The sequence below is a fragment of the Variovorax sp. J22G73 genome (genome assembly GCF_030317035.1).
GTDB lineage: Bacteria > Pseudomonadota > Gammaproteobacteria > Burkholderiales > Burkholderiaceae_C > Variovorax.
This window is the reverse complement of record NZ_JASZYK010000004.1, coordinates 1-111,732: the sequence shown is the minus strand read 5'-3', so window position 1 is coordinate 111,732 and position 111,732 is coordinate 1. Positions and strand designations below refer to the sequence as shown.

Sequence of the window (111,732 nt, the reverse complement as noted above, 5' to 3'; positions counted from 1 at the left end):
GGCCTGCGAGCTGGTCGGCGATCATCGCGCCGACCACGCCGGAGCCGACGACGACCACGTCGGCCGTCGCGTTGCCATCTGAATCGAATGCTGCTTTCTTCATCGGGAAGTGTGGGTGTGTTGTGTGTGCCGTTGAAGGAAGGTGAAAGAGAAGAACGTGCCTACTGGCTGCGCATCACCGGCGGGGGCGTGGGCGAGCGGTGCGCCGCATCTTGTGCCGCCTCTTGCGGCGTGCGCACGCCGACCTCGGGCGGCGCCGCCGTCCACCACATCGGGCCTTCGTTGCAGTAGGTGGGCACCGTGAGCGCGTCGGCCACGGGGCGGTACATCAGCGCCTGCTCGTAGGCGACCACGGTGGTCTTCTGGCCTGCGACCACGGTGCCCGTGTACCAGGCCGTGACCACGGCCAGCGCCGCCTCGCGCAGGCCTGCGCTGGTGGCCGCGCCCAGCAGCGCGTCGGGCGCGATGCCGGGCTGCACCAGGCCCGCGAGCGAGGCGGCCTGCTGCGCGAAGGCGGCGTCGCCCTGCAGCATCGCCTCGCGGATGCGCGCCGCCGTGGTGGCGTCGATGTCGTCGTGGCCGGTGATGGCCTTGGAGAACGCGAGGAAGCGTGCGATGGCTTCGCCGTCGACGGTGCCGGTGGTCGCGGCCGTTGCAGCGTTTGCAGCCGCTGCAGCCGCTGCAGCCGCCGGTGCCGTTTGCGCACCGCCCGTGCCCGGCCAGCCGAACAGCGCCGCCTGCGCGGCCACCGCCGCGGCGGCCAGCACGGCCTCGCGCCGCGTGAGCGATCCGGTGGAGGCGGGTGCGCAGGTGGGGGAAGCTGAAGCGTGTTTCTTCAGGGGAAGGTGGTCGTGGGTGTCGTGGGTGTCGTCGGACATGGGTTTCCTCCTGTGCGCTTCCCTGCTTGCAACCCGGCAGTGTGAGGCCGCGTGCGTACCCGAGCACGAGGGTGCGGGATTGGGCGGCGCTGTCCTACGCGGGACTACGCAGGCCGCATGTGTCGCGCGAACGACCGACGCGCGGCGCGGCGCCACGTATCGTCACCGCACACTGAACGAAGAAGGACGAGACACATGCATTTCGAATTCACGCCCAAGGTGATCGCGCTGCGCGACGAGCTGCTGAAGTTCATGGACGAGTACGTCTACCCGAACGAAAAGCGCCGCGAGGAAGAGCTGGCCGCCAACGCCCGCGCAGGACGCCCCTACGCCGAGCTGCCGATGATGGCCGGCCTGAAGGCCAAGGCACGCGAGCGCGGCCTGTGGAACCTGTTCCTGCCCGAGGCCGAGCACGGCCCCGGCCTCACCAACGTCGAGTACGCGCCGCTGTGCGAGATCATGGGCCGGCGCTACTGGTGCGCAGAGATCTTCAACTGCTCCGCGCCCGACACCGGCAACATGGAAGTGCTCGCGCGCTACGGCACCAAGGCGCAGCAGGCGCGCTGGCTCACGCCGCTGCTGGCCGGCGAAATCCGCTCGTCGTTCGCCATGACCGAGCCCGAGGTGGCCTCCAGCGACGCCACCAACATCCGCTGCAGCATCCGCCGCGAGGGTGACGAGTACGTGATCAACGGGCGCAAGTGGTACATCACCGGCGCCATGCACGAGCGCTGCGAAATCTTCGTGCTCATGGGCAAGACCGACCCCGACAACGCCGACCGCCACAAGCAGCAGTCGATGGTGCTGGTGCCGAAGAACACGCCCGGCGTGACCATCGTGCGCGACATGCAGTTGCTGGGCATGTACGACCCGCCCTTCGGCCACCCCGAGATCGTGTTCGACAACGTGCGCGTGCCGGTGGAAAACATCCTGCTGGGCGAGGGCCGCGGCTTCGAGATTGCGCAGGGCCGCCTCGGCCCGGGCCGCATCCACCACTGCATGCGCGCCATCGGCATGGCCGAGTCGGCGCTGGAAATGATGTGCCAGCGGCTGGTGTCGCGCACCGCCTTCCACAAGCCGCTGTCGGAGCAGGGCGTGTGGCGCGAGCGCATTGCCGAGTCGCGCATGCTCATCGAGCAGTCGCGCTGGATGGTGCTCAACGCCGCCTACCGCATGGACACCGTGGGCAACAAGGTCGCCGCGAAGGAGATCGCGATGATCAAGGTGCTCACGCCCAACAACTGCGTGAAGGTGATCGACTGGGCCATGCAGGCCTTCGGCGCCATGGGCCTGAGCCAGGACACGCTGCTCACGCACTTCTACGCCTACGAACGCCACCTGCGCGTGGCCGACGGCCCCGACGAGGTGCACCGCAACGCCATCGCCAAGCAGGAGCTGGCGGCGTACCGGTAAGCACCCTCCCGGGGTTCTCGGGCCTCTCGGGCCTTTTCAGGGCCGGGCTGCCTCAGCCCACCCGCTTCGCGCGTTCGAGCATCGCGTGCAGCAGCACGTTGCAGCCGGCCGTGAGGTGATCGGGCTGCGCGTCTTCGATCTCGTTGTGGCTGATGCCGTCCTTGCACGGCACGAAGATCATGCCGGCCGGCGCGAGCCGCGCCGCATAGATCGCGTCGTGGCCCGCGCCCGACACCACGTCCATGGTCGAGTAGCCGAGCCGCTCGGTGGCGCGGCGCACCGCGTCCACGCAGTCGGGGTGGAACGGGCAGGGCGGTATGTACGACACCCGTTCGATGCTCACGCCCAGCCCCGTTTCGCGCCGCGTGCGCTCGATGAAGGCCAGCATCTCGCCGTGCATGCGGTCGAGCAGCTCGTCGTTCACGTTGCGCAGGTCGATGGAGAACTTCACCTGCCCCGGGATCACGTTGCGGCTGTTCGGGTGCACCTGCACCATGCCGACCGTGCCGCGCCCGTAGGGCGGGTGGCTGTGCGCGATGGCCACCACCTCCTGCATGATGCGCGTGGCCACCTGCAGCGCGTCGCGGCGCAGGTGCATGGGCGTGGGGCCCGCGTGCGCCTCCATGCCGGTCACCACGCAGTCGTACCACGAGAGCCCCAGCACTGCCGGCACCACGCCGATGACCTTGCCCGCGTCTTCCAGCACCGGCCCCTGCTCGATGTGCGCCTCGAAGTACGCGCCGATGGGGTGGTCCCCCGGCCTCTGCGTGCCCACGTAGCCGATGCGCGCCAGCTCGTCGCGCACCGTCTTGCCTTCGGTGTCGGTCGCGGCATAGGCGTGCTCCAGGCTGAAGGCGCCGCAGAACACGCCCGAGCCCATCATCACCGGCACGAAGCGCGAGCCCTCCTCGTTGGTCCAGAAGGCGACCTCGATGGGCGCTTCGGTGCGAATGCCCTGGTCGTTCAGCGTGCGCACCACCTCCAGCGCGGCCAGCACGCCGTAGTTGCCGTCGAACTTGCCGCCGGTGGGCTGGGTGTCGATGTGGCTGCCCGACACCACGGGCGGCAGCGCCGGGTTGGTGCCTTCGCGGCGCATGAAGACGTTGCCGATCTTGTCGACCGTGATCGACAGGCCCGCCTCCTTGCCCCACGCCACCACCAGGTCGCGGCCCTGCTTGTCGAGGTCGGTGAGCGCCAGGCGCTTCACGCCGCCCTTGGGCGTGGCGCCGATGCGCGCGAGTTCCATCAGCGCGTTCCACAGGCGCTCGCCGTTGATGGCGAGCGCCTGCGTGTCCATGACTGCATTCATCTGTAGCTCCTTCATTCGTGGCATTGCGGGGTCAGGCATCAGGCATCAGGCGTCATGCGTTCGCGGCGTCGCGCGCCACGGCGCTGGGCGCGTGCTGCTGCCGCTGGCGTTCCATCGCGGTGAACATGGGCGCGAAGGCCGGGCGCTTCAGGTAGCGGCCGGTGCCGGCCTCGGCGCGCAGGTCGCCGTCGCGGTACACCCAGCGGCCGGCGCTCACGGTGTGCCTCGGCACGCCGGTGACCTGGCGGCCCTCGAAGATGTTGAAGTCGCTCTTGGAGTGCTGCGTTTTCACCGACAGGGTGCGGGTGGCCTTCGGGTCCCACACCACCAGGTCGGCATCGGCGCCGGCCTGCACCACGCCCTTGCGCGGGTACAGGTTGAAGAGCTGCGCCGCGTTGGTCGAGGTGACGCGCACGAACTCCGAGGGCGTGAGCCGCCCGGTGTTCACGCCCGCGTCCCACAGCACGGCCATGCGCTCTTCCACGCCGCCGCAGCCGTTGGGAATCTTCGTGAAGTCGTCGCGGCCCATGGCCTTCTGCCCGGCGCAGAAGGTGCAGTGGTCGGTGGCGGTGGTGTGCAGGTTGCCGCCCTGCAGGCCGCGCCACAGCATGGCCTGGTTCTCGCGCGAGCGAAAGGGCGGGCTCATCACGTGGGCGGCGGCGCGCGCGAAGTCGGGGTCGCGGTAGGCGCTCTCGTCCACCACCAGGTGGCCGGCCAGCACCTCGCCGTACACGCGCTGCCCGCGCGCGCGGGCCCGGGTGATGGCCTCCAGCGCCTCGCCGCACGACACGTGCACCACGTAGATGGGCACGCCCAGCACCTCCGCGATGGCGATGGCGCGGTTGGCCGCCTCGGCCTCCACCATCGGCGGGCGCGACAGCGGATGCCCTTCGGGCCCGTGAATGCCCTGGGCCAGCAGCTGCTGCTGCAGCATGGCCACCAGCTCGCCGTTTTCCGCATGCACGGTGGGCATGGCGCCCAGCTCCAGCGAGCGCTGGAAGCTCTTCACCAGGATCTCGTCGTCGGCCATGATCGCGTTCTTGTAGGCCATGAAGTGCTTGAAGCTGTTCACGCCGTGCTCGTGCACCAGCGTGCCCATGTCGCGGTGCACGCTGTCGTTCCACCACGTCACGGCCACGTGAAAGCTGTAGTCGCCGGCCGACTTCTCGGCCCAGCCGCGCCACATGCGAAAGGCGTCCATCAGCGGCTGCTGCGGGTCGGGAATCACGAAGTCGATGATGCTGGTGGTGCCGCCCGCCAGGCCCGCCGCAGTGCCGCTGAAGAAGTCGTCGGCCGCCACCGTGCCCATGAAGGGCAGCTGCATGTGGGTGTGCGGATCGATGCCGCCGGGCACCACGTAGGCGCCGCCCGCGTCGATCACCTGCGCGCCGGCGGGCGCCTGCAGGTCGAGGCCGACCTGCACGATGGCGTCGCCCTCGCAGAGCACGTCGGCCCGGTGTTCGGCATCGGCGTTGACCACCGTGCCACCGCGAATGAGTACGGTCATGGCGTGAGTTCCTTTTTTCGGTTGGGTTCAGCTGGGGTTCTTTAGCGGCGCGGCCAGGCCCTGGTGCCGCGGCGCGCGCGCCTTCATCAGCCCCAGGTACACCACGGCCGACAGCACCACGCCCACGAACCATGCGTAGGTGTAGATGGTCTTGAAGAGCTCCGGCGTGGAAGGCACGGCCTGCGGAAAGGCCGCGTTCAGGAAGCCCGGAATGTTGGGCAGCACGCCCACCACGAAGGCCGCCACCGCGGCCATGTTCCAGCCGTTGCGGTAGCTGTAGGGGCCGCTGCCGCGGTACAGCGCATCGACGTCGAGCTCCTTGCGGCGCACGAAGTAGTAGTCGGCAATCAGGATGCCCGCCACCGGCCCCAGCAGCGCCGAGTAGCCGATGAGCCAGGTGAAGATGTAGCCCTGCGTGGTCTCCAGCACCTTCCACGGCATCATCACGATGGCGATGCCGGCGGTGATGTAGCCGCCCTTGCGGTACGAGATCTTCTCGGGGTTGAGCGCCGAGAAGTCGTAGGCCGGCCCCACCAGGTTGGCCGCCAGGTTCACGCTCACCGTGTCGATCAGCAGGATGAGCAGCGCGATCAGCACGGCCGCGCCGGTCATGCGGCTGGCCAGGTCCACCGGGTCCCACAGCGCCTTTCCATAGATGACCACCGTGGCCGAGGTGACCATCACCGCCATCATCGCGAGCAGGCCCATGGGCGCGGGCAGGCCGATGACCTGGCCCACCACCTGGTCGCGCTGCGAACGCGAGAAGCGCGTGAAGTCCGGGATGTTCAGCGCCAGCGTGGCCCAGAAGCCCACCATGGCCGTGAGCGAAGGCCAGAACACCGCCCAGAAGAGCCCCGCCTTCTTGCCCCCGGGCTCGAACTGCGAGGGCTGCTCGAAGATGGGACCCAGGCCGCCCGCGCGCTGCACTGCCCAGTAGAGCAGCGCCACGCACACCAGGATCTTCAGCGGCGCGGTGTAGGTTTCGAGCCGGCGGATCGACTCGATGCCGTGCACCACGAAGTACAGCTGGATCGCCCAGAAGATCAGGAAGCACACCAGCTGCGCGCCGTTGATGCCCAGCACCGGCAGCTTGTCCCCGCCCAGCGGCTGGCCCATGAGCACGCCGACCAGCGTGTAGATCATCTCGCCGCCGAACCAGGTCTGGATGCCGTACCAGCCGCACGCCACGATGGCGCGCAGCAACGCGGGCAGCCGCGCGCCGCGCGTGCCGAAGGAGGCGCGCGCCATCACCGCGTACGGAATGCCGTACTTGGCGCCCGCGTGGCCGATGAGCAGCATCGGCACCAGCACGATCGCGTTGCCCAGGAACACCGTGAGCACCGCCTGGCGCCACGACATGCCGCCCTCGATCAGGCTGGCCGCCAGCGTGTAGGCGGGAATGCACATCACCATGCCGACCCACAGGGCCGCGAAGTGGTACCAGCGCCACGTTCGCTGCGCCAGCGTGGTGGGGGCGAGGTCTTCGTTCCAGAGGTTGGCGGCGGGGCCGCCGCCGGGCTGCGATGGGTTCGTCATGTGGGTTGTCTCCTGCGTGGGCTGTGTTGTTGTTCCCCTCCTGCCGCGGACCCGGTCTGCGCCGGGCTGGATCAAGCTCTCATCGGGTTGTTCGGGTGCGTGGTCCAGTTGGCGTACTGGCCGAGCACCGGGTGGCCGGTGCGCGCGTCCATCTCGCCGGGCTTCAGCGTGCGCATCGACAGCGCACCGGGCACCGGGCAGATGGACACGCACAGGTTGCAGCCCACGCACTCTTCCTCCTTCACCTCGAAGTAGCGCATGCCGTCCTTCGTGGCGCTGATGGCCTGGTGCGAGGTGTCTTCGCACACCACGTGGCAGCGCCCGCACTGGATGCAGGCGTCCTGGTGGATCACGGCCTTGTCGACGTGGTTGAGGTTGAGCTGCTTCCAGTCGGTGATGCTGCCGATGGCGCGGCCCTGCAGCTGCGCGAGGCTGGCGTAGCCCTTCTGGTCCATGAAGTTGGAGAGGCCGTCGCACAGGTCCTGCACGATCTTGAAGCCGTACACCATGGCGGCCGTGCACACCTGCACCGAGCCGCTGCCCAGCGCGATGAACTCCGCCGCGTCGCGCCAGGTCGAGACGCCGCCGATGCCCGAGATGGGCAGGCCCGCCGTCGACGGGTCGCGCGCGATCTCGGCCACCATGTGCAGCGCGATCGGCTTGGCGCCGGGGCCGCAGTAGCCGCCGTGCGAGCCCATGCCGCCGGTGTTGGGGAACATGGCCATGGCGTCCAGGTCCACGCCCATGATGGAGTTGATGGTGTTGATGAGGCTCACCGCGTCGGCGCCGCCCTTTTTCGCGGCGCGCGCGGCGGGGCGGATGTCGGCCACGTTGGGCGTGAGCTTCACGATGAGCGGCAGCTTCGAGTAGTGCTTGCACCACTCGGCCACCATCTGGATGTACTCGGGCACCTGGCCCACGGCCGCGCCCATGCCGCGCTCGCTCATGCCGTGCGGGCAGCCGAAGTTCAGCTCCAGGCCGTCGCAGCCGGTGTCTTCCACCATCGGCAGGATGTTCTTCCACGATGCCTCGGTGCACGGCACCATCACCGACGCGACCAGCGCGCGGTCGGGCCAGTTGCGCTTCACGCGCGTCATCTCCTCGAGGTTGGTGCGCAGCGGGCGGTCGGAAATCAGCTCGATGTTGTTGAAGCCCGTCACGCGGCGGTCGGCCGCGTACGACACCGCATAGCGCGGGCCGTGCACGTTGACCACGTTCGGGTCTTCGCCCACGGTCTTCCACACCACGCCGCCCCAGCCGGCCTCGAAGGCGCGCACCACGTTGACCTCCTTGTCGGTCGGTGGCGCGGAGGCGAGCCAGAAGGGGTTGGGGCTGCGGATGCCCACGAAATCGGTGCTCAGGTCTGCCATGTGAATTGCTCCTGTCGCGGCGGTGCGCGAACGGATGGGATGTAGGAAGGAGAGGGGAGAGGGACGGATACGCCGGCGCTTCAAGCGGCCCGCAGGTGCTGCACGTCCCGCAGGTGCCGGTCGATGGACAGCGCGGCCTGCTTGCCGTCTTCCACCGCCTCCACCGTCAGGTCGCGCCCGCCGAAGCGCGCGTCGCCGCCGGCCCACACCTTGGGCCGCGAGCTGCGGCATTCGGCGTCGGTGCTGATGCGCCCGCCCTGCAGCTGCACGCCGCCGTCTTCCAGCACCGTGGCCACGAAGCTCTGGCCGATGGCGCACAGCACCATGTCGGCCTGCAGCGCCAGGCTCTCGCCGGTTTCGACCAGCCGGCCGTCGACCAGCGCGGTGCGCGCGAAGTCGATGCCGCGCAGCACGCCGCCCTTGGCGCGCAGGGCCTTGGGCGCGGCCCAGTGCACGATGCGCACGCCGTTCTCCTTGGCCCAGCTCTGCTCGTCGGGCGAGGCGCCCATGCTCTGCTCGCCGCGCCGGTACACGATGCTCACGTCTTCCGCGCCGAGCTTGCGCGACTGCACCGCGGCATCGACCGCCGTCATGCCGCCGCCGATCACCACCACGTGGCGGCCGATGGCCACGTCGGCCGGCGACGCGGCCTGGCGCAGCTCGGCGATGAAGTCGACCGCGTCGCGCACGCCGGCCTGCTCGCCCAGCCCCAGCGTGTTCACGCCGGCCAGGCCCAGCCCGAGAAACACCGCGTCGTACCCGGCAGCGAGCGTGTCCAGGTGCAGCTCGCGGCCCAGCGCCTGGTTGTTGCGCACCTCGATGCCGCCGACCGACAGCAGCCACTCGATCTCGCGCTGCGCGAAGCCGTCCACCGTCTTGTAGCTGGCCAGCCCGTACTCGTTCAGGCCGCCGAGCTTGGGGCGCGCGTCGAACAGCGTCACCTGGTGGCCCAGCACCGCGAGCCGGTGCGCGCAGGCCAGGCCGGCCGGGCCCGCGCCTACCACGGCCACGCGCTTGCCGGTGTCGGCGCCGCGCACGAACAGCGGGGCGCCGGGCGCGTCGAAGAAGGCATCGGTCGCGTGGCGCTGCAGCAGCCCGATTTCCACCGGCTTGCTCTCGTTGGTGTTGCGCACGCAGGCCTGCTCGCACAGCACCTCGGTCGGGCAGACGCGCGCGCACATGCCGCCCAGCGGGTTCTCCTCGAGGATGGTGCGCGCCGCGCCGCGCAGGTTGCCGTCGGCGATGCGGCGGATGAAGGTGGGAATGTCGATGCCCGTGGGGCAGGCCGTCTGGCAGGGCGCGTCGTAGCAGTAGTAGCAGCGCTCGGCCTCGATGTTGGCCTGCACCACGTTCAGCGGTGGGTGGGCGTCGCAGAAGTTCTTCGCGTACTGGGCGGGGTCCAGGCGACCGGCGCGCACATCGGAGGCGATGTGCGCGGTGGGCGCGACGGGGTTCATCGTGCTGCTCATGGGCGTTCAGGCTCCAGGATCGTGGTGGGAATCTGTTTGCGACACGGGGGAGCGAGCCCTCGTGAAGTTTGACCAAGTGGTCGAATGTCGCGATGATTCAGCAAACGAAGGGTGCCGCCCATACACAGTTGGCGCGGCGCGCGAGAAAGTGTTTGCCGCCGATTTGCTGGCTGTCCGGTGCACCGGGCAGCACGCATCCTTCGGGCAAACCCTGTCTTTCGCCGGCCCGCGACCATCGACGCGCATGTCGAGTTCGAAGGAGACAAACGCAATGCAGAGTTCGAGCAACCCCACGCTCAATCCCGTGGCGCTCAACCCCCTGGCGCGCGACCTAGTGCAGCTTCCTCCGGCCCTGTCCGGCGCGGGCTGGATGCAGGGCCTCATGGGCGACATGAACCAGGCGGCCCCCGGCCTGGGCCTGGCGCAGCGCCTGGTGGAGGGCGTGGAACTCCGCGTGACCGACGGGCGCCTGGCGCCGGGCACCAAGATGCCCTCGGTGCGCGCGCTCGCGGGCAAGCTGGGCGTCAGCACCTTCACCGTCACCGAGTCGTACAGCGCCTTGCGCGCGCGCTCGGTGCTGGGCTCGCGCCCGGGCAGCGGCTACTACGTGCTGCACCGCCCCGCGCGCCTGGGCGACACCGCCGGCTTGCCCGAGGCGGTGCCGCGCATCACCGATGCTTCGGCCGGCCACGACCGCCCGCCGCCCGCCGAGTACCGCGGCGACGACCTGGTGCGCGAGGCCCTGCGCCGCGTGGCGCGCGCCGCGCCCGACTGGGAAGGCGGCGTGCGCCCCAGCTTCGGCCTGCCGCGCCTGCGCGAGCTGATCGCGGCGCGCCACCGCGCCGAGCTGCCTTCGCTGCTGCCGCAGCAGGTGATGACGGCCGCCGGCAGCCTGGGCGCCGCCATGTGCCTGCTGCAGGCATGGACCGAGCCCGGCGACGCTGTGCTGCTCGAGTCGCCCGCCTCGCGCCAGCTGCGCAACCTGGTGCTCACGCTGGGCCGGCGCATTCTCGAAGTGCCGCGGCGCGGCGCCTGCCTGGACATCGCCGCGCTCGACCTGCTCGCGCCGCGGCTGCCGGGCGACGGGCGCCGGCGCCTGCTGTTCGTGTCGACCGCCGTGTCCAACCCGCTGGGCGTGTGCATGAGCGCGCAGGGCGCGCACCAGGCCCTGCAGGCGGCCGAGCGGCACGACCTGCGCGTGATCGAGCTCGACACCTGGCGCGGGCTGTCGCCGGTGCAGGCGCCGAGCCTGGCCGCCATGGACGGGCTGCAGCGCGTGGCGCAGGTGGGCGGCGTGTCGACCACGCTGTCGGCCAAGCTGCGGCTCGCGCATGTGCTGCTGCCGCAGCGCTGGGTCGACGACCCAGCGCTGCGCTGCCTGCACACCACGCTGGGCCCCAGCGAGTTCGAAGAGCGCGTGGCCTGCGAGGTGCTGGCCGACGCGGGCTACCCGCGCTTCCTGCAGAAGCTCAACACGGCGCTGAAGATCGCGGGCGAGCGCACGCTCTCGCTGCTCACCGGCGCGGGCCTGCAGGCGCTGCACGTGCCCGACGGCGGCCCCTTCCTGTGCGCCGGCTGGCCGCCCGGCAGCGAGCCGCGCCCCGGCCCCGAGGCCGTGCTGCAGGAGGCGCGCAAGCAGGGCCTGCCGCTGGCCGCGGCGGGCGACTTCGGCGGCACGCCGCAGCCCCTGGCCTGGTACCGCTTCAACGTGGCGCAGTGCGGCGACGACCGGCTGGTGCGCTTTCTCGCGCGCATGAAGAACCCATGAGCGTCCCCCGCCCCCCCGCCGTCAAGCGCCAGGCCCGCCGGCAGAACCTCGAAAGCGCCATCCTCGCCGTGGCGCAGGAGCGCTTCGCCGTGCACGGCTACGGCGGCGTGTCGGTGGACGACATCGCGGCCGACGCCGGCCTTTCCAAGCAGAGCCTGCTGTACTACTTCCCCTCGAAGAAGGCGCTGTACCGGCGGGTGTTCAACGACGTGCTCGACGCCTGGCTGTCCAACCTCGACAGCCTGGCCGCCGCCGACCTCGACCCCTACGCCGCGCTGGAGCGCTACGTGACGCAGAAGCTGCAGTTCTCCTGGGACCACCCGTCGGGCTCGCGCCTGTTCGCGCAGGAAATCATTTCGCAGGCGCCGCAGTGCGCCGAGGACATCGAGGCCAAGCTGGTGCCCGCGTTCCGCGCCGAGGCGGCCGTGCTGCACCGCTGGATGGCCAACGGCGACGTGTCGCCGCTGCCGGTGGCGCACCTGCTGTTCACGCTGTGGGCCATGACGCAGACCTACGCCGACTTCGCGTGGCAGATGCGCATGCTGCTGGGCAAGAAGACGCTGGAGCCCGAAGACTTCGACCAGGCGCGCGAGACGGTCATGCGCATGCTCGAAGGCGCGCTGGGGCTGAAGAAGAAGCCGGCGTTGCCTGCTGCATAGACCGTGCAGGCCAGGCCAAGCCAGGCCAAGCTCAAGCGAGGTTCAGGCCGGCACCGGCGCCTCCCACGCGAAGCCCACGCCGTAGACCGAGCGGATCCAGTCGTGCTCGGGCGCCGCCGCGCCCAGCTTGCGGCGCAGGTTCTTCACATGGCTGTCGATGGCGCGCTCGGTCACGTCCACCGTGTCGTCGTAGGCCAGCTCGAGCAGCCGGGCGCGCGAGAAGATGCGCCCCGGGTGGCGCGACAGCACCTGCAGCAGCCCGAACTCGCGCCGCGTGAGGTTCAGCGGCGTGCCTTCGAGCGACGCGCGCCAGTGCACATCGTCCAGCACCAGGCCGGGAGCGTCGCCAGCGCCGTCCGCCGTCGAACCCGGCGCGCCGGGCGAACCCGAGGCCGGCCCGGCCGTGCGCCGCAGCACCGCGCGCACCCGCGCCACCAGTTCGCGCGGCGAGAAGGGCTTGCACACGTAGTCGTCCGCGCCCAGCTCCAGCCCGAGCAGGCGGTCGACCTCCTCGATGCGCGCGGTGAGCATGATGATCGGGTGCGCCGTGTGCTCGCGCGCGCGGCGCAGCACCTCGATGCCGTCCATGCGCGGCAGCATGACGTCCAGCAGCGTGAGGTCGGGCGGCGCGGCCACGATGGCCTCCAGCGCGCTGCGCCCGTCGGTGAAATGCGTGGTCTCGTAGCCCGCGTGGCGCAGGTAGTCCTGCACCACGGAGGCGATGTCGGCTTCGTCTTCGACGATGGCAATGCGTGTCATGGCGATGCGCTCAGTGGCAGGGTAAGGGTCACGCGCAGCCCGCCCAGCGGCGAGGCCGATGCGTCGATGGTGCCGCCGTGCGCCTCCACGGTGGCGCGGCAGATCGACAGGCCCAGCCCCGAGCCGCCGTGCTCGCGGCTGCGCGAGGTCTCGCCGCGGAACAGGCGGTCGAACAGGCGCGGCAGCTCGCTCTCTGGCACGCCGGGCGCGCTGTCGTCGAACAGCAGCGTGAGGCAGTTGCCGGTCCACGCGCCTTCCACCGTCACGTCGATGCGCAGCGCGCCGCCTTCGTCGGTGTAGGCCAGCGTGTTCTCCAGCAGGTTCATGAACACCTGGTGCAGCCGGTGCGCGTCGCCGTCGATCGTGGGTTGCGAGAAGCTGTCGATGCGGTCGACGGCGGCGCGGTCGACCTGCACGCCGCGCTTGGCGAAGCGGTCGCGCGTGTGGTCCAGCGCCTCTTTGAGCAGCGACAGCGGGTACACCGTGGCGGTGAGCACGTCGCTGCGCGGCTCGCGCATGCTGCTGCGCAGGTCGTCCACCAGCTGGCCCAGTCGGATCACCTGGCGGTGCAGGCGCAGCGCGGTGCGCTCGTCGAAGGTGCGCACGCCGTCCTGCAGCGCCTCTATTTCCGCGCGCATGGCCGCCAGCGGCGTGCGCAGCTCGTGCGCCGCGTCGGCCAGCCAGGCGCGGCGCGAGGCCTCCACCGTGTCCAGCCGCTGCGCCATGTCGTTGAAGGTCTTGCCCAGCAGCGCCAGCTCGTCCGAGCCCTGCACTGCCACGCGGGTGGAGAGCCGCCCGCGCGCCACGTCCTGCGCGGCCTGCGTGAGCTCGTCGATGGGCTTGAACCAGCGCCGCGCCAGCAGCCACGACAGCACCAGCGCAAAGCCCAGGCCGCACAGGCCGGTGAGCACGATCACGCCCGACTGGCGCGCGATGAAGGCGCGGTCGGCCTCGCTCTCCAGCCCCTGCAGCGGGGCCAGCGCCAGATAGCCGACGACCGACTTGTTGTGCCGTATCGGCATGCGCGCGGCGTTGGCCAGGTCGAGGTCGGCGCCGACCACGCGCGCGCCGCCGGCGTCGAGCACGGCCAGGCGCTGGAAGATGGAGTCGTGCATGCCGCGCGGATCGGGAAACACCCAGGGCGGCGGCATGCCCGGCAGCCGGCGCGGCAGCAGGTCGAGCTGCGGGGAGGGCGGTGGCGGCGGCGGGGCGTTGACGTCGACGGCACCCGTGGTGCCGGTGGTGGAGGTGGTGGAGGTGGTGCCGGTGGTCCCGGTGAGGCCACCCGGCGTTCCGTCGGCGGCATTGCCCGGCGGTGCTGCGCGCATGGCGCGGTACTCGTACCAGGGCGGCAGCCGGCGCTCGTCGCCGTTGGCGGCGGCGCTGTCGAGCACGTTGGCGAAGCGGCCCATCTGCAGGCGCTGCCAGGCGTCTTCGTTGTCGCGCAGGTTCTTCCAGTCGCCGGTGGCCACGTAGTTCTTCAGCACCAGCTGCGCCAGCCAGTCCATGCGGCGGATCTCGATCTCGGCCACGTAGGAGCCCAGCCCGCGCTGCAGCGCAATGATCGACAGCCCCGCGAAGCTGATGAGCAGCACGATCAACAAGGCAGCCAGCGCCAGGAAGATCTTGCGGGAAAGGGTCAGTTGCGGCATGGGCGGGAGGCGGGCATGGCCGCATTCTGCGACATGCATGGGAGGCGGACCGGCGTGAGGTGAACAGGGCGCGAACGGCGTCGCGCAGGGGTGGAAACGGTGCGAAAACCGATGATGTCGGCCGAATGTGGAGGAAATTGGGAGAAACCGGCCGCGCCCTTGCGCGCTCCTTTTTCTTTGCCTGTTCTCCATCTTTTCTCCCGGATGCGGCCGCAGCATGGGCCCATGAATCCGGAACTGAGACTGGCGCTGCTGGGTGCGATCACCGTGTTTTTCTGGCTGGTCGCCCAGGCATGGACGCTGCTCGTGCTGTGGGCCGAGGGCTGCGCCACGCGGCCGGCCCGACCCGGAGCCACCCCCGAGGAGAAGACACCATGACCCTTTCGAACTCCCCCGCCCTGGGCCGCCGCGGCCTCCTGGCCAGCCTGGGCGCGGCCACGCTGGCGGCCACGGCACGCACCGCAGGTGCCACCGGCGCCACCAGCGCCACTGCCGCCACCACACAGAAGCTCCCGCTCACCGCGCAGACCACCGAGGGCCCGTACTACCTCGACGTGGCGCAGGTGCGCAGCGACATCACCGAAGGCCTGGAGGGCGTGCCGCTGCAGGTGCGCTTCACCGTGTGCGACACCGCCGGGCGGCCGCTGCCCCGGCTGCGCGTGGACCTGTGGCACTGCGACATGCAGGGCCGCTACTCGGGCTTCGGCGGGCAGGGCGACGACCGCTCGGGCGCCTTCGAGGGCAAGACCTTCCTGCGCGGCAGCCAGTTCACCGACCGCGACGGCATCGCTGCCTTCGCCACCGTGTACCCGGGCTGGTATGCGGGGCGCACCACGCACATTCACATGAAGGTGCTCAACGGCGCGCGCGCCGTGCTCACCTCGCAGTTCTTCCTGCCCGATGCGCTGAGCGAGTTCCTCTACACGCAGGTTTCGCCGTACCAGCGCTCGCGGGTGCGCGACACGCTCAACAGCGTCGACGGCATCGCGCTGCGCGCCGGCGACACCGTGCTGGGCGCGGTGCGCGAAGAGCGCCAGCGCTACGTGGCCACGCTCGCGCTGGTGGTGGACCCGGCGGCGAACCCGGTGGTCGACCGGCCCCTGCAAGGCGGGCCGGGCATGTCGGGCATGTCGGGGCCGCCGGGAATGCCGGGAATGCCCGCGATGCCAGGCATGACCGGGGCGCCGGGCCCGCAGATGGGCGCAGGCTTGCGGCCCGGTCGCCCGCGCACGCTGGAAGGCGCCGCGCGCATCAAGGCCCTGGTGCCGCCGCGCCCCGCGGGCTGACACGAGCAAACGTCCGCGCCTCCATCAACCCGCCGGCCGGTCTGCGAAGCTGAAGCCCACCCCATACACCGAGCGGATCCAGTCGTGCAGCGGCGCGACGTCCGCCAGCTTCTTGCGCAGGTTCTTGATGTGCCCGTCCACCGCGCGCTCGTTCACGTCGAGCGCGTCGAAGAACGCCGCCTCCAGCAGCTTCGCGCGCGTGAACACGCGCCCCGGGTCGTTCGACAGCGCGCGCAGCAGCAGCCACTCGCGGCGCGTGAGCGCCAGCGGCCGGTCTTCCAGCCGGGCGTTGCCGCGCGTGCCCGGCGCGCTGTCGAGCTTCACCGCGGCGGAGGGCCGTCCGGCGGCCAGCACCGCATCGCGCATCGCATGCCGGCGCAGCACCGTGTTCACGCGCGCCACCACCTCGCGCGGCGAGAAGGGCTTGCACACGTAGTCGTCGGCGCCCATGTCGAGCGCGCGCAAGCGGTCGTGCTCCTGCGCGCGCGCCGTCAGCATGATGATCGGGTGGTTGCTGTGCGAGCGCACCTGCTGCAGCACGTCGATGCCGTCCGAGATCGCCCGCGTGGCCACGCCCGCGGTCTTGCCCACCACGGCCGGTGCGGGCTGCTGCGCGGGCGGCAGCACGATGTCGAGCAGCGTGAGCGCCGGCGGCGCCGTCAGGATGCGTTCCAGCGCCGCCGCGCCGTCGCCGATCTGCTCCACCTCGTGGCCCGCGCCGTGCAGGTGCGCGAACAGCTCCGCGCGCAGTTGTGCGGCGCTGTCGCGCCCGTCTTCCACCAGCAGGATGCGTCCCATGGCTGCGGCCCTCCGGCTCAGAAAGAAGTGCCGATCTGGAACTGGAAGCGCTGCGTGCGGTCGGCCGCGATGTTGTTGGCCGTGTCCTCCTTCTGGTACAGCAGCGGCAGCGCGTACGCCAGGCGCAGCGGCCCCAGCGGAGAGATCCAGCTGATGCCGATGCCGGTGGAAGCGCGAATGCGGTTCTGCGCCTTCCACTGCGCGTCGGTCATGCTCGCCGTGCGGTCGGCAAACACGTTGCCCGCGTCGAGAAAGGTGTACAGCCGCAGCGTCTTGTCGTTGCCCGCGCCGGGAAAGGGCGTGCTGAACTCCATGTTGAAGATCGCCTTGCGCGTGCCGCCCAGCGAGCCCGCCGTGACCGCGTCGGTCGGGCCCAGCGAGTTCTGCTCGAACCCGCGGATAGAGCCCAGCCCGCCCGCGTAGAAGTTCTTGAAGATCGGGAACGTGCTGTTGCCCAGCGCCCGCGCGTAGCCCAGCTGCCCGTTCACGGCCAGCGTGTACTGCTTGGACAGCGGAAAGTACTGCTGGTACTGGTAGTTCGACTTCATGTAGCGCAGCTCGCTGCCCACGCCCACTTCGAGGTTGGCGCTCTGCAGCACGCCGCGCGTGGGCACCAGCGCGCTGTCGCGGTCGTCGCGCGACCAGCCCAGCGTGGCCGGAATGCCCACGATGCTCGAGCTGGCGCAGCTCACGCTCGGCGCGGTGCCCGTGCACTTGAAGTAGTCCAGGTAGGCCTGCGGCGTGGCCGTGTACACGTAGGAGCCGTCCACCAGCGCATAGGTGCCGTTGGTGCCCGGCGTGAACGAATAGCGCTCCACGCCGATGCCCAGGAACACCGTGTCCTGCTCGCCCACCGGAAAGCCGAAGCGCACCGAGCCGCCGTCGCTCGCGAGCTTGTAGTTGCCGTCGGCCTCGTAGTAGGGCCGCGTGGTGGTGTGGAACACGTTCAGCGTGCGCGAGATGCCGTCCTTGGTGAAGTAGGGGTCGGTCGCGGTCAGCGAGATGGTGCGGTTGTACGAGCTGGTGTTCACGTTCAGCCCCAGGTAGTTGCCGCTGCCGAACACGTTCTCCTGCGTGATGCCGAAGGTGAGCGACACCTTGTCGGTCGACGAATACCCCGCGCCCAGCTGCAGCGAGCCCGTGGGCTTCTCGGTGACGCTCACCGCCAGGTCGACCTGGTCGGGCGAGCCGGGCACGTCGACCGTGTCGACGTTCACGTCGGTGAAGAAGCCCAGTCGGTCGATGCGGTCGCGCGAGGCGCGGATCTTGTTGCCGTCGTACCAGGCGCCTTCGTACTGGCGAAACTCGCGGCGTATCACTTCGTCGCGCGTCTTGGCGTTGCCGCCGATGTTGATGCGCCGCACGTACGCGCGCCGCGAGGCCTCGGCACGCAGCACCATGGTCACGCGGTTGTTCTCGCGGTCGATCTCCGGCTCGGCCTTCACGCGCGCGAAGGCGTAGCCGAAGGTGCCGAAGTAGTCGCTGAAGGCCTTGGTGGTGGCGGCCACTTCTTCGCCGTTGTATGGCGCGCCGGGGCGGATGGTGACCAGCGTCTTGAACTCGTCTTCGCGGCCCATGTAGTCGCCCGCGAGCTTCACGCCGGCCACGACGAACTTGTGGCCTTCGGTGATGTTGATGGTGAGGGTGAGCGTCTGGCGGTCGGGCGAAATCGCGACCTGCGAGGAGTCGATGCGAAATTCGAGATAGCCGCGCGTGATGTAGTACGAGCGCAGGGTTTCGAGGTCGCCGTTGAACTTGGTGCGCGAATACTGGTTGGACTTGGTGTACCAGTCGAGCCAGCCGCCGGTGTCCTGGTCGAACAGGTCGAGCAGGGTGCTTTCGCTGAAGTCCTTGTTGCCGACCACGTGCACTTCCTTGATGCGCGCGGACTCGCCCTCGGTCACGGTGAAGGTCAGGTTCACGCGGTTGTTTTCCAGCGGCGTGACGGTGGTCACGACCTGTGCGTTGTAGAGGCTGCGGCTGATGTACTGCCGCTTGAGCTCTTGCTCGGCGCGGTCGGCCAGCGCCTTGTCGAAGGCCTGCCCTTCGGCCAGGCCGATCTCGCGCAGCGCCTTCTGCAGCGCGGCCTTGTCGAACTCCTTGGTGCCGACGAAGTCGACGTCGGCCACCGTGGGCCGCTCTTCGACCACCACCACCAGCACGTTGCCGTTCACGTCGATGCGCACGTCCTTGAACAGGCCCAGCTTGAACAGTTCGCGAATGGCGTTGCTGCCGCGCTCGTCGCTGTAGGTGTCGCCCGCCTTCAGGCCCATGGTGGCGAACACGGTGCCGGGCTCCACGCGCTGCAGGCCTTCGAGGCGGATGTCCCGCACGGTGAACGGATCGGTGGCCCATGCGGGAAGCGCGGCCAGCGAGGCAAGCAGCACGGCGGCCGCTGCGAGGGACTTCGGTAGATGCATCGCCGCATGGTCTTCGCCAATGTCGGAGAAATTTTGGACTTCCCCGTGGCGCTCGGGGCTGTGTTTTGGCTTTACTTTTCTTTGTTCAGCGTGTGGTCAGGGTGCTCGTCTCTTGGGGCTCTGCAGTGCGTTCTTTCGGTGTTTTTTAACCCGGCGGCCTGTTCACACGCCACGAGCAGCAGCAACAACTACTGCAAAACCAGAGCGCGAGTAGCGCCCTGTATCTCCAACAGCCGCTCCGCAGTTCGATCGATACCTTCCGCATCCATCAGCCGGTAGGTGCGCGCCGTGCGGCCGTTGTTGCGAACCAGGCGTGCGATGTAGGGCAGGTCTTGCTGCGTGATGACAGCTGCCGGCATCACGCCTTCCAGCTCGACGCCTTCGCACGGCAACAGCACGAAGTACTGGAGCCGCAGGTCGTCGGGCAACAGGCTGCGCAACTGCGTCGTCTTGCGTCCGCCCTGCCACGCCGGGTCTTTCACCTCGCGTGCGTTCTTGCAGCCGTTGATGCGCAGGAACCAGCGTGGTGGCGACTCGTCTGACTTCTCCCGGTAGACGAAGGCGTTGCGCCAGGCCTTGATTTCGAAGAGGTATACGCCTGTCTCGCAGACCAGCACCGCGTCGATGCGGGCCGTGCGCGCCGCATGCCCTTCGGGCATCGGAATGACGAGGTTGCGAAGAATGCGCAGGTGCGAAAAGGTGGGGCTGAACGCGCTGGCGAGCTGCTGCACGCCCAGCGTCGAGGCAGTGTCGCTGTGCAAGGCAATGGTCATTGGGTGGCTCCTTCGGTTGCGGAGCATCGCGCGGCTTTTGGGAGATTTTTCGTACGAGGTGTTTTCACGGCGAGTGCACGTGCATGCGCTTCACCGCCACTTCACATGCGCCCCCGCAACTTTTTCTGCGAACACGCGGCGTTCTCAAGATTCCTCCGAATTTGGACGAGAGCATGCGTGCCGGCGGCTCGATGAAGAGCAGCCCGCAACGCCACAACGAGTTTTTTCAATGAACCGAATCCCGATCCGTTTTCTTGCAGCCGCGCTGGCGGCCGGCAGCCTCGCGGGCTGCATCGTGCTGCCCCCGCCACCCATGCCCTACCGTCCGCCGCCGCCGGGCTGGCGCGGCGAACCGCCGCCGATGTCCTACGGTCCCGCCGGTGGACCACACAGGCCGCCGTCGCCCGAATGGCGCGAAGGCTGCAGAGGCTCCGAGGACCAACGCGGCGCGCCCGGCCCCGTCCCCGGCAGCGACTGCGCACGCACCGCGCCGGGCGAACCCGAGGCGCCGCCTCAAGGGGCTCGCTGATGGCGGCCGCGGGGCAACTGCAAACCGGCAGCCTCGGCGTGGTCATTGCCAGCGTGATCGCGCTGGGGCTCGGCGGCGTGGCGTGCCTGATGGCGTCGCTGTTCCTCGCCAACCTGCGCCAGGGCGCGAAGGCGCGCGAGCTGGCCGCGCAAGCCCGGCAGCACGCGCGGCAGCGGCTGGAAGACAGCCGCGTGCAAGACCTGCGGCCGCTGCTCGATGCGGCGTCGTGCGAGGCAGGCGGCAAGCCGCTTCGCGTCGACCTCCACTTACCACCGCAAGCCGTGCCCGTGCTCGCGATAGAGACCGAGCTGCGCGAGCTGCTCGCCAAGGTCACGGCCTATGCGGCCAGCGTGATGCATGCGGGGGCCACGCTGCAGGTGCGCGCGCACACCGAAGGCGAACAGGCGGTGATCCATTGGCACGACCTCGATGCCGTCGATGCGCGGCCGCCGCTCGCGCGCTTTTTCGACGGCGCGCACGCCGCGGCGGCGCTCGCGAGCGCCAGGGCGTGCGAGCGCATTGCCAGCGGGCACGGAGGGCGCATCTACTCGGCGCCGGACGCGGGCGGCGTGCTGGGGCTGACGTTGCGCTTGCCGCTGCTGCAGGCGTAGCGAACTCCAGCTTCAACGCGGGCCCCCGGCCCAGGCCAACATGGACAAACGGTAATGAAACCCCTGCGCTTTCTCTGCTTCAATCGCGGCTAGGATGGCCCCGGCGGCACCCGGATGGACGGTGGGCCGGCCGACTCCATCGCCATGAGCATCCGAACGCAGTCACTCCCCGATCTTTCTTCCCTCCCGGCCCGTCCCGTTGCCCCGCGCGGGGTCATGGCGCCGGCGTGCTAAACGCCACCGCCATGTGGCGCTGCCTCATCGTGGAGGACGACGCCGACAACGCGCGCTACATCGCCGAGGGCTTCCGCTCGCTCGGCCATGTGGCGGTGATCAGCCGCGACGGCGCCGACGCGCTCGCGCGCGCCACGGGCGAGTCGTGGGACCTGGTCATCCTCGACCGCATGCTGCCCAACGACGTGGACGGGCTGTCGATCCTCTCGACGATGCGCGCCCTCGGCAAGAAGACGCCGGTGCTGGTGCTCAGCGCACTGAGCGCGCTCGACGAGCGCGTGCGCGGGCTGAAGGCCGGCGGCGACGACTACCTGGCCAAGCCCTTCGCGTTCTCCGAGCTCGCCGCGCGCGCCGAGGCGCTGGTGCGGCGCTCGCGCACCGGGCCCGAGATCCGCACGCTGCAGCTGGCCGACCTCACGCTCGACCTGGCGCGCCGCCACGTGGAGCGCGCCGGCCGGCCCATCGCGCTGCAGCCGCGCGAGTTCAGGCTGCTGGCGTACCTGATGATGCATCCGGGCCAGGTGGTCACGCGCACCATGCTGCTGGAGGCGGTGTGGGACTACCAGTTCGACCCGCAGACCAACGTGATCGACGTGCAGGTGAGCCGCCTGCGCGGCAAGCTCGACGCGGGCGGCGCGCCCACGCTGATCCACACCGTGCGCGGCGTGGGCTACACGCTGGCCCCGCCAGAACAACAACAGCAACAGCCACCGCAATGACCCAGGCCCTGCGCCAGCTGTGGCGCTCGGTGGGCTTCAGGCTCGCCTTCTACTACGGGCTGCTGGTGGCCATCACCATGCTGGCGGCGCTGGCCATCGTGTACATGCAGACGGTGGGCGTGCTGCAGCAGCGCATGGTGCGCCAGGTGGCCGCGAGCATGCAGCAGCTCATGGTGCGCTACGACGCGCGCGGCACCGACGGCGTGGCGGGCGAGATATCGAACGCGCTGTCGGACGGGCGCAACTCCGACAACGAGATCTACCTGCTGACCGACCGCGACGGCGACAAGCGCGCCGGCAACCTCGACCAGATGCCCTCGGCCGCCCCCGACGCGGGCGACGGCGTGCACCGCCGCGTGGTGCGCGCGGGCCAGACGGTGGTGGCGTACATCGTGATCCGCCACCTGCCGGACGGCGGCCAGCTGGTGGTCGGGCACGACCTGCGCGACCAGGAGTCGATCGAGTCGCTGGTGGCCAGCGCCAGCGCGGCGGCGGGCATCGTGGCGGTGCTGCTGCTGATCGGCGGCACCTTCGTGTTCCGCCAGGAGCTGGAGCGCAGCGTGGGCGCGGTGCGCCGCACGGCCGCGCGCATCGCGGCCGGTGAGCTGCAGGAGCGCGTGGCGCCCTCGGGGCAGGAGGACGAGTTCGCGCTGCTGGAGCACGACATCAACGCCATGCTCGACCGCATCCAGTCGCTGATGGACGGGGTGCGCCACGTGTCCAACACCATTGCGCACAACCTGCGCACGCCGCTCACGCGGGTGCTGGTGCGGCTGCGCACGGTGGAGGAGGCGCTGCAGGCGAAAGAGGGGCGCGACCCGGAAGGTCCGCAAGGCCCGCACGATCACCCGCAGCGCGAGGCCGTGGCCACCGCCATCCGCGAGCTGGAAGAGCTGGCCGTGGTGTTCGAGAAGCTGCTGCAGATCGCCGAGGTCGAGGCCGGCGCGCGCCGCCAGCAGTTCGCGCCCGTGGCGCTGCACGTGATTGCCGACGACGTGGCCGAGCTGTACGAGGCGGTGGCCGAGGCGCGTGGCATCGTGCTGCTGCGCGAGCCCGCCGACATGGCGGTGGCGCTGGGCGACCGCGACCTGCTCGCGGGCGCGGCGGCCAACCTGCTGGACAACGCGCTGAAATACGCCGGCAATGCGGTGGAGGGTGGCACCGGCGGCACCGGCGGCACCGGCGCCACGGTGCGCATCGGCACGCACACCGTCGACGGCCGCGCGCAGCTCTTCGTGCAGGACAACGGCCCCGGCATTCCCGCGGCCGAGTACGAGCGCATCGGCGTGCGCTTCCACCGGCTGGACCGCAGCACGCCGGGCCACGGCCTGGGCCTGGCCAGCGTGCAGGCGGTGGTGGCGCTGCACGGCGGGCGGCTGCAGTTCGCCGATGCGCGCCCGGGCCTGCGCGCGTGCATCGACCTGCCGATGGCGGACGACTGAACGCACCGCGCGCGCCCGCCACATTGCCGAACGGCAATGTGTTGGTCATACACAGCAGCGCCCCGAATTCCTAGGATCGCTCGGCGCACAACCTGTGCCGATCAACGCAGTTCCAGGAGACATCAACGGTGAGAATCAAGAGTCAGAGAGACTTCTGCTCGGGCGTGCTTTTCAGCGCCTTCGGCGTGGCCTTCGCATGGGGCGCCACGACCTACAACGTGGGCTCGGGTGCCCGCATGGGGCCCGGCTACTTTCCCCTGATCGTGGGCATCCTCATTGCCCTCATGGGCGTGGCCATCACGCTCAAGGCGCTCAGCGTCGAGACGGAAGACGGCGAGCCCATCGGGCGCATCGCATGGAAGCCGCTGGTGTTCATCATCGGCGCCAACCTCATCTTCGGGGTGCTGCTGGGCGGGCTGCCGAGCATCGGGCTGCCGTCGATGGGGCTCATCGTGGCCATCTACGCGCTGACCTTCATCGCCAGCCTGGCGGGCGACAACTTCGGCTGGAAGGGCGTGACCGTGCTCGCCTCCATCCTCGCGCTGGGCAGCTACCTGGCCTTCGTGGTGGCTCTGAAGCTGCAGTTCCAGGTGTGGCCGACCTTCATCGCGGGCTGATTCACAGAAGAACAAGAAGACAAGACACATGGACCTGATTACCAACCTCTCGATCGGCTTCGGCGTCGCCTTCACGGCGCAGAACCTCGTCTACGCCTTCGTCGGCTGCCTGCTGGGCACGCTCATCGGCGTGCTGCCGGGCATCGGCCCGGTCGCGACCATCGCGATGCTGCTGCCCGCCACCTACGCGCTGCCGCCCGTGTCGGCGCTGATCATGCTGGCCGGCATCTACTACGGCGCGCAGTACGGTGGCTCGACCACCGCCATCCTGGTCAACCTGCCGGGCGAATCGTCTTCGGTGGTGACCGTGATCGACGGCTACCAGATGGCGAGAAAGGGGCGCGCCGGACCGGCGCTCGCCGCGGCCGGGCTGGGCTCGTTCTTCGCGGGCTGCGTGGGCACGCTCATCCTGGCTGCCTTCGCGCCGCCGCTGACCGAGCTGGCCTTCAAGTTCGGCCCTGCCGAGTACTTCTCGCTGATGATCCTGGGCCTGATCGGCGCGGTGGTGCTGGCCTCGGGCTCGCTGCTGAAGGCCATCACCATGATCCTGTTCGGCCTGGCGCTGGGCCTGGTCGGCACCGACGTGAACTCGGGCGTGGCGCGGTACAGCTTCGACATTCCGGAGCTCACCGACGGCATCGGCTTCATCGCCATCGCCATGGGCGTGTTCGGCTACGGTGAAATCATTGCCAACCTGGCCGTGCCCGAGCATGAGCGCGAAGTGTTCACCGCCAAGGTGAAGGGCCTGTGGCCCACCAAGCAGGACTTCAAGGACATGACGCCCGCGGTGCTGCGCGGCACGGCGCTGGGTTCGGCGCTGGGCATATTGCCCGGCGGCGGCGCGCTGCTGTCGGCCTTCGCGGCCTACACCATCGAGAAGAAGATGAAGCTCAAGGCCGGCGAAGTGCCGTTCGGCAAGGGCAACATCCGCGGCGTGGCGGGCCCCGAGTCGGCCAACAACGCCGGCGCGCAGACCTCCTTCATTCCGCTGCTGACGCTGGGCATCCCGCCCAACGCGGTGATGGCGCTGATGGTGGGCGCCATGACCATCCACAACATCCAGCCCGGCCCGCAGGTGATGACCAGCAACCCCGAGCTGTTCTGGGGCCTGATCGCCTCGATGTGGATCGGCAACCTGATGCTCATCGTGCTGAACCTGCCGATGATCGGCATCTGGATCAAGCTGCTGACCATTCCCTACAAGTGGCTGTTCCCGTCGATCGTGCTGTTCTGCGCGGTGGGCGTGTACTCGGAGAACAACAACACCTTCGACGTGTGGATGGTCGCCATCTTCGGCATCGTGGGCTACCTGTTCCTGAAGCTCAAGTGCGAGCCCGCGCCGCTGCTGCTGGGCTTCATCCTCGGGCCGATGATGGAAGAGAACCTGCGCCGCGCGCTGCTGCTGTCGCGCGGCGACTGGAGCGTGTTCGTCACGCGGCCGCTGTCGGCCGGGCTGCTGGTGGTGGCGGGCCTGCTGCTGGTGATCGTGCTGCTGCCTTCGGTGAAGGCCAAGCGGGAAGAGGCTTTCGTCGAGGAGTGACGGGCATCGAAAGGGCGCTGAAAGCCTCTGCAGCCTCAAGAGCCATCAAAGCCTCTGGAGGGTGAGAGACCCGTCGCGGCGGCACCATGGAACTCCGGGTCATACTCGCGGTCCCATGGTTCCGCCGCTTTTTCTCTCGATGCCGAACGTGCGCCCCTTCGCCTTGCCGACCCTTCTTCGTGCCCTCGCCGCCGGCGCCGCCCTTGTCGTCGCGTGCGGCTTGCATGCCCAGTCCCTGCCGCCGGGCGTGCGCCTGGGCATGTCGGCCGAGGAGCTGCAGGCTGCCGTGCCCGCCGCGCAACGCGTGCCGCGGCCCCAGCGCCTGAGCGGCGGCCTGGTCGGCAACTGGCACGGCGCGCCGGTCGAGATGGCGGGCCTGCTGTTCGAGCCGACCTTCTTCTTCGCGGCGTCGGAACTGCGCCGCGTCGAGTACGTGGCCACCGCGCAGGCCACGCCGGACAACGGCGCCTCGGCCTTCGCGGCGCTCGTGCAATGGGGCCGCGGCGTGTTCGGCACCGAGCTTGCGTCGCGCGACCCCGGCAGCGCCTATGCGGCCTGGGTGAGCAACGACACCGACGTGTACGTGCAGCAGGTGAGCGACCCGCGCCGTGCCAGCGTGCGCCTGGTGTACAAGGCGCGGCAGCTGCGCGACGGCAGCGAACTCTGAAAAAGAAGGGCCGCAGTGGCCCTTCTTTCGCATTCGCGGCTTCTTCCGAATTTTGGAGCGGTGAGCTTCAACCCGCTTCGCGCGACGCCAGCTTGCGCAGCACGCCTGAAAGCTCCTCGACGTCCACGGGTTTCAGCAAGTGGTGGTCGAAGCCGGCGCGCGCAATGCGCAGCCGGTCGTCGGGCTGGCCCCAGCCGGTGAGCGCGACCAGCCCCATGCCATGCAGCTGCGGGTGCGCGCGCAGCCGCCGCGCCAGCTCGCAGCCGTCCATGCCCGGCATGCCGATGTCCAGGATTCCGAAAGACGGGCTAAAGCTCTCGGCCTTTTCCAGCGCCTCGGGGCCGCTGAAGGCCACCGCGGTCTGCGCGCCCAGCAGGCCGAGCAGGGCCGCGAGCGACTCCGCCGCGTCGCGGTTGTCGTCCACCACCAGGATGCGATGCATCGAGGCGATGGCCTCTTGCGCCGCGTCGGCCTTCTTGCCGGCGCGCACGCTGTGGTCCAGCAGCGGCAGCGAGACGATGAACTCGCTGCCCTGGTCGGGCCCCTCGCTGCGCGCGGCGACGGTGCCGCCATGGAGCTCGACCAGGCTCTTCACCAGCGTCAGGCCGATGCCCAGGCCGCCCTGCGCGGCGCGCGCCGTGTCGCTCACCTGCACGAACATGTCGAAGATGGCGCCGAGCATGGCCTGCGGAATGCCCGCGCCGCTGTCCTTCACGCGCACCACCGCGTGGCCCTGGTCGTCGCGCTCGACGAACACGTCGATGCGCCCGCCCTCCGGCGTGTACTTGGCGGCGTTGTTCAGCAGGTTGGAAAACACCTGCGTGAGGCGCACGCTGTCGCCCTCGACTGCGAGCGAGCTGTCGGCCATGTGCAGCGTGAGCGTGTGCTTGCCCGCGTCCATCAGCGGGCGGCTGAGCTCGACCGCGCCGCGAATGACCTGGTCGAGCGCGAGCTCGGCGATCTGCAGCTCGATCTTGCCGCGCGTGATGCGTGACACCTCCATCAGGTCGCTCACCAGCCGCACCATGTGTTCCAGCTGCCGGCCCATGAGCTCGTAGTAGGGCAGCGCGGCTTCGGGCGCCAGCGCCTTGCGCTTGAGGATGGCCAGCGCCGTGCTCAGCGGCGCCATCGGGTTGCGCAGCTCGTGTGCCAGCGTGGCGAGGAATTCGGTCTTGCGCTTGTCGGCCTCGTTGAGGTCTTCGAGGATGCGGCGCAGCTCGTACTGCCGCCGCCGCGCGCGCAACGCGCTGCGCAGCGCGCTCACCAGCGAGGCCACGCGAATCGGGCGCTCCAGCACGGTGACGTTGGCCATGCCTTCCATGGCGGTCGCGATGGCGCGCGAGTCCGCGCCCTGGCGCGCCAGGATCAGCACCGGCAGGTCGGACCACGGGGGCTGGGCCGCGACCGCGGCGGCGAGCTCGGTGGCGCCGTTGCCGGCGAGCACTTCCTCGGACACCAGCAGCGCGCCCGCGCCATGGCCGATTTCGCGCAGCAGCGCGGGCAGGTTGGGGCACACCTGGGTCTCGATGCCGGCGTGCGAGAGCACGGCGGAGGCCATCACTGCGTCCTTGGCGGTGGCGGTCCGCATCAGCACGCGAAGCTGGGGCTCGCGCAGCTCGGGTTCGCGAGGCAAGGTGTCGCGCTGCGGGGTGTCGCTCGGCGGCTTCGCGGCCGCCGGGTGCGTGGTCGTGTCCGTCACTGCGGGGGTGCGGCAATGCCGTCGATCGGCACCGGCACACCGGTCAGGATGCCGCGGAAGTGGCGCAGCGGCTCGCCCACGTTCAGGCCCGTGGTGTCCATCGAGAACGCGCGAATGGAGCGCTCGTGCGCGCCGCCGCGCTTCTTGAGCACCGAGATCGCCTGGCGCACCTCGCCGTCGGCCTCGAAGTAGCGCAGCAGCACCACGGCGTCGGCCAGGTAGCTGGCGTCGACCGGCGTCTGCATCTGCATGCCGATCAGCCCGTGTTGCGCGCCGACCAGGATGGTCGCCACGCCCGACTGGCCGAGGTAGGTCAGCAGCTCGTGCAGCTGCACGATCAGAAAGCGCTCGTCGGGCATCGCGTTCAGGTAGCCGTTCAGGCTGTCGATGACCACCACCTTCGCGCCATGCTCGGTCACGGCCAGGCGAATCTCGTGCACCAGCTCGCCGGGCGAAAGCTCCGCCGGGTCGACCTGCTTGATGCGGATCTGGCCCGACTGCAGGTACGGGTCCAGCGTCATGCCCAGGCCCGTGCAGCGCGTGCGCAGGGTGTTGACGCTCTCGTCGAAGATGAAGAGCGCAGCCGATTCACCGCGCTTGGCGGCCGCGATGGCGAACTGCACCGCGACCGACGACTTGCCCGTGCCGGGCGCGCCCACCAGCAGGGTGCTGGTGCCGTTCTCGAGCCCGCCGCCGAGCAGCGCGTCGAGTTCCTCGATGCCGCTGGGCAGCTTGGTGAGCGCGGCGTCGTTCACGTGCTCGGCCGCTACCAGGCGCGGAAACACCTGCAGCCCGCCGCGATGGATCTTGTAGTCGTGGTAGCCGCCGCGAAACGACTGGCCGCGGTACTTCACCACCAGCAGGCGGCGGCGCGACGCACCATAGTCGGAGTTCGACTGTTCCAGCCGCACCACCGCGTGCGCGATGCTCTGCACCTGCAGGTCGTGCTCGGTGGCGGTCATGTCGTCGAGCAGCAGCACGGTGCACTGGCGGCCCGCGAAGAACTGCTTGAGCGCCAGGATCTGGCGCCGGTAGCGCAGCGAGGTGCCCGACAGCAGGCGCAGTTCGGACAGCGAGTCGAACACGATGCGCGAGGGCTTCAGCGCCTCCACGTCGCTCAGGATGCGCAGCGTGGTTTCGCTGAGTTCCACCTCCGAGGGGTGGAACATGGTGTATTGCTCTTCGGGCTGCAGGCTGTCCTGCGTGGGGAGCATCTCGCGCACATGGATGCCCGACACGTCCCAGCCGTGCGAGGCGGCCACGCCGCGCAGCTCGGTCTCGGTTTCAGAGAGGGTGACGTACAGCACCGACTCGCCGCGCGCCACGCCTTCGAGCAGGAACTGCATCGCGATGGTGGTCTTGCCGGCGCCGGGCGTGCCTTCGAGCAGGTACAGCCGGTTGGGCTCGAGGCCGCCGCCGAGCACGTCGTCCAGCCCGGGCACGCCGACGCTCAGCAGTCTGTGGGAGTCCGGCGCCATGTTGCTCCTCCGTGATGAGAATCGTGGTTAGAAAAAGGTTTGATACCAAATTCAATCATCGAAGCAACGTGGCGCGTGCAGGACGGCGCCGCGTGGCGCGGCGTGCGCCGACGCGTCAGGGGCGTCAGGGGCGGGTGGCGGAGTTGTCCTGCACCGCGCGTCGGAATCGTCCGGCTGGCGGGCGGGGGAGGGCGTGGACACTGCCCTTCCGGCCCCGGCCGCACCCTCACACCCCTCACCCTTAGCTCTTCAGGAGAAGACGATGCGCGAAGACACCGAGATCCGCATTCCCCAGGACGATGAACGGATCGACGTCACCGATCTCAAGGAGGTCGACTACTGGACCCAGTGGTTCGGCGTGAGCGAGGAGCGGCTGCGCACCGCCGTGGCGTCGGCGGGCACGGTGAAGGACGACCTGCGCATCTATCTCGGCCTGCCCTGAGCCGGCCAGCAAATCACCCGGGTTAGCCGACGGGCCAATGACCCGGGCCGGCCTCTGCATTCAGAGGCGCTGTTTCACCCCGCGGCCAGCATGCCGCGCTCTTCGATGAACGCCACCACCTCGGCCACGCCCGTGTGGGTCTTCAGGTTGGTCATCACGTAGGGGCGCTGGCGGCGCATGCGCTGCGTGTCCTGTTCCATCACGTCGAGGTTGGCGCCCACGTAGGGCGCGAGGTCGGTCTTGTTGATCACGAAGAGGTCGCTCTTGGTGATGCCCGGGCCGCCCTTGCGTGGAATTTTCTCGCCCGCGGCCACGTCGATCACGTAGATCGTCAGGTCCGACAGCTCGGGGCTGAAGGTGGCGGCGAGGTTGTCGCCGCCCGACTCGACGAACACGATGTCGGCGTTCGGAAAGTCTTCCAGCATGCGGTCGATGGCCTCGAGGTTGATGGAGGCGTCTTCGCGGATCGCGGTGTGCGGGCAGCCGCCCGTTTCCACGCCCATGATGCGTTCGGCCGGCAGCGCCCCCGCAACGGTCAACAGGCGCTGGTCTTCCTTGGTGTAGATGTCGTTGGTGATGGCGATGAGGTCGTACTTGTCGCGCATCGCCTTGCAGAGCATTTCGAGCAGCGTGGTCTTGCCCGAGCCGACCGGGCCGCCGATGCCCACGCGCAGCGGGGGCAGTCTCTTGGTGCGATGGGGAATGTGGTGCAGGGCGGAGGTCATGTCGGGGGTCCGTTCGGTTCAGCTTCGGAAGAGGCGGGAATATTGTGTTTCATGGCGCGCCGAGAGCACGGCCAGCAGCGGTGCGAAGGCTTGCCGCTCGTCGTCGCCCAGTGCCATGGCGCGGGCCACGGCGTCGGGAATTTCCTGCGACAGCCGCCCCAGGATGCGCTGCCCCGCGCTCTGGCCCAGCGGCACGGCCTTCACGGCCGCCGCCACCATGTTCTCGGCCCAGCCGAAGGCAAAGGCCAGGCAGCCGTCGTGCACGCTGGCGTCGGTGCGGCTCACCGCGAAGGCGAAGGCCACGGGGTAGGTGGCGGGCAGGCCGGCGAAGACTTCGGCCGTGTCCGCGTGGTGCAGCTTGAGCCACTCGACGAAGGAGCGGCCCATCTGTTCGGTCTGAAGGAAGAACTCGGCGGATTCGCGCGTGTTCATCACCCACTGGTTGAGTTCGCGCACGCGCTGCATGTCGTTGGCGCGCCAGGCGCCGACGGCCTGTGCGAACAGCGCGAGGTCGCCGCGCGCGAAGCCCAGGTGCAACTGGTCTGCCAGCCATTCGGCGGCGCGCGGTTCTGAATCGATGCCCGCCCACTCGACTGCGGCCTCGACGCCTTCGGAGTACGAGAAACCGCCGACCGGCAGGGCGGGGGAGGCGAGCCAGATGAGTTGCAGGAGGCTGTGGGGGCCTGGGGTCATGTCACTTGTCGTTGGCGTTGTTGTTCAGGGCGCGTGAACAGGCCGCCGCTGGCGAACCGCGATCAACCACCGCCCTGAACCACGCCCGACACAAGCAGCCAGCCTCATTTCAGTGCGAATGACCGTGATGGTCACGACCGTGCGAATGGTCATGGTCATCGAGCAGTTCAGGCGCAAGCACCAGCGGCTTCGGCCCCTTGCTGCTGCCGTGCGAATGATCGTGGTTGTGCCCGTGATCGTGGCCGTGCGCGTGGTCGTGGCCATGACCGCCGCCATGCGATCCATAAGCACCGCCCTCGGGCTCGAAGGCTTCGTCGACGGCCACCACGATCAGGTGCATCGAACGCAGCATGTCGGCCAGCACATGGTCGGGCTCGATCTTCAGGTGGTCGGGCTTGAGCTCGATCGGCACATGCCGGTTGCCCAGGTGATAGGCCGCGCGCGTCAGGTCGAAAGGCGTGCCGTGGGCCGTGCAATGGGTGATGCGCAACACCGGCTGCGGCGCCGCGATCACGCGCACCAGCGAACCGTCTTCCGCCACCAGCACATCGCCACCCCGCACCGCGGTGCCGCGCGGCAGGAACACGCCGATCTGTCGACCCTGCGAATCGGTAGCGTCGAAGCGGCTTTTCTGGCGGACGTCCCAGTCGAGCTCGATGGTGGCGGCGCGCTTGAGCAACACGGGCGCGAGACCGCGGCCCTGGGGCATGAGTTTGTTGGCGGTGAGCATGGTGGCTTGCGGCTCCAAATGAGGCGGGCTAATATAACGCTTGTTATAACTTTTGTTCAACGGAGCGTCGCATGTCCGCCCTCAAACTGACCCAGATCGGCAACTCGGTCGGCGTCATCCTGCCCAAGGAAGTTCTGGCGAGCATGAACGTGGGCAAGGGCGACACCGTCTATCTCACGCAGGCTGCCAACGGTGGCGTGACGATCACGCCATACGACGACGAGTTCGAACGCCAGATGGATGCCGCGCGCCGCGTGATGAAAAAGCGGCGCAACGTCCTGCGTGAACTCGCCAAGTGAGCGCTGCCAACCAGCACTGGGTCTGGCTGAACATTCGTGTGATCCAGCTGGTGCATGAAGAACAGCTCGCCGAGCACGGCGGACCGGCCGGCGTGCGCGACGAAGGAATGCTGGCTTCCGCGATGGGCCGGCCGCAGAACCGGGCGATGTACGAGTCCCCCGACGCTGCAACGCTGGCCGCGAGCTACGCCTTCGGCATTGCGCGCAATCACCCGTTCGTGGATGGCAACAAGCGAACCGCCTTCGTGGCGATGGAGACCTTTCTCGCCCTCAACGGATTCGAGCTTCTTGCCTCCGATGAAGACTGCGTGATGAAGACGCTCGGCCTCGCGGCAGGAGACATCGACGAAGCATCCTTTGCGCAATGGATTCGCGACCACCTCGCGCCGCGCGAGCCCTGACATTCAGAACAGGAAATACCGCTGCGCCATCGGCAGCAGCTTCGCCGGCTCGCAGGTCAGCAGGTGCCCGTCGGCGCGCACCGCGTACGTTTGCGCGTCGATTTCCATCTTCGGCGTATAGCCGTTGTGCACCATGTGCTGCTTGCGCACGCCGCGAATGTTCTTTACCGCGCTCAGCTGCTTGCTCAGGCCGTAGCGCTCCTTGATGCCCGAGGCCAGGCCGGCCTGCGACACGAAGGTCAGCGAGCTCCTGGCCAGCGAGCCGCCGTAGGCGCCGAACATCTGGCGGAAGTGCACCGGCTGCGGCGTGGGAATCGATGCGTTCGGGTCGCCCATGGCGGCCATGGCGATGGTGCCGCCCTTCAAAATGGTGAATGGCTTCACGCCGAAGAAGGCCGGCTTCCAGATCACGATGTCGGCCCATTTGCCGACCTCCAGCGAACCCACCTCGTGCGCGATGCCGTGCGCAATGGCGGGGTTGATCGTGTACTTGGCCACGAAGCGCTTCGCGCGGAAGTTGTCGTTGCGCTCGTTGTCCTCGGGCAGCTTGCCGCGCTGCAGCTTCATCTTGTGCGCGGTCTGCCAGGTGCGGATGATGACCTCGCCGACGCGGCCCATGGCCTGGCTGTCGGAGCTGAACATGCTGATGGCGCCCAGGTCGTGCAGCACGTCTTCGGCGGCAATGGTTTCCTTGCGGATGCGCGACTCGGCAAAGGCCAGGTCTTCCGCGATGCCGGCGTCCAGGTGGTGGCACACCATGAGCATGTCGACGTGCTCGTCGAGCGTGTTCACGGTGTAGGGCATCGTGGGGTTGGTCGACGACGGCAGGAAGTTGCCCTCGCCCACCACCCGCAGGATGTCCGGCGCATGCCCGCCGCCCGCCCCCTCGGTGTGAAAGGCGCAGATGGCGCGCCCGCCCACGGCGGCGATGGTGTTCTCCACGAAGCCCGACTCGTTGAGCGTGTCGCTGTGGATGGCCACCTGCGTGTCGGTGGCGTCGGCCACGTCCAGGCAGTTGCTGATGGCCGCGGGTGTGGTGCCCCAGTCTTCATGCAGCTTCAGGCCGATGACGCCGGCGTCGATCTGCTCGTGCAGCGCATCGGGCAGGCTGGCGTTGCCCTTGCCCAGGAAGCCCAGGTTCATGGGAAACGCATCGGCGGCCTGCAGCATGCGCTCGATGTGCCAGGGGCCGGGCGTGGCCGTGGTGGCGAAGGTGCCGGTGGCCGGGCCGGTGCCGCCCCCCAGCATGGTGGTCACGCCGGACGACAGCGCCTCTTCGATCTGCTGCGGGCAGATGAAGTGGATGTGGCTGTCGATGCCGCCGGCGGTGACGATGTTGCCCTCGCAACTGATGATCTCGGTGCCCGGGCCGATGACGATGTCCACGCCCGGCTGCACGTCGGGGTTACCGGCCTTGCCGATGGCCACGATGCGCCCGCCCTTCAGTCCGATGTCGGCCTTCACGATGCCCCAGTGGTCCAGGATGAGCGCGTTGGTCAGCACCGTGTCGACGGCGCCGCCAGCGGTCGGGCCGCTGCCCGTGCCGTCGCGCGTGCGCTGCGACTGCGCCATGCCGTCGCGAATGGTCTTGCCGCCGCCGAACTTCACCTCTTCGCCGTAGCCGCCGGCGCGCAGGGTGTAGTCGGCCTCGACCTCGATCAGCAGGTCGGTGTCCGCCAGGCGAACGCGGTCGCCCACGGTGGGGCCGAAGATTTCGGCGTAGGCACGCCTTGAAATGGTGGCCATCAGAGCTTTCCTTGAACGAGGCCGCGAAAGCCGTAGACGACGCGGTCGCCCGAAAAATCGACCAGCTCGACGGTGCGCTGCTGCCCCGGCTCGAAGCGCACGGCGGCGCCCGAGGCGATGTTCAGCCGCATGCCGCGCGCGGCCTCGCGGTCGAAGCCGAGCGCGCCGTTGGTCTCGGCGAAGTGGTAGTGCGAGCCGACCTGGATGGGGCGGTCGGCGGTGTTCTGCACCACCAGCGTGAGGGTGCGGCGGCCGGGGTTGAGCGTGTGCTCGCCGTCGTCGGTGAGGAGTTCGCCGGGCGTCATGGCCGGCCTCAGATCGCTTGCGCGAGCAGCGTGGCGCCCAGGCCGACCACCGCGGCACCCGCCACGCGCGGCAGCCATGCGTTGGCATGACGCAGCGACCAGCCCAGCGCGATGCCGGCCCCGTGCAGCAGCACCGTCGCGCCGACCATGCCGGCCAGCGTGCGGGCCGCGCCGTCTTCATTCGCCAGCTCGTGGCCATGCGCCACGCCGTGGAACACCGCGAAGGCGCCCACCACCGCCATCGCCACGCCGGCCGGCAGGTGCACGCGCGTGGCCACCAGCAGGCCCAGCACCAGCAGCGAGGCCGCGATCATCGGTTCGACCGCCGGCAGCTGCACGCCGGCCAGGCCCATCAGCGCGCCCACCAGCAGCATGCCGGCGAAGGCCAGCGGCGCCCAGAGCAGGTCGGGCCAGGCGCGGCGCGCGGACAGGGCGCTCCAGAAACCGACCGCGACCATGGCGGCCAGGTGGTCGGCGCCGGTCAGCGGGTGCAGAAAGCCGGTGCTGAAGCCGTGGTGCATGCCGCCGTCGACACCGACGTGGGCGCTGGCGGCCAGCGGCAGCAGCAGGGTGGCAAGCAGGGTGGCAAGCAGGGGGAGGGACTTGGCGAAGCGCATGGAAAAGGTCTTTCTTCTTGTCGGGAGAGGTTCAGACGATGGGCTGGTGCACGGTCACGAGCTTGGTGCCGTCGGGGAAGGTGGCTTCGACCTGGATGTCCGGAATCATCTCGGCGATGCCGTCCATGACGTCGGCGCGGGTGAGCACGGCGCGCCCGTCGCTCATGAGCTCGGCCACGCTCTTGCCGTCGCGGGCGCCTTCCATCACGGCGGCGGAAATCAGCGCGATGGCCTCGGGGTAGTTGAGCTTCAAGCCGCGGGCCTTGCGGCGTTCGGCCAGCAACGCCGCGGTGAAGATCAGCAGCTTGTCTTTTTCGCGCGGGGTCAGTTCCATGGGATCGGCATCGGGTGGCTGGAGGAGGCGGCCATTATGGGGAAGACGGCTTCTTTGCAACAGTCGTGCCCTGTTCGCCAAAAGCCGTACAGGTGGCATGAAAGATGCACCTTTTCGGTGTGAGTACCGACGCCCCGCCCCTTCCTCCCGACGACGCTCCGCAGCGCATCGTCAAGGTACGGCGCGACTACAACAGCTGGGTGGCCAGCGAAACGCTCGAGGACTACGCCCTGCGCTACACGCCGCAGCGCTTTCGCAAGTGGTCCGAATGGCGGGTGGCCAACACGGCCTTCGGCGCGGCGTCGTTCCTGATTTTGGAAGCGGTGGGCGCTACGCTGCTGGTGCAGTACGGCTTCGCCAACGCGTTCTGGGCGATCCTGGCAACGGGGCTCATCATCTTCCTGGCGGGCCTGCCCATCAGCGTGTACGCGGCGCGCTACGGGGTGGACATGGACCTGCTGACGCGCGGCGCCGGCTTCGGCTACATCGGCTCCACGCTCACCTCGCTGATCTACGCGAGCTTCACCTTCATCTTCTTCGCGCTCGAGGCGGCGGTGATGGCCTATGCGCTGGAACTGGCGCTGGGCATTCCGCCGGTGTGGGGCTACCTGGTGTGCGCGCTGGTGGTGATTCCGCTGGTCACGCACGGGGTGTCGGCCATCAGCCGGCTGCAGTTGTGGACGCAGCCGCTGTGGCTGCTGATGCTGGTGGTGCCCTTCGGCTATGTGCTGGTGCGCGATCCTGGTGCGTTTGCAGGCATTACGCACTACAACGGTGTCAGGGCCGGCACGCAGGGTTTCAATCTGCACCTGTTTGGCGCAGCCCTGACGGTCGGCATTGCGCTGATCACGCAGATGGGCGAGCAGGCCGACTACCTGCGCTTCATGCCCGCGCGCACCGCCGGCACCGCGCGCCGCTGGTGGGCCGGCGTGCTGGCCGGCGGGCCGGGCTGGGTGGTGCTGGGAGTCTGCAAGATGCTGGGCGGGGCGCTGCTGGCGTACCTGGCGCTCACGCACATGGTGCCGGCCGACCGCGCGGTCGACCCCAACCAGATGTACCTGGCGGCCTACGAATACGTGTTTCCCAACTACGGCTGGGCGGTGGCGGCCACGGCGCTGTTCGTGGTGATCTCGCAGCTGAAGATCAACGTGACCAACGCCTATGCCGGCTCGCTGGCGTGGAGCAACTTCTTCTCGCGCGTGGCGCACAGCCACCCGGGGCGCGTGGTGTGGGTGGTGTTCAACGCGCTCATCGCCTTCATGCTGATGGAGATGAACGTGTTCGAGGCGCTGGGCGACGTGCTGGGCCTGTTCGCCAACATCGCCATCGCCTGGATGATGGCGGTGGTGGCCGACCTGGTCATCAACAAGCCGCTGGGGCTGTCGCCGCCGGGCATCGAGTTCAAGCGCGCGCACCTGTGGGACATCAACCCGGTGGGCGTGGGCGCGATGGCGCTGGCCTCGGTGCTGTCGATCACGGCGCACCTGGGGGTGTTCGGGCCGCTGGCGCAGGCGTTTTCGGCGCTCATCGCGCTGGGCACGGCGCTGGTGGCCTCGCCGCTCCTGGCCTGGGCCACCGGCGGCAAGTACTACCTGGCGCGCGGCTCCGACGAGGCGCACGGCGCGGTGGCTTTCGCGCCCGCCGAAGGCCCGCGCGCGGTGCGCTGGGCGCGGGTGGAAACCGGCAGCTACCAGCGCCTGAAGGTGCAGCACTGCGTGATCTGCGAGCGCGAGTACGAAGGCCCCGACATGGCCCACTGCCCGGCCTACCAGGGCGCGATCTGCTCGCTGTGCTGCACGCTGGACGCGCGCTGCGGCGACCTGTGCAAGCCGCACGCGAGCCTGTCGTCGCAGTGGTCGGCGGTGCTGCGCTGGCTGCTGCCCCGGCGCAGCTGGCGCTACCTGGACACGGGGCTGGGCCACTTCCTGCTGCTGATGCTGGTCATCGTGCCGCTGCTGGCGGTGGTGTTCGGCGTGCTCTACCAGCAGGAGCTCCGCGCCTTCGGCGAGGGCGCGCTGGAGCTGGCCTCGCAAGCCGACGTGGCCGCGGCGCTGGCGGGGGTGCAGAAGCTGTCGCTGCGCTCGGGCTTCCTGAAGGCGTACATGGCGCTGCTGGTCATCGCGGGCATCGTGGCGTGGTGGCTGGTGCTGGCGCACCAGAGCCGCAAGGTGGCGCAAGAAGAATCGAACCGCCAGACGCACCTGCTGGTGCGCGAGATTGAGCTGCACCGCGAGACCGACCGTGCCCTGCAGGCTGCCAAGCAGACGGCCGACGAGGCACGCGAAATCGCGGAGCACGCCAAGCTCGCGGCCGAGCAGGCCAAGCAGGCCGCCGACCAGGCCAACCAGGCCAAGAGCCGCTACATCAGCGCCATCAGCCACGAGCTGCGCACGCCGCTCAACAGCATCCTGGGCTACGCGCAGCTCATGGGCGAAGACCACTCGGTGCCGCCGCACCGGCAGCAGGCCGTGGCCGTCATCAAGCGCGGCGGCGAGCACCTGCTGTCGCTCATCGAGGGCACGCTGGCCATCGCGCACATCGAGGCCGGCAAGCTCACGCTGCACGCGCAGCCGATGCGCTTCGCCGACACGCTGCGCGAGCTGGCCGACATGTTCGAGCTGCAGGCGGCGGAGAAGGGGCTGCAGTTTCGCTTCGAGGCGGCCGGCTCGCTGCCCGAGGTGGTGCGCGCGGACGAGAAACGGGTGCTGCAGATCCTCATCAACCTGCTGGGCAACGCGATCAAGTTCACGGCGGCGGGGCAGGTCACGCTGCGGCTGGCGTATGCGCGCGAGTTCGCGTCGGTGGAAATCGAGGACACCGGGCCGGGCATGCCGGCCGAGGACATAGCACGCATCTTCGAGCCCTTTGCGCGTGGCAATTCGGCGGGCGCGTCGGCTGCGCCGGGCGCGGGGCTCGGCCTGACCATCGCCAAGATGCTGACCGACCTGATGGGCGGCGAGATGAAGGTCAGCAGCACGCCGGGCGTGGGCTCGCTCTTCTGCGTGCGGCTGTTCTTGCCGCGCGTGCACGACACGGTGCTCGGCGCCGCGCGGCCGGCGCCGGCCCAGCGCACGCGGCGCGGCTACGAAGGCCCGCGCCGCCGCCTGCTGGTGGTCGACAACGAGGAGGCCGACCGCGACCTGCTGGGCCACGTGCTCGCGCCGCTGGGCTTCGAGCTGCGCAGCGCGGCCAGCGGGCACGACGCGCTGGACCTGATTGCCGCCGGCTACCGGCCCGACGCGATGTTCGTCGACCTTGCGATGCCGGGCATCGACGGCTGGGAAACCATTCGCCGCGCGCGCAAGCTCGGGCTGACCGAGGCCGCGGTGGCCATCGTGTCGGCCAATGCCTTCGACAAGGGGCTGGACAACGACGTGGCCATTGCGCCGGAAGATTTCTTCGTCAAGCCGGTGAGGCACAGCGAACTGCTCGACTGGCTCGGACGCCGGCTCGGCCTGCAGTGGACCGACACCGCCGCCAAGGCCGTGCCGGTGGCCCCGCGCACGTTGCAGGCGCCTACGCTGGCACGCCTGCGCGCGCTGGAAGAAGCGGTGAGCCTGGGCTACTTTCGCGGCATCATGAACCAGCTCGACGCCATCGACGCGGCGCAGCCCGAATGCGCGGGCTGGAGCGAAACGCAGCGCGTGCTGGCGCGCCAGTTCCAGTTCGAAGCCATGAGCCGCGCGCTCGCCGAAGCCGTTGAAAGCGCCGCATGACACAGACGCCTCCCCACGCCATCGATCCGCACGTCGTCAACCCCTCGCCCCTGGCGCGCACGCTGCGCGAGCAGCAGGGCGCCAACAGCGACCTGGTGCTGATCGTCGACGACGTGCCCGACAACCTGGCCGTGCTGCACGACGCGCTCGACGAGTCGGGCTACACGGTGCTCATCGCCACCAACGGCGAGCAGGCGCTGCAGCGCGCGGCGCAGGCGCGGCCCGACATCGTACTGCTCGACGCGATGATGCCGGGCATCGACGGCTTCGAGGTGGCGCGCCGGCTGAAGGCCGATGCGGCCACGGCGCACATCCCCATCGTGTTCATGACGGGGCTCACCGAAACCGAGCACCTGGTCGCGGCGCTGGAGGCCGGCGGTGTCGACTACGTCACCAAGCCCATCAAGCCCAAGGAAGTGCTGGCACGCATGAACGTGCACCTGCAGGGCGCGCGCCGCGCGCGGCAGGACGCGCGCCAGGCCGGCCAGGCGCGCAACGCGCTCGACGCCTTCGGCTACGCGAGCATCACCGTGCGGCTGCCCGAGGGCCGGTTGATCTGGCAGACGGCGCTGGCGCGCGACCTGCTGCAGCGCTACTGCGAAACGCGCGCTCCCGAAACCCCACCCGCCGTGCTCGAGTGGCTGCGCAAGCACACGCCCGATGCGCGCCAGCGCGGCATCGAGCCGCCGGCGCTCTCCATTGCGCAGGGCGCCGGCAGCCTCACCTTGCGGCTGCACCAGCAGACCAGCAGCGACGACGACGGCGACGAGTGGATGATCATCATGCGCGAGGTGTCCGACACCGGCGTGATCGAGGCGATGAGCCTGAGCCTGAAGCTCACGGCGCGCGAGGCCGAGGTGCTGTACTGGGTGGTCAAGGGCAAGACCAACAAGGACATCGGCGAGATCCTGGGCAGCAGCCCGGCCACGGCCAAGAAGCACCTGGAGCGGGTGTACGTGAAGCTGGGCGTGGAAACGCGCACCGCCGCGGCCGGCGTGGCCATCAAGCGCATCCGCGAATTGCAGCCGCAGTTCGAGATCTGAAGGCGCATGCGGCGCGGCGGCCCGCCGGGGGCCGGCAGCGTCATGGCGCCGACTTTCCGCGTCCCTAGAATGTTTCGAGGGCCCCCGGGACGCGCGCGATGAACAACAACAGGCACACGACAACCATCCGACCGCCATGCGCGGGCGGAATGCTCGCGGCTTGCTGCCTGTTGCTCGCCGCGGGGGCGCACGCGGCGGGCCACTTCGACGTCGACGACGCCAGCACGCTGGACCCCGGCCAGTGCCAGTACGAAACCTGGTGGGGCCGCACGGGCGTGGAGCCTGTCACCGGTTTTCACTTCGGACCCGCCTGCCGCGTCGGGCCGGTCGAGCTGGGGCTGAACTTCGACCGCACGTCTGTGGCCGGCGTGCACACGGTCACGGGCGGGCCGCAGCTCAAGTGGAACTTCTACGGCCAGGCGCCCGACGCGCCCTTCAGCGCCGCCGTGTCGATGGGCGCGGTGTTCGACCTGAAGCGCGGCGGCAGGGCGGGCGGGCAGTTCGTCGTGCCGGTCACCTGGCGGCCATTCGACAGCCTGCAGGTGCACGCCAACCTCGGCGCCGACTGGGCCAACGGCACCGGCGCGCGCACCTCGCGCAAGGGCGCGGCCATCGAGTGGGCGCTGAACGACACCGTGTCGCTGATTGCCGAGCGCAACCGTGCATCCAACGTATGGACCTCGCGCGTGGGCGGGCGCTTCAGCCTCACGCCGCTGATCAGCGTGGACGTGAGCACCTCGCGCACCGGGCCGCAAGGGGTGCGCGGCTTCGTGGTCGGGCTGAACCACGAGTTCAGCTGGAAGTAAGGCTTCAAAGTAAAGCTTCGAGCAAAAACTTCGAGGTAAAGCTTCAGTGGCGCCGCAGATAGCGTGGCGTGCGTTCCACGGACTGGTTTTTTTGTCGGCAGGGCGGTCGACCCTGCTGACTTTTATTTCCATTTGCATAAGATTTGGGCACAACTTCCAACAACACCGTGACGACATCGCCCGTTCTGGACTTCAAGTTCGCCGTTCCTCCAGCGGATTTCCTCGCGCACCCCTCCGGAAATCCCTTGGGCATGGTGAGGGACCGAACGTCCAAGCCGCAGCGCAACCCGCGGCTTCGCGGGCTGCAGTGCCTGCGCTGCGATGCGCTCTACCCGGTGACGCTGGCGCACGACGGCTGCCCGGCCTGCCGGCGCGCGGGCTTCCACGTGGCCTTGCGCGCCAGCTACCTGCCCGAAGGCGACGCTGACGGCGAGGCGCACAGCGCGCATGGCATGCCCATGCCCTACACGGCGCCCTTCACGCTCGGTGAAGGGCAGACACCCCTTCACGACATGCCCCAGTTGGCGCAAAAGTTCGGCGTGGCGCGGCTGGCGTTGAAGGACGAGTCGTGCAACCCGACCGGCTCGCACAAGGACCGCATGACGGCAATGGGCGTGTCGCAGGCGCTCGACTTCGACGCCCACACGCTGGTGCTGGCCTCGTCGGGCAACGCCGCGGTGTCGGCGGCGCACTACGCCTGGGCCGCGGGCCTGGGCTGCGAGGTGGCCACCTACGAAGGCATGCCCGCCACGTACACGCGCCAGCTCGACGCCTTGGGCGCGCGGCGCTACGTGTTCGCCGACAACGCGGGCCGCTGGGCCTTCGTGCGCGAGCGCTCGCAGCACCCCGGCTACTTCGCGCTCAGCAACTACCGGCTGCCCGCGCTGGGCAGCGCGCCGCTGGCCATCGAGGGCTACAAGCCCGTCGCGCTCGAGTGCATGACGCAGGGCGGCCTGCCCGACCACATCGTGATTCCCACCGCGCGCGGCGACCTGGCCTGGGGCATCTACGCGGGATTTCGCGACCTGCTGGCCGCCGGGCGCATCACGCGACTACCCAAGTTGTGGCTGGTGGAGCCGTTCCCGAGGCTGTCGCGCGTGTTCGCGGGCGGCGCCATCAACGGCAGCTACCCGGGCCACACCGCGCAGTTTTCCACCGCGGGCGCGACCGTGACCTACCTGCAGTGGCAGGCCGCCACCGCGACGGGCGGTGGCGCGGTGGTGGTGAACGACGACCAGGCGCGCGAGGCGCGGGGGCTGCTCACCGCGGCCGGTGTCAGTGCCGAGCTGTGCGCGGCCGGCGGCCTGGCGGCGCTGGGGCAATTGCGCGAGAGCAATGCCATCGCGCCCGATGACCATGTGGTGCTGATGCTGACCGCAAACGCGGCAAGCGACCCGACCTGGCCCGACCGCTGATCCTTTCTGCCGGCTGACTGGCGAGCGCCTGCCCGGCGATCGGCCTGCCCGGCCTTACTTGGCGTCGCTGTACACGGTGGCGCGCGACACGCCCATGTGCGCCGCCGCAATCTCGGCGCCGCGGCGCACCTCGAGCAATCCGGCCTTCTTCAGTTCCTGCACCAGCTGCTTGCGGTCGGCCGGCTTGAGCGAGCGCGAGGTGGTGGCGCGCGTGGCCGCGAACTCGTCGATGCGCGCGTGGATGCGCTCCGAGTGGGCGCCGCCCGCCTCCAGGTGCTCGTGCACCTCCTTGTCGTCGATGCGCGTGAACTGCGAGATCGCGCCCTGGAAGCTCTGGAACAGCGTGAGGTCGACGTTCAGGCACAGCGCGGCCACGTACTCGCCGCCCTCGTCCTTCACGCCGATGGAGGTGCTCTTGACCTTGCGCCCGTCGGGAAAGGTGTTGGCGTAGTTGGCGATCACGGCGGGAAATTCGGGGTCGCGGATGCGCGCCAGGCCCAGCTCCGTGACCGACTGGCCGACCTCGCGGCCGCTCAAGCTGTTCTCGATGGCATAGATGGCGTTCTTCGGGTTGCTCAGGTCGTGCACCACCACCTCGCAAAAGGGCGCGAAGGTTTCGCCCAGGCCCTCGGCCAGGTGGCGCAGCGTTTCCAGGACGTGCTTGTTCGACTGCTTTTTCATGCCGCCCAATGTATCCAGCTCTGGACGAAGTATCCAAAATGTACAAAAAGTCTAGTGTTGGATGTATTATCCAAATCTGCACAAATTCATCCAACTTCGTCAGATTCATCCAGGAGCCGCGACATGACCCAACAAGAACGCGCCCGCTACGTCGATCCCCGCACCGGCAGGCACCACGAACTCTCCGAGCGCCGCTGGCGCTCGGACGACGGCAACCCGATGCTGGTCACGCCGCTGCCCGGCATCGGCCGCGACGACATCGATTCGCGCACGCGCTCGCTGTGGCGTTACCGCGCGGCGCTGCCCGTGGCCATCGAGCGGCCCGCGAGCATGGGCGAGGGTTGCACGCCGCTGGTGCAGAAGCGCTGGGGCGGCATGGAGCCCTACTTCAAGCTGGAGTGGTTCAACCCGACCTGCAGCTTCAAGGACCGCGGCGCGGCCGTGATGATGTCCTTCCTGCGCCAGATCGGCGTCGATGCGGTGCTCGAAGACAGCTCGGGCAACGGCGGCGCGGCCATTGCGGCGGCCGGTGCGGCGGCGGGCATGCGCGTGAAGGTGCTGGCGCCCAGCTACACGCCAGCGCCCAAGGTGGCGCAGATCCGGGCCTTCGGCGCCGAGGTGCAACTGGTGCCCGGGCCGCGCGAGGAGTCCGAGTACGAGGCGGTGCGCCAGTCGGCGTCGATCTTCTATGCGAGCCACAACTGGCACCCGTTCTTTCTGCAGGGCACGAAGACGCTGGCCTACGAGCTGTGGGAAGACCTGGGCTTCGTGGCGCCCGACAACGTGGTGATCCCGACCGGCGCGGGCAGCAACGTGCTCGGTTGCTGGATCGGCTTCAAGGAGCTGCTGGCGGCGGGGCAGATCAGCAAGCTGCCGCGCATCTTCGTGGCGCAGCCGCTGAATTGCTCGCCGATCGACGCGAGCTTCACGGCCGGCGTGGACACGCTGGTGGAGCGCGCCGTGCAGCCGACCATCGCCGAAGGCACGGCGATCAAGCGGCCGGTGCGGCTGCGGGAAATCTTGCAGGCGCTGCGCGAGACCGACGGCAAGACGGTGGCGCTGACCGAAGCGCAGATCAAGGCGGCGGTGCAGCGGCTCGCCGCGAGCGGGTTCTACGCCGAGCCGACTTCCGCGTCCGCCGCGGCGGCGATCGACGTGCTGGCGCAGCGCGGGGACATCCGGCCAACCGAGACCACGGTGGTCCTGCTGACGGGCACGGGACTGAAGTCGACGCAGTTCATGACGGAGCTGTTCGGCGCCGCCTGAGCGGCCCTCGTCTTTTTTTCTTTTCTATTCTTTTCTATTTACCAGGGCCACGCGATGCGTGTGCCCGTGCCGGTTTCCGTTGCCCGCGCGTGAAGCCGGCGCGCAACGGTCAGGTCCTGAAGCGCGAGGCCGGTCATGTCGAACACGGTGATGTCGCCCGGGGCTCGCTCGAAGGGCGCCTTGCCGCTCAGCAGGTCGCCGAGTTCGAGGCTCGGCGTGTCGGTCGCCCACTGGGTCTCGCCGATCTGCTGCGCCTGCGTGCGGTCGTCCACCACCAGGCGGGCGCGCGACAGCAGGCCATCGGGCAGTTCGCGCTTGCCCTTGGTGTCGGCGCCCACGCAGTTCAGGTGCGTGCCGGGTTGCACGGCCTCCAGCGCGAAGAGCGCGCCGCCGCCGGGAGTGGCGGTGATCACGATGTCGCTCTGCGCGACCGCGGCATTGCGCTCCGGCGCGGGCGCGATGGTGCAGCGGTTGGCGAACTGCGCCTCGAAGTCGGTGTTGCGCTGGCCATTCGCGCTCACGTACAGCACCTCGTTCAGCGTCGGCACCAGCCGCAGCGCGAAGTCGAGCTGGATGCGCGCCTGCACGCCCGTGCCGAACAGGCACAGCCGCGTGCTGCCGGGCCGCGCGAGCTGCCGCAGGCCGAGGGCGCCCGCGGCACCCGTGCGCACGGTGGTCACGGTGTTGCCGTCGATGACGCACAGCGGGCGGCCGGTGGCGGGGTCGATCAGCAGGATGGTCGCCTGGTGAGGCTCGCCGCCGCGCTGCCGGTTGGCGGGCCAGAAGCCGGCGGCCTTGAAGCCGAGCAGGCCCTGCGCCTGCACGTCGCCCGACTTGATGCCGAACACGCCGCCGGTCTTCAGCGGCTCGCGCACGACCGGGAACACGCGGCCCTCGCGGTCGCTGTGCAGCACGAAGGCCTCGCGCACGGCCTGCAACACGTCGTCGGGGGAGAGGAGGGCGTCGACCTGGTGCTTGTCGAGCAGCAGGAGCGTGGCGTCGGCAGGGGCGTCAGCAGGGGCGTCAGCAGGAGTGTCGGTGGGCCGTGGAGATGATGTCATCTGGAAATATTATCCAAGTCCAGACGAAAAATCAAAGACAACCTTCGGCTTCAGCGGCCCCCGGTGTACAGCTTGATGCGGATCGTTGCCACGTCCCAGCCCTTGTTCTTCAGCCGGGTCACCAGCATCGGCGACAGCTGGCGCAGCTTGGCGGCCGCGGCACTGCCCTTCACCAGCAGGCACCACACGTCGCCCTCGGCCGGGCCGGGCAGGATGGCCGCGCGCATGGCCGGGGGAATGAGCCCTTCCACGGCTTTCAGCCGCTCCGCGGTGTCGCGGGCACGCGCCATCAGGCTGCCCAGGGTGGGCGAGCCTTCCGCTGCCTGCTGCAGCGAAATCGGGGGGGGCGTGCGGCGATACATGGGTAATCCAGGGGTTAGAAACAAGACAGCTAAAATGCCCGGTTTGCCGGCGTTCGCGCCGGAAAAAAGGCTGCTCGCTTTCAAAACTTGTTTTTGAAGAGGGCGCGCCCAACTGCTTTCACCATATCTTAGGGAATCCGGTCGCAGTGCCTGTCGTCTCAGGTGCCCGCCCATCTCCACCCATGGCAACCAACTTCCTGACCCAGATTTTCGGCAGTCGCAACGATCGGCTGCTCAAGCAGTATCGCAAGACGGTGGAACGCATCAATGCGCTCGAACCCGAGTTCGAGAAGCTCAGCGACGACGGGCTGCGCGCCAAGACGCAGGAGTTCAAGGACCGCATCGCCAAGGGCGAAACCCTGGACGCTCTGCTGCCCGAAGCCTTCGCCACCGTGCGCGAAGGCTCCAAGCGCATCATGAAGATGCGGCATTTCGACGTACAGCTCCTGGGCGGCATGGCGCTGCACAACGGCAAGATCTCCGAAATGCGCACCGGCGAAGGCAAGACCCTGACCGCTACGCTGCCGGTGTACCTGAACGCGCTGTCCGGCAAGGGCGTGCACGTGGTCACGGTGAACGACTACCTGGCCAACCGCGACGCGACCTGGATGGGCCGCCTCTACAACTTCCTGGGTCTCACGGTGGGCATCAACCTGCCGCAGATGCCACGCGAGGAAAAGCAGGCCGCCTACGGCAGCGACATCACGTACGGCACCAACAACGAGTACGGCTTCGACTACCTGCGCGACAACATGGTGTACGAGCCGGGCGACCGGGTGCAGCGCGCGCTGAACTACGCCATCGTCGACGAGGTCGACTCCATCCTGATCGACGAAGCCCGCACGCCGCTGATCATCAGCGGCCAGGCCGAAGACCACACCGACCTCTACCTGGCCATCAACAAGGTGGTGCCCCTGCTGACCAAGCAGGAAGGCGAAGCCGACCCGCGCACCGGCGAAGGCGTCACGGTGCCCGGCGACTTCACGGTCGACGAAAAAACCCACCAGGTGTTCCTGACCGAAGACGGCCACGAGAACGCCGAGCGCATCCTGGGCGAGTTCAAGCTGCTGCCCGAGGGCGCTTCGCTGTACGACCCGGCCAACATCACGCTGATGCATCACCTGAATGCAGCGCTGCGGGCCCGCCACCTCTACCACCGCGACCAGAGCTACGTGGTGCAGCAGGGCGAAGTGGTCATCGTCGACGAGTTCACAGGCCGCCTGATGACGGGCCGCCGCTGGAGCGACGGCCTGCACCAGGCCGTGGAAGCCAAGGAAGGCGTGGAGATCCAGGCCGAGAACCAGACGATGGCCTCGATCACCTTCCAGAACTACTTCCGCCTGTACGGCAAGCTGGCCGGCATGACCGGCACGGCCGACACCGAGGCCTACGAGTTCCAGGAAATCTATGGTCTGGAGACCATGATCATTCCGCCGAACCGCATCAGCAAGCGCGACGACCAGCTCGACCGCGTCTACAAGACGACGCGCGAGAAGTACGAGGCGGCCATCCAGGACATCCGCGAATGCTACGAGCGCGGCCAGCCGGTGCTGGTGGGCACCTCGTCCATCGAGAACTCCGAAATCATCGACGCGCTGCTCACCAAGGCCGACCTGCCGCACCAGGTGCTCAACGCCAAGCAGCACGCCCGCGAAGCCGACATCGTGGCGCAGGCCGGCCGCACGAAGATGATCACCATCGCGACCAACATGGCCGGTCGCGGTACCGACATCGTGCTGGGCGGCAACATCGAGAAGATGATCGAGGCCATCGAGAACGACGAAGGCCGCGACGACGCCGCCAAGGAAGCCGACATTGCCCTGGTTCGCGCCGAATGGGCCAAGGACCACGAGTTCGTGAAGTCGCTGGGCGGCCTGCGCATCATCGCGACCGAGCGCCACGAGTCGCGCCGCATCGACAACCAGCTGCGCGGCCGTTCGGGCCGCCAGGGCGACCCGGGGTCGTCGCGCTTCTACCTGAGCCTGGACGATCCGCTGATGCGCATCTTCGCGGGCGACCGCGTGAAGGCGATCATGGACCGCCTGAAGATGCCCGACGGCGAGGCCATCGAAGCCGGCATCGTCACGCGCAGCATCGAGAGCGCGCAGCGCAAGGTCGAGGCGCGCAACTTCGACATCCGCAAGCAGCTGCTCGAGTACGACGACGTGTCGAACGACCAGCGCAAGGTGATCTACCAGCAGCGCAACGACATCCTCGACGCGGGCGACCTCACGGCGCAGATCGCGGGCCTGCGCGAAGGCTGCTTCGGCGACCTGGTGCGCCAGTACGTGCCCAGGGAATCGGTCGAGGAGCAGTGGGACCTGGACGGCCTGGAGAAGAGCCTCTTCAACGAGTGGGGCATCGACATGCCGCTCAAGAAGGAAGTGGAAGCCGCCGACGCCATTGCCGACGACGACATCGTCGAGAAGGTGCTGCAACACGCCAACGAGACCTTCGACGCCAAGGTGGCGCTGATCGGCCAGGAGAACTTCACCCAGTTCGAGCGCATGGTGCTGCTGCAGAGCATCGACACCCACTGGCGCGAACACCTGGCCTCGCTCGACTACCTGCGCCAGGGCATCCACCTGCGCGGCTATGCGCAGAAGCAGCCCAAGCAGGAATACAAGCGCGAAGCCTTCGAGCTCTTCGGCCAGCTGCTCGACTCGGTCAAGAACGAGGTCACGCGCCAGTTGATGACGGTGCGCGTGCAGTCGGGCGAACAGCTCGAGGAAGCCGCCGAAGCGCTGGAAAGCCGTGGCGAGAACGTGGCCAACATCACCTACAGCGCCCCCACCGAGACCGGCGAGGTCGAGGTGCGCGTCGACGAGGAAAGCCAGCGCCGCGCGGCCGCCGCCGCGGGCGTCATCAGCGCCGAGGCCGCGGCCTTCGGCCGTGTCGGGCGCAACGATCCGTGCCCTTGCGGCAGTGGCAAGAAATTCAAGCAGTGCCACGGCAAGCTCAGCTGACCCACCCAACTTCCGAAGAGAACTCCCATGCCTGTGAACCTGTCCGCCCCTGATCCCGCCGCCTTGTTCGCGGTGCCCGGCGTCCGTATCGGCGTGGCCGAAGCCGGCGTGCGCAAGGCCAATCGCAAGGACCTGACGGTCGTGCTGATCGACGAAGGCTCGGCGGTCGGCGGCGTGTTCACGCAGAACCGCTTTTGCGCCGCGCCGGTGCAGGTCTGCCGCGACCACCTGGCCGCGAACTTCGGCATTCGCGCGATGGTGATCAACACCGGCAACGCCAATGCCGGCACCGGCGAAGACGGCCTGATGCGCACGCGCTCCACCTGCATCGCGCTGGCGCGCCACCTGGACATCGCGCCCGAGCAGATCCTGCCGTTCTCCACCGGCGTGATCATGGAGCCGCTGCCCGTGGACCGCATCGAGGCGGGCCTGCCGGCCGCGCTGGCCGACGCATCGGAAAGCCACTGGGCGCGCGCGGCCGAGGGCATCATGACCACCGACACCATCCCCAAGGCGTTCAGCCAGCAGGTGCAGCTCGGCGGTGCCACGGTCACCATCACCGGCATCAGCAAGGGCGCCGGCATGATCCGCCCGAACATGGCGACCATGCTGGGCTTCATGGCCACCGACGCGAAGATCGACCCGTCGCTGATCCAGCCGCTGGCCAAGCTGCTGGCCGATGGCTCGTTCAACCGCGTGACCATCGACGGCGACACCTCGACCAACGACTCCTTCGTGGTCATCGCCACGCAGAAGGCGTCGCACGCCACCATCACCTCGCTCGACTCGGCCGACGGCCAGGCGCTGGTGGCGGCCATGCAGAACGTGGCGCGCCTGCTGGCGCAGGCCATCGTGCGCGACGGCGAAGGCGCGACCAAGTTCATCACCATCCAGGTCGAAGGCGGCAAGAACGCCGCCGAGTGCAAGCAGGTGGGCTATGCCGTGGCGCATTCGCCGCTGGTGAAGACGGCGTTTTTCGCCAGCGACCCGAACCTGGGCCGCATCCTGGCGGCGGTGGGCTATGCGGGCATCGACGACCTCGACCAGACCGGCATCGACCTGTTCCTGGACGACGTGCACGTGGCGGTGAAGGGCGGGCGCAATCCGGCCTACCGCGAGGAAGACGGCCAGCGCGTGATGAAGCAGAGCGAGATCACGGTGCGCATCGGCCTCGGCCGCGGCAGCGCCAGCGAAACCGTGTGGACCTGCGACCTGAGCCACGACTACGTGACCATCAACGCCGACTACCGGTCATGAACGAGCAGTTCCAGAAACTGATCGAGCGCGCCGAGCAGCTCATAACCCGCATCGAATCGGTTCTTCCGCAGCCGCTGTCCGCGCCCGCCGACTGGAACGCATCCATCGCCTGGCGCTACCGCCGCCGCAACTCGGGCCACGGCGTGCTCGAGCCGGTGAAGCACGTGGCCGCGATGTCGCTCGATTCGCTGAAGGAAATCGACGTCCAGAAGGAAAAGATCGCGCGCAACACGCAGCAGTTCGTCGAGGGCAAGCCGGCCAACAACGTGCTGCTGACCGGCGCGCGCGGCACGGGCAAGTCGTCGCTCATTCGCGCCTGCCTGCAGACCTACGCGCCGCAGGGCCTGCGCCTGATCGAGGTGGACAAGGCCGAGCTGGTCGACCTGCCCGACATCGTCGAGGTGGTGTCGCAGCGGCCCGAGAAATTCATCGTGTTCAGCGACGACCTGAGCTTCGACGAGGGCGAGCCGGGCTACAAGGCGCTGAAGTCGATCCTCGACGGATCGATCGCGGCGTCCACGCCCAATGTGCTGATCTACGCGACCAGCAACCGGCGCCACCTGCTGCCCGAGTACATGAAGGACAACCTCTCGTACACCCACACCGAGGACGGCGAAGTCCACCCCGGCGAGGTGATCGAGGAAAAGATCTCGCTGTCGGAGCGCTTCGGCCTCTGGGTGAGCTTCTACCCCTTCAGCCAGAACGAATACCTGACGATCGTGGCCCAGTGGCTGTCGTCGTTCGGCGTGACGCCGGCCGCCGTCGAGGCCGCGCGGCCCGAGGCGCTGGTGTGGGCGCTGGAGCGCGGCTCGCGCAGCGGGCGCGTGGCCTACCAGTTCGCGCGCGACTACGCGGGGCGTGCGGGGAACGATGCGGGCCTCGGTGCCGGGCAGGGCGCCGCGTGAGCGAGCCTCGCAAGCACACGGAGGTCGCGGTCGGCGTGCTGATTCGCCTGGCCGACGACGCGCTGCTGCTGTCGACCCGGCCCGAAGGCAAGGCCTATGCGGGCTTCTGGGAGTTTCCCGGCGGCAAGATCGAGGCGGGCGAAACGGTTGAAGAGGCCCTGCGGCGCGAGCTGCACGAAGAGCTCGGCATCACCATCGAGGGCGCCGAGGTCTGGAAGGTCACCGAGCACGACTACCCGCATGCGCTGGTGCGCCTGCACTGGTGCAAGGTGACGGCGTGGAGCGGCGAATTCGAGATGCGCGAAGGCCAGCAGATGGCGTGGCAGCAACTGCCGCTGGACGTGAACCCGGTGCTGCCGGGCGCGTTCCCGGTGCTGCAGTGGCTGTGCGAGGAGCGCGGGCTGCCGTTCGTGGCGCCGCCCGTCGTTACTCCGGACATCGCGCCGTCCCGCTGACCGACTGATGCACCCCAAGTACCGTCCGGACATCGACGGCCTGCGCGCGATCGCGGTGGGCTCCGTGGTGCTGTACCACGCGTTCCCGAAGGCGCTGCTGGGTGGTTTCGTCGGGGTCGACATCTTCTTCGTGATCTCGGGCTTCCTGATCACGACCATTATTTTGCAGAGCCTCGCGGCGGGCGATTTCAGCTACCGCGACTTCTATGCGCGGCGCATCCGGCGCATCTTTCCGGCGTTGATCGTGGTGCTGCTGACCACGCTGCTGGTCGGCTGGTACATGCTGCTGTCCGACGAGTTCGCCGAGCTCGGCAAGCAGACCGTGGGCGGGGCGGCCTTTGTCGCCAACCTGGTGTTCTGGGGCGAGTCGGGGTACTTCGACACGGCCGCGGAGACCAAGCCGCTGCTGCATCTTTGGTCGCTGGGCATCGAGGAGCAGTTCTACATCTTCTGGCCGCTGCTGCTGGGGCTGGCCTGGCGCAAGCGCTGGCCGATCGTGCGCGTGGTGCTGGCGGTGGCGGTCATTTCTTTCCTCGTCAACGTGACCACCGTGCACCCGCTGCCGGCAGCCTCGTTCTATTCGCCGGCCTCGCGCTTTTGGGAGCTGATGGTGGGCGGCATCCTGGCGTGCATGCGGCTGAAGCCGCCGGCACCCAACGCGTGGCGCAGCCATGTGCAATCGGTGCTGGGCGTGGGGTTGATCGTGCTCGGGCTGGTCATGATCCGCAGCAGCAAGGCCTTCCCCGGCTGGTGGGCGCTGCTGCCCACGCTGGGTGCGGTGAGCTGCATTGCCGCCGGGCCGAACGGCGTGCTGAACAAGTACCTGCTGTCGAACCGGGTGATGGTGTGGGTCGGGCTCATCAGCTATCCGCTGTACCTGTGGCATTGGCCGTTGCTGGCGTTCGTGCGCATCCTGGAGGCCGACCCGCTGCACCCGTCGCCGGTGTACCGCGCCTGCGCGATGGTGGCGAGCGTGCTGCTGGCGTGGGGCACCTACCGATTCGTGGAGCGCTTCGCCAGGAATCGCCTCGGCGCCGGCACGCTCAAGCTGCTGGGCGGGGGCATGGTGCTGGTGGCCGTTGCCGGCACCGCGATCTTCTTCGGCGTGCCCGAGCCGCGCAACAGCAGCGCACGGCTGCAGGTCGTGGCCAACGCCACGCTGGACGCCGGCTACTACGAAGGCTACAAGCTCGACCAGATCGGCGAACAGCTGATCTACAAGGTCGGCGGCGGCCCGAAGCGGGTGCTGTTCCTGGGCGACAGCCACATCCAGCAGTACGCGCCGCGCGTGATGGAGCTGGCGCGCACCCTGGCCATGCCGGACAAGTCGGCCTGGTTCGCGACCCAGGGCGCATGCCCGGCCGTGCCCGGCGTGCACGCGGACAAGAACATCGGCTGCGCCGAGCGGCGGGACGCCATGCTGGCCTACGCGCTGGGACCGCAGGTCGACTCGGTGGTGATCGGCGGCTGCTGGAACTGCTACTTCGTCGGCCAGGGCGCGCTGGCGTACTACTTCCGCGACGCCGACAACAAGGTGCACCCGTTCCAGAACGGCGACGGCATCGAGCGCTCGCTGGCCTCGCTGGAGTACACGCTGCGCGAATTGGCGCGCCACAAGAAGGTCTACCTGCTGCTGGACAACCCGGCCGGTGCGGCGTTCGAGCCCAAGCACCTGATCGAGGGCAGTCGCCTCACCCACATGGAAGCGCTGGCGACGACGCCGACCGCGCCACTGGCGGCCGACCAGAAGCAGCTGAACGACCGGCTGCGCGCCATCGCCGAAGCGGCCGGCGCCGAGCCCATCGACGCGATGGCCGTGCTGTGCAAGGATGGCCAGTGCCTGCGCACGCTGCCCGACGGCGCGCCCGCGTACAAGGACGCCGACCACCTGCGCCCGCGCTTCACGCGGGAAGAGGGCAGCTACTTCGACCGCACGGTGCGCACGGCCCCGGCCACCGCCGCGCCGCAGCCAGCGCGCTGAGCGCACCTACGCGAACGATGCACCCCAAGTACCGTCCGGACATCGACGGCCTGCGCGCGATCGCGGTGGGCTCCGTGGTGCTGTACCACGCGTTCCCGAAGGCGCTGCTGGGTGGTTTCGTCGGGGTCGACATCTTCTTCGTGATCTCGGGCTTCCTGATCACGACCATCATTTTGCAGAGCCTCGCGGCGGGCGATTTCAGCTACCGCGACTTCTATGCGCGGCGCATCCGGCGCATCTTTCCGGCGCTGATCGTGGTGCTGCTGATCACGCTGCTCGTCGGCTGGTACATGCTGCTGTCCGACGAGTTCGCCGAGCTCGGCAAGCAGACCGTGGGCGGGGCGGCTTTTGTCGCCAACCTGGTGTTCTGGGGCGAGTCGGGGTACTTCGACACGGCCGCGGAGACCAAGCCGCTGCTGCACCTGTGGTCTCTGGGCATCGAGGAACAGTTCTACATCTTCTGGCCGCTGCTGCTGGGGCTGGCCTGGCGCAAGCGCTGGCCCATCGTGCGCGTGGTGCTGGCGGTGGCCGTCATTTCTTTCCTCGTCAACGTGACCACCGTGCACCCGCTGCCAGCGGCCTCGTTCTATTCGCCGGCCTCGCGCTTCTGGGAGCTGATGGTGGGCGGCATCCTGGCGTGCATGCGGCTGAAGGCGCCGGCACCCAACGTGTGGCGCAGTCATGTGCAATCGGTGCTGGGCGTGGGGCTGATCGTGCTCGGGCTGGTCATGATCCGCAGCAACAAGGCTTTCCCCGGCTGGTGGGCGCTGCTGCCCACGCTGGGTGCGGTGAGCTGCATCGCCGCCGGCCCGAACGGCGTGCTGAACAAGTACCTGCTGTCGAACCGGGTGATGGTGTGGATCGGGCTCATCAGCTATCCGCTGTACCTGTGGCATTGGCCGTTGCTGGCGTTCGTGCGCATCCTGGAGGACGACCCGCTGAACCTGAACCCATCGTTCGCGCACCGTGCCGGCGCGCTGGTGGCCAGCGTGCTGCTCGCGTGGGCCACGTACCGCTTCGTCGAGCGCCATGCGCGGAACCGTCCCGGTCCGGGCACGCTCAAGGCGCTGGGCGCCGGGATGGCGTTGCTGGCGGCCCTGGGCGCCGTGATCTTCTTCGGCGTGCTGGAGCCGCGCCACAACGGCGCCAGGCTGCAGGTCGTGGCCAACGCCACGTTCGACGCCGACTACTACGGCGGATTCAAGCGCGAGATGATCGGCGACCAGGTGGCCTACAAGGTCGGCGACGGGCCCAAGCGGGTGCTGTTCCTGGGCGACAGCCACATGCAGCAGTACGCCCCGCGCGCGCTGGAAATGGCCCGCACGTTGATGCTGGACAAAGACAAGTCGGCCTGGTTCGTGACCCGGGGCGCATGTCCGACGGTGCCGGGCGTGCAGGCGGACAAGAACGTGGGCTGCTCCGAGCAGCGCGACGCCATGCTGGCCTACGCGATGCGTCCCGAGGTCGACTCGGTGGTGATCGGCAGCTGCTGGAACTGCTACTTCGTCGACCATGGTGCGCTCGAGTACTACTTCCGCGGCGCCGACAAGCAGGTTCATCCGTTCCAGAACGGCGACGGCATCGAGCGCTCGCTGGCCTCGCTGGAATTCATGCTGCGCGAACTGGCGCGCCAAAAGAAGGTCTACCTCCTGCTCGACAACCCCGGCGGGCCGGAGTTCGAGCCCAAGCACCTGATTGAAGGCGGCCGCCTGACGCACATGGACGCGACAACCTCGACCCCGACGACCCTGCTGCCGCCTGGCCAGAAGCAACTCAACGAGCGGCTGCGCGCCATCGCAGAGGCGAGCGGGGCCGAGCCTATCGACGCGGTGGCGGCGCTGTGCAGGGACGACCAGTGCCTGCGTACGATGCCCGACGGGGCGCCCGCCTACAAGGACGCCAACCACCTGCGTCCGCGCTACACGCGGGAAGAGGCGAGCTACTTCGACCGCACCTTGCGCGCCGCGCAACAACCGGCGCGCTGAGCGCCCCCGAAGCGAACGATGCACCCCAAATACCGCCCGGACATCGACGGCCTGCGCGCGATCGCGGTGGGCTCGGTGCTGACGTACCACGCCTTTCCGAGCCTGCTGCCGGGCGGCTTCATCGGGGTCGACATCTTCTTCGTGATCTCGGGCTTCCTGATCACGACCATTCTTCTGCAGAGCCTGGCCGCGGGCGACTTCAGCTACCGCGACTTCTATGCGCGGCGCATCCGGCGGATTTTTCCGGCGCTGGTGCTGGTGCTGCTGGCCACGCTGGCCTTCGGCTGGTACGTGCTGCTGCCCGGCGAGTTTTCTCAGCTCGGCAAGCAGACGACCGGCGGGGCGGCGTTCTTCGCCAACCTGGTGTTCCTGGGCGAGGCCGGCTACTTCGACGCCAGCGCCGAAACCAAGCCGCTGCTGCACCTGTGGTCGCTGGGCATCGAGGAACAGTTCTACATCTTCTGGCCGCTGCTGCTGGGCCTGGCCTGGCGCAAGCGCTGGCCGATCCTGCGGGTGACGCTGGCGGTGGCCATCGCCTCGTTCCTGGTCAACGTGCTCACGGTGCAGCCGCACCGCGCGGCGGCCTTCTACTCGCCGCTGTCGCGGGCGTGGGAGCTGATGGCCGGCGGCCTGCTGGCGGCGATGCGGCTGCAGGCGATGAGCGCGCCGGCGGGCGCGGCGGATTCATCTGCATCACAACCCTGGACGAAGCACCTGCAGTCCGTCGTCGGCATGGGCCTGATCGTGCTGGGCCTGTTCATGACGCGCAGCACCAAGGCGTTTCCAGGCTGGTGGGCGTTGCTGCCGGTGCTGGGCGCGGTGAGCTGCATCGCGGCGGGGCCGAACGGCGTGCTCAACAAGTACCTGCTGTCGAACCGGGTGATGGTGTGGATCGGCCTGATCAGCTATCCGCTGTACCTGTGGCACTGGCCGCTGCTGTCCTACGCGCGCATCGTGGCGGGCGGCGAGCCTTCGCTGCAGGTGCGCATCGCGATGGTGGTGGCGTCCGTCGTGCTGGCGTGGGCCACCTACCGCTTTCTCGAACGCTTCGTGAAGCTGCACCTGTCGCAGGGCATGCTGCGCGGCCTGGCCGGCGGCGGCGCGGCGCTGGCGGTGGCCGGCGTGCTGGTGTTCCTGGGCACGCCGCTGCCGCGCAACGACAGCCCGGCCCTGCAGGCGGTGGCCGACGCCACGCGCGAGGACAACTACTACGCGGGCTTCGAGGAGTCGGCGCTGGGCGGGCAGTTCGTCTACCGCGCCGGCAACGGCAAGCACAACGTGCTGCTGATCGGCGACAGCCACGTCGAGCAGTACGCGCCGCGCGCGCTCGAGCTGCTGCGCACGCAGCCCGACAAGGCGCGCACGGCCTATTTCGCGACCCGGGGCTCCTGCCCGCCGGTGCCGGGCCTGTTCAGCGGCAGCGACACCGGTTGCGACGAGCGCCGCGCGGCGGTGCTCGAGCTGGCGCTCAAGCCGGAAGTCGATTCGGTGGTGATCGGTGCCTGCTGGAGCTGCTACTTCACCGGCGCCGGCCCCACGGTGAACTACTTCGTGGACGACAAGAAGGCCGTGCACCCCTTCCTCGGCGGCGACGGCATCGACCTGTCGCTCAAGTCGCTGGGCGAGGTGCTGAAGCGGCTGTCGGCGCACAAGAAGGTCTACTTGGTGCTGGGCAATCCGGTGGGCATGGACTTCGATCCGCTCATGCAGATCCAGGGCAGCCGGCTCGGCGGCATGACGGCCGCCAGCGGCCAGCTGAAGGCGCCGATGCCGGCGGACCAGGCGCAGTTCAACGCGCGGCTCAGGCAGGTGGCCGAGGCCAACGGGGCGCAGGTGATCGCGCCTTTCGACAGCCTGTGCGCCGACGGCCAGTGCCTGCGCAGCATGCCGGACGACGGGTCGCCCGCGTACAAGGACATCGGCCATCTGCGCCCGCGGTACGCGCGCAGTTTCGCGACCTACATCGACCCGGCGTTGCTGGACCAGGAAGCGAGCGGCAAGTAACACGGCGCCTCTGGAAAGAGGCCCGAGGCCGCAGGTCTCGCCGGTCTTATTGGATCTTGGGGTCGCCGAACGGGTTGTCGTCGGGCGGCGCTTCGGCCGGCATGCGGAATTCTTCGCTGGCCCAGGCCCCCAGGTCGACGCCCTTGCAGCGTGCGCTGCAGAACGGCCGGTAGGCGTTGCTCGGGGCGTAGATGCTGTCGCCGCCGCAGGTGGGGCAGCGCACGATGCGCTCGCCCTTCGCGTTCAACTTGCTCATTGCAATACCTTCGTGGGGCGGCCTGGCGCCGCGCTCATGCGCAGAGGGTCAGCTCGAAGGGCGCGTCGTCCGAGCTTTGGTGCAGGCGGTCGTCCTTGTCGTGGCGCATGAGGCGCACGGACACCATGAGACGGTTGCCGCTGATTTCGGGAATCAACCCCAGCCGGGGGTCGATGCGCAGGCGCAGCAACTGGAAGCTGCGGCCCTGGGGCAGGTTCTGCTGGAACTGGCCGTGGGTGGCGATCACCTTGTAGGGTACGTCGGCGTCGCGCAGCAGCTTGAGCAGCAGGTAGATCGACGAGGCCAGCGGCGACAGGGTGTTCGACCAGCGCTCCAGGTCGGCACGGCGGCTCGGCGCGGGGCGGTGCTGCCAGGCGTAGTAGGCCGGCAGGTCGAACTCGCAGGTGCCGCCCGGAATGCCGGCGCGGCTGCGGATGCTCATGAGCCACTCGTTCTCGGTCAACGCCTGGCCGGCCTTGCCCGCCACGCCGTTCAGCGTGGTGAAGTTGCGCTCGAGCTGGCCGACGACTTGGTCGAGCACGGTCTCGGCGATGGCCGGATTGCCCCGGTAGCTGTTGAAGACGTTCTTGTGCTTGTCCAGGTCGCGCAGCACGTCGGCCTTCAGGTCGGCGCGGGCGGCGACGTCCATGATCTCGAAGATCGTGATGAGGGCGTAGTGGTGGGACAGCGGCGATTCAGAGGGCACCAGCTCGCCGAGCCGGCGAAACAGGTGCTCCAGCCGCAGGTAGGTGCGGATGCGCTCGTTGAAGGGGTACTCGTAGAGGATCACGCGTCTCGTTTTTTCACGTCAGGGGCGAGCGCATTGCGCTCATTGTGATTTGGCGGCCGGTGCTGGCAGTACCTGGCGCACAGCCTCCAGCATACGCTGACCGAAAAGAATGTAACCCCGGGTTGACACATGTGTCTCGTTGGCGGGGAAGAGGTCCATGACCTTGTAGCGGTTCTGTTCGGCAAGCTCGAACAGGTCCGGTCCGATATTTTGCGGGTTGAACTCGGCCCTGAACGCATCGGCATGGTTTTGTTGCAAATACACGGTGCTCTTGTTCGGCACCACCATCCATACGACCTTGTAGGGCGCGGCGTTGCTTTCGAAACGCTTCATGAACCGCGCGGATTCGGCCGTCAGCGCCGGCTTGAGGCGGTCCTCGGCGGTCATCAGCAGCTTGTCGCAGGCGCGATGGCTGAACTGCTTGCAGCCGTCGGGCACCTTGCGCGCGTCGATCAGCTGGCCCCAGCGTTCCGGCTTGTTCGACCAGCTGTCGGAGGCCATGATCCCGCGTGTGTTCACGAAGGTCAGCCAGCCGCTGAGCAGTTCGGCGTCCCAGTTGAGCTGGAAGCCGGGAGCGGGCCTGGCCGGGTTCTCGAACGGCGGCGGCGTGGGCTTGAAGGCGTGCTTCATGGTCGCGCACGTCTCGGACTTTTCGATGCGCTCCTGCAGCAGGCGCTCGATGCTCTCGACGATCACGACCTTGCCCTTGAAGCCGGACTTCTGGAGCCAGCCCGAGAAGTCGTCGCACACCGTGCTGTCGAGGTTGTCCCAGTGCGTGGTGGTCACCTTGTAGCCCGCGCCCACGAGCGAGGCCTGCCAGGCGTAGCGCACCGAGAAGCTGTCGCCGATGACCAGGATGTCCGATTCTTTGATGGGCCAGGTCTTGACGTCCGCGTCCGGAATGGGCGGCGGCGGCGCGTGCCAGCCGAATTCGCGCTCCGAGATGCGGCCGATGCGGGTCAGGTCGCCATAGGGAATGGGCGTGAACAAGCTCACGACGAGCAGGGCGCAGCACACCAGGAAACCCACCGCGAAGATGCCAAGCCAGGTCCTGGCCGATTTCGTGTCTTCCATGTCAGAACTGGAAATAGAGGAACGGGCTGTAGTTGCCGAACTTCGACACGCACAGGCCAAAAAGATAGATGCAGCCCAGGCCCGTGACCCAGGTGGCCACGCGCTGCAGGCGAGGGCGCCCGGCCAGGCCCGCGACGTTGGGAATCCAGCGGTCGAGCGTGATGGTGGGCGGCAGCGCCAGGCAGATCACCAGGGCCACCAGCAGGGTCTGGAAGAACTCCGGCTTGCGGAAGGGCACGCGGAATTCGCCGAAGGCCGAGACCGGCGCACCGTGCAGGCCCAGCATGCCCTTGTAGATCTCGATGGCGGCCGACAGGCTGTCGGCGCGGAACACCACCCAGGCGATCATCACGCACAGGAAGGTGATGAACCAGCCGGCCACGCGGCCGTACCAGGTCGTCTTGGTGCTCCCACGGCGCACCTTGGCGTTCCAGAAGTGATTGACCATGAGGTACGCGCCGTGCAGCGCGCCCCAGATCACGAAGGTCCAGGCCGCGCCGTGCCACAGGCCGCCCAGCAGCATCGTCAGGAACAGGTTGATGTAGCGGCGCGCCGGGCCCTTGCGGTTGCCGCCCAGCGGCACGTAGAGGTAGTCGCGCAGGAAGGTCGACAGCGAGATGTGCCAGCGCCGCCAGAACTCGATCATGTTGGTCGACTTGTAGGGCGAGCGGAAATTCAGCGGCAGCTGAACGCCCAGGCACAGCGACAGGCCCACCGCCATGTCGGAGTAGCCCGAGAAGTCGAAGTAGATCTGCAGCGTGTACGCCAGCACCCCGAACCACGCGGTGTACAGCGAGGGCATCACGCCTTCGTGCACGCCCTTGAACATCATGTCCGCGTACTGGCCCAGCGGGTCGGCGATGAGCATCTTCTTGGCCAGGCCGAAGACGAAGATGCCCAGCCCGAGCGCCACGCTGTTGGCGTTGAAGCGGTAGGTGGCCGGGCTGTTGAACTGCGGCATCATCTGCGCGTGATGCAGCACGGGCCCCGCGATCAGGTGCGGGAAGTAGGTGACGAACAGCAGGTAGTGAATGAAGCTGCGCTCGTGCACCTTGCCCTGCCAGCAGTCGACCAGGAAGGCGATCTGCGTGAAGGTGTAGAACGAGATGCCGATCGGCAGCACGATGTGCACCAGGTCGATCTGCGCGAAGCCCGCGGCGGCCAGCCCGGCGTCGATGTTCTCCAGGAAGAAGTTGGCGTACTTGAAGACGGCCAGCACGCCCAGGTTGATCACCAGCGCGATGATCAGCAGCGCCTTGCGGTGCTTGTCTTCGCGGCTCGGGGACGGCGTGAGGCGCAGCCCGAACCAGTAGTTGATGCAGATCGACCCCAGCAGCAGGGGCAGTGCCTTGACGCTCCACCACCCGTAGAAGAAGAGCGAGGCCAGTGCCAGGAAACCCGCCGCCGACCGGGGGCTGCGCGCGCCGATCAGGAAGAAGCCGATCAGGACCAGCGGGAAGAAAACGAAGATGAAGGGATACGAATTGAAAAGCATCGTGAGGGGCGCTGAGGCGTGCGCCGTGTGACGTGATCGTCGTGCAGCCGTCGCGGCGTCAACCCCAAATTATCGCGTGCCGGGCCCGACCCACCGATTCCAGAGACCCCACACCTGCGCGCCGAGTTCCTCCAGGCTAAGAGTCTCGTTGTAGAGCACCGCGTCCGCCGCCGCCCGCCGCGCCCTGCGCGAGGCCTGCTGGGCAATGACGGCCTGCACGGCTTCGGGCGCCCAGCCCGAGCGCGCGACCACGCGTTCCAACTGCGTCTGCTCGGTTGCGTCGACAACCAGCACCCGGTCCACGATGGCGCGCCAGCGGCCGGATTCCACCAGCAGCGGCACGTCGAACACGACCACCGCGTCGTCCCCGGCCGCGGCGGCCTGGCGCTGGGTCTCGGTGCCGATCAGGGGGTGGAGGATCCCTTCGAGGCGAAGCTTGGCGCCGGCATCGGCGAACACGATCTGGCGCATCGCGGCCCTGTCGAGCCCGCCGTCCGCGGCGATGACGCCGGGGCCGAAGGCGGCCTCCAGGGCGGGCATCGCGATGCCGCCCGGTTGCGCGATGGCGCGCGCGATGGCGTCGGTGTCCACCAGCACGGCGCCTTGCCGCGCCAGCAGCCCGGCCACGGTGCTCTTGCCGCTGCCGATGCCGCCCGTGAGGCCGATGCGTCGCACCATGTCTGTGTCAGTGGGTCAGTGAGTCAGTGAGTTAACGGATTAGCGCGCCCAGGGGGAAGGCGAACGGAATCCACTGCTTCACCACCTCCGGGCCCGCCACCAGGCAGACGAGGCCCGCGCCGGCCAGGAAGGGGCCGAAGGCGATCGGGATGTCCTTGTGCGCCAGCTTGCCCGCCACGCGCAGCGCGATGCCGATCACGGCGCCCACCAGCGAGGACACGAGGATGATCGCGATGAGGTAGTCGGCGCCGAGCCAGACACCCAGCGCGGCCAGCAGTTTGAAGTCTCCATAGCCCATGCCTTCCTTGCCCGTGACCAGGCGAAAGGCATGGTACACAAGCCAGAGGCTCAGGTAGCCGAACACGGCGCCCCAGACGGCCGAGCTCAGCGACACGCCGGTCCAGCCCATGGCCGCGCCGATCAGGCCCAGCCACAGCAGCGGATAGTTCAGCGAGTCGGGCAGGAACTGGGTGTCGAAGTCGATCAGGAACTGGCAGACCAGGAAGGCGCCGAACGCCGCCCAGAGCGCCCCCTGCGGCGTGATGCCGTAGCGCCAGCTGCACAGCGCGAAGAGCGCGGCCGTGACCAGCTCGACCAGCGGGTAGCGCGGGCTGATGAAGGTCTTGCAGCTGCCGCAACGCCCGCGCAGCACCAGGTAGCTCAGCACGGGAATGTTTTCGTACCAGCGGATCTTGTGGCCGCAGGCGCCGCAACGCGAGGCGGGGCGGGTCAGGTCGAAGGGGGGCTGCGCTTCGAGCACCGCCGCGGCCTTGTCCGCTTCCGCCTCGAGCCCGGCCGGGGGCACGACCTTCGGGCCGAAGGCCATGGTCCACAGGGAGGGGGCGTCCTTCGAGGACATGAGGTTGGCGACGGCGTCGGCGAGCCAGTCGCGGTACATCATCACCGGCGTGCGGTAGATGACGACGTTCAGGAAACTGCCGATCAATAGCCCCAGCACACCGGCGAACGCGGTGTCGAATTCCCTCGACACCAGCATCAGACGACCTGGCCGAGCTTGAAGATGGGCAGGTACATCGACACCACGATGCCGCCGATGATGGTGCCCAGGAACACGATGATGATGGGCTCCATCAGGCTGGACAGGCCCGCGACCATGTCGTCGACTTCCGACTCGTAGAAGTCGGCCGCCTTGCCCAGCATGTGGTCGATGGAGCCCGACTCCTCGCCGATGGCCGTCATCTGGATCACCATCGAGGGGAACAGATTGACGTTGGTCATGGCCGCCGTGAGGCTGGTGCCGGTGGACACTTCCTGCTGGATCTTGGCCGTGGCATCGCCGTACACGCTGTTGCCCGAGGCGCCGCCGACCGAGTCGAGCGCTTCGACCAACGGAACGCCGGCGGCGAACATGGTCGCCAGCGTGCGGGTCCAGCGGGCCACGCAGGATTTTTCGATCAGCGTGCCGAAGATCGGAATGCGCAGCAGCACGCGATCCATGACCTTCTGGAAGCGCTCATTGCGTTTCCAGGCCTGCAGGAAGAAATAGATGCCGCCGCCGATGGCGCCGAAGATCAGCCACCAGTACGACACGAAGAACTCGCTGATGGCCATCACGAACAGCGTGGGGGCGGGCAGGTCGGCACCGAAGGAGGTGAACACCTGCTTGAACGCCGGAATCACGAAGATCATGATGATGGCCACCACCACGAAGGCCACCACGACCACCGAGGTCGGGTACATCAGCGCCGACTTGATCTTGGACTTGATCGCCTCGGTCTTCTCCATGTACGTGGCCAGGCGGTCCAGCAGGTCTTCCAGGATACCGGCCGCTTCGCCGGCTTCCACCAGGTTGCAGTAGAGGTTGTCGAAGTACTTCGGAAACTTCCGGAACGCGGCCGACAGCGAGGTGCCGGTTTCCACGTCGGTACGGATGTCGTTGAGCAGCTTCGCCACGCTCGCGTTGGCGTTGCCGCGCCCGACGATGTCGAAGGACTGCATCAGCGGCACGCCGGCCTTCATCATGGTCGCCAGTTGGCGCGTGAAGATTGCGATGTCCTTGGGCTTGATGGCCTTGCCCGAGCGCATGCGGCGCTTCTTGATCTTCGAGGCGAGCACGCCCTGGCGGCGCAGCGCGGCCTGGACCTGGTTCTCGCCGGCGGCGCGAAGTTCGCCGCGCACCAGCTTGCCGTTGCGGTCCTTGCCCTCCCATTCGAAGACAAATTCCTTGTGCGTGGGCTTGGAGCGGGGGGATGCCACTGTTGCCATTCGATCTCCGGTCTTCGGTGTGTTCGTTATATGTTGGTGCAGGCGACCACTTCTTCGAGCGAAGTGAGACCTTGCATGACCTTGCGCAGGCCCGACTGCCGCAGCGAGCGCACGCCTTCGGCTTCGGACTGCTGGGCGATGTCCAGCGCGCTGCCATCGCGCAGGATGATTTCCTGGATCGCCTCGGTGATCGGCATCACCTGGTAGATGCCCACGCGGCCCTTGTAGCCGCCGCTGCATGCGGAGCAGCCGACGGGGCGGTAGGGCTTCCATGTGCCGTCGAGCTGGTCGTCGGCGAATCCGGCTTCGATCAGCGCTTCGCGCGGCACGTCGGCGGGCACGCGGCACACGGTGCACAGGCGGCGGGCCAGGCGCTGCGCGGTGATCAGGATCACGCTGGACGCGATATTGAACGGCGCGATGCCCATGTTGCGCATGCGCGTGAGGGTGGTCGGGGCGTCGTTGGTGTGCAGCGTGGACAGCACCAGGTGGCCTGTTTGCGCGGCCTTGATCGAGATGTCGGCGGTTTCCAGGTCGCGGATTTCGCCGACCATGATGATGTCGGGATCCTGGCGCAGGAAGGCGCGCAGGGCCGCTGCGAAGGTGAGCCCCGCCTTTTCGTTCACGTTGACCTGGTTGACGCCGGGCAGGTTGATTTCTGACGGATCTTCCGCCGTCGCGATGTTCACGCCCGGCTGGTTCAGCAGGTTCAGGCAGGTGTACAGCGACACCGTCTTGCCCGAGCCCGTGGGCCCGGTCACCAGCACCATGCCGTAGGGCCGGCCGATGGCATGCAGCAGGCGCGCTTTTTCGTCCGCGTCGTAGCCCAGCGCATCGATGCCCAGGCGCGCGCTGCTCGGGTCCAGAATACGAATGACGATCTTCTCGCCGAACAGCGTCGGCAAGGTGCTCACGCGAAAGTCGATGACCCGGTCGGGCCCGATCTTGAGCTTCATGCGGCCGTCTTGCGGCACGCGCTTTTCCGAGATGTCGAGCCGCGAGATCACCTTGATGCGCGACGCCAGCTTGTCCTTGATGACGGTGGGCGGGCTGGCAATTTCGCGCAATTCGCCGTCGATGCGAAAGCGCACGCGGTAGTTGTGCTCGTAGGGCTCGAAATGAATGTCCGACGCCCGCATGCCAATGGCGTCGAGCAGCATCTTGTGAAGAAAGCGCACGACCGGCGCGTCTTCGACTTCGGCAATGGCCTGGTCGGCGGCTTCGCTCGTGGTATCGGCGGAGACTTCGTCGAACTCGAACTCGCTGCCGACGATGTTGTTGATGGTTTCGGCCGCGCTCACAGCGGCGGCCTCGATCATTCGCGAAAGCTTGTCGTACTCGGCAATGACCCAGTCGACGCCCATCTGCGAAGCGAACTTGATCTTTTCGGCCGCCTGCTGGTCCGACGGATCGGCCGTGGCAACGATCAGGCGGTTGTTGCGCTTGCTGAGAACGACGATGCGGTACGCGTGGCACAGCTTGGCGTCGAGCAGGTCCTTGGGCAGGCGCTGCGGATCGATGGCGTCGAGGTCGAGGAGCGGGGCCCCGAAAGCGGTGGAAAGGGTGTGGGCGAGATCGGCGGCGGAAACAGCGCCCGAGCCGGTCAGCTCGGCGATGAAGCTGGTGCGGCCGCTCAGCGACTTTTGATAGATGTCCTCGGCGGACTTGGAGGGAAGCTTGCCGGCCGAAACCAGGGCGCGAGCGAGCCCAGGGAGCGCGATCTGCGTGGGTTCTTTAACTGGAAGTTCGGCAGCGGCCATTCAGCGAATGCAAAAGATGTGAAAAAGTGCTTCACGATCATCGCTGAACAGTCCTGTGCTGTAAATCGCTACACAGCAACAGGCATGGCCATTTATTTATGCCAGCCAAAGGCTGGTCGGGGTGAGAGGATTCGAACCTCCGGCCTCTACGTCCCGAACGTAGCGCTCTACCAGGCTAAGCTACACCCCGATGGTTGCAAGAAAAAACTAATCGTCCTAGATGCCAACTCAGGTGAGGTGTTCAGGCACGTCGCTCAAGCAACTGAGCCGCCAATTGTAGCAAACCTGAAGCGTGCAAATTGGACGGAAAGTCTTTCAGTGCAGAAATTGCACGTTGCGCCTCGGCCGCGGCGGCCGCACGCGAGGCGTCCAACGCGCCGGTTTCCCGAACGATCTCGACGATCTTGCTCAGTTGCGCCGTATCGCCGGCTTCGATGGCGGCGCGCACGAGCGCGCTTTGTTCTGGCGTGCCGCGCTGCATCGCGAAGATGAGGGGCAGGGTGGTCTTGCCTTCGCGCAGGTCGTCGCCGACGTTCTTTCCGGTTTCCTGGATGTCGCCCGCATAGTCGAGCACGTCGTCGATGACCTGGAAGGCGGTGCCCAAGGCCTGTCCGTAGGTGGCGCAGGCTTCTTCCACTTCAGGCGTGGCGCCGGCCAGCACGGCCGCGAGCCGCGTGCTGGCTTCGAAGAGCTTGGCCGTCTTCGAGCGGATCACGCGCAGGTACGCTTCTTCGTCCAGCGACGCGTCGTGCATGTTCATCAGCTGTAGCACTTCGCCTTCGGCGATCACGTTGGTCGCTTCGGCCAGGATCTGCATCACGCGCATGTTGTTGGCGTCCAACATCATCTGGAATGCGCGTGAGTAGAGGAAGTCGCCGACCAGCACGCTCGCCGGGTTGCCGAACGATTCGTTGGCGGTTGCCCGGCCGCGGCGCAGGGTCGACTCGTCGACCACGTCGTCGTGCAGCAGGGTGGCGGTGTGAATGAACTCCACGACGGCTGCCAGGTTGAATCGCTGCTCGCCGGTGTAGCCCAGTGCGCCCGACATCAGCAGCAAGAGCGCTGGCCGCAGGCGTTTGCCGCCCGCGGAAATGATGTACTTGGAGACTTGGCTGACCAGCGGCACGCCCGTGTCGAGGCGTTGGGCAATCACACGGTCGACTTCGACCATGTCGCCGGCAATCAGGTCCAGCACGGTGGCGGTGGGGGAAGTGTCTGCGGCGGGAACTGGCAAGGCGTGGGCGCGAGGCGCTGCTGGAAATGATGAAAGCCCGTGCGAGCGGGGCAGGGCCGAAGGCCCAAATTATAGGGAGCGGGCGCCGTCTGGCGGGGCGTACGGGTCTTGGGGTGGCTGTCGAGGCCAAACCGCGCTATAATCTTGGGCTCTGCGGAATTCGCCGTGGGGACTCAATTTCTAAGAGGTTTACATGTACGCGGTCATAAAAACCGGCGGCAAGCAATATCGCGTTGCTTCCGGCGAAAAAATTAAAGTAGAACAGATTGCTGCGGACGTAGGCCAGGAAATCGTGATCGACCAGGTTCTGGCAGTCGGAAACGGCGCTGAAATCAAGGTTGGCACGCCCCTGGTGTCCGGCGCAACGGTGACAGTCACGGTACTGTCGCACGGCAAGCACGACAAGGTCGGCATCTTCAAGATGCGCCGTCGCAAGCACTATCAAAAACGTCAAGGCCATCGCCAGCAGTTCACTGAACTGCAAATCGGCGCGATCGCCGGCTAAGGAGCACATTCCATGGCACAGAAAAAAGGCGGCGGCTCAACGCGAAACGGGCGCGACTCCAAGCCCAAGATGCTCGGTGTGAAGGCCTTCGGCGGCGAACTGATCAGCGCAGGCTCGATCATCGTGCGCCAGCGCGGCACCCGTTTCCACCCCGGCGTGAACGTCGGCGTGGGCAAGGACCACACGCTGTTCTCCCTGGTCGACGGCCACGTGTCGTTCGGTCAAAAGGGTGCTCTGAACAAGCACACGGTCAACGTGACCCCCGCGGCGTAAGCCTCGAGTCACTTCGATCACCCGAGGCCCCGCATTGCCGGGGCTTCTTCATTTGTAAACAGGACATCCCATGAAGTTCGTCGACGAAGCCTTCATCGACATCGCCGCCGGCGATGGCGGCAACGGCTGCGTGTCGTTCCGTCATGAGAAGTACAAGGAATTCGGCGGCCCCAACGGCGGCGACGGCGGCCGCGGCGGCCATGTCTTCGCGGTGGCCGACTCGAACCTGAACACGCTGGTCGATTTCCGCTATTCGCGCCGCCACGAGGCCAAGCGCGGCGAGCACGGCATGGGCTCCGACATGTTCGGCGCCGCGGGCGACGACATCACGCTCAAGATGCCGGTCGGCACGATCATCTCCGACGCCGAAACCGGCGAGGTGCTGTTCGAACTGCTCGAAGAGGGCGAGGTCATCACCATCGCCAAGGGCGGCGACGGCGGCTTCGGCAACATGCGCTTCAAGAGCGCCATCAACCGCGCGCCGCGTCAGAAGACACCCGGCTGGCCCGGCGAAAAGCGCAGCGTGAAGCTCGAGCTGAAGGTGCTGGCCGACGTGGGCCTGCTGGGCATGCCTAACGCGGGCAAGTCGACGCTCATCAGCGCCATTTCCAATGCGCGTCCGCGCATCGCGGACTACCCCTTCACCACGCTGCACCCCAACCTTGGGGTGGTGCGCGTCGGCCCGGAGCAGAGCTTCGTGGTGGCCGACCTTCCCGGACTGATCGAAGGCGCCGCCGAAGGCGCCGGCCTGGGCCATTTGTTCCTGCGCCACCTGCAGCGCACCCGCCTGCTGCTGCATGTGATCGACATGGCGCCGTTCGACGACAACGTCGACCCGGTCGCGCAAGCCAAGGCCATCGTCGGCGAACTCAAGAAGTACGACGCCGCGCTGTACGAGAAGCCGCGCTGGCTGGTGCTGAACAAGCTCGACATGGTGCCCGACGAGGAACGTGCCGCACGCGTCAAGGACGTCGTGAAGCGCCTGCGCTTCAAGGGGCCCGTGTTTGAAATCTCGGCGCTCACGCGCGAGGGCTGCGAGCACCTGGTGCAGGCCGTCTACCAGCAGGTGAAGGCGCAACAGGTGGCCGAGCAGGTGCCCGTCGTCGTCGATCCGCGCTTCGTTCCGCTGCCGCCCGAAGGCACTTGAGCAGCATCGCAGCACCCCGGGGTGCTGCCAATCGATAGACAGACAACAGCCCCGCAGCACTCACGACAGCACCGCCCGACATGACCTCGAACTCCGGATCCACAGCCTTGCGGGATGCCCGCCGAATCGTCGTCAAGGTGGGCTCCAGCCTGGTGACCAACGAGGGTCGCGGCCTGGACGAAGCAGCCATCGGCGAATGGTGCCGGCAGCTGGCGGCGCTGGTGCGCGAGGGTCGCGAGGTGGTCATGGTGTCCAGCGGCGCCATCGCCGAAGGCATGAAGCGACTCGGCTGGCGCACCCGCCCGCACGAAATCAACGAACTGCAAGCGGCCGCCGCCGTCGGTCAGATGGGCCTGGCCCAGATGTACGAGACCAAGCTGCGCCAGAACGAGATCGGCAGCGCCCAGGTGTTGCTCACGCACGCCGACCTGGCCGACCGCGAGCGCTACCTGAACGCCCGCTCGACCCTGGTCACGCTGCTCAAGCTGGGCGTGGTGCCGGTCATCAACGAGAACGACACGGTCGTCAACGACGAGATCAAGTTCGGCGACAACGACACGCTGGGCGCGCTCGTTGCCAACCTGGTCGAGGCCGATGCGCTCGTCATCCTGACCGACCAGAAGGGCCTGTACACGGCCGACCCGCGCAAGGACCCTGACGCGGAGTTCGTGCACGAGGCCGCCGCCGGCGACCCGGCGCTCGAAGCCATGGCGGGCGGCGCTGGTTCCAGCATCGGGCGCGGCGGCATGCTCACGAAGATCCTCGCGGCCAAGCGCGCCGCCGGGTCGGGTGCTTCCACCGTCATCGCCTGGGGGCGCGAAGCCGACGCGCTGTTGCGCCTCACTCGCGGCGAAGCCATCGGCACGCTGCTGGTCGCGCAGACCGCCAAGCACCAGGCCCGCAAGCGCTGGATGGCCGACCATCTGCAGCTGCGTGGCGCCGTGGTGGTCGATGCGGGCGCCGCCGCCAAGGTGCGCGCCGAGGGCAAGAGCCTGCTGCCGATCGGCATGACCAGCGTGTCGGGCGAGTTCTCGCGCGGCGACGTGATCGCGGTGCGCGATGCAGAAGGCGTGGAGCTGGCGCGCGGCCTGGCCAACTACTCCAGCGTGGAGGCGCGCCTGCTGTGTCGCAAGCCCTCGAGCGAGTTCGAGCGCTTGCTCGGCTATGTCGCGGAGCCTGAAATGGTCCACCGCGACAACATGGTGCTGATGCCAAGCTGAAACGACAACGGGGCCGAAAGCCCCGTTTCTCATTGCCGTGACGGCACGGCAAGACCTGGTCTTACTGCACTTCCCGCACCGGGTTGCGCATGTTCTGCACCATGTCTCCGACCGACGCGCGCGGTGCATCCCCGCGGCACAGACCCTGCACCGCGAGCGCCTTGGTGTAGGTGGAGTTCATGTCGTTGAGCCGCTTCCACTCGGGCGTCGGGGTCTCGTGCCAGATGCCGTTGTTGAAGCGCGCGTAGCCCTTCATTTCCGCGGTCGAGCAACGCACGCCTTCGTAGAACGCATTGACGGCGCCGCCGCTGCGGTTGTGCGCCACCACCACGTAGCGCACGATGCCGTCGCCCGTGATGGCGATCGTGCTCGGATCGACGCCGAACTTCAGGCTCATGTACGGCGGCATCGTGATGTCGAGCAGCTTGCTTTCGCTGAATGCGGGCGGCGGCGGCACGGCGGTTTCTTCCCATTCCTTGTCGGTGCCGTAGCGCTTGGGCGGCGGCGGCGAACCTGCCTGGGCCCAGTCCGGGTTGTCGGTGTCGTGCGGCCCCGATGCGCAGCCGGCGAGGATGCCGAAGCACACCAGCAGGAGCGCGCGTTCAGCGTTGCGTCGGAAAGAAGGGCGCGTTGTTGTGGGAAGGAGGTTCATCGCTCGCGGAAGGAATGTCGGGATGCGGATCGAAGCTGCCGCCGGGCGGCAGGTCCAGTCCGGGGGGCGCTCCGGCGTCCAGCGAGTGGCGCTCGAACTCACGAGCGCGCACGTTGCTGCGCAGGAAGCGGTTGCGGAAATCCTGCCTTGGCAGGTAGCGAGCAAGCTCGGTGAGCGCCATCTCGTAGACGCCGCGCTTGAACTCGACGACCACGTCGAGCGGCACCCAGTAGTCGTGCCAGCGCCAAGCGTCGAATTCGGGATGGTCGGTGGCACGCAGGTTCAGATCCCAGTCGTGTCCGACAAGTTGCAGCAAATACCAGATTTGCTTCTGGCCCTTGTAGTGGCCCCGTGCGTCACGGCGGATGAACCGATCCGGCACCTCGTAGCGCAACCAGTCACGGGTACGGGCCACGATGCGCACGTGCTCCGGATGGAGCCCCACTTCCTCATGCAGTTCCCGGAACATGGCTTGCTCGGGACTTTCGCCGCGGTCGATGCCGCCTTGCGGAAACTGCCAGGAATGTGTGCGTATGCGCTTGCCCCAGAAAACCTGGTTTCTCTGGTTGAGCAGGATGATGCCGACGTTGGGCCTGAAGCCGTCCCGGTCGAGCATAATCAAACCCCAATTTTTGAACTGAGTCGATTATGCATGCCGGGGTCCCCTCGGCAAGCTGCCGATGCCAGGCTCTCAGGGTCTCTCCGGGGGGAGCAGTCCCCCACTTCCACGCTTCGAATCCAGCGAATCCATCACACCGATCCCGATGAAAGCTTCCCGATTTTTTGTCTCCACCCTCAAGGAAGCGCCGGCTGACGCAGAGGTCGCGAGCCACCGGCTCATGACGCGTGCCGGCATGATCAAGAAGCTCGGCACGGGCATCTACACGTACATGCCCATGGGGCTGCGCGTGATCCGCAAGGTCGAGGCGATCGTGCGCGAGGAAATGAACCGCGCCGGCGCCGTCGAGATGACGATGCCGGTGGTGCAGCCGGCCGAGTTCTGGCAGGAGACCGGGCGCTTCGAGAAGATGGGCCCCGAGTTGCTGCGCATCAAGGACCGCCACGACCGCGACTTCGTGATCCAGCCCACCAGCGAAGAGGTGGTGACCGACATCGCTCGCCAGGAAATCCGCAGCTACAAGCAGCTGCCGAAGAATTTCTACCAGATCCAGACCAAGTTCCGCGACGAGCGCCGTCCGCGCTTCGGCCTGATGCGCGGGCGTGAATTCATCATGAAGGACGCGTACAGCTTCGACCGCGACCTCGACGCCGCCAAGGCGAGCTACCAGGTCATGGCCCAGGCCTACCGCAACATCTTCGACCGCTTCGGCCTGCGCTACCGCGCCGTGGCGGCCGACAGCGGCGCCATCGGCGGCGACCTGAGCGAAGAGTTCCAGGTGATCGCCGCGACCGGCGAAGACGCCATCGTCTACTGCCCCGACAGCAACTACGCCGCCAACATGGAAAAGGCCGAGGCACTCGCCCCAGCCGGCCCACGCCCCGCCGCCGCCAACGCGCTCGAGAAGACGGCCACGCCCGGCAAGAGCACCTGTGAAGACGTCGCGGTGCTGCTCGGCGTACCGCTCTCGACCACCGTGAAGTCGCTCGTGCTGGCCACCGACATCGTCGATGCGGCCGGCAACATCAAGGGCGCGCAGGTGTGGCTGCTGCTGCTGCGCGGCGACCATGACATGAACGAGATCAAGGTCAGCAAGCTGCCCGGCCTCGACAAGGGCTTCCGCTTCGCCACGCTGGCCGAGATCGACGAGCACTTCGGCTGCAAGCCCGGCTACCTGGGCCCGCTGAACCTGAAGAAGTCGGTCAAGCTCGTGGCCGACCGCGAAGTGGCTGTGATGGCCGACTGGATCGCCGGCGCCAACGAGGTCGACTTCCACATGACCGGCGTGAACTGGGGCCGCGACCTGCCCGAGCCCGAGCTCGTGGCCGACCTGCGCAACGTGGTCGCCGGCGACGCCTCGCCCGACGGCAAGGGCGTGCTGACCATCGAGCGCGGCATCGAAGTGGGCCACGTCTTCGTGCTCGGCACCAAGTACAGCAAGGACATGAACGCCACCTACCTCGACGAAGGCGGCAAGCCGCAGTTCCTCGAGATGGGCTGCTACGGCATCGGCATCACCCGCCTGCCGGCCGCTGCCATCGAGCAGAACCACGACGAGCGCGGCATCATCTGGCCCGACGCGATCGCGCCCTTCACCGTGGTGGTGTGCCCCATCGGCATGGACCGCAGCGCCGAGGTCAAGACCGCCGCCGAGGCGCTCTACGAAGAGCTGCTGGCCAAGGGCGTCGACGTTCTGCTCGACGACCGCGGCGAGCGCCCCGGCGCGATGTTCGCCGACTGGGAACTGATCGGCGTGCCGCACCGCGTGGTCATCTCCGACCGCGGCCTGAAGGAAGGGCAGCTCGAGTACCAGCACCGCCGCGACACCGCCGCGACCAAGGTGCCTGCCGTCGGCATCGCCGAATTCATCGCCGGCAAGCTCGCGAAATGAGCCTGGAGGGCGGCCTCACGCGACGCCAGTGCATGGGCGGCGCCGTGACGGCGGGCGCCCTCGCCGCGCTGTCGCTGCCCACGACCGCCCTGGCCGGCGCGCAGATCGAGGAGCCGCTGATCGACTCGGTGCGCACCGCGCTGAGCTCGGCCATCCACAACAAGGCACCGCCGGTGCCCCAGTTTCCGAACACCGAAGCCCGCCTGGCCTACTTGCGCTGGCTCGGCGAGATGAGCGAACGGCTCAAGAAGAAGGTGCCCGACGCGCCCTCGCGCATCGAGTTCCTGCAGACCGCCTGGTACGAGGCCAAGCGCTCGGGGCTCGAGGTGAGCCTGGTGCTGGGGCTGGTGCAGGTCGAGAGCAACTTCCGCAAGTTCGCCGTGTCCAGCGCCGGTGCGCGCGGCTACATGCAGGTGATGCCGTTCTGGACGCGCGTGATCGGCGACGCCGACCCGGCCAAGCTCTTCCACATGCAGACCAACCTGCGCTTCGGCTGCGTCATCCTGCGCCACTACCTCGACCGCGAGAGCGGTGACCTGTACATGACGCTGGGCCGCTACAACGGCAGCCGCGGCAAGTCGCCGTACCCGAACGCGGTGTTCGCGAACCAGCGGCTCTGGGTCTTCAACGACAGGGAACGCGAGCGCGAGAAGGACAAGGACCGCTCGGCGGCCTGAACGCCGCAATCCGCCCTGCGGCTTCGGCGGGTGGTCAGCCGGCCGGCGCCTTCGCGGTGCCCGAGCCCTTCGTGACCATCACCTGGTCGATGCGGTAGCTGTCCACGTCCATCACCTCGAAGGTGTAGCCGCCCCAGGTCACGTTGTCGGTGCGCTTGGGCACGCGGCGCAGCATCACCATCAGGAAGCCCGCGAGCGTCTCGTACTCTTCCGAATGCGGCAGCTCGTCGATGTGCAGCGCGCGCTGCACGTCCTGGATGGGGGTGATGCCGTCGATGAGCCACGAGTTCTCGTCGCGCTGCACGATCTGCTCTTCGTCGGGCATCGACACCAGGTCGCCCATCACCGTGCTCATCACGTCGTTGAGGGTGATTACGCCCACCACCAGGCTGTACTCGTTGACGATGATGGCGAAGTCTTCGTGCGCCTGCTGGAACTGCTCGAGCACTTCCGTGAGCGAAAGCCGGTCGGGAATCACCAGCGCCTTGTGCAGCGGCAGCCCCTGGTCGAAGGCCAGCGGCTGGCCGCTGAGCACGCGCTGGAACATGTCCTTGGCATCCACGTAACCCAGCACGTGGTCGATGTCGCCGTCGCACACCGGGTAGGCGGAAAAAGGCTCGGCCACGATGCGCGCGCGCAGCACCGACTCGGGGTCGTCGTGCAGGAACCAGGCGATGCTGTCGCGCGCGGTCATCACGCTGCTGACCAGGCGGGTTTCCAGCTCGAACACGTTGGCGATCACCTGCTGCTCGCGCACCGCGAGCACGCCGGCCCGCGCGCCGGCCTCGGTCATGGCGAGGATGTCGGCCGAGGTGATCTTGTCGTCGCGCGCCATCGGCATGCCGAGCACCTTGAACAGCAGGTCGGTGCAACGCGTGAAGAACCACACCAACGGCTTGAAGGTGGTGATGAGCAGCTGCATCGGGCCGACCATGCGCACCGCGAGCTGTTCAGGATTGCTCATGCCCAGGCGCTTGGGGAACAGGTCGGCAAACACCAGGAACACCGCGATGACGATCACGAACGAGCACAGGAACGCCACGTTGGCCGAGGCTTCCACGCTCAGCCATTTCTCGAAGAACACCGCGAAGTAAGGGCTGAGCGAGCCCTCGCCGACCACGCCGCCGAGGATGGCCACCGCGTTGAGGCCGATCTGCACCACGGTGAAGTAGTGGCCCGGCTGCTCTTGCACGCGCAGCACCTTCTCGGCCCGGGGATCGCCTTCGTCGGCCATCTGGCGTAGGCGCAGGCGGCGCGAGGCGGCCAGCGTGATTTCAGCCAGGGAGAAGAACGCGCTCAACGCGATCAGCAAGACGATGATGAGCAGGCTTTGGGTCAGGGTCATGGTGGCACGGTGAAGAGTGCCATGGTGCCATGACTCGGCCGGGTCTAGCGCTCAGACGCCGCCATGCGGGTGCGTGGGGTCCACCCACAGCACCGATTCAGGTTTTTCGACGGGCTCGATGTCGAGGTTGACCGCTACCGCTTCACCGTCGCTGCGGCACAGCACGCACTCCAGCGGCTCGGTCGCGCTGGCGTTGATTTCCTGGTGCGGCACGAAGGGCGGCACGTAGATGAAGTCGCCCGGGCCGGCCTCGGCCGTGAACTCCAGCTTGTCGCCCCAGCGCATGCGGGCTTTGCCACGCACCACGTAGATCACCGATTCGAGCGGGCCGTGGTGATGGGCGCCGGTCTTGGCATCGGCGTGGATGGTGACGGTGCCGGCCCACAGCTTCTGCGCGCCGACGCGCGCGAAGTTGATGGCGGCCGCCCGGTTCATGCCGGGCGTCTGCGCGGTGTTGACGTCGAGCTGGTTGGCGCCGACCACGCGCACGCCGTCGTGCTTCCAGGCCGGCTCGGGCGGCACTGAAGAAGGCTCGTCGTGAGAATGCGAATGGCCGTGATCGTGGCTCATTTCAGCCTCAGCGCGGTCTCGGTGCGGTCTCGGTGCAGTTCCGGTGCAATCAGGCCGGGCTGCCGTTCACCACTTGCTGCAGCTCACCCGATTCGTACATCTCCATCATGATGTCCGAGCCGCCGATGAACTCGCCCTTCACGTAGAGCTGCGGAATGGTGGGCCAGTTGCTGTATTCCTTGATGCCCTGGCGGATGCCGTCGTCTTCGAGCACGTTGACGGTCTTCAGCGCCTTGGTGTCGACACCGACGGCCTTCAGGATCTGGATGGCGCGGCCCGAGAAGCCGCACATCGGAAAACTGGCGTTGCCCTTCATGAAGAGCACGAGTTCGTTGGTTTTGACGAGGTCGTCGATGCGTTGTTGAGCGTCGGACATGGGGACTCCTGAAAAGTGGGCTGGGGGATTATTTCACCGTGCGCCAGATTCCGCCGGAGCAGCGCGCGATGCCGGCAAGGTCGTCGCGGCTTTGCACCTCGGCAAAGCCCCGCTCTGCCAGCAGCTGCCGCACGGGCGCGGCTTGGTCGTGACCGTGTTCGAGCAGCAGCCAGCCGCCTTCGGCGAGGTGGGCGGGCGCGTCGTGCACGATGCGGCAGATGTCGTCGAGGCCGTCCGCGCCGGCCACCAGGGCCGATGCCGGCTCGTGGCGCAGGGCGGGCAGGTGCGGGTCGCCGGCGGCGATGTACGGCGGGTTGCTGGCGATGACCGTGTAGCCGGTGCCTGCGCCGGCCAGCCAGTCGGCCTGCGCGAAGCGCACCGGCAGGCCCAGGCGCAGGGCGTTGGCCTGCGCCACCGCGAGCGCATCGGCGCTGGCATCGACGGCATCGACCTGGGCGTCGCGGCGTGCATTTTGCAGGGCCAGCGCGATCGCGCCGCTGCCCGTGCCCAGGTCGAGCACGCGCGGTGCCGCATGGCCTTCGAGGCACTCCAGCGCCCATTCGACCAGCGTTTCCGTGTCAGGGCGCGGCACCAGCACGCGGGCATCGACCTTCAGGTCGAGGCCGTGGAATTCCTTTTCGCCCAGCAGGTAGGCCACCGGTTCGCCCGCCAGGCGGCGCGACAGCTGCGCCGCCAGCGCGGACCACGCCGCCTCGGGCATGGCGTCGGTGTCGTGCGCCAGCAGCCAGGCGCGGTCGTGCGGGGCGCGGCCCAGCGCGTGCAGCAGCAGCAACTGCGCGTCGAGCCGCTCCACGCCCAGCGCCACGGCCGCGGCCAGCGCCTGCGCCACGGTCGACGGCAGCGGGTTGTCGGCGGTGTCCATCACGCCGGCAGGCTCGATTCCAGCTCGGCCAGCTGCTCGGCCTCGCGCGCGGCGCGCAGCGCGTCCAGCACGTCGCCCAGGTCGCCTTCCATGATGGCCAGCAGCTTGTAGAGCGTGAGGTTGATGCGGTGGTCGGTGAGCCGACCCTGCGGAAAGTTGTACGTGCGGATGCGGTCCGAGCGGTCGCCGCTGCCGATCAGGCCCTTGCGCATGGCGGCGTCCTTGGCGGCGCGCTCGCTGCGGTCCTTTTCCTGGATGCGCGCCGAAAGCACCTGCAGCGCCTTGGCCTTGTTGCGATGCTGGCTGCGGTCGTCCTGGCACTCGGCCACGATGCCGGTCGGGATGTGCGTGATGCGCACGGCCGAGTCGGTCTTGTTGATGTGCTGCCCGCCCGCGCCGCTCGCGCGGTAGGTGTCGATGCGCAGGTCGGCCGGGTTGATCTGCACCGCCACGGTCTCATCGGGCTCGGCCAGCACGGCGACGGTGCAGGCGCTGGTGTGGATGCGCCCCTGCGTTTCGGTGGCCGGCACGCGCTGCACGCGGTGGCCGCCGGATTCGAAGCGCAGCTTGCCGAAGACTTCGTCGCCGACCACGCGGATCACCACTTCCTTGTAGCCGCCGAGTTCGCTCGGGCTCTCGCTCACGATCTCGCAGCGCAGGCCCACGCGCTCGCAGTAGCGCGTGTACATGCGCAGCAGGTCGCCCGCGAAAAGGGCCGATTCGTCGCCGCCGGTGCCGGCACGAATTTCAAGGAAGGCGTTGCGCGCGTCGTCGGGGTCCTTGGGCAGCAGCAGGCGTTGCAGTTCCTCTTCGAGCTGCACCAGCTCGGCCTGCGCTCCGGCGATTTCTTCCTTGGCCATCTCGGCCATGTCGGGGTCGTCGAGCATTTCGGTGGCGCCCGCGATGTCGGCCTCGCGCTGCTTGTAGCGTTCGTAGCGCCCGGCGATCTGCGTGATTTCGGCGTGCTCGCGCGAGATGGTGCGGTACTGCGCCATGTCGCTCATGATGTCTTCGCGCGAGAGCAGGAAGTCGAGCTCGCCCAGGCGCTGGACGTAGCGTTCGAGTTGGTGGCGCAGAAATGATTTCACGGCGAAGAAGGCTCGAAAAAAATGGGGAAGGGGTGCCGCGGCGGTGCAGCGGCAAGGCGCAAAAGGCCGCGGCACACAAGCCGGGCCGCTGACCAGCGTCGCTAACGCTCTTTGCGCAGGAACAGGCGCGAAATGGTCTGCGCCGTCTGCTCGCGCGAAGCGGCGTCGCCCGCGTGCAGCTCGGCCATGGCGCCGTGCATCATCTTCTGCGTGAGGCCGCGCGACATGGCCTCGAGCACGGCCTCGACCGGCTCGCCCTTGGCCAGCAGCTTGCGCGCGCGTGCCATCTCTGTGGCGCGCCACTCGTCGGCCTGCGCATTGAGCTGCTGGATCAGCGGCACCGTGCCACGCTGGCCCAGCCAGTGCATGAAGCTCTGCACGCCCGCGTCGATGATCACCTCGGCCTGTGCCACGGCGGCCTGGCGGTTGGCCTGGCCCTGTTGCACGACCTGGGCGAGGTCGTCCACGGTGTAGAGATAGACGTCCTCGAGCGCCTTCACCTCGGGTTCGATGTCGCGCGGCACGGCCAGGTCGACCATGAACATGGGGCGGTGCTTGCGCGCCTTGAGCGCGCGCTCCACGGCGCCCAGGCCGATGATCGGCAGCGTGCTGGCGGTGCAGCTCACGATGATGTCGAACTCGGCCAGCCGCGAGGGCAGGTCGGCCAGCCGCATGGCCTCGCCGCCGAAGCGCGAGGCGAGCTTTTCGCCGCGCTCGAGCGTGCGGTTGGCAATGGCGATGGACTTGGGTTCCTTGGCCGCGAAGTGCGTGGCGGCCAGGTCGATCATTTCGCCCGCGCCCACGAACAGCACGCGCGTGGTGCGCAGGTCTTCGAAGAGCTGGCCGGCCAGGCGCACGGCGGCGGCGGCCATGCTGATGGAATGCGCGCCGATCTCGGTGGCCGTGCGGACCTCTTTGGCCACGGCGAACGAGCGCTGGAACAGCTGGTTGAGCGTGCTGCCGAGGGCGCCGGCGGTTTCGGCGGCGCGCACGGCGTCTTTCATCTGGCCGAGGATCTGCGCCTCGCCCAGCACCATGGAGTCCAGCCCGCTGGCCACGCGGAAGGCGTGGCGCGCGGCTTCGTCGTTGTGCAGCGTGTAGGCATGCGAGCGCAACAGGGCTGGGGCCACGCCGCCGCTTTGGGCCAGCCAGCCGAAGGTGTGGTCGAGCGCGATGTGCTCGGAGGCGCAGTAGATCTCGGTGCGGTTGCAGGTGGAGATGATGGCCGCCTCGACCTGGGGGTGACGGCCGGAGGCGAAGGAACTGCGCAGGCTCTGCAGCGTGGGGGCGATCTGGTCGAGGGCGAACGCGAAACGACCGCGCAGATCGAGCGGCGCGGTCGTGTGGTTCAAGCCGAGAGCCCAGACTGACATGGCCGTGATTATAAAATCAGCAGCCGCACCCGGCTTGCGCAGGGACAAATGGCTTTCCCTATGACAGCCATATCACCGGCCGCATGACCCGACGCCCACGTCGCCCCTTCCGATGGACCTGCTGGCCCTGCTGAATCACCTGCTTAATTTTGTGGCACCCGCGGCCTTCCTGGCGCTGGTGCTGGTCTTTGTCGGGCGTTTCGTGGGCGGCCGGCGCGCCGGCGTGCCGCGCTGGTGGGTGCAATGCGCATGCACTTTCCTGGCGGGCGTGGCGGTGTCGGTGGCCGGCCTGGTGGTGTCCGGGCGCGACGGAACCATGGTGACCTACGCCGCGCTGGTCGTGGTCTGCGGCACCGTGCAATGGCTGGCGATGCGCGGCTGGCGCCGCTGAAGAGCGCTCAGCCCAGCCGGCGCAGCATGTAGACCGAGTCGCCCGGATAGGTGGCGAGCCGGGCCTGCTGCCCGGCGCCGGCGGGTCGTGCCGGCGCATAGCCCTGGCGCTCCCAGAACCCGACCGACGACTGCACCGACACCAAGGTCGAATGCCGCCAGCCGGCCTGCGCCGCATGGGCCCAGGCGTGGCGCACCAGCCGCGGCCCCAACCCCAGGCCCGAGGCATCGGGACGGACCGCCAGGTCGTGCAGGTACAGCGAATCGGCCGCGGCCGCCACCTCGAACTCCCCGTGCAGCGGTGTCAGCTTGCCCACCACCGACGGATAGCCCGCCAGATACGCCTGCACACCGCCCCGGTGTTCCCTCCGGTGTTCCACCACCCAGCCCGTGTGCGGCGCCGCCGCGAGGCGCCGCGCGATCAGCGCGCCGTCCTCCACGAAGCCCGCGCCGTAGCAGGCGAGCTGTATCGCCAGCACCGCGTCGAGGTCGTCCGCGCGCATGGCGCGCACGAGGATGGCGTCCGGCTGCGTCATCAGGCCAGCAGCAGCTTGTCGTCGTCGAGCTTCTCGCCGCGCGTCTGCTCGAACATGCGCAGCAGGTCGGGCACGTCCAGCCCCGCGCGCTGCGGCCCGGCCACGTCCAGGATCACCTGGCCCTCGTGCAGCATCACCGTGCGCGAGCCGTAGTCCAGCGCCTGGCGCATGCTGTGCGTGACCATCATCGCGGTCAGCTGGCTGCCTTCGACGATCTTGGCCGTCAGCTCCAGCACGAAGGCCGCCGTCTTCGGGTCGAGCGCGGCGGTGTGCTCGTCCAGCAGCAGGATGCGCGAGGGCTTGAGCGACGCCATCAGCAGGCTCACCGCCTGGCGCTGGCCGCCCGACAGCAGCCCGATGCGGTCCGCCAGCCGGTTTTCCAGCCCCAGTTTCAAAATCGACAGCTTCTCGCGGAACAGCTCGCGCAGGTTGCGGTTCAGCGCAAAGCCGAAGGCCCGGCGCTCGCCGCGCTTCCAGGCCAGCGCCATGTTTTCCTCGATGGTCAGTGCCTCGCAGGTGCCGGCCATCGGGTCCTGGAACACGCGCGCCACCATGCCCGAGCGCTGCCAGGCGTTCAGGCGCGTCACGTCCTTGCCGTCGATCTCGATGCCGCCCTTGTCGACGATCAGGTCGCCGCTCACCGCGTTCAGGAAGGTCGACTTGCCCGCGCCGTTCGAGCCGATCACGGTGACGAACTGGCCGGTGGGAATGTCCAGGCTGAGCCCGCGCAGCACGCGGTTCTCGATCGGCGTGCCCGGGTTGAAGGTCATCTCGAGTTGTTGGGCGCGCAGCATCAGTTCTTCCCCTTGAAAAGCGCGCGCAGCTTGCGCTTGTACGTCGGCACCAGCAGCGCGAAGGCCACCAGCACGGCGGTCACCAGGTTCAGGTCCTGCGCCTGCAGGCCCATGAAGTCGGTGTTCAGCGCCATCGCGATGAAAAAGCGGTACAGCAGCGCGCCCAGCACGCAGGCCAGCGTGGTGACGACCATGCTGCGCGCGGGCAGCAGCGTCTCGCCGATGATCACCGCGGCCAGGCCGATCACGATGGTGCCCACGCCCATCGAGATGTCGGCCGTGCCCTGGCTCTGCGCGAACAGCGCGCCGGCCAGCGCCACCAGCGCGTTCGACAGCGCCAGGCCCGCCATGGTGTGGAAGTCGGTCGAAATGCCCTGGGCCCGCGCCATGCGCGCGTTGCCGCCGGTGGCGCGCATCGCCAGCCCGGCTTCCGAGGCGAAGAACATGTCGACCAGCAGCTTGGCCACGATCACGATGAGCAGCAGGAGCAGCGGCTTGGCCCACTGCTCCGGCATGCCGCCGAAGTCGACCATGCTGAACACCGTGGGTTCGGTGATGAGCGCCACGTTGGGCTTGCCCATCACGCGCAGGTTGATGGAGTACAGCGCGATCATCACCAGGATGCTGGCGAGCAGCTGCATGATCTTCAGCTTCACGTTGAGCCAGGCCGTGACCCAGCCCGCCGCGGCGCCGGCCACGCAGGCGACCGCCGTGGCGGCCACCGGGTTCCAGCCCAGGACGATCAGCGTCGCGGCCACGGCGGCGCCGAGCGGAAAGCTGCCGTCCACCGTGAGGTCGGGAAAGTTGATGATGCGAAACGACATGAAGACGCCCAGCGCGACCAGTCCGAATATCAGACCGATCTCGATGGCGCCCAGGGAGGCGATGAGGGACATGGGGCGAAGGCTTCCGGCGGAACGAAAAAACGGGCCCGCCTCGTGAAGGCCGGCCCGTCGGGTTGTCGTGCGATTACTTGGTGCTCACGACCTTGGCCGTCTTCAGCAGCGCGTCCGACAGCGTCACGCCCTGCAACTTGGCCGCGCCGGGGTTCACCACCAGCTCGAAGTTGGTGCTGGTCTGCGAGGCGATGGTGCCGGGCTTCTCGCCCTTCAGGATGCGCACCACGATCTTGCCGGTCTGGCGGCCGATGTCGCTGTAGTTCAGGCCCAGCGCCGCCACGGCGCCGCGTTCCACGGTGGCGGTGTCGGCCGCCACCACGGGCAGCTTGGCCTGCTGGGCCACCTTCACGATGCCTTCGAAGGCCGAGACCACGTTGTTGTCGGTGGGCGTGTAGATCACGTCGGCCTTGCCGACCAGGCTCTGGGCGGCGGTGGGCACGTCCACCGTGCGGGCGGCCGCGGCCTCGACCACGGTCATGCCGGCGTCGGTGGCGGCCTTCTTCAGCGCGGCCACGATAGCCACCGAGTTGGCTTCACCCGGGCTGTAGATCACGCCGATGCGCTTGGCGCCGGGCACCACCTGCTTGATGAGGGCCACGTGCTTCTCCAGCGGCGACAGGTCGGACACGCCGGTCACGTTGGTGCCGGTGGGCTCCCAGTTCTTCACCAGCCTGGCGGCCACCGGGTCGGTGATGGCCGAGTACACCACCGGAATGGTCTTGGTCGAGGCCACCACGGCCTGCGCCGACGGCGTGGCGATGGCGACGATCACGTCGGGCGCGTCGCCCACGTACTTGCGTGCGATCTGGGCGGCGGTGCCCACGTTGCCTTGCGCGCTCTGGTAGGTGAACTTCAGGTTCTTGCCTTCTTCGTAGCCGGCGGACTTCAGCTCGGCCTTCACGCCGTCGCGCACCGCGTCCAGCGCCGGGTGCTCGACGATGGCCGTCACCGCCACCGACTTGGTGTCGGCCGCGAAGGCGGGCGCGGCGGACAGCATGCCGAGAGCAAGGGGGAGGGCGAGCGGAAGGGCGAGGGCGATGGCGCTGAAGGGGGTGCGAAGCGAGGCGTTTTTCACGGGAAAGGGTCTCCGGGTGGGAAAAAGAGTGCGTCTGAAGCCGCCGGCGGCAGCCGGAGCCAGAGGGGCAGCAGGGTTCAGCGTCCCGGCACCGCAACGGGGCGGCGCAGGGAGGCCCGAAGTCTAGATCGTACTTTGCACAATTAAGGTGCATCGAAGGCCCGGACTTACCCCGCTTTGCGCCCTAAAATTGCATCCATTTGGTGCATTGGGAAATTAAATTGCATGACATCGCACTGGACCGGATCGACCGGAAGATCCTGGAGCACCTCCAGGTGCACGGCCGCGCGTCCAACCTCGACCTGGCCGAGGCGGCCAACCTGTCGCCGGCGCAATGCCTGCGGCGGCACCGGCGGCTGGAGGAACTGGGGCTGATCCACGGCTACGCGGCGCGCCTGAACGCGCGCCACATCGGGCTGGGCGTGATCGCGTTCATCCACGTGACCATGGCGCGCGGCCATGTGGACGAGCTGCCCAAGTTCCAGGACCTGATCGCCGACATGAAGCAGATCCTGGAGTGCTATTCGGTGACCGGCGACTTCGACTACGTGCTCAAGGTGGTCGCGCACGACCTGGAGGCGCTCTCGCAGTTCCTCATGCACACGCTGATGCACATGCCGGGCGTGTCGGCGGTGCGCTCCAGCGTGTGCCTGAACGAGGTCAAGTTCACCACCGCGCTGCCGCTGGAGTGAACGGGCACTGAAGCCAGCTTCGGTGCCGGACCCTCAGCTCGGCATGCCGGGAATCGGCGACGCGGGCGACGAAGGCACCGCGGGCGTGGCGAGCGGCTCCGGTGCGGACGCCGCCATCACCATGGTCGGCACCGCCAAGGGCAGCGAGGCCTTCTTCAGCTCGTCGAGGATCACGAACAGCAGGTCGCTGCGCACCCCGCCCGCCAGCCGGGGGCTCGGCACGTAGGCAATGGCCTGGAAGATCAGCAGCCCGTTCTCGATGCCCTCGAGCGTGAGCGAGGGCGCCGGCGTTTCCAGCACGCCTTCGTGCGCCTTGCAGGCCGCCAGGATCAGCTCGCGCACGCGCTGCGCGTCGGTGGTCAGCGGCATCGGCAGGCGAATCAGCACCCGGCCTTCGGCGTTGGCCAGCGTCATGTTGCGCACGGTCTTGGTGATGAATTCGGAATTGGGCACGATCAGCGTCGAGCGGTCGCCCAGCTGGATCTCGGTGGCCCGCACGTTGATGCGGCGCACATCGCCCTCGGCCGTACCCAGCACCACCCAGTCGCCCACCTTTACCGGCTGCTCGGCCAGCAGGATCAGCCCCGAGATGAAGTTCTGCACGATGGCCTGCAGGCCGAAGCCGATGCCCACCGACAGCGCGCTGGCCACCCACGCGATGCGCTCGATGCCGATGCCCAGCGCCGACAGCGTGAAGGCAATCACCAGGATGCCGCCCACGTAACCCAGCAGCGTGGTGATGGAGCTCTGCATGCCCGGCTCGAACTGCGTGTTGGGCAGGTAGCTGCGCTCCAGCCAGCGCTTGAACACCCGCAGCACGATGAAGCCGACCAGCGCCACCGCCAGCGCGCTCAGGATGGCGCCCGGCACCAGCTGGAACTCGCCCACCTTCACGCCCGAGCCCAGCTTGCCGCTGCGCTGGAACACCTCCCCCGGCGAGGTGCCCAGCGGCGCGGCCAGCGCGATCAGCATGTACACGAACAGCGCCACACGGCTGATGCCTGAGAGCACCGTGGCGGCCTGGTCCAGCGTCTGCGGCGCCAGGCCGAAGCTCTTCTGCAGCTTCTGGCCGAAGGCGCTGCGGGACGACACGATGGCCATGAACACGTCGTCGGCGAACTTGAACAGCACGTAGAAGGCCGCCGCCACGATGCCGGTCCAGGTCAGCTGCGAGGCCAGGAAGCTGCCCAGCGCCACGTAGCCCAGCGCCACCAGCACCCAGATGGCGATCATCAGCACGCCGATCAGCGCCACCAGCAGGCCGACCCACATCGGCCGCTCGGGCAGGCCGGCCTCGGGCGCGTCGGCCCGCAGCGCCTTGAGCCGGTAGATCACCGTGCCCACCAGCGCGGTGAGGATCAACGCGGTGAGCACGTGCGTGGCCACCACGGCCGCGAAGCTGGCGTCGATCAGCGCGTTGACCTCGGCCGGCGTCCAGGCCAGCGCGGCCACCAGCGCCACCAGCCAGGGCAGCGCGGCAAGCCTGGCGGCCATGGCGTCGGGAATGGGCGGCAGCCGCCACGAGGGGCGCGAGGTGGCCAGCAGCGCGCGCCCCAGCCCGATGACGAAGGCCATGAAGGTCAGCGCCTGCGCCGTCGACTGCAGCGCCTTGCGCGCCTGCGCGTCCCAGGTGGCGTGCGCCTTGAGCACTTCGACGAAGCCGTGCGCGGCCACCGCCACCAGCAGCACGTGGGTCGCGACGATGGCAATCACCAGCAGAGAGCGCCGCAGCCGCCCGGCCGGCAGCACCCGCATGGCCAGGCGCACCAGCCCGTGCTCGGCCGCCCAGATGCCCGCCAGCGCCAGCAGCAGCGCGCCGAGCAGGGCAGCGATCACCGGCGTGCGCGAGCCGCTCGCCAGCGCCTGCTCGAAGCCGTCGTTCAGCGCCGAGCCCATGGCCTGCAGCCGCTCCACGTCGTCGGGCCAGGCGTCCTGCAGGTCACTCCAGAAGGCGCCGGTCAGCGGCGAGGCCGCGCGCTCGGTGAGCTGCGCCTCGAACACCTGGCGCCGCTGCGTGACGAGGTCGGCGCCGCGCTGGCGCACGTCGATGGACAGCAGCTTGGCCAGCCGGATGTCGGCGTCGAGCGCGTTGCGCTCCTTGGTGAGCCGCGTGCGCTGGCGCGTGATGTCGGGGTCTTCGGTGGTGCCGGCGGCCGGCGGGTTGCCGAGCTCGCCGAGCCGCGCGTTCAGGTCGGCCAGGTCGCCGGTGCGCGCGGCCACGAACTTGTCGGCCTGCGCGCCGATGTCGTTGATGAGCGAGAGCTGCTTGCGCGGGTCTTCTTCGCTGTCCCGGGCGCCGTCCTTGCCATCCTTGCCCGGGTCCGCCGTGATCTTGTTGAACTGCGCGCGCAGGTCGGCCACCGTGGGGGCGGCGGGCGCCGGGGTGGCGGTGTTGGCGCTGTTGTTGGGGTTGCCGCTGCCGGCGTTCATGCTGGCGTCGGGCTGCGCGAAGGCAACGCCGAACATCGACAGGGCCAGCAGGATGGCGAGGCAGTGGCTCGCCAGGCGAGAGGTCCGTTTCATGGCCGCATCATAGAAGCGGCCCTGCGGTAAGGGCCTGTAAGAAACGTACGGCTCAGCCGGCAGGGCTGAACAGGTCGACCCGGTCGGTGATGATGCCGTCGGTGCCCAGCACGATGAGCCGCTGCGCGGCCCACTCGTCGTTCACCGTGTAGCTCAGCGCGCGCAGGCCCGCGCCGTGCACTTGTGCCACCACCTCGGCGTCCCACTGGGCGTGGTTGCAGACGATGGCGACGCAATCCAGCTGCTTCGCGGTGTCGAGCCAGCCGTCCCACAGCTTGTCGAGCAGCAGGCCGCGCGGCAGCTCGGGCTGCACGGCCTGCGCGCCCTTGAGCGAATCGACCTGGAAGGACGTGAGCAGTGGCGGCACGGCCGCGCCCTGCCACAGGCGCGCGGCTTCGCGCGCCACCACTTCGCCGGTCTGGCGCTCGGCGCCGGGCGTGGGCTTGATCTCGATGTTCAGCAGGTGGCCGTTGGCCAGGCAGAAGCGCGCGACGTTCTCCAGCGTGGGCAGCGGCTCGCCAGCGTAGCCGCGCGAATGCCAGCCGCCCGCGTCGAGCTGCGCCAGCGCGTTCCACGGCTGCTCGCCGCCGATGCCGCGGCCGCTGGTGGTGCGCTCGAGCGTGGCGTCGTGCATCAGGAAGGGCACGCCGTCGGCGCTGAGCTTGGCGTCGCACTCGAACATGCGGTAGCCGTGCGCGGCACCCAGCTTGAAGGCGGCCAGCGTGTTCTCGGGTGCCAGCTTGCCGGCGCCGCGGTGCGCGACCCAGCGCGGGTAGGGCCAGGGTGTAGCCAGGGCCATGGCTCAGTCTGCGCGCTTGCCGGAGCCGGCGTCGAACCAGTGCAGCTTGTCTTCGCGCGCGGCGATCTTCACCGTGTCGCCGGCCACCGGCGGGTGGTCGCCTTCGTCTGTGCGCATGATGATCTGCTCGTCGCCGATGCGCCCGTACACCAGGCGCTCGGCGCCCAGCAGCTCGACCTGCTCGACCTGCACGGTCCAGCCGTTCTCGTCGAGCTTCATGTGCTCGGGGCGGATGCCCAGCGTCTTGCCCGGGCGCACGCCCGGTGCCTGCTTGAGCAGGTTCATGGGCGGCGAGCCGATGAAGCTGGCCACGAAGGTGGTGGCGGGGCGGTTGTACACCTCCTCGGGCGTGGCGAACTGGTCCATCACGCCGCCGTTCATCACGATGATGCGCTGCGCCAGCGTCATGGCCTCGACCTGGTCGTGCGTGACGAACAGCGAGGTGATGCCGAGCTCGCGGTGCAGCTTCTGGATCTCGAGGCGGGTCTGCGCGCGCAGCTTGGCGTCCAGGTTGGACAGCGGCTCGTCGAACAGGAACACCTGCGGCTGGCGCACGATGGCGCGGCCCATGGCCACGCGCTGGCGCTGGCCGCCGGAGAGTTCGCGCGGCTTGCGCTCCAGCAGGTGGCCCAGCTCGAGGATCTTCGCGGCCTTGTCCACGCGCGCCTTGATCTCGGGCACCGGCACCTTCAGGATCTTCAGGCCGTAGGCCATGTTCGCGAACACCGTCATGTGCGGGTAGAGCGCGTAGTTCTGGAACACCATCGCGATGTCGCGCTCGGACGGCTCAAGGTTGTTCACCACCTTGTTGCCGATGGCGATCTCGCCGGCGGAGATTTCCTCCAGGCCGGCCACCATGCGCAGCAGCGTGGACTTGCCGCAGCCCGAGGGCCCGACGATCACGATGAATTCATGGTCGGCGATCTCGGCGCTCACGCCGTGGATGACCTGGTTGGCTTTCGGCCCGTGGCCGTAGCGCTTGATGACGTTGCGTAGAGAGAGAGCAGCCATTTTTCGTTCAGCGTTTTATTTGTCGGTATCGACCAGGCCCTTGACGAACCACTTCTGCATCAGCACCACCACGATGCCCGGCGGCAGCATGGCCAGGACGGCGGTGGCCATGACCACGTTCCAGTCCACCGGCGATTCGCCGTTGCCCGTCATGGCCTTGATGCCGACCACGATGGGGTACATGTTTTCGCTGGTCGCGGCGATCAGCGGCCACAGGTACTGGTTCCAGCCGTAGATGAACTGGATCACGAACAGCGCCGCGATGCTGGTCTTCGACAGCGGCAGCAGGATGTCCTTGAAGAAGCGCATGGCGCCCGCGCCGTCGACGCGCGCGGCCTCCACCAGCTCGTCGGGCACCGTCAGGAAGAACTGGCGGAACAGGAAGGTGGCCGTGGCCGAGGCAATCAGCGGCACCGAGAGCCCGGCGAAGGTGTTGATCATGCCGAGGCTGGCCACCACCTGGTACGTCGGGCCGATGCGCACTTCCACCGGAAGCATCAGCGTGATGAAGATCAGCCAGAAGCACAGGCTGCGCAGCGGAAAGCGGAAGTACACCACCGCGAAGGCCGACAGCAGCGAGATGCTGATCTTGCCGAAGGTGATGATGAAGGTGATGACCGAGCTGACCCAGATCATGCGGGCTACCGACACGTTGGTGCTGGTGCGCCCGCCGCCGGTGAGCGCGGCCTTGTAGGTTTCCCAGAAGTTGCCGCCCGGCAGGATGGGCATCGGCGCCTGCATGATTTCCTGCGGCGTGTGCGTGGAGGCGACGAAGGCCAGGTAGATGGGAAAGACCACCAGGATCACGCCGAAGATCATGATGGCGTGGGCCAGGATGCCCAGGGAAGCGCGGCGCTCAACCATGGCGGGCCTCCGTCGTCGAGAGAGTGGTTTGCATGGGGGTGGTGAAGGAGGTCATCAGTACTGGACCTTCTTTTCGACGTAGCGGAACTGCAGCACCGTGAGGCAGATGACGATGGCCATCAGCACCACCGACTGCGCGGCAGCGCCGCCGAAGTCCATGCCGCGGAAGCCGTCGAAGTACACGCGGTAGACCAGCGTGGCGGTTTCCTTGCCGGGGCCGCCCTGCGTGGTGGCGTCGATGATCGCGAAGGTGTCGAAGAAGGCGTACACCATGTTGATCACGAGCAGGAAGAACGTGGTGGGCGTGAGCAGCGGGAACTGGATGGTCCAGAAGCGGCGCATCGGGCGCGCGCCGTCGATGGCGGCGGCCTCGATCAGCGACTTGGGGATCGACTGCAGGCCCGCCAGGAAGAACAGGAAGTTGTACGAGATCTGCTTCCACACGGCGGCCATCACCACCAGTGCCATGGCGTCGTTGCCGTTGAGCAGGTGGTTCCAGCTGAAGCCCATCTTCTTGAGCCAGTAGGCCACGATGCCGATGGACGAGGAGAACATGAACGACCACAGCAGCCCGGTGACCACCGGCGCCACCGCGTACGGCAGGATGAGCACGCTGCGGTAGAAGCGCGAGCCGCGCACCACGCGGTCGGCGAACACGGCCAGCAGCAGCGCGATGCTCAGGCCCAGCACCGTCACCAGCGCAGAGAAGATCAGCGTGGTCTGGAACGAGGCCATGTAGGTGCTGTCGTTCCACAGCGCCACGAAGTTGTCCAGGCCCACCCAGGTGACCGAGTTGCCGAACGCGTCCTGCTGCTGCAGCGACTGCACCAGCGCCTGGCCGGCGGGCCAGAAGAAGAAGACGCCGACGATGATCAGCTGCGGGGCCAGCAAGGCCCAGGGCAGCCAGCTCGAACGGAAGAGGACGCGTTTTTCCATGGGGGGAGCGTTCAGGTCACAGACACACAAATAAGCAAACAGCCAGCACTGCACGGGGCAGGCTGGCTTGCGGCGGGGTTAAAACGAATCGAAACGAACATTCGTTCGCGCCGATCCGGGTGCAGAGCTTACTTGTTTGCGGCCTGGAATTTCACCAAAAGTTCGTTTCCGCGCTTTACCGCGCTGTCGAGGGCTTCCTTCGGGGTCTTCTTGCCGGTCCAGATCAGCTCGGTTTCCTCGTCTTCGATGGCGCGGATCTGGGGCAGGTTGCCCAGGCGCACGCCACGCGACTTGTCGGTGGTCTTCTTGATCATTTGCGTCACGGCGACGTCCGTACCCGGGTTTTCCTTGTAGAAGCCCGACTTTTCGGTCAGCTCATAGGAAGCCATGGTGATCGGCAGGTAGCCGGTGCGGATGTGGCTGTCCGACTGCACCTTGGGGCTCGACAGGAAGGTGAAGAACTGCGCAACGCCCTTGTAGTGGTCGGCCGGCTTGCCCGACATGACCCACAGGCTGGCGCCGCCCACGATCGTGTTCTGCGGTGCGCCCTGCACGTCCGGGTAGAACGGCAGCGCCGACTCGGCGAACTTGAACTTGGCATCGCGCTTCACGCTGGCGTAGCTGCCCGACGAGCCGATGAACATGGCGCACTCGCCCGAGGTGAACGAGGTGATGGGCTTGCTGGCGCGGCCCTTGTAGACGAACAGGCCTTGCTTGGCCATGTTGGACAGGTTCTCGAAGTGGCGCACATGCAACGGCGAGTTGAATTCCAGGCGGGCGTCGAGGCCGCCGAAGCCGTTGTTCTTGGTCGCGTACGAGGTGTTGTGCCAGGCCGAGAAGCTCTCGAGCTGGGCCCAGCTCATCCACGAGGTGGTGAACGGGCACTGGCTGCCGCTGGCCTTCAGCTTGGCGGCGGCGGCAACGACTTCAGGCCAGGTGGCGGGCGCCTTTTCGGGGTCCAGGCCGGCGGTCTTGAAGGCGTCCTTGTTGTAATAGAACACCGTCGTGGAGCTGTTGAACGGGAACGACAGCATCTGGCCGCTGGGGGCGGTGTAGTAGCCGGCCACGGCGGGGATGTACGCCTTGGGGTCGAACTTCTGGCCGCCTTCCTTCATGACGTCGGCCACGGGCTTGATGGCGCCCTTGGAATACATCATGGTGGCGGTGCCCACTTCGAACACCTGCAGGATGTCGGGCGCGTTGCCCGAGCGGAAGGCGGCGATGCCGGCGGCCATGGACTGGTCGTACTCACCCTTGTAGGTGGGGATGACCTTGTATTCTTTCTGGCTCTCGTTGAACTGCTTGGCCAGGTCGTTGACCCAGTCGTTGAGCGCACCGTCCATGGAGTGCCACCATTGGATCTCGGTTTGTGCCTGGGCAATCACTGGCATCGCCAGCGTGGTGGCCAGCGCCGAGGCGATGGCAAGCGTCTTGAAGCGCATGTGGAAAACTCCTGGAGGTGGTTCTGAAAAGGACGCGATATTAGGTTACTAATGTGAACGTTTCGCGGCGTTTCTTTTCGCATGAACGCGATTTGACTCAAACCGGGGAAACCCTTTTGACCATCCGCGCTCCCGTTCAGCGCACCAACTTGTTGCGCTGCACCATGCTAGCCTTCGGTGCATGAGCAAAACCTCTCTCGACAAAAGCAAGATCAAGTTCCTTCTTCTTGAAGGTGTTCATCCCTCGGCCATCGAGGTGATCCGAGGGGCTGGCTACAGTCAGATCGAGACCCTGCCCAAGGCCCTGCAGGGCGAAGAGCTCAAGGCCAAGCTGGCCGACGTGCACTTCCTGGGCATCCGGTCGCAAAGCCAGCTCACCGCCGACGTGCTGTCGGCCGCGCCGAAGCTGGTGGCCGTGGGGTGCTTCTGCATCGGCACCAATCAGGTCGACCTGGACGCGGCCCGCGAGCGCGGCGTTGCCGTGTTCAACGCACCTTATTCCAATACGCGCTCGGTGGCCGAACTGGTGCTGGCCGAGGCCATCCTGCTGCTGCGCGGCATTCCCGAGAAAAACGCGCTGGCGCACCGCGGAGGCTGGCTCAAGTCGGCTGTCAATTCGCATGAAATCCGCGGCAAGACCCTGGGCATCGTGGGCTACGGCTCCATCGGCACCCAGTTGTCGGTGCTGGCCGAGGCGCTGGGCATGCACGTGGCTTTCTACGACGTGGTCAGCAAGCTGCCGCTGGGCAACGCCCGCCAGGTGCCCAAGCTGCACGACCTGCTGGCGCAGAGCGACATCGTCACCCTGCACGTGCCCGAGCTCCCTTCGACCAAGTGGATGATCGGCGAGGCGGAAATCGCCGCCATGAAGCCGGGCGGCATCCTCATCAACGCCGCGCGCGGCACGGTGGTCGAGATCGAGGCGCTGGCCAACGCCATCAAGGCCAAGAAACTCTGGGGCGCCGCCATCGACGTGTTCCCGGTCGAGCCGGGCAGCAACAAGGACGAGTTCGTGTCGGCCCTGCGCGGCCTGGACAACGTGATCCTGACCCCGCACATCGGCGGCTCCACCATGGAGGCGCAGGCCAACATCGGCGGCGAGGTGGCCGAGAAGCTGGTCAAGTACAGCGACAACGGCACCTCGATCTCGTCGGTCAATTTCCCGGAAGTGGCGCTGCCGGCGCATCCGGGCAAGCACCGGCTGCTGCACGTGCACCGCAACGTGCCGGGCGTGCTGTCGGAGATCAACAAGATCTTCTCGGACAACCACATCAACATCGCCTCGCAGTTCCTGCAGACCAACGAGAAGGTCGGCTACGTGGTGATGGACATCGACGCGGCTTCCTCCGACCTGGCGCTGGAGAAGCTGGCGAAGGTGAACGGCACCATCCGCAGCCGCGTGCTGTTCTGACGCGCTGGCTTGCTCCCTCTCCCCCGGGGAGCGGGTTGGGGTGAGGGCGCCGCGGCATTCAGCCCGCTGGCGCCCCTAGCACAAGGGCGGCCGGCACGCCACGAGGCAAGACCCCGAGGCCTGCCCTAAAATCCCCAGCCCGGCTATGGGTGCGCAGCGCCCGGCCGAGGCGCCCCACCCGATGAATGCTCCGACCGCGTTGAACACGCTGTTGGCACAGGCCGCAGAGCCTGTCCGACTGCGCGAGATCCCGTACAACTACACCAGCTTCTCCGACCGAGAAATCGTGATTCGCCTGCTGGGCGAACGCGGCTGGGACCTGCTGCAGACCCTGCGCGCCGAGCGCCGCACCGGCCGGTCGGCACGCATGCTCTACGAGGTGCTGGGCGACATCTGGGTGGTGCAGCGCAACCCCTACCTGGTCGACGACCTGCTCGACAACCCGCGCCGCCGCGGCCAGCTGGTCGATGCCCTCAAGCACCGCCTGAGCGAGGTGCAGAAGCGCCGCACCCCCGACAGCGACCCCTCGCGCGACCAGCTCGTGGGCGAGCTCACCGGCCTGGTGGGCGAGGCCGTGGCGGCCTTCGACACCAAGTTCCGCGACGTGGCCGCCCTGCGCCGCAAGGCCACGCGCGTGCTGCGCCGCCTCACGGCCAAGGACAACATCAAGTTCGACGGCCTCTCGCGCGTGTCGCACGTGACCGACGCCACCGACTGGCGCGTGGAGTACCCGTTCGTGGTGCTGTGCCCCGACACCGAGGCCGAGATGGCGTTGCTGGTCAAGGGCTGCATCGAGCTGGGCCTGACCATCATTCCGCGCGGGGGCGGCACCGGCTACACCGGCGGCGCCATTCCGCTGACCTGGAACAGCGTGGTCATCAACACCGAGAAGCTCGAGGCGATGACCGAGGTCGAGCACATGCCGCTGCCCGGCCTGGCCGACCCCGTGCCCACCATCTGGACCGAGGCCGGCGTGGTCACGCAGCGCGTGGCCGACGCGGCCGAGCGCGCGGGCTTCGTGTTCGCGGTCGACCCGACCTCGGCCGAGGCGTCGTGCGTGGGCGGCAACGTGGCCATGAACGCGGGCGGCAAGAAGGCTGTGCTGTGGGGCACGGCGCTGGACAACCTGGCCTCCTGGCGCATGGTGACGCCGCAGGCCGAGTGGCTCGAGGTCACGCGCATCGGCCACAACCTGGGCAAGATCCACGACGCCGAGAGCGCCGTGTTCGAGCTGCAGTACTACGCGGCCGACGGCAAGACGAAGCTGCGCACCGAGCGGCTCGACATTCCGGGCCGCAGCTTCCGCAAGGAAGGCCTGGGCAAGGACGTGACCGACAAGTTCCTCTCGGGCCTGCCGGGCATCCAGAAAGAGGGCTGCGACGGCCTCATCACCAGCTGCCGCTGGGTGGTGCACAAGATGCCCGCGCACACGCGCACCGTGTGCCTGGAGTTCTTCGGCAACGCGAAGGACGCGGTGCCCAGCATCGTCGAGATCAAGGACTTCATGTTCGCCGAGCAGAAGCGCTCGGGCGTGCTGCTGGCCGGCCTGGAGCACCTGGACGACCGCTACCTGAAGGCCGTGGGCTACGCCACCAAGTCGAAGAAGCACGGCGGCCTTCCCAAGATGGTGCTGTTCGGCGACATCGCCGGCGACGACGCCGATGCGGTGGCGCGTGTTACGTCGGAAGTGGTGCGCATCGCCAACTCGCGCAGCGGCGAAGGCTTCATTGCCATCAGCCCCGAGGCGCGCAAGAAGTTCTGGCTCGACCGCAAGCGCACGGCCGCCATCAGCAAGCACACCAACGCCTTCAAGATCAACGAAGACGTGGTGATTCCGCTGCCGCGCATGGCGGAGTACAGCGACGGCATCGAGCGCATCAACATCGAGCTGTCGCTGCAGAACAAGCTCGCGCTCACCGACGAGCTCGAGACCTTCCTCACGCGCGGCAACCTGCCACTGGGCAAGACCGACGACGCCCACGAGATTCCGGCGGCCGAGCTGCTGGAAGACCGCGTAGCGCAGGCCGTGGCGCTGGTGCAGGAGGTGCGCGCGCTGTGGGCCGGCTGGCTGCGCAACGTGGATGCGCAGTTCGTCCAGTTGCAGGACCATTCGCTGCGCGCGAGCTGGAAGATCCAGCTGCGCCAGCCGCTGCAGGAAATTTTCTCGGGCGCCGAGTTCGCGCCCATCCTGGCCGAGTGCACGGCCATCCACAAGCGCGTGCTCAAGGGCCGCGTGTGGGTCGCGCTGCACATGCACGCGGGCGACGGCAACGTGCACACCAACATTCCCGTGAACAGCGACAACTACGACATGCTGCAGACCGCGCATGCCGCGGTGGTGCGCATCATGGCGCTGGCGCGCAGCCTGGACGGCGTGATCTCGGGCGAGCACGGCATCGGCATCACCAAGCTCGAGTTTTTGAGCGACGAAGAGCTGCGCCCGTTCACCGAGTACAAGGCCCGGGTCGACCCCGAAGGCCGCTTCAACAAGGGCAAGCTGCTGCGCGCGCCGGCGGGCGTGGCGGAAACGCTGCATGCCGACCTGACCAACGCCTACACGCCGAGCTTCGGGCTGATGGGGCACGAGTCGCTGATCATGCAGCAGAGCGACATCGGCGCCATTGCCGACAGCGTGAAGGACTGCCTGCGCTGCGGCAAGTGCAAGCCGGTGTGCGCCACGCATGTGCCGCGCGCCAACCTGCTGTACAGCCCGCGCAACAAGATCCTCGCCACCTCGCTGCTGGTGGAGGCTTTCCTGTACGAAGAGCAGACGCGCCGCGGCGTGAGCATCAAGCACTGGGAAGAGTTCGAGGACGTGGCCGACCACTGCACCGTGTGCCACAAGTGCCTCACGCCGTGCCCGGTGAAGATCGACTTCGGCGACGTGTCCATGAACATGCGCAACCTGCTGCGCAAGATGGGGCAAAAGAGCTTCCGTCCGGGCAACGCGGCGGCCATGTTCTTCCTGAACGCGACCAACCCGCAGACCATCAAGGCGGTGCGCGCGGGCATGGTGGGCGTGGGCTTCAAGGCGCAGCGCCTGGCCAACGACCTGCTGCGCGGCCTGGCGAAGAAGCAGACCGGCGCGCCGCCGGCCACGCTGGGCCCCGCGCCGCTGAAAGAGCAGGTGGTCCACTTCATCAACAAGAAGATGCCGGGCAACCTGCCCAAGCAGACCGCGCGCGCGCTGCTCGACATCGAGGACGCGGACTACGTGCCCATCATCCGCAACCCGAAGGCGACCACCTCGGAGACGGAGGCGGTCTTCTACTTTCCGGGCTGTGGGTCGGAGCGGTTGTTCTCGCAGGTCGGGCTGGCCACGCAGGCCATGCTCTGGCATGCGGGCGTGCAGACCGTGCTGCCGCCCGGCTACCTGTGCTGCGGCTATCCGCAGCGCGGCAGCGGCCAGTTCGACAAGGCCGAGAAGATGATCACCGACAACCGCGTGCTCTTCCACCGCGTGGCGAACACGCTGAACTACCTCGACATCAAGACGGTGGTGGTGAGCTGCGGCACCTGCTACGACCAGCTGCAGGGCTACCAGTTCGACAAGATCTTCCCGGGCTGCCGGATCATCGACATCCACGAGTACCTGCTCGAGAAGGGCATCACCCTGGCGGACGCGGGCGGCGGTGGCTACCTGTACCACGACCCCTGCCACAGCCCGATGAAGCAGCAGGACCCGATGAAGACGGTGAAGGCGCTGGTGGGCGACAACGTGCTCAAGAACGACCGCTGCTGCGGCGAGTCGGGCACGCTGGGCGTGTCGCGGCCCGACATCTCCACGCAGATCCGCTTCCGCAAGGAAGAAGAGCTGAAGAAGGGCGAGGCCATGCTGCGTGATAGCGGCAAGGTCGGCGCGAACGACAACGTGAAGATCCTCACCAGCTGCCCGAGCTGCCTGCAAGGCCTCTCGCGCTACGGCAACGACCTGAACAACGGCCTGCTCGAAGCCGACTACATCGTGGTCGAGATGGCCAACAAGATCCTCGGCGCCGATTGGATGCCGACCTACGTGGCCGCGGCCAACCAGGGCGGGATCGAGCGGGTGCTGGTATGACTAGCGTGCAAGGTTGCGTGCTGTGTGACGGCCCGGGCGGCCGGCTGGTGTTCGAGGGCGCGAAGCTGCGCGTCATCCGCGCGCAGGAGGCGGGCTTTCCAGCCTTCTATCGCGTGGTGTGGCGCGACCATGCGCCGGAGTTTTCCGACCTCGACGCGGCGGACCGCGTGCTGTGCATGGATGCGGTGGCGTTGGTGGAGCAGAGCCTGCGCGAGCACCTGCAACCGGCCAAGATCAACCTGGCGGCGCTGGGCAACATGGTGGCGCACCTGCACTGGCACGTGATTGCGCGCTTCGCCGACGACAGCCACTTTCCGGGTTCGGTGTGGGCGCCGATGCTGCGCGAGCGCAATGCCGCGCAAGAGGCCGCCACCACAGCGCGCCTGCCGGCCGCCGAGGCTGCGATGATCGAGCGATTGAGCAACGGGAGCTTCTGATGGCAGGCTTGAAACCGGGCGCACCGACGCCGCAATCGATCACCGTGCACGGCCAGTCGCGCGTGCTCGAAGTGGGCTTTTCGGACGGCGCGAGCTTTCGCATTCCGTTCGAGCTGATGCGCATCTGTTCGCCGTCGGCCGAGGTGCAGGGGCATGGCCCGGGCCAGGAGATCTTGCAGACGGGCAAGCGCGAGGTCGAGCTGGTCGCGCTGGAGGCCGTGGGCAACTACGCCGTGCAGCCGACCTTCAGCGACGGCCACAACACCGGCATCTACTCGTGGGACCTGCTCTATGAACTCGGCGCGAAGCAGGCCGAGCTGTGGGCCACCTACGAAAGCCGCCTCGCGGCGGCGGGCGTGGACCGCGACGCGCCGATGATCGAGGACAGCGGCCCGGCCTGCAGCAGCCACTGAGCGGCGAAATCGCTCGAAACTCCGGCGCCGCACCGGGCCCCATGGCCCTACACCCCGGAAGGGCGCGATAAAAAAAGCAACGAATGCCCGCCGTGCCCGCGGGGTCGTCGGCTTGATGTGAAGGCTTCCGGCCTAACATCGGTCGCATGAGTACCACACACTTCGGCTTCGAAACAGTCGACGAAAGCGAGAAGGCCCGCCGCGTTCGCGGTGTCTTCGATTCGGTCGCCTCGCGCTACGACATCATGAACGACCTGATGTCGGCCGGCCTGCACCGCGCCTGGAAGGCGTACACCGTCATGGTCGCGAACGTGGGCGAAGGCTCGCGCGTGCTCGACATCGCGGGCGGCACCGGCGACCTCGCGCTGGCCTTCGCGAAGAAGGTCGGCGCCAGCGGCCAGGTGGTGCACACCGACATCAACGAAGCCATGCTTCGCACCGGCCGCGACCGCCTGCTCGACGCCGGCGTTTCGCTGCCCACCACGGTCTGCGACGCTGAAAAACTCCCGTTCCCCGACAACCACTTCGACGTGGTCACCGTGGCCTTCGGCCTGCGCAACATGACCCACAAGGACGTCGCGCTCAAGGAAATGAACCGCGTCATCAAGCCGGGCGGCAAGCTGCTCGTGCTCGAGTTCTCGAAGGTCGCCAAGCCGCTGGCCAAGGCCTACGACTGGTACTCCTTCAACGTGCTTCCCCGCCTGGGCAAGCTCGTGGCCGGCGACGACGCGAGCTATCGCTACCTGGCCGAATCGATCCGGATGCACCCCTCGCAAGAGGAACTCAAGACCCTCATGAAAGAGGGCGGTTTCGGACATGTGGACTATCACAACATGACGGGTGGCATCGCCGCGCTGCATGTTGGAATCAAATGTTGATGACGCGAATCTTTCGCTCGAGAGGAGACGACATGAAGAATTTGGGTACTTTGTTTTTGGCGGCGGCTTTGGTCCTGGGCAGTGTCCAGGCCGAGGCGGCACGCATGGGTGGCGGCAAGTCGTTCGGGCGCCAGTCGTCCAACGTGACGCAACGCCAGGCCACGCCGCCCGCATCGCCCGGCGCACCCGCGCAGCAGAACGCGACCAACGCGGCAGCCAAGCCTGCAACGCCCGCACCGGCGGCCGCTGCACCGAAGCGCCCGTGGGGCGCGATGCTCGGCGGCCTCGCGGCCGGCCTGGGCCTCGCGTGGCTCGCGCATTCGCTGGGCCTGGGCGCCGGCTTCGGCAACATCCTGCTGATCGGCCTGCTGGTGCTGGCCGGCGTGATGGTGTGGCGCATGTTCAAGGCGCGTTCGCAGGCATCGGGCGCCAGCCGCCAGGGTGGCTTCGCGTTCCAGGGCGCGGGTGCCAGCCCGAGCAACGCCAGCGCCCCCGCGCAGTACAGCCCGGCCAATGTCGGCAACGACGCCTCGGCCCGTCCGTGGGAGCGCAACGCGACGTCCTTCGACGCCACACCCTCGAACGACGCGCCGCACGGCAGCAGCCTCTCGGCAGCGGGTGCCGCGGCCGGTGGCAGCATGATCGGCTCGGCGCTCGGCGGCTCGCAGTCCTGGGGCATTCCCGCGGGCTTCGATGTCGACGGCTTCCTTGGTGCCGCGAAGCGCAACTTCGTGACGCTGCAGGACGCATGGGACCGCGCTGACGTGTCGATGCTGCGTTCGATGATGACCGACAGCATGGTCGAGGAAATTCGCACGCAGCTGGCCGACCGCGCCAGCCACACGGGCGGTGCCTCGAACAAGACCGAAGTCGTGATGCTCGACGCCAAGCTGCTGGGCATCGAAGAGCTGCCCGACGCCTACATGGCCAGCGTGGAGTTCTCCGGCATGATCCGCGAAGACGCCTCGGCCGGCCCGGGTCCGTTCCGCGAAGTCTGGAACATGACCAAGCCGACCAGCGGCAACAGCGGCTGGCTGGTGGCCGGCGTGCAGGCATTGCAGTAAGAAAAACCTGAAGCGCGGCTCCCACAGGGCCGCGACACAGACGGGATAATGGGGACATGGCCACACCATCGTCCCCTTTTTCTTTTCTCGGCGACCTGTTCAACCGCGTCGGCGAGCGTCTGCAACCCCCGGACTGGGCGGTGCACGAAATCCAGCACCGCGTCGTCCTGTTCCTGAACCATGTGCTGCAGCAGGAGCCCGAGGCCCAGCAGCGGCTGCTGCGCCAGCAGGGGCGGGTGGTGCGCTTTCAGTGGCGCTTCGTCACCATGGAGCTGGTCGCCACGCCGGCCGGCCTGCTCGACCTGGCGCCCGCGGGCTCGGTGCCCGAGCTGACCCTGACCGTCACCGACGACTCCCCCTTCGACATTGCCCGCGCCACGCTGCGCGGCGACAAGCCCGCCGTGCAGATCCTGGGTGACGTGCAGTTGGCGGCCGAGGTCAACTGGCTGGTCGACCATGTGCGCTGGGACGTCGAGGACGACCTCGCACGCGTGATCGGCGACGTGCCCGCGCACACGCTGGGCAACGGCGTGCGCCGGGTCGTGGGCGCGCTGCGCCAGTTCGTCGGCGATCGCACGGCCAAGGCCGGCGGCTCGGCGTCTGGCTCGGCGGGCAGGGTCGAATGAGTCGCTTCTATCGCGGCCTGTTCATCGTCTGGGTCGCGCTGCGCTACGGTCTCGACGAGCTCGTGCTCACGAGCTTCCAGAAGCCCTGGCTGCGCGTGGTGGCGCGCGTGGTGTCCATCGGGCGCAACCTCGATGCGCCGCGCGGCCAGCGGTTGCGCGAGGCGCTCGAGCGGCTCGGCCCCATCTTCGTGAAGTTCGGCCAGGTGCTGTCGACGCGGCGCGACCTGCTGCCGCCCGACATCGCCGACGAGCTGGCCTTTCTGCAGGACCGCGTGCCACCGTTTCCCTCGGCCGTGGCCATCGCGACCATCGAGCGCGCGTTCCGCCGTCCGGTGGGCGACGTGTTCGTGCAGTTCGACGAGACGCCCATCGCCAGCGCGTCCATCGCGCAGGTGCACTTCGCAACCATCCGCACCAACCAGGGCGAGGTGCGCGAGGTCGCGGTGAAGGTGCTGCGCCCCAACATGCGCGGCGTGATCGAGAAAGATCTGGCGCTCATGGCCATGATGGCCGGCTGGGTCGAAGGCCTCTCGGCCGACGGCAAGCGCCTGAAGCCGCGCGAGGTGGTGGGCGAGTTCGACAAGTACCTGCACGACGAGCTCGACCTGGTGCGCGAGGCGGCCAACGCGGCCCAGCTGCGCCGCAACATGGCCTCGCTCGACCTGGTGTTGATCCCCGAGATGTTCTGGGACTTCTGCCACCCCGAGGTCATGGTGATGGAGCGCATGAAGGGCGTGCCCATTGCGCAGATGGACCGCCTGCGCGCGGCCGGCGTCGACATTCCCAAGCTGGCCCGCGACGGCGTCACGATCTTCTTCACGCAGGTGTTCCGCGACGGCTTCTTCCATGCCGACATGCACCCCGGCAACATCCAGGTGAGTCTGGAGCCCGAGACCTTCGGGCGCTATATCTCGCTGGACTTCGGCATCATCGGCACGCTGACCGAGTCGGACAAGGAGTACCTCGCGCAGAACTTCGTGGCCTTCTTCCGGCGCGACTACAAGCGCGTGGCCGAGCTGCACCTGGAAAGCGGCTGGGTGCCGGTGGGCACGCGCATCGACGAGCTCGAGGCAGCCATCCGCACCGTGTGCGAGCCGTATTTCGACCGGCCGCTGAAGGAGCTGTCGCTGGGCATGGTACTGATGCGGCTGTTCCAGACCTCGCGCCGCTTCCAGGTCGAGATCCAGCCGCAGCTGGTGCTGCTGCAGAAGACGCTGCTCAACATCGAGGGCCTGGGCCGCAACATCGACCCCGACCTCGACCTCTGGGCCACGGCCAAGCCTTTTCTCGAGAAATGGATGGTCGACCAGATCGGCCCCAAGAAGCTCTTGCAGCAACTCAAGGCCGAAGCGCCGCGCTACGCCAAATTGCTTCCTCAGTTTCCGCGACTTCTGCACGATTTCCTGGAAAATCGCCCCGCCGACAACCGGCGCGAACTGCTCGAACTGCTGGCCGAACAAAAGCGCACCAACCGGTTGCTCCAGACCATCGTCTACGGTGGCATAGGTTTTGTATTGGGGTTGCTCGCCATGCAGTTGCTGGTGCGGGTGCGCTTGTTCTAGAGGAGTTTTCGCTGTGCTGCTGACGTTGGTCATCGTCTATCTGCTGGTCACCATCGCCATCGGCCTGTACGCCGCCAAGCGGGTGAAGAACACCACCGACTTCGCCATTGCCGGGCGGCACCTGCCGCTGTTCATGATCGTCACGACCACTTTCGCGACGTGGTTCGGCTCCGAAACGGTGCTGGGCATTCCGGCCAAGTTCATCGAAGGGGGCTTGAACGGCGTGGTGGAAGACCCGTTCGGCGCGGGCACCTGCCTGATCCTGGTGGGCCTGTTCTTCGCGGGCAAGCTCTACCGCATGACGCTGCTGACCATCAGCGACTACTACCGCGAGCGCTACGGCCGCACGGTGGAAGTGGCGTGCTCGCTGATCATCATGCTGAGCTACCTGGGCTGGGTGTCGGCGCAGGTCACTGCGCTGGGGCTGGTATTCAACCTGCTGTCGGCCGGCGCCATCAGCATTCCGCTGGGCATGGTGATCGGGGTGGTTTCCATCCTGGCCTACACGCTGTTCGGCGGCATGTGGTCGGTGGCCGTCACCGACTTCATGCAGATGATCATCCTGGTGGCCGGCCTGGCCGTCATCGCGATGTTCGCGGGCAACATGGCCGGCGGCGCCGACAAGGTGGTCGCCTTCGCCGTCAGCAAGGACCTGTTCAAGTTCTGGCCCGAGCCGAACTGGCACGACGTGGTGTTCTTCTTTGCCGCCGCCATCACGATGATGCTGGGCTCCATTCCGCAGCAGGACGTGTTCCAGCGCGTGATGTCGGCCAACAGCGTGAAGGCGGCCCAGCGCGGCCCGGTGATCGGCGGGGTGGCGTACATCCTGTTCGCCTTCGTGCCGATGTTCCTGGTGGCCAGCGCGCTGCTGATCATGCCGGAGCAGACCGCTACGCTGCTGAAGGAAGATCCGCAGAAGGTGCTGCCCACGCTGGTGCTGCAGAAGATGCCGTTTGTGATGCAGGTGCTGTTCTTCGGTGCGCTGCTCTCGGCCATCAAGTCGACCGCCTCGGCCACCTTGCTGGCGCCCAGCGTCACTTTCACCGAGAACATCTGGCGCCAGTTCCGCCCGGCCGGCACCGACCGCGAGAACCTCAGGACGATGCGCATCACGGTGCTGCTGTTCAGCGCCGCCGTGCTGGCCTACGCCATCCGCATGCAGGGCACGCCCATCTACGAACTGGTGTCGGGCGCCTACCAGGTGCCGCTGGTGGGCGCTTTCGTGCCGCTGGTGTGCGGCCTGTACTGGCGCCGCGCCACCACGCAGGGCGCCGTGGCGTCCATCGTGGCGGGCATCGGGGTGTGGCTGCTGTTCCTGGCCATGCCCTGGGGCAACGCCTTTCCGGCGCAGCTGGCGGGCGTGCTGTGCGCGTTCGTGGGCATGGTGGCCGGTTCGCTGCTGCCGCAATGGCTCACCAACACCCACACGCCGCACCGTCCCCTGGCGACGGAGCCGGCCTGACGCAGGGGCTCGGCGGCCACGCCGGGCGCTGTTTGGCGGGGGCGCCCCTATAATCGAGGGCTTTGCGAGCGGCAGCTGCGCCGCTTTTTTTACCCCATTCCCATGCCCATCTACGCCTACAAGTGCAGCGCCTGCGGCTTTGCCAAAGACGCTTTGCAGAAGATGTCCGACGCGCCGCTCACGGTGTGTCCGAACTGTGGCGCGAGTGCCTTCGAGAAACAGGTCACGGCCGCCGGCTTCCAGCTCAAGGGCTCGGGCTGGTACGTGACCGATTTCCGGGACGGCAGCGGCAAGAAGTCCGAGCCGTCGACCGCGCCCGCGTCGAGCGACACCGCTAACGCCAACGCCAAGTCCGGCGAATCGGCTTCGGCCAGCCCCGCCGCGGCGCCCAGCGCCGCGCCGGCGCCCGCCGCTCCGGCCCCCTCGCCGGCCCCGGCCCCCGCCGCCAAGAGCGGCGACTGACCCAGAACTACCTCCCCACCGCCATGCTCGCCCTGCGCAAATGGTTGTTCTCCGGCTTGCTGGTGATCGTTCCGCTGTTCATCACCCTCGCGGTGCTGAAGTGGATCATCGACACGCTGGACCAGACGCTCTGGGTGCTGCCCGGCGCCTGGCAGCGCTGGCTGTACGACAACAACATCCGCGGCCTCGGCGTGCTGCTCACGCTGGCGATCCTGCTGGTGGTGGGCGCCGTGGCCAGCAACTTCGTCGGCAAGCGCCTGCTCGGCTGGGGCGATGCCGTGGTGCGGCGCATTCCGGTGGTGCGCTCGATCTACTCAAGCGTCAAGCAGGTGTCGGACACGCTGTTCTCCGAGAACGGCAACGCTTTTCGCACGGCGGTGCTGGTGCAATGGCCCCGCGAAGGGGTCTGGACCATCGCCTTCGTCACCGGCACGCCGGGAGCCGACGTGGTCGAGCACCTGGGTGGCGGCGACTACCTCGGCGTATACGTGCCGACCACGCCCAACCCCACGGGCGGCTACTTCGTGATGCTCAAGCGCAGCGACTGCATCGAACTGAAGATGAGCGTGGACGAAGCGCTCAAGTACATCGTCTCGATGGGGGTGGTCGTTCCAGGCGGCCCCGCCACGGTGGCGGTGAAGTCTTCCAACTCATAAAAACGAACGCGCCCACAAGGCGCCGGAATGGATTCCTATGGCCATGCGTACTCACTATTGCGGTCTTGTGACCGAAGCCCTGCTGGGCCAGACCGTCACCCTGTGCGGCTGGGTCAACCGTCGCCGCGACCACGGCGGCGTGATCTTCATCGACGTGCGTGACCGCGAAGGCTACGTGCAGGTGGTGTGCGACCCCGACCGCGCCTCGACCTTCGCCGTGGCCGAGAACCTGCGCAACGAGTTCTGCGTGCAGATCACCGGCTTGGTGCGCTCGCGCCCCGAAGGCACGACCAACGACAGCCTGAAGAGCGGCAAGATCGAAGTGCTGTGCCACGAGCTGAAGGTGCTCAACCCCTCGGTCACGCCCCCGTTCCTGCTGGACGACGACAACCTGTCGGAAACCACCCGCCTCACGCACCGCGTGCTCGACCTGCGCCGCCCGGCCATGCAGCGCAACATGATGCTGCGCTACAAGGTGACGATGGAAACGCGCAAGTTCCTCGACGCCAACGGCTTCATCGACATCGAGACGCCGATGCTCGGCAAGTCCACGCCCGAAGGTGCGCGCGACTACCTCGTGCCCAGCCGCGTGCACGACGGCAGCTTCTTCGCGCTGCCGCAGTCGCCGCAGCTGTTTAAGCAGCTCTTGATGGTGGCCGGCTACGACCGCTACTACCAGATCGTGAAGTGCTTCCGCGACGAAGACCTGCGCGCCGACCGCCAGCCCGAATTCACGCAGATCGACATCGAGACCTCGTTCCTCGCCGAAGAGGAAATCCGAGAGATGTTCGAAGGCATGATCCGCAACGTGTTCCGCAATGCCGCGGGCATCGACCTGCCGGTGTTCCCGACCATGACGTACGGCGACGCGATGTTCAAGTACGGCTCGGACAAGCCCGACCTGCGCGTGAAGCTCGAGTTCACCGAACTCACCGAGCTGATGAAGCGCGTGGAATTCAAGGTGTTCTCGAACGCCGCGACGCAAAAGGACGGCCGCGTGGTTGCATTGCGCGTGCCCGGCGGCGGTGGCGAAGGTGGCCTGTCGCGCGGTGAAATCGACGCGTACCAGGAATTCGTGAAGATCTACGGCGCCAAGGGCCTGGCCTACATCAAGGTCAACGACGCAGCCGCTGGCCGCGAAGGCCTGCAAAGCCCGATCGTGAAGAACCTGGACGACAACACGCTGGCCGAGATCATCGCCCGCACGGGTGCGCGCAACGGCGACATCCTGTTCTTCGGCGCCGACAAGGAAAAGGTCGTCAACGACGCCATCGGCGCGCTGCGCGTGAAGATCGGCCACAGCGCCTTCGGCAAGAAGAGCGGCCTGTTCGACGACCGCTGGGCACCGCTGTGGGTGGTGGACTTTCCGATGTTCGAGTTCGACGAGGAAGGCCAGCGCTGGAGCGCCGTGCACCACCCGTTCACCGCACCGAAGGACGGCCATGAAGACCTCATGGACACCGCGCCCGAGAAGTGCATCGCCAAGGCCTACGACATGGTGCTCAACGGCATCGAGATGGGCGGCGGTTCGGTGCGTATCCACCGCGAGGAAGTGCAGAGCAAGGTGTTCCGCGCGCTGAAGATCAGTGCCGAGGACGCGCAGCTGAAGTTCGGCTTCCTGCTGGACGCGCTGCAATACGGCGCCCCCCCGCACGGCGGCATCGCCATCGGCCTGGACCGCCTGGTCATGCTGATGACCGGCGCCGAGTCGATCCGCGACGTGATCGCCTTCCCCAAGACCCAGCGCGCGCAAGACCTGCTGACGCAGGCGCCCAGCCCGGTCGACGAGAAGCAGCTGCGCGAGCTGCACATCAAGCTGCGCAACACGCCCCAAGCCGCTTGATGGTCTGACGCCATGACGACCAGCCCCCGGCCCTGGAAGATCCCGGAGTCGGTGCTGGTCGTGATCCACACGCCGGCGCTCGATGTGCTGCTCATCCGGCGTGCGGATGCGGAGACCGACTTCTGGCAATCGGTCACCGGCAGCAAGGATGTTGTCGACGAGCCGCTCGCGCTCACCGCCGCGCGCGAGGTGGCCGAGGAAACCGGCTTCCAATGCGGCGAGGGCACCGCGCTGGCCCCGCAGCTGGTCGACTGGCAACTGCGCAACGTCTACGAGATCTACCCGCGCTGGCGTGCCCGCTACGCGCCCGGCGTGACTCACAACACCGAGCACCTGTTCGGCCTGTGCGTGCCCGAACGCCTCACCCCCACGCTCGCACCGCGCGAGCACACCGACTGGCGCTGGCTGCCTTACCAGGAGGCGGCGGACGCGTGCTTTTCCCCATCGAACGCCGAAGCCATTCTGTTGCTGCCAGAATTTGCCCGATGAACCAGCCGGCAGCAGCACAGAACCTCCGGGTCGCGACCTACAACATCCACAAGGGTGTGCAGGGCATCGGGCCCGCCCGGCGACTCGAAATCCACAACCTCGGCCATGCCATCGAACAACTCGATGCGGACATCATCTGCCTGCAGGAGGTTCGCAAGATGAACCGGCAGGCCGCGCAGCGCTTCGCTCGCTGGCCCGAACTGCCGCAGGCCGACTTCCTGGCGCCCGAGGGCTATACCGCCGTCTACGAGACCAATGCCGTCACGCGCCATGGCGAGCACGGCAACGCGCTGCTCACCCGTTGGCCGGTGATCCGCACCAGCCACCAGGACATTTCCGATCACCGTTTCGAGCAGCGCGGCCTGCTGCACGTGGTGATCGACGTGGACGGCCAGCCGGTGCACGCCATCGTGGTGCACCTGGGCCTCATCAAAGGCAGCCGGGTGCGGCAGATTGCCCGCTTGCGCGAGTTCATCGACCGCGAGGTGCCGCCCGGCGAAGCCGTAGTGGTGGCCGGCGACTTCAATGACTGGGGTGCGCGCATGCGCTACGCCATGAACGCCATGGGCATGCGCGATGCCAGCGACCTGCGCGGCCCGCGCACGCTCACCTATCCCTCGCGCTTGCCGGTGGCGCAGCTCGACTTCGTCTACGGACGCAAGCTGGAGCCGCTGGCCTGTTCGGTTCCCAGGGGACCGATCTGGGCCCGCATGTCCGACCACCTGCCGTTGGTCGCCGATTTCACGCTACTCAATTGATAGCATCGCTCCAAGAAGGGACGGGCGTTGCAGCCCCGAATGTCTGGAGTCATTCACTGGTACGATCCCCGCCATGCTCAGGAAAACCGACGTCGACCCGCGCCCCGATCGAAACGACGATGACGAGGGAACGCCCGTCTCCGTGAAGATTCGCGAGCGCATTGCCGCCGCGCGCAAGCGCTTCAACGCCAACGACAACATCGCCGAATTCATCCAGCCCGGCGAGCTGGAAGCGCTGCTCGACGAGGTCGAGGTCAAGATGAAGGGCGTGCTCGACAGCCTGGTCATCGACGTCGAGAACGACCACAACACCGACAACACCGCGCGCCGCGTCGCCAAGATGTACGTGAACGAGGTGTTCCGCGGCCGCTACGTGCCGCCGCCCGCGCTCACCGAGTTTCCCAACGCCGAGCACCTGAACGAGCTGATGATCGTCGGCCCGATCACCGTGCGCAGTGCCTGCTCGCACCACTTCTGCCCGATCATCGGCAAGCTCTGGATCGGCGTGATGCCCAACGAGCACACCAACGTGATCGGCCTGTCGAAGTACGCGCGCCTGGCCGAATGGGTGATGGGGCGCCCGCAGATCCAGGAAGAAGCCATCGTGCAGCTCGCCGACCTGATCCAGGAAAAGACGCGCCCCGACGGCCTCGCGCTGGTGATGGAAGCCGAACATTTCTGCATGGCCTGGCGCGGCGTGAAGGAAATGGACAGCAAGATGATCAATTCCGTGATGCGCGGCGTGTTCCTGAAAGACCCGAGCCTGCGCCGCGAATTTTTGTCTCTCCTTCCCAGAAAGAGCTGAACATGCTGGTCCGACTCCTCTACGCCAGCCGCGCCGTCGACACCAGTCCCGAGGCGATCGAGGCGATCCTCAGCAAGTCGCGCACGCACAACCCGGCCTGCGGCATCACCGGCATTCTTTGCTACGGCGCGGGCACATTCCTGCAGGCGATCGAGGGCGGGCGCGACGCCATCAGCGACCTGTACGGCCACATCCAGCGCGACGCGCGCCACAAGGACGTGGTGCTGCTGCACTACGAGGAAATCGCCGAACGCCGTTTCGGCGGATGGACCATGGGGCAGGTCAACCTGTCGAAGCTGAATGCCTCGACGCTGCTGAAGTATTCCGAAAAGCCCGAGCTCGACCCGTACAAGGTCTCGGGCAAGGTCTCGCTGGCGCTGCTGGAAGAACTGATGGCCACCGCCGCCATCGTCGGCCGCCACTGAACGCGGGGTGCCGCTCTCCGCATTCGCGCTGATCCTGCTCGCCGGGGTCATTCATGCCGGCTGGAACATCGCCGCCAAGAAGGCGAACGGCGACGCGCGCTTCAGCTTCCAGACCAGCGTGTTCAACATGCTGATCTGGGCGCCCGTGGGCATCACGCTGGGTTGGAACGTGGTGCCGGGCTGGGGCCCGACGGAGTGGGGCTTCGTCGTACTCAGCGGCGTATTGCACATCTTCTATTTCATCGTGCTGCTGCGCGGATACCGCAGGTCGGACCTGACGGTGGTCTATCCGCTCGCGCGGGGTTCGGGGCCTTTGCTGTCGTCGCTGGTGGCGGTGCTGTTTCTCGGCGAAAAGATCAGCGCGGTCGGCGTAGCGGGCATTGCCGGCGTGGTGGGCGGCGTGTTCCTGGTGGCCGGCGGGCCCAAGCTGTGGCGCAAGGCGCACGACCCGGTGCAGCGCGAGCGGGTGCTCAAGGGCATTCGCTACGGCGTGCTCACGGGCGGCTTCATCGCGGCGTACACGGTGGCCGACAGCTACGCGGTCAAGTTCTTGGCCATGTCGCCGATTCTTCTCGACTACTTCGGCAATCTCGTGCGCATGGTGCTGCTGGCCCCCGTCGCGCTGAAAGACCGCGCGACCACCGTGCGGCTGTGGCGCCAGCAATGGAAGTACGCGCTGCTGGTGGCGGCGGTCAGCCCTGTGTCCTATGTGCTCGTGCTGTATGCGGTGCAGCAGGCGCCCATCTCCCATGTGGCGCCGGCGCGCGAGGTGTCGATGCTGTTCGCCGCGCTGATCGGCGGGCACCTGCTGCGCGAGGGCGACCGGCTGCTGCGGCTGTTGGGCGCGGTGTTCATCGCCGCCGGCGTGGTGGCGTTGGCGCTGGGCTGAGGCGATGGCGCTGCTCGGCTGCGACTTCTCGAGCGCACCGACGCGGCGCAAGCCCATCGTGGTGGCGCTCGGGGAGCTTGTCGGCGCTCGACGCGTCAGGCTGACGGGCCTGCAGCGTTTTTCCACGCTCGACGCCTGGGGAGACTGGTTGTGCGCCACGCCTTCCTGGGTCGGTGGCTTCGACTTTCCATTCAGCCTGCCGCGCGAACTGGTCGAGCACCTGGGCTGGCCCGTGCAATGGGCGCCGCTGATGGCGCACTACGCGGGCTTGAGCCGCGCAGAAATCAGGAACACTTTCGCCGCGTTCTGTGCGGCCCGGCCCGTGGGTGGCAAGTTCGCGCACCGTGCAGCGGACCTGCCGGCAGGGTCCAGCCCGTCGATGAAGTGGGTGAACCCGCCGGTGGCTTACATGCTGCACGCGGGCGTGCCGCGTCTGTTGGCGGCGGGTGCGCGCATTCCGGGGTTGCACGAGGGGGACGGCGCCAACCGTATTGCATTGGAGGCTTACCCCGGCCTGCTGGCACGCGAACTAATCGCACGGCGCAGTTACAAGAGTGACGACCTCGCCAAGCAGACGCCCGAGCGGCTGGCGGCGCGCACTGACTTGCTCGCAGCGCTGGAAGGCGGCGACAGCCGGCTTGGCCTGGGGCTCGATATCACCGGGGCGCAACGCGGGGAATTGCTGGCAGATGCCCGCGGTGACGACATCGACGCGGTGATGTGCCTGCTGCAGGCCGCCTGGGGTTCGCTTCGCGCGGGCAGCGTCGGGCCCGGCTATGGCTTGCCGGAGCGTTTCGACCCGCTTGAAGGATGGATCGTGACCGCCTGAGCCTTGTTGTCCTACACCGCTTCGGGCTTCCGGCGGTGTTCGGTGCCTGTGCGTGGGGCATAGATTGAAGTCAGTGGGTCAACCCGGCCCACACATTCACCTACGCAGGAAGGAACGCATCATGAACAAGGACCAAGTGGCAGGCCGAGTCGAAGAGGCCAAGGGCAAGATCAAGGAAGCCGCCGGCAAGGTGGTGGGCAATGAAAAGCTGCAGGGCGAAGGCGTGGCCGACCAAGCCGCCGGCAAGGTACAGAAGACCTACGGCGACGTGAAGGAAGACGCCAAGGACGCGATCAAGCGCGGCGCCGACAAGCTGTGACCGGACCAAGGGTTGCACGTGCCCGCCAAGCGGGTGTGTGCAGCCCTTTTTTCTTTTATGCGTGATTCCCAGTGACTCACGCAGATCGACAGGAGGTTCTCATGAGCAAACAAGAGCAATACGCCCCATCCATTGCCATGCCGCGTTCGCGGGCATGGTTTGTCGTCTTGGCCGCAGGTGCCGCGTTGATGCTGGCCGCCTGCGACAAGTCGGACAACCGCACCGCCGGCGAGAAGCTGGACAGCGCCGTAGCAAAGACCGAGCAGGCCGCGCAGACCGCCGCCACGAAAACGGGTGAAGCAGTCAGGGAAGCCAAGGCCAAGGTCGACGCTTCGGGAACGACTGCCGAAGTGAAGGACGGCATGGCGAACGTGAAGGAAGCGGCCAAGGACGCGGGTGCTGCAGTTAGCGCGACGGTTGACGATGCGGCCATCACGGCTTCGGTCTCTGCTGGGCTGGCGAAGGACCCGGACTTGAGCGCGATCAAGATCAACGTCGATACCAAGGCGGGGGCAGTGAGCCTGAAGGGGCCGGCGCCCACGGCCGCTGCGAAGGCGCGTGCGGAAGAGATCGCGAAGGGGGTGCAGGGCGTGACTTCGGTGGACAACCAGTTGGAGGTCAGGAGCTGATCTCTACGCTTCTGTGCAGTAAGAAGCCCGGCTCGTCCGGGCTTTTTGTTGTCTCAACCGACCTGGTGCGGTGCTCGAAGGCGGCTTGAGACAAAAAAACTTGTCGGCTTCTTGCGTCAGGTGCTGAAAACTGTGCATAATCGAGGGCTCGACTGACAGCCACTGCAAAGTGAGTCGCGGTGAGTTCTTCGGAATTGACTGTGAGTGAGTCGGGTAAAAAAACTTCCTTCGAAGTTGACGCGGTTTGAAAAAGCAGTGCATAATCGAAGGCTTCGCTGAAATGACTTCGGCGGC

The 111,732-nt window shown here is 67.8% G+C and carries 107 protein-coding genes and 1 tRNA gene (1 of these 108 only partly in view); 55 read left to right on the top strand and 53 right to left on the bottom strand.

Annotated features, from left to right (window positions below; all coding sequences use genetic code 11):
* Window positions 1-103 carry the 5' end (the start) of a GMC family oxidoreductase gene (locus tag QTI51_RS16930; protein ID WP_116909215.1) on the bottom strand. Its footprint begins 1,550 nt before the window's first position, so the window shows 103 of its 1,653 coding nt (coding positions 1-103); its start codon is at window positions 101-103; its stop codon lies beyond the left edge, outside the window.
* Window positions 104-161: 58 nt separating this feature from the next.
* Window positions 162-878, bottom strand: coding sequence for a sugar dehydrogenase complex small subunit (locus QTI51_RS16925; RefSeq protein ID WP_116909214.1), 717 nt, complete (start codon window positions 876-878; stop codon window positions 162-164).
* 195 nt (window positions 879-1,073) lie between these two features.
* Between QTI51_RS16925 and QTI51_RS16920 the strand changes: the two genes are divergently transcribed.
* Entirely contained in the window at window positions 1,074-2,291 is a 1,218-nt protein-coding gene (locus QTI51_RS16920) for an acyl-CoA dehydrogenase family protein (protein ID WP_286516128.1), read from the top strand.
* A 52-nt stretch (window positions 2,292-2,343) separates the two neighbouring features.
* Here QTI51_RS16920 and QTI51_RS16915 read toward each other — a convergent pair whose 3' ends face one another.
* The 5 genes from QTI51_RS16915 to QTI51_RS16895 all read right to left on the bottom strand — a co-directional run bounded on the left by QTI51_RS16915 (window position 2,344) and on the right by QTI51_RS16895 (window position 9,482).
* Window positions 2,344-3,600 (bottom strand): Zn-dependent hydrolase, encoded by a 1,257-nt coding sequence (locus tag QTI51_RS16915; RefSeq protein ID WP_286516129.1) that lies wholly within the window; start codon window positions 3,598-3,600, stop codon window positions 2,344-2,346.
* A 52-nt stretch (window positions 3,601-3,652) separates the two neighbouring features.
* The gene (hydA, locus tag QTI51_RS16910) at window positions 3,653-5,107 is read right to left on the bottom strand and encodes a dihydropyrimidinase (RefSeq protein ID WP_116909211.1); all 1,455 of its coding nucleotides are present in this window, start codon (window positions 5,105-5,107) and stop codon (window positions 3,653-3,655) included.
* A gap of 27 nt (window positions 5,108-5,134) precedes the next feature.
* Window positions 5,135-6,643 carry an NCS1 family nucleobase:cation symporter-1 gene (locus QTI51_RS16905; protein ID WP_116909210.1) on the bottom strand — a complete coding sequence of 503 codons (1,509 nt, stop codon included), beginning with the start codon at window positions 6,641-6,643 and terminating at the stop codon, window positions 5,135-5,137.
* A gap of 71 nt (window positions 6,644-6,714) precedes the next feature.
* The gene (preA, locus tag QTI51_RS16900; protein ID WP_116909209.1) at window positions 6,715-8,013 is read right to left on the bottom strand and encodes an NAD-dependent dihydropyrimidine dehydrogenase subunit PreA; all 1,299 of its coding nucleotides are present in this window, start codon (window positions 8,011-8,013) and stop codon (window positions 6,715-6,717) included.
* A gap of 80 nt (window positions 8,014-8,093) precedes the next feature.
* Window positions 8,094-9,482: an NAD(P)-dependent oxidoreductase gene (locus QTI51_RS16895; RefSeq protein ID WP_207786677.1), complete on the bottom strand. Its 1,389-nt coding sequence runs from the start codon at window positions 9,480-9,482 to the stop codon at window positions 8,094-8,096.
* A 271-nt stretch (window positions 9,483-9,753) separates the two neighbouring features.
* Here QTI51_RS16895 and QTI51_RS16890 point away from each other — a divergent pair, with 271 nt between their 5' ends.
* Entirely contained in the window at window positions 9,754-11,250 is a 1,497-nt protein-coding gene (locus tag QTI51_RS16890; protein ID WP_165840312.1) for an aminotransferase-like domain-containing protein, read from the top strand.
* Window positions 11,247-11,909: a TetR family transcriptional regulator C-terminal domain-containing protein gene (locus QTI51_RS16885; protein WP_116909208.1), complete on the top strand. Its 663-nt coding sequence runs from the start codon at window positions 11,247-11,249 to the stop codon at window positions 11,907-11,909. The genes QTI51_RS16890 and QTI51_RS16885 overlap by 4 nt, the downstream gene beginning before the upstream one ends.
* Window positions 11,910-11,951: 42 nt before the next feature.
* Here the strand turns inward: QTI51_RS16885 and QTI51_RS16880 are convergent, their stop codons facing one another.
* Together QTI51_RS16880 and QTI51_RS16875 are read right to left on the bottom strand one after the other, a co-directional pair.
* The gene (locus QTI51_RS16880) at window positions 11,952-12,668 is read right to left on the bottom strand and encodes a response regulator (RefSeq protein WP_116909207.1); all 717 of its coding nucleotides are present in this window, start codon (window positions 12,666-12,668) and stop codon (window positions 11,952-11,954) included.
* Window positions 12,665-14,320, bottom strand: coding sequence for an ATP-binding protein (locus QTI51_RS16875; protein ID WP_116909206.1), 1,656 nt, complete (start codon window positions 14,318-14,320; stop codon window positions 12,665-12,667). Before QTI51_RS16875 ends, QTI51_RS16880 begins: the two co-directional genes overlap by 4 nt.
* A gap of 225 nt (window positions 14,321-14,545) precedes the next feature.
* Here QTI51_RS16875 and QTI51_RS16870 point away from each other — a divergent pair, with 225 nt between their 5' ends.
* Both QTI51_RS16870 and QTI51_RS16865 read left to right on the top strand, forming a co-directional pair.
* Window positions 14,546-14,698 carry a hypothetical protein gene (locus tag QTI51_RS16870; protein WP_165840311.1) on the top strand — a complete coding sequence of 51 codons (153 nt, stop codon included), beginning with the start codon at window positions 14,546-14,548 and terminating at the stop codon, window positions 14,696-14,698.
* On the top strand, window positions 14,695-15,606 hold the full coding sequence (locus tag QTI51_RS16865; RefSeq protein WP_116909205.1) for an intradiol ring-cleavage dioxygenase: 912 nt from the start codon (window positions 14,695-14,697) through the stop codon (window positions 15,604-15,606). The genes QTI51_RS16870 and QTI51_RS16865 overlap by 4 nt, the downstream gene beginning before the upstream one ends.
* Window positions 15,607-15,630: 24 nt before the next feature.
* Here QTI51_RS16865 and QTI51_RS16860 read toward each other — a convergent pair whose 3' ends face one another.
* The 3 genes from QTI51_RS16860 to QTI51_RS16850 form a co-directional block, all read right to left on the bottom strand.
* A complete protein-coding gene (locus QTI51_RS16860) occupies window positions 15,631-16,404 on the bottom strand; it encodes a winged helix-turn-helix domain-containing protein (RefSeq protein WP_116909204.1) in 774 nt (257 codons plus the stop codon).
* Between the two features lie 17 nt (window positions 16,405-16,421).
* A complete protein-coding gene (bamA, locus tag QTI51_RS16855) occupies window positions 16,422-18,824 on the bottom strand; it encodes an outer membrane protein assembly factor BamA (protein ID WP_116909203.1) in 2,403 nt (800 codons plus the stop codon).
* Between the two features lie 188 nt (window positions 18,825-19,012).
* Window positions 19,013-19,597 (bottom strand): nuclease-related domain-containing protein, encoded by a 585-nt coding sequence (locus QTI51_RS16850; protein ID WP_116909202.1) that lies wholly within the window; start codon window positions 19,595-19,597, stop codon window positions 19,013-19,015.
* Between the two features lie 229 nt (window positions 19,598-19,826).
* Between QTI51_RS16850 and QTI51_RS16845 the strand changes: the two genes are divergently transcribed.
* The 7 genes from QTI51_RS16845 (at window position 19,827) to QTI51_RS16815 (ending at window position 25,956) form a co-directional block, all read left to right on the top strand.
* The gene (locus tag QTI51_RS16845; protein WP_132748760.1) at window positions 19,827-20,126 is read left to right on the top strand and encodes a hypothetical protein; all 300 of its coding nucleotides are present in this window, start codon (window positions 19,827-19,829) and stop codon (window positions 20,124-20,126) included.
* A complete protein-coding gene (locus tag QTI51_RS16840; protein ID WP_207786676.1) occupies window positions 20,126-20,737 on the top strand; it encodes an ATP-binding protein in 612 nt (203 codons plus the stop codon). The genes QTI51_RS16845 and QTI51_RS16840 overlap by 1 nt, the downstream gene beginning before the upstream one ends.
* Before the next feature lie 245 nt (window positions 20,738-20,982).
* Complete coding sequence (locus QTI51_RS16835) at window positions 20,983-21,690, top strand: response regulator transcription factor (RefSeq protein WP_116909201.1); 708 nt, start codon at window positions 20,983-20,985, stop codon at window positions 21,688-21,690.
* On the top strand, window positions 21,687-23,132 hold the full coding sequence (locus tag QTI51_RS16830; protein WP_116909200.1) for a sensor histidine kinase: 1,446 nt from the start codon (window positions 21,687-21,689) through the stop codon (window positions 23,130-23,132). Before QTI51_RS16835 ends, QTI51_RS16830 begins: the two co-directional genes overlap by 4 nt.
* A 128-nt stretch (window positions 23,133-23,260) precedes the next feature.
* Window positions 23,261-23,749 (top strand): tripartite tricarboxylate transporter TctB family protein, encoded by a 489-nt coding sequence (locus tag QTI51_RS16825; protein WP_116909199.1) that lies wholly within the window; start codon window positions 23,261-23,263, stop codon window positions 23,747-23,749.
* Window positions 23,750-23,777: 28 nt separating this feature from the next.
* The gene (locus QTI51_RS16820; RefSeq protein WP_116909198.1) at window positions 23,778-25,289 is read left to right on the top strand and encodes a tripartite tricarboxylate transporter permease; all 1,512 of its coding nucleotides are present in this window, start codon (window positions 23,778-23,780) and stop codon (window positions 25,287-25,289) included.
* A 115-nt stretch (window positions 25,290-25,404) separates the two neighbouring features.
* Complete coding sequence (locus QTI51_RS16815) at window positions 25,405-25,956, top strand: hypothetical protein (protein WP_286516131.1); 552 nt, start codon at window positions 25,405-25,407, stop codon at window positions 25,954-25,956.
* A gap of 67 nt (window positions 25,957-26,023) precedes the next feature.
* Here the strand turns inward: QTI51_RS16815 and QTI51_RS16810 are convergent, their stop codons facing one another.
* A complete protein-coding gene (locus tag QTI51_RS16810; protein ID WP_286516132.1) occupies window positions 26,024-27,655 on the bottom strand; it encodes a hybrid sensor histidine kinase/response regulator in 1,632 nt (543 codons plus the stop codon).
* A complete protein-coding gene (locus QTI51_RS16805) occupies window positions 27,652-29,133 on the bottom strand; it encodes an ATPase domain-containing protein (protein WP_116909196.1) in 1,482 nt (493 codons plus the stop codon). The genes QTI51_RS16810 and QTI51_RS16805 overlap by 4 nt, the downstream gene beginning before the upstream one ends.
* 262 nt (window positions 29,134-29,395) lie before the next feature.
* Here QTI51_RS16805 and QTI51_RS16800 point away from each other — a divergent pair, with 262 nt between their 5' ends.
* Window positions 29,396-29,575 (top strand): DUF3606 domain-containing protein, encoded by a 180-nt coding sequence (locus tag QTI51_RS16800; protein ID WP_116909195.1) that lies wholly within the window; start codon window positions 29,396-29,398, stop codon window positions 29,573-29,575.
* A 74-nt stretch (window positions 29,576-29,649) separates the two neighbouring features.
* Here QTI51_RS16800 and ureG read toward each other — a convergent pair whose 3' ends face one another.
* The 3 genes from ureG to ureE form a co-directional block, all read right to left on the bottom strand.
* Window positions 29,650-30,300 carry an urease accessory protein UreG gene (gene ureG, locus QTI51_RS16795; protein WP_116909194.1) on the bottom strand — a complete coding sequence of 217 codons (651 nt, stop codon included), beginning with the start codon at window positions 30,298-30,300 and terminating at the stop codon, window positions 29,650-29,652.
* A gap of 18 nt (window positions 30,301-30,318) precedes the next feature.
* Window positions 30,319-30,993 (bottom strand): urease accessory protein UreF, encoded by a 675-nt coding sequence (locus QTI51_RS16790; RefSeq protein ID WP_116909193.1) that lies wholly within the window; start codon window positions 30,991-30,993, stop codon window positions 30,319-30,321.
* A 109-nt stretch (window positions 30,994-31,102) separates the two neighbouring features.
* Window positions 31,103-31,723, bottom strand: a complete 621-nt coding sequence (gene ureE, locus QTI51_RS16785) for an urease accessory protein UreE (RefSeq protein ID WP_116909621.1) — start codon at window positions 31,721-31,723, stop codon at window positions 31,103-31,105.
* A gap of 71 nt (window positions 31,724-31,794) precedes the next feature.
* On the opposite strand from ureE, the gene QTI51_RS16780 reads away from it, so the two are divergent.
* Together QTI51_RS16780 and QTI51_RS16775 are read left to right on the top strand one after the other, a co-directional pair.
* Window positions 31,795-32,022: an AbrB/MazE/SpoVT family DNA-binding domain-containing protein gene (locus QTI51_RS16780; RefSeq protein ID WP_116909192.1), complete on the top strand. Its 228-nt coding sequence runs from the start codon at window positions 31,795-31,797 to the stop codon at window positions 32,020-32,022.
* Entirely contained in the window at window positions 32,019-32,423 is a 405-nt protein-coding gene (locus QTI51_RS16775) for a type II toxin-antitoxin system death-on-curing family toxin (RefSeq protein WP_116909191.1), read from the top strand. The genes QTI51_RS16780 and QTI51_RS16775 overlap by 4 nt, the downstream gene beginning before the upstream one ends.
* Window positions 32,424-32,426: 3 nt before the next feature.
* Here the strand turns inward: QTI51_RS16775 and ureC are convergent, their stop codons facing one another.
* The 4 genes from ureC to QTI51_RS16755 are packed head-to-tail and all read right to left on the bottom strand — an operon-like array spanning window position 32,427 to window position 35,425.
* Window positions 32,427-34,169: an urease subunit alpha gene (gene ureC, locus QTI51_RS16770; RefSeq protein WP_116909190.1), complete on the bottom strand. Its 1,743-nt coding sequence runs from the start codon at window positions 34,167-34,169 to the stop codon at window positions 32,427-32,429.
* A complete protein-coding gene (locus QTI51_RS16765; protein ID WP_116909189.1) occupies window positions 34,169-34,474 on the bottom strand; it encodes an urease subunit beta in 306 nt (101 codons plus the stop codon). The genes ureC and QTI51_RS16765 overlap by 1 nt, the downstream gene beginning before the upstream one ends.
* Before the next feature lie 8 nt (window positions 34,475-34,482).
* Window positions 34,483-35,091 (bottom strand): HupE/UreJ family protein, encoded by a 609-nt coding sequence (locus QTI51_RS16760; protein ID WP_116909188.1) that lies wholly within the window; start codon window positions 35,089-35,091, stop codon window positions 34,483-34,485.
* Window positions 35,092-35,122: 31 nt separating this feature from the next.
* Entirely contained in the window at window positions 35,123-35,425 is a 303-nt protein-coding gene (locus QTI51_RS16755) for an urease subunit gamma (protein ID WP_116909187.1), read from the bottom strand.
* Between the two features lie 104 nt (window positions 35,426-35,529).
* Between QTI51_RS16755 and QTI51_RS16750 the strand changes: the two genes are divergently transcribed.
* The 4 genes from QTI51_RS16750 to QTI51_RS16735 all read left to right on the top strand — a co-directional run bounded on the left by QTI51_RS16750 (window position 35,530) and on the right by QTI51_RS16735 (window position 42,405).
* Window positions 35,530-39,141: an ATP-binding protein gene (locus tag QTI51_RS16750; protein WP_116909186.1), complete on the top strand. Its 3,612-nt coding sequence runs from the start codon at window positions 35,530-35,532 to the stop codon at window positions 39,139-39,141.
* Window positions 39,138-40,184, top strand: coding sequence for a response regulator (locus QTI51_RS16745; protein ID WP_116909185.1), 1,047 nt, complete (start codon window positions 39,138-39,140; stop codon window positions 40,182-40,184). The genes QTI51_RS16750 and QTI51_RS16745 overlap by 4 nt, the downstream gene beginning before the upstream one ends.
* Window positions 40,185-40,333: 149 nt before the next feature.
* A complete protein-coding gene (locus QTI51_RS16740; RefSeq protein WP_116909184.1) occupies window positions 40,334-40,990 on the top strand; it encodes a PA4824 family protein in 657 nt (218 codons plus the stop codon).
* Window positions 40,991-41,241: 251 nt separating this feature from the next.
* Entirely contained in the window at window positions 41,242-42,405 is a 1,164-nt protein-coding gene (locus QTI51_RS16735) for a threonine synthase (RefSeq protein WP_286516136.1), read from the top strand.
* Between the two features lie 54 nt (window positions 42,406-42,459).
* Here the strand turns inward: QTI51_RS16735 and QTI51_RS16730 are convergent, their stop codons facing one another.
* On the bottom strand, window positions 42,460-43,086 hold the full coding sequence (locus tag QTI51_RS16730) for a helix-turn-helix transcriptional regulator (protein ID WP_116909183.1): 627 nt from the start codon (window positions 43,084-43,086) through the stop codon (window positions 42,460-42,462).
* A 123-nt stretch (window positions 43,087-43,209) separates the two neighbouring features.
* Here QTI51_RS16730 and QTI51_RS16725 point away from each other — a divergent pair, with 123 nt between their 5' ends.
* Window positions 43,210-44,352: a threonine synthase gene (locus QTI51_RS16725; RefSeq protein WP_116909182.1), complete on the top strand. Its 1,143-nt coding sequence runs from the start codon at window positions 43,210-43,212 to the stop codon at window positions 44,350-44,352.
* A gap of 38 nt (window positions 44,353-44,390) precedes the next feature.
* Here the strand turns inward: QTI51_RS16725 and QTI51_RS16720 are convergent, their stop codons facing one another.
* Both QTI51_RS16720 and QTI51_RS16715 read right to left on the bottom strand, forming a co-directional pair.
* Window positions 44,391-45,413 carry an ornithine cyclodeaminase family protein gene (locus QTI51_RS16720; protein ID WP_116909181.1) on the bottom strand — a complete coding sequence of 341 codons (1,023 nt, stop codon included), beginning with the start codon at window positions 45,411-45,413 and terminating at the stop codon, window positions 44,391-44,393.
* A 50-nt stretch (window positions 45,414-45,463) separates the two neighbouring features.
* Entirely contained in the window at window positions 45,464-45,775 is a 312-nt protein-coding gene (locus QTI51_RS16715) for a hypothetical protein (RefSeq protein ID WP_116909180.1), read from the bottom strand.
* 182 nt (window positions 45,776-45,957) lie between these two features.
* Here QTI51_RS16715 and secA point away from each other — a divergent pair, with 182 nt between their 5' ends.
* The 7 genes from secA to QTI51_RS16680 are packed head-to-tail and all read left to right on the top strand — an operon-like array spanning window position 45,958 to window position 57,328.
* Window positions 45,958-48,741, top strand: a complete 2,784-nt coding sequence (gene secA, locus QTI51_RS16710) for a preprotein translocase subunit SecA (protein ID WP_116909179.1) — start codon at window positions 45,958-45,960, stop codon at window positions 48,739-48,741.
* A gap of 27 nt (window positions 48,742-48,768) precedes the next feature.
* Window positions 48,769-49,998, top strand: a complete 1,230-nt coding sequence (gene argJ, locus QTI51_RS16705; protein WP_116909178.1) for a bifunctional glutamate N-acetyltransferase/amino-acid acetyltransferase ArgJ — start codon at window positions 48,769-48,771, stop codon at window positions 49,996-49,998.
* Window positions 49,995-50,903: an ATP-binding protein gene (locus QTI51_RS16700; RefSeq protein WP_116909177.1), complete on the top strand. Its 909-nt coding sequence runs from the start codon at window positions 49,995-49,997 to the stop codon at window positions 50,901-50,903. Before argJ ends, QTI51_RS16700 begins: the two co-directional genes overlap by 4 nt.
* Window positions 50,900-51,358 (top strand): NUDIX domain-containing protein, encoded by a 459-nt coding sequence (locus QTI51_RS16695; protein WP_116909176.1) that lies wholly within the window; start codon window positions 50,900-50,902, stop codon window positions 51,356-51,358. Before QTI51_RS16700 ends, QTI51_RS16695 begins: the two co-directional genes overlap by 4 nt.
* 7 nt (window positions 51,359-51,365) lie before the next feature.
* Window positions 51,366-53,339, top strand: coding sequence for an acyltransferase family protein (locus QTI51_RS16690; protein ID WP_116909175.1), 1,974 nt, complete (start codon window positions 51,366-51,368; stop codon window positions 53,337-53,339).
* 17 nt (window positions 53,340-53,356) lie between these two features.
* Window positions 53,357-55,324: an acyltransferase family protein gene (locus QTI51_RS16685; protein WP_132748757.1), complete on the top strand. Its 1,968-nt coding sequence runs from the start codon at window positions 53,357-53,359 to the stop codon at window positions 55,322-55,324.
* 18 nt (window positions 55,325-55,342) lie between these two features.
* Window positions 55,343-57,328: an acyltransferase family protein gene (locus tag QTI51_RS16680; RefSeq protein ID WP_116909174.1), complete on the top strand. Its 1,986-nt coding sequence runs from the start codon at window positions 55,343-55,345 to the stop codon at window positions 57,326-57,328.
* A gap of 46 nt (window positions 57,329-57,374) precedes the next feature.
* On the opposite strand, the gene QTI51_RS16675 is transcribed toward QTI51_RS16680, so the two are convergent.
* The 10 genes from QTI51_RS16675 to QTI51_RS16630 form a co-directional block, all read right to left on the bottom strand.
* A complete protein-coding gene (locus QTI51_RS16675; RefSeq protein ID WP_116909173.1) occupies window positions 57,375-57,584 on the bottom strand; it encodes a DNA gyrase inhibitor YacG in 210 nt (69 codons plus the stop codon).
* A gap of 34 nt (window positions 57,585-57,618) precedes the next feature.
* Window positions 57,619-58,374 carry a cell division protein ZapD gene (zapD, locus tag QTI51_RS16670; protein WP_116909172.1) on the bottom strand — a complete coding sequence of 252 codons (756 nt, stop codon included), beginning with the start codon at window positions 58,372-58,374 and terminating at the stop codon, window positions 57,619-57,621.
* Between the two features lie 39 nt (window positions 58,375-58,413).
* Window positions 58,414-59,448, bottom strand: a complete 1,035-nt coding sequence (locus QTI51_RS16665; protein WP_116909171.1) for an alginate O-acetyltransferase AlgX-related protein — start codon at window positions 59,446-59,448, stop codon at window positions 58,414-58,416.
* A 1-nt stretch (window position 59,449) separates the two neighbouring features.
* Entirely contained in the window at window positions 59,450-60,943 is a 1,494-nt protein-coding gene (locus QTI51_RS16660; RefSeq protein WP_116909170.1) for an MBOAT family O-acyltransferase, read from the bottom strand.
* A 69-nt stretch (window positions 60,944-61,012) separates the two neighbouring features.
* A complete protein-coding gene (gene coaE, locus QTI51_RS16655) occupies window positions 61,013-61,621 on the bottom strand; it encodes a dephospho-CoA kinase (RefSeq protein WP_207786675.1) in 609 nt (202 codons plus the stop codon).
* 31 nt (window positions 61,622-61,652) lie between these two features.
* The gene (locus tag QTI51_RS16650; RefSeq protein ID WP_116909169.1) at window positions 61,653-62,618 is read right to left on the bottom strand and encodes a prepilin peptidase; all 966 of its coding nucleotides are present in this window, start codon (window positions 62,616-62,618) and stop codon (window positions 61,653-61,655) included.
* Window positions 62,618-63,847: a type II secretion system F family protein gene (locus tag QTI51_RS16645; protein WP_116909168.1), complete on the bottom strand. Its 1,230-nt coding sequence runs from the start codon at window positions 63,845-63,847 to the stop codon at window positions 62,618-62,620. Before QTI51_RS16645 ends, QTI51_RS16650 begins: the two co-directional genes overlap by 1 nt.
* A gap of 26 nt (window positions 63,848-63,873) precedes the next feature.
* Window positions 63,874-65,607, bottom strand: a complete 1,734-nt coding sequence (pilB, locus tag QTI51_RS16640) for a type IV-A pilus assembly ATPase PilB (RefSeq protein WP_116909167.1) — start codon at window positions 65,605-65,607, stop codon at window positions 63,874-63,876.
* 113 nt (window positions 65,608-65,720) lie between these two features.
* Window positions 65,721-65,797: transfer RNA gene (locus QTI51_RS16635), tRNA-Pro, on the bottom strand.
* Between the two features lie 51 nt (window positions 65,798-65,848).
* Entirely contained in the window at window positions 65,849-66,841 is a 993-nt protein-coding gene (locus QTI51_RS16630; protein WP_116909166.1) for a polyprenyl synthetase family protein, read from the bottom strand.
* A 193-nt stretch (window positions 66,842-67,034) separates the two neighbouring features.
* On the opposite strand from QTI51_RS16630, the gene rplU reads away from it, so the two are divergent.
* The 4 genes from rplU to proB all read left to right on the top strand — a co-directional run bounded on the left by rplU (window position 67,035) and on the right by proB (window position 69,986).
* Entirely contained in the window at window positions 67,035-67,346 is a 312-nt protein-coding gene (gene rplU, locus QTI51_RS16625; protein ID WP_042578903.1) for a 50S ribosomal protein L21, read from the top strand.
* A 12-nt stretch (window positions 67,347-67,358) separates the two neighbouring features.
* Window positions 67,359-67,619 (top strand): 50S ribosomal protein L27, encoded by a 261-nt coding sequence (gene rpmA / locus QTI51_RS16620; RefSeq protein ID WP_116909165.1) that lies wholly within the window; start codon window positions 67,359-67,361, stop codon window positions 67,617-67,619.
* A 70-nt stretch (window positions 67,620-67,689) separates the two neighbouring features.
* Complete coding sequence (gene cgtA, locus QTI51_RS16615; protein WP_116909164.1) at window positions 67,690-68,766, top strand: Obg family GTPase CgtA; 1,077 nt, start codon at window positions 67,690-67,692, stop codon at window positions 68,764-68,766.
* 80 nt (window positions 68,767-68,846) lie between these two features.
* Window positions 68,847-69,986, top strand: coding sequence for a glutamate 5-kinase (proB, locus tag QTI51_RS16610; protein WP_116909163.1), 1,140 nt, complete (start codon window positions 68,847-68,849; stop codon window positions 69,984-69,986).
* A gap of 61 nt (window positions 69,987-70,047) precedes the next feature.
* Here proB and QTI51_RS16605 read toward each other — a convergent pair whose 3' ends face one another.
* Window positions 70,048-70,572 (bottom strand): CNP1-like family protein, encoded by a 525-nt coding sequence (locus tag QTI51_RS16605; protein WP_116909162.1) that lies wholly within the window; start codon window positions 70,570-70,572, stop codon window positions 70,048-70,050.
* A gap of 16 nt (window positions 70,573-70,588) precedes the next feature.
* Window positions 70,589-71,254 (bottom strand): RNA pyrophosphohydrolase, encoded by a 666-nt coding sequence (locus tag QTI51_RS16600; protein WP_116909161.1) that lies wholly within the window; start codon window positions 71,252-71,254, stop codon window positions 70,589-70,591.
* Window positions 71,255-71,402: 148 nt separating this feature from the next.
* Between QTI51_RS16600 and QTI51_RS16595 the strand changes: the two genes are divergently transcribed.
* Together QTI51_RS16595 and QTI51_RS16590 are read left to right on the top strand one after the other, a co-directional pair.
* Window positions 71,403-73,148, top strand: coding sequence for a proline--tRNA ligase (locus QTI51_RS16595; RefSeq protein WP_116909160.1), 1,746 nt, complete (start codon window positions 71,403-71,405; stop codon window positions 73,146-73,148).
* Window positions 73,145-73,825: a lytic transglycosylase domain-containing protein gene (locus QTI51_RS16590; protein ID WP_116909159.1), complete on the top strand. Its 681-nt coding sequence runs from the start codon at window positions 73,145-73,147 to the stop codon at window positions 73,823-73,825. Before QTI51_RS16595 ends, QTI51_RS16590 begins: the two co-directional genes overlap by 4 nt.
* Before the next feature lie 34 nt (window positions 73,826-73,859).
* Here the strand turns inward: QTI51_RS16590 and paeA are convergent, their stop codons facing one another.
* The 6 genes from paeA to hemA form a co-directional block, all read right to left on the bottom strand.
* Window positions 73,860-75,170: a polyamine export protein PaeA gene (gene paeA / locus QTI51_RS16585; protein WP_116909158.1), complete on the bottom strand. Its 1,311-nt coding sequence runs from the start codon at window positions 75,168-75,170 to the stop codon at window positions 73,860-73,862.
* A 51-nt stretch (window positions 75,171-75,221) separates the two neighbouring features.
* Entirely contained in the window at window positions 75,222-75,740 is a 519-nt protein-coding gene (locus tag QTI51_RS16580; protein WP_116909157.1) for a cupin domain-containing protein, read from the bottom strand.
* Window positions 75,741-75,789: 49 nt separating this feature from the next.
* Window positions 75,790-76,116 (bottom strand): Grx4 family monothiol glutaredoxin, encoded by a 327-nt coding sequence (gene grxD / locus QTI51_RS16575; RefSeq protein WP_093134857.1) that lies wholly within the window; start codon window positions 76,114-76,116, stop codon window positions 75,790-75,792.
* 28 nt (window positions 76,117-76,144) lie between these two features.
* Complete coding sequence (gene prmC, locus QTI51_RS16570; RefSeq protein WP_116909156.1) at window positions 76,145-76,999, bottom strand: peptide chain release factor N(5)-glutamine methyltransferase; 855 nt, start codon at window positions 76,997-76,999, stop codon at window positions 76,145-76,147.
* On the bottom strand, window positions 76,999-78,087 hold the full coding sequence (prfA, locus tag QTI51_RS16565; protein WP_116909155.1) for a peptide chain release factor 1: 1,089 nt from the start codon (window positions 78,085-78,087) through the stop codon (window positions 76,999-77,001). Before prfA ends, prmC begins: the two co-directional genes overlap by 1 nt.
* A gap of 101 nt (window positions 78,088-78,188) precedes the next feature.
* Window positions 78,189-79,460 (bottom strand): glutamyl-tRNA reductase, encoded by a 1,272-nt coding sequence (gene hemA, locus QTI51_RS16560; protein WP_116909154.1) that lies wholly within the window; start codon window positions 79,458-79,460, stop codon window positions 78,189-78,191.
* 112 nt (window positions 79,461-79,572) lie between these two features.
* On the opposite strand from hemA, the gene QTI51_RS16555 reads away from it, so the two are divergent.
* Entirely contained in the window at window positions 79,573-79,851 is a 279-nt protein-coding gene (locus tag QTI51_RS16555; protein ID WP_116909153.1) for a hypothetical protein, read from the top strand.
* A gap of 7 nt (window positions 79,852-79,858) precedes the next feature.
* On the opposite strand, the gene QTI51_RS16550 is transcribed toward QTI51_RS16555, so the two are convergent.
* The 4 genes from QTI51_RS16550 to QTI51_RS16535 form a co-directional block, all read right to left on the bottom strand.
* Window positions 79,859-80,386, bottom strand: a complete 528-nt coding sequence (locus QTI51_RS16550) for a GNAT family N-acetyltransferase (protein WP_116909152.1) — start codon at window positions 80,384-80,386, stop codon at window positions 79,859-79,861.
* A complete protein-coding gene (locus QTI51_RS16545; protein ID WP_116909151.1) occupies window positions 80,386-81,180 on the bottom strand; it encodes an ABC transporter ATP-binding protein in 795 nt (264 codons plus the stop codon). Before QTI51_RS16545 ends, QTI51_RS16550 begins: the two co-directional genes overlap by 1 nt.
* Complete coding sequence (locus QTI51_RS16540; protein ID WP_116909150.1) at window positions 81,180-82,076, bottom strand: ABC transporter permease; 897 nt, start codon at window positions 82,074-82,076, stop codon at window positions 81,180-81,182. The genes QTI51_RS16545 and QTI51_RS16540 overlap by 1 nt, the downstream gene beginning before the upstream one ends.
* Before the next feature lie 73 nt (window positions 82,077-82,149).
* Complete coding sequence (locus QTI51_RS16535) at window positions 82,150-83,076, bottom strand: ABC transporter substrate-binding protein (protein ID WP_286516142.1); 927 nt, start codon at window positions 83,074-83,076, stop codon at window positions 82,150-82,152.
* A 299-nt stretch (window positions 83,077-83,375) separates the two neighbouring features.
* Here QTI51_RS16535 and QTI51_RS16530 point away from each other — a divergent pair, with 299 nt between their 5' ends.
* Window positions 83,376-83,846 (top strand): Lrp/AsnC family transcriptional regulator, encoded by a 471-nt coding sequence (locus QTI51_RS16530; RefSeq protein WP_116909148.1) that lies wholly within the window; start codon window positions 83,376-83,378, stop codon window positions 83,844-83,846.
* A gap of 33 nt (window positions 83,847-83,879) precedes the next feature.
* On the opposite strand, the gene QTI51_RS16525 is transcribed toward QTI51_RS16530, so the two are convergent.
* The 6 genes from QTI51_RS16525 to ugpB form a co-directional block, all read right to left on the bottom strand.
* Window positions 83,880-86,369 carry a DUF3772 domain-containing protein gene (locus QTI51_RS16525; RefSeq protein WP_116909147.1) on the bottom strand — a complete coding sequence of 830 codons (2,490 nt, stop codon included), beginning with the start codon at window positions 86,367-86,369 and terminating at the stop codon, window positions 83,880-83,882.
* Window positions 86,370-86,421: 52 nt separating this feature from the next.
* Window positions 86,422-87,168, bottom strand: coding sequence for a glycerophosphodiester phosphodiesterase (ugpQ, locus tag QTI51_RS16520; RefSeq protein WP_116909146.1), 747 nt, complete (start codon window positions 87,166-87,168; stop codon window positions 86,422-86,424).
* Window positions 87,169-87,171: 3 nt separating this feature from the next.
* Window positions 87,172-88,179 carry a sn-glycerol-3-phosphate ABC transporter ATP-binding protein UgpC gene (gene ugpC / locus QTI51_RS16515; RefSeq protein ID WP_116909145.1) on the bottom strand — a complete coding sequence of 336 codons (1,008 nt, stop codon included), beginning with the start codon at window positions 88,177-88,179 and terminating at the stop codon, window positions 87,172-87,174.
* A 15-nt stretch (window positions 88,180-88,194) separates the two neighbouring features.
* The gene (gene ugpE / locus QTI51_RS16510) at window positions 88,195-89,043 is read right to left on the bottom strand and encodes a sn-glycerol-3-phosphate ABC transporter permease UgpE (protein WP_116909144.1); all 849 of its coding nucleotides are present in this window, start codon (window positions 89,041-89,043) and stop codon (window positions 88,195-88,197) included.
* A 54-nt stretch (window positions 89,044-89,097) separates the two neighbouring features.
* Window positions 89,098-89,979, bottom strand: a complete 882-nt coding sequence (gene ugpA / locus QTI51_RS16505; protein WP_116909143.1) for a sn-glycerol-3-phosphate ABC transporter permease UgpA — start codon at window positions 89,977-89,979, stop codon at window positions 89,098-89,100.
* A 128-nt stretch (window positions 89,980-90,107) separates the two neighbouring features.
* The gene (gene ugpB / locus QTI51_RS16500) at window positions 90,108-91,421 is read right to left on the bottom strand and encodes a sn-glycerol-3-phosphate ABC transporter substrate-binding protein UgpB (RefSeq protein ID WP_116909142.1); all 1,314 of its coding nucleotides are present in this window, start codon (window positions 91,419-91,421) and stop codon (window positions 90,108-90,110) included.
* 181 nt (window positions 91,422-91,602) lie between these two features.
* Between ugpB and serA the strand changes: the two genes are divergently transcribed.
* The 20 genes from serA (at window position 91,603) to QTI51_RS16400 (ending at window position 111,438) form a co-directional block, all read left to right on the top strand.
* Window positions 91,603-92,832, top strand: coding sequence for a phosphoglycerate dehydrogenase (gene serA, locus QTI51_RS16495; RefSeq protein WP_116909141.1), 1,230 nt, complete (start codon window positions 91,603-91,605; stop codon window positions 92,830-92,832).
* A 181-nt stretch (window positions 92,833-93,013) separates the two neighbouring features.
* Window positions 93,014-96,892 carry a DUF3683 domain-containing protein gene (locus QTI51_RS16490; protein WP_116909618.1) on the top strand — a complete coding sequence of 1,293 codons (3,879 nt, stop codon included), beginning with the start codon at window positions 93,014-93,016 and terminating at the stop codon, window positions 96,890-96,892.
* Complete coding sequence (locus tag QTI51_RS16485; protein ID WP_116909140.1) at window positions 96,889-97,329, top strand: HIT family protein; 441 nt, start codon at window positions 96,889-96,891, stop codon at window positions 97,327-97,329. The genes QTI51_RS16490 and QTI51_RS16485 overlap by 4 nt, the downstream gene beginning before the upstream one ends.
* Window positions 97,329-97,742, top strand: coding sequence for a gamma-butyrobetaine hydroxylase family protein (locus QTI51_RS16480; protein ID WP_116909139.1), 414 nt, complete (start codon window positions 97,329-97,331; stop codon window positions 97,740-97,742). Before QTI51_RS16485 ends, QTI51_RS16480 begins: the two co-directional genes overlap by 1 nt.
* 146 nt (window positions 97,743-97,888) lie before the next feature.
* Window positions 97,889-98,620: a bifunctional demethylmenaquinone methyltransferase/2-methoxy-6-polyprenyl-1,4-benzoquinol methylase UbiE gene (gene ubiE / locus QTI51_RS16475; RefSeq protein ID WP_116909138.1), complete on the top strand. Its 732-nt coding sequence runs from the start codon at window positions 97,889-97,891 to the stop codon at window positions 98,618-98,620.
* A 32-nt stretch (window positions 98,621-98,652) separates the two neighbouring features.
* Entirely contained in the window at window positions 98,653-99,684 is a 1,032-nt protein-coding gene (locus tag QTI51_RS16470) for a Tim44 domain-containing protein (RefSeq protein ID WP_116909137.1), read from the top strand.
* Window positions 99,685-99,740: 56 nt separating this feature from the next.
* On the top strand, window positions 99,741-100,310 hold the full coding sequence (locus tag QTI51_RS16465) for a ubiquinone biosynthesis accessory factor UbiJ (RefSeq protein ID WP_116909136.1): 570 nt from the start codon (window positions 99,741-99,743) through the stop codon (window positions 100,308-100,310).
* Entirely contained in the window at window positions 100,307-101,872 is a 1,566-nt protein-coding gene (ubiB, locus tag QTI51_RS16460) for a ubiquinone biosynthesis regulatory protein kinase UbiB (RefSeq protein WP_116909135.1), read from the top strand. Before QTI51_RS16465 ends, ubiB begins: the two co-directional genes overlap by 4 nt.
* Window positions 101,873-101,885: 13 nt before the next feature.
* A complete protein-coding gene (locus QTI51_RS16455) occupies window positions 101,886-103,334 on the top strand; it encodes a high affinity choline transporter 1 (protein WP_116909134.1) in 1,449 nt (482 codons plus the stop codon).
* 102 nt (window positions 103,335-103,436) lie between these two features.
* A complete protein-coding gene (locus QTI51_RS16450; RefSeq protein WP_116909133.1) occupies window positions 103,437-103,796 on the top strand; it encodes an FmdB family zinc ribbon protein in 360 nt (119 codons plus the stop codon).
* Between the two features lie 23 nt (window positions 103,797-103,819).
* Window positions 103,820-104,452 carry a DUF502 domain-containing protein gene (locus QTI51_RS16445; RefSeq protein ID WP_116909132.1) on the top strand — a complete coding sequence of 211 codons (633 nt, stop codon included), beginning with the start codon at window positions 103,820-103,822 and terminating at the stop codon, window positions 104,450-104,452.
* 37 nt (window positions 104,453-104,489) lie between these two features.
* On the top strand, window positions 104,490-106,295 hold the full coding sequence (gene aspS, locus QTI51_RS16440) for an aspartate--tRNA ligase (protein WP_116909131.1): 1,806 nt from the start codon (window positions 104,490-104,492) through the stop codon (window positions 106,293-106,295).
* Between the two features lie 12 nt (window positions 106,296-106,307).
* Window positions 106,308-106,784: a dihydroneopterin triphosphate diphosphatase gene (nudB, locus tag QTI51_RS16435; protein WP_116909130.1), complete on the top strand. Its 477-nt coding sequence runs from the start codon at window positions 106,308-106,310 to the stop codon at window positions 106,782-106,784.
* Window positions 106,781-107,542 (top strand): endonuclease/exonuclease/phosphatase family protein, encoded by a 762-nt coding sequence (locus QTI51_RS16430; RefSeq protein ID WP_116909129.1) that lies wholly within the window; start codon window positions 106,781-106,783, stop codon window positions 107,540-107,542. The genes nudB and QTI51_RS16430 overlap by 4 nt, the downstream gene beginning before the upstream one ends.
* 73 nt (window positions 107,543-107,615) lie before the next feature.
* On the top strand, window positions 107,616-108,347 hold the full coding sequence (gene folE / locus QTI51_RS16425) for a GTP cyclohydrolase I (RefSeq protein ID WP_116909128.1): 732 nt from the start codon (window positions 107,616-107,618) through the stop codon (window positions 108,345-108,347).
* 2 nt (window positions 108,348-108,349) lie between these two features.
* Entirely contained in the window at window positions 108,350-108,772 is a 423-nt protein-coding gene (locus tag QTI51_RS16420; protein ID WP_116909127.1) for a BLUF domain-containing protein, read from the top strand.
* A 7-nt stretch (window positions 108,773-108,779) separates the two neighbouring features.
* Window positions 108,780-109,661: an EamA family transporter gene (locus QTI51_RS16415; protein ID WP_116909126.1), complete on the top strand. Its 882-nt coding sequence runs from the start codon at window positions 108,780-108,782 to the stop codon at window positions 109,659-109,661.
* A gap of 4 nt (window positions 109,662-109,665) precedes the next feature.
* Entirely contained in the window at window positions 109,666-110,490 is an 825-nt protein-coding gene (locus QTI51_RS16410) for a DUF429 domain-containing protein (protein ID WP_116909125.1), read from the top strand.
* A gap of 121 nt (window positions 110,491-110,611) precedes the next feature.
* Complete coding sequence (locus QTI51_RS16405; protein WP_116909124.1) at window positions 110,612-110,809, top strand: CsbD family protein; 198 nt, start codon at window positions 110,612-110,614, stop codon at window positions 110,807-110,809.
* A 101-nt stretch (window positions 110,810-110,910) separates the two neighbouring features.
* Window positions 110,911-111,438 (top strand): BON domain-containing protein, encoded by a 528-nt coding sequence (locus tag QTI51_RS16400; protein ID WP_116909123.1) that lies wholly within the window; start codon window positions 110,911-110,913, stop codon window positions 111,436-111,438.
* On the opposite strand, the gene QTI51_RS16395 is transcribed toward QTI51_RS16400, so the two are convergent.
* Window positions 111,428-111,732 (bottom strand): hypothetical protein (locus tag QTI51_RS16395; RefSeq protein WP_286547625.1); only part of this gene is annotated, 305 nt, incomplete at its 5' end. The two genes, QTI51_RS16400 and QTI51_RS16395, sit on opposite strands and share 11 nt — an antisense overlap.

Bases quoted from the DNA above. Each gene is read 5' to 3' on its own strand.
- QTI51_RS16925 (WP_116909214.1), bottom strand. From the start codon at position 878: ATGTCCGACGACACCCACGACACCCACGACCACCTTCCCCTGAAGAAA.
- QTI51_RS16920 (WP_286516128.1), top strand. From the start codon at position 1,074: ATGCATTTCGAATTCACGCCCAAGGTGATCGCGCTGCGCGACGAGCTG.
- QTI51_RS16915 (WP_286516129.1), bottom strand. From the start codon at position 3,600: ATGAATGCAGTCATGGACACGCAGGCGCTCGCCATCAACGGCGAGCGC.
- hydA (WP_116909211.1), bottom strand. From the start codon at position 5,107: ATGACCGTACTCATTCGCGGTGGCACGGTGGTCAACGCCGATGCCGAA.
- QTI51_RS16905 (WP_116909210.1), bottom strand. From the start codon at position 6,643: ATGACGAACCCATCGCAGCCCGGCGGCGGCCCCGCCGCCAACCTCTGG.
- preA (WP_116909209.1), bottom strand. From the start codon at position 8,013: ATGGCAGACCTGAGCACCGATTTCGTGGGCATCCGCAGCCCCAACCCC.
- QTI51_RS16895 (WP_207786677.1), bottom strand. From the start codon at position 9,482: ATGAGCAGCACGATGAACCCCGTCGCGCCCACCGCGCACATCGCCTCC.
- QTI51_RS16890 (WP_165840312.1), top strand. From the start codon at position 9,754: ATGCAGAGTTCGAGCAACCCCACGCTCAATCCCGTGGCGCTCAACCCC.
- QTI51_RS16885 (WP_116909208.1), top strand. From the start codon at position 11,247: ATGAGCGTCCCCCGCCCCCCCGCCGTCAAGCGCCAGGCCCGCCGGCAG.
- QTI51_RS16880 (WP_116909207.1), bottom strand. From the start codon at position 12,668: ATGACACGCATTGCCATCGTCGAAGACGAAGCCGACATCGCCTCCGTG.
- QTI51_RS16875 (WP_116909206.1), bottom strand. From the start codon at position 14,320: ATGCCGCAACTGACCCTTTCCCGCAAGATCTTCCTGGCGCTGGCTGCC.
- QTI51_RS16870 (WP_165840311.1), top strand. From the start codon at position 14,546: ATGAATCCGGAACTGAGACTGGCGCTGCTGGGTGCGATCACCGTGTTT.
- QTI51_RS16865 (WP_116909205.1), top strand. From the start codon at position 14,695: ATGACCCTTTCGAACTCCCCCGCCCTGGGCCGCCGCGGCCTCCTGGCC.
- QTI51_RS16860 (WP_116909204.1), bottom strand. From the start codon at position 16,404: ATGGGACGCATCCTGCTGGTGGAAGACGGGCGCGACAGCGCCGCACAA.
- bamA (WP_116909203.1), bottom strand. From the start codon at position 18,824: ATGCATCTACCGAAGTCCCTCGCAGCGGCCGCCGTGCTGCTTGCCTCG.
- QTI51_RS16850 (WP_116909202.1), bottom strand. From the start codon at position 19,597: ATGACCATTGCCTTGCACAGCGACACTGCCTCGACGCTGGGCGTGCAG.
- QTI51_RS16845 (WP_132748760.1), top strand. From the start codon at position 19,827: ATGAACCGAATCCCGATCCGTTTTCTTGCAGCCGCGCTGGCGGCCGGC.
- QTI51_RS16840 (WP_207786676.1), top strand. From the start codon at position 20,126: ATGGCGGCCGCGGGGCAACTGCAAACCGGCAGCCTCGGCGTGGTCATT.
- QTI51_RS16835 (WP_116909201.1), top strand. From the start codon at position 20,983: ATGTGGCGCTGCCTCATCGTGGAGGACGACGCCGACAACGCGCGCTAC.
- QTI51_RS16830 (WP_116909200.1), top strand. From the start codon at position 21,687: ATGACCCAGGCCCTGCGCCAGCTGTGGCGCTCGGTGGGCTTCAGGCTC.
- QTI51_RS16820 (WP_116909198.1), top strand. From the start codon at position 23,778: ATGGACCTGATTACCAACCTCTCGATCGGCTTCGGCGTCGCCTTCACG.
- QTI51_RS16815 (WP_286516131.1), top strand. From the start codon at position 25,405: ATGGTTCCGCCGCTTTTTCTCTCGATGCCGAACGTGCGCCCCTTCGCC.
- QTI51_RS16805 (WP_116909196.1), bottom strand. From the start codon at position 29,133: ATGGCGCCGGACTCCCACAGACTGCTGAGCGTCGGCGTGCCCGGGCTG.
- QTI51_RS16800 (WP_116909195.1), top strand. From the start codon at position 29,396: ATGCGCGAAGACACCGAGATCCGCATTCCCCAGGACGATGAACGGATC.
- ureG (WP_116909194.1), bottom strand. From the start codon at position 30,300: ATGACCTCCGCCCTGCACCACATTCCCCATCGCACCAAGAGACTGCCC.
- QTI51_RS16790 (WP_116909193.1), bottom strand. From the start codon at position 30,993: ATGACCCCAGGCCCCCACAGCCTCCTGCAACTCATCTGGCTCGCCTCC.
- ureE (WP_116909621.1), bottom strand. From the start codon at position 31,723: ATGCTCACCGCCAACAAACTCATGCCCCAGGGCCGCGGTCTCGCGCCC.
- QTI51_RS16780 (WP_116909192.1), top strand. From the start codon at position 31,795: ATGTCCGCCCTCAAACTGACCCAGATCGGCAACTCGGTCGGCGTCATC.
- ureC (WP_116909190.1), bottom strand. From the start codon at position 34,169: ATGGCCACCATTTCAAGGCGTGCCTACGCCGAAATCTTCGGCCCCACC.
- QTI51_RS16765 (WP_116909189.1), bottom strand. From the start codon at position 34,474: ATGACGCCCGGCGAACTCCTCACCGACGACGGCGAGCACACGCTCAAC.
- QTI51_RS16760 (WP_116909188.1), bottom strand. From the start codon at position 35,091: ATGCGCTTCGCCAAGTCCCTCCCCCTGCTTGCCACCCTGCTTGCCACC.
- QTI51_RS16755 (WP_116909187.1), bottom strand. From the start codon at position 35,425: ATGGAACTGACCCCGCGCGAAAAAGACAAGCTGCTGATCTTCACCGCG.
- QTI51_RS16750 (WP_116909186.1), top strand. From the start codon at position 35,530: ATGCACCTTTTCGGTGTGAGTACCGACGCCCCGCCCCTTCCTCCCGAC.
- QTI51_RS16745 (WP_116909185.1), top strand. From the start codon at position 39,138: ATGACACAGACGCCTCCCCACGCCATCGATCCGCACGTCGTCAACCCC.
- QTI51_RS16740 (WP_116909184.1), top strand. From the start codon at position 40,334: ATGCTCGCGGCTTGCTGCCTGTTGCTCGCCGCGGGGGCGCACGCGGCG.
- QTI51_RS16735 (WP_286516136.1), top strand. From the start codon at position 41,242: ATGGTGAGGGACCGAACGTCCAAGCCGCAGCGCAACCCGCGGCTTCGC.
- QTI51_RS16730 (WP_116909183.1), bottom strand. From the start codon at position 43,086: ATGAAAAAGCAGTCGAACAAGCACGTCCTGGAAACGCTGCGCCACCTG.
- QTI51_RS16725 (WP_116909182.1), top strand. From the start codon at position 43,210: ATGACCCAACAAGAACGCGCCCGCTACGTCGATCCCCGCACCGGCAGG.
- QTI51_RS16720 (WP_116909181.1), bottom strand. From the start codon at position 45,413: ATGACATCATCTCCACGGCCCACCGACACTCCTGCTGACGCCCCTGCT.
- QTI51_RS16715 (WP_116909180.1), bottom strand. From the start codon at position 45,775: ATGTATCGCCGCACGCCCCCCCCGATTTCGCTGCAGCAGGCAGCGGAA.
- secA (WP_116909179.1), top strand. From the start codon at position 45,958: ATGGCAACCAACTTCCTGACCCAGATTTTCGGCAGTCGCAACGATCGG.
- argJ (WP_116909178.1), top strand. From the start codon at position 48,769: ATGCCTGTGAACCTGTCCGCCCCTGATCCCGCCGCCTTGTTCGCGGTG.
- QTI51_RS16700 (WP_116909177.1), top strand. From the start codon at position 49,995: ATGAACGAGCAGTTCCAGAAACTGATCGAGCGCGCCGAGCAGCTCATA.
- QTI51_RS16690 (WP_116909175.1), top strand. From the start codon at position 51,366: ATGCACCCCAAGTACCGTCCGGACATCGACGGCCTGCGCGCGATCGCG.
- QTI51_RS16685 (WP_132748757.1), top strand. From the start codon at position 53,357: ATGCACCCCAAGTACCGTCCGGACATCGACGGCCTGCGCGCGATCGCG.
- QTI51_RS16680 (WP_116909174.1), top strand. From the start codon at position 55,343: ATGCACCCCAAATACCGCCCGGACATCGACGGCCTGCGCGCGATCGCG.
- QTI51_RS16675 (WP_116909173.1), bottom strand. From the start codon at position 57,584: ATGAGCAAGTTGAACGCGAAGGGCGAGCGCATCGTGCGCTGCCCCACC.
- QTI51_RS16665 (WP_116909171.1), bottom strand. From the start codon at position 59,448: ATGGAAGACACGAAATCGGCCAGGACCTGGCTTGGCATCTTCGCGGTG.
- QTI51_RS16660 (WP_116909170.1), bottom strand. From the start codon at position 60,943: ATGCTTTTCAATTCGTATCCCTTCATCTTCGTTTTCTTCCCGCTGGTC.
- coaE (WP_207786675.1), bottom strand. From the start codon at position 61,621: ATGGTGCGACGCATCGGCCTCACGGGCGGCATCGGCAGCGGCAAGAGC.
- QTI51_RS16650 (WP_116909169.1), bottom strand. From the start codon at position 62,618: ATGCTGGTGTCGAGGGAATTCGACACCGCGTTCGCCGGTGTGCTGGGG.
- QTI51_RS16645 (WP_116909168.1), bottom strand. From the start codon at position 63,847: ATGGCAACAGTGGCATCCCCCCGCTCCAAGCCCACGCACAAGGAATTT.
- pilB (WP_116909167.1), bottom strand. From the start codon at position 65,607: ATGGCCGCTGCCGAACTTCCAGTTAAAGAACCCACGCAGATCGCGCTC.
- rplU (WP_042578903.1), top strand. From the start codon at position 67,035: ATGTACGCGGTCATAAAAACCGGCGGCAAGCAATATCGCGTTGCTTCC.
- rpmA (WP_116909165.1), top strand. From the start codon at position 67,359: ATGGCACAGAAAAAAGGCGGCGGCTCAACGCGAAACGGGCGCGACTCC.
- cgtA (WP_116909164.1), top strand. From the start codon at position 67,690: ATGAAGTTCGTCGACGAAGCCTTCATCGACATCGCCGCCGGCGATGGC.
- proB (WP_116909163.1), top strand. From the start codon at position 68,847: ATGACCTCGAACTCCGGATCCACAGCCTTGCGGGATGCCCGCCGAATC.
- QTI51_RS16600 (WP_116909161.1), bottom strand. From the start codon at position 71,254: ATGCTCGACCGGGACGGCTTCAGGCCCAACGTCGGCATCATCCTGCTC.
- QTI51_RS16595 (WP_116909160.1), top strand. From the start codon at position 71,403: ATGAAAGCTTCCCGATTTTTTGTCTCCACCCTCAAGGAAGCGCCGGCT.
- QTI51_RS16590 (WP_116909159.1), top strand. From the start codon at position 73,145: ATGAGCCTGGAGGGCGGCCTCACGCGACGCCAGTGCATGGGCGGCGCC.
- paeA (WP_116909158.1), bottom strand. From the start codon at position 75,170: ATGACCCTGACCCAAAGCCTGCTCATCATCGTCTTGCTGATCGCGTTG.
- QTI51_RS16580 (WP_116909157.1), bottom strand. From the start codon at position 75,740: ATGAGCCACGATCACGGCCATTCGCATTCTCACGACGAGCCTTCTTCA.
- grxD (WP_093134857.1), bottom strand. From the start codon at position 76,116: ATGTCCGACGCTCAACAACGCATCGACGACCTCGTCAAAACCAACGAA.
- prmC (WP_116909156.1), bottom strand. From the start codon at position 76,999: ATGGACACCGCCGACAACCCGCTGCCGTCGACCGTGGCGCAGGCGCTG.
- hemA (WP_116909154.1), bottom strand. From the start codon at position 79,460: ATGTCAGTCTGGGCTCTCGGCTTGAACCACACGACCGCGCCGCTCGAT.
- QTI51_RS16555 (WP_116909153.1), top strand. From the start codon at position 79,573: ATGGACCTGCTGGCCCTGCTGAATCACCTGCTTAATTTTGTGGCACCC.
- QTI51_RS16550 (WP_116909152.1), bottom strand. From the start codon at position 80,386: ATGACGCAGCCGGACGCCATCCTCGTGCGCGCCATGCGCGCGGACGAC.
- QTI51_RS16545 (WP_116909151.1), bottom strand. From the start codon at position 81,180: ATGCTGCGCGCCCAACAACTCGAGATGACCTTCAACCCGGGCACGCCG.
- QTI51_RS16540 (WP_116909150.1), bottom strand. From the start codon at position 82,076: ATGTCCCTCATCGCCTCCCTGGGCGCCATCGAGATCGGTCTGATATTC.
- QTI51_RS16535 (WP_286516142.1), bottom strand. From the start codon at position 83,076: ATGCTGTCCGCCGCGCCCGCCTTCGCGGCCGACACCAAGTCGGTGGCG.
- QTI51_RS16525 (WP_116909147.1), bottom strand. From the start codon at position 86,369: ATGAAACGGACCTCTCGCCTGGCGAGCCACTGCCTCGCCATCCTGCTG.
- ugpQ (WP_116909146.1), bottom strand. From the start codon at position 87,168: ATGGCCCTGGCTACACCCTGGCCCTACCCGCGCTGGGTCGCGCACCGC.
- ugpC (WP_116909145.1), bottom strand. From the start codon at position 88,179: ATGGCTGCTCTCTCTCTACGCAACGTCATCAAGCGCTACGGCCACGGG.
- ugpE (WP_116909144.1), bottom strand. From the start codon at position 89,043: ATGGTTGAGCGCCGCGCTTCCCTGGGCATCCTGGCCCACGCCATCATG.
- ugpA (WP_116909143.1), bottom strand. From the start codon at position 89,979: ATGGAAAAACGCGTCCTCTTCCGTTCGAGCTGGCTGCCCTGGGCCTTG.
- ugpB (WP_116909142.1), bottom strand. From the start codon at position 91,421: ATGCGCTTCAAGACGCTTGCCATCGCCTCGGCGCTGGCCACCACGCTG.
- serA (WP_116909141.1), top strand. From the start codon at position 91,603: ATGAGCAAAACCTCTCTCGACAAAAGCAAGATCAAGTTCCTTCTTCTT.
- QTI51_RS16490 (WP_116909618.1), top strand. From the start codon at position 93,014: ATGAATGCTCCGACCGCGTTGAACACGCTGTTGGCACAGGCCGCAGAG.
- QTI51_RS16485 (WP_116909140.1), top strand. From the start codon at position 96,889: ATGACTAGCGTGCAAGGTTGCGTGCTGTGTGACGGCCCGGGCGGCCGG.
- QTI51_RS16480 (WP_116909139.1), top strand. From the start codon at position 97,329: ATGGCAGGCTTGAAACCGGGCGCACCGACGCCGCAATCGATCACCGTG.
- ubiE (WP_116909138.1), top strand. From the start codon at position 97,889: ATGAGTACCACACACTTCGGCTTCGAAACAGTCGACGAAAGCGAGAAG.
- QTI51_RS16470 (WP_116909137.1), top strand. From the start codon at position 98,653: ATGAAGAATTTGGGTACTTTGTTTTTGGCGGCGGCTTTGGTCCTGGGC.
- QTI51_RS16465 (WP_116909136.1), top strand. From the start codon at position 99,741: ATGGCCACACCATCGTCCCCTTTTTCTTTTCTCGGCGACCTGTTCAAC.
- ubiB (WP_116909135.1), top strand. From the start codon at position 100,307: ATGAGTCGCTTCTATCGCGGCCTGTTCATCGTCTGGGTCGCGCTGCGC.
- QTI51_RS16450 (WP_116909133.1), top strand. From the start codon at position 103,437: ATGCCCATCTACGCCTACAAGTGCAGCGCCTGCGGCTTTGCCAAAGAC.
- QTI51_RS16445 (WP_116909132.1), top strand. From the start codon at position 103,820: ATGCTCGCCCTGCGCAAATGGTTGTTCTCCGGCTTGCTGGTGATCGTT.
- aspS (WP_116909131.1), top strand. From the start codon at position 104,490: ATGGCCATGCGTACTCACTATTGCGGTCTTGTGACCGAAGCCCTGCTG.
- nudB (WP_116909130.1), top strand. From the start codon at position 106,308: ATGACGACCAGCCCCCGGCCCTGGAAGATCCCGGAGTCGGTGCTGGTC.
- QTI51_RS16430 (WP_116909129.1), top strand. From the start codon at position 106,781: ATGAACCAGCCGGCAGCAGCACAGAACCTCCGGGTCGCGACCTACAAC.
- folE (WP_116909128.1), top strand. From the start codon at position 107,616: ATGCTCAGGAAAACCGACGTCGACCCGCGCCCCGATCGAAACGACGAT.
- QTI51_RS16420 (WP_116909127.1), top strand. From the start codon at position 108,350: ATGCTGGTCCGACTCCTCTACGCCAGCCGCGCCGTCGACACCAGTCCC.
- QTI51_RS16410 (WP_116909125.1), top strand. From the start codon at position 109,666: ATGGCGCTGCTCGGCTGCGACTTCTCGAGCGCACCGACGCGGCGCAAG.
- QTI51_RS16405 (WP_116909124.1), top strand. From the start codon at position 110,612: ATGAACAAGGACCAAGTGGCAGGCCGAGTCGAAGAGGCCAAGGGCAAG.
- QTI51_RS16400 (WP_116909123.1), top strand. From the start codon at position 110,911: ATGAGCAAACAAGAGCAATACGCCCCATCCATTGCCATGCCGCGTTCG.